This is a genomic window from Paracoccus everestensis, assembly GCF_021491915.1.
Lineage (GTDB): Bacteria > Pseudomonadota > Alphaproteobacteria > Rhodobacterales > Rhodobacteraceae > Paracoccus > Paracoccus everestensis.
The window spans coordinates 2704271-2814871 of sequence record NZ_CP090836.1; the positions used below are offsets into that span (position 1 = coordinate 2704271).

Genomic DNA, 110601 nt, shown 5'->3' on the forward strand with positions numbered 1-110601 from the left:
TTGACGCGCTCGGCTGTGGATTCGCCGATCAGCATATTCTGGTTGCGGCGAAGATAGTTGATGATCGCCTCGTCCATGCGATCCCCGCCGATGCGGACGGACCGGGCATAAACCACATCGCCCAGCGACAGGACCGCCACCTCGGTCGTGCCGCCGCCGATATCGACGACCATGGACCCAGTGGGTTCGGTGATAGGCATCCCCGCGCCAATGGCGGCGGCGATGGGTTCGGCAATCAATCCCGCGCGACGCGCGCCGGCCGACAGGACCGACTGGCGGATGGCGCGCTTTTCAACAGGGGTCGCGCCGTGGGGAACGCAGACGATGACCTTGGGCTTGGAAAAGGACGTGCGCTTGAACACCTTCTTGATGAAATGCTTGATCATCTGCTCGGCGCTGTCGAAGTCGGCGATGACGCCTTCGCGCATGGGCCGGATCGCCTCGATGGAACCCGGCGTGCGGCCCAGCATCAGTTTCGCATCCTCGCCCACCGCCAGGACCTGCCGCTTGCCGTCCTTGACGTGATAGGCCACGACCGAGGGCTCGTTCAGGATGATGCCTTTGCCCTTGACATAGATCAGCGTGTTCGCCGTCCCCAGGTCGATTGCGATGTCGGTCGAAAACAACCCGCCGAATGCCATGCCCGTATCCTTTCGCGCCGGTTTTTCCGGCCTTAGCCCGTTTCTGTCGCCCCATGAGCATCGCCGCCGGCCGGAATCGCCAGCCTGACTGCGATGCCTCGTATAAAAGGGTTGACCCCGCCACGAAAGCCCCGATCCTTTCACAACCGTCGGGGCAGCACATCCCGGCCGGCTCTGCCGGGACCAAGGATCAAGCCTTTGACGACAAGCCAGATTATGGGCATTTGCCGGTTCGCGTTCCTTGGCCGGGGGGATTGGGTGGGGATGCGCGGCCCCGATGCGCATGATCCAAGGTTGCTGGACGAACAGGCGGAATGGCTGTTCGGGTCCGATCGCATAGCGCGGCGGTTCCTGACGCTGGAACGGATTTGCCTGGCATCGATCGCGGCGCAGACCGACCGGGATTTCCGTTTCCTGGTGGTCACGTCGGCCCGGTTGCCGCCTTCCTGGCTGGACCGGCTGAGGGCGCTTTGCGCCAAGGTCCCCCAGGCGGAACTGGTCGTGACCCGGGAAACCGAACTGGGCGCCGTGCTGCGCCCGATCCTGATGCGGTCGGCTGCGGATACCGGCCGCCCGGCGCTGCAATTCCGGCTGGACGACGACGATGCGGTATCGCCCGGCTTTGTCGCCGCCCTGCGCCGGATCGAAGGCGGCGCAGGGGGCCTGCCCGCCTGCGCCGTCAGCTTTCCGCGCGGCATCAGCGCGATGTGCTATGCGGGTGCCCCGCCCAGCTTCTGGAAAACCTGGCGCCCTTTCACCGGCGCGGCCCTGGCGGTCCGGTTCGAGGATCCGGGCCAATCCATCTTTGCCCACAACCATTTCGACCTGCCCCGGCGGATGCTGTCGATCACCGATCCGGGGATCGCGGGCCATTTCGTCACCCGCTGGGACGATGCCGATTCCGCCCGGCGCGGATTCCCGGGCATCCCCTGGGGATACGAGCCGCTTCTGCCCGAGGAGTTCCGCGAGGCAGTGGAGACGGATTTTCCGTTCCTCACAGGGATCGAATGGGGGCAATTGGCCCGCACCATGGCCTGAGGCCAGCAACCCGACAGGACGGCCTCAAAGCACCTAGCAAGGTCGCCCCCTTCGGGAAAGGCAGACCTGCGCAAGGAGCGGGCTTCCTTGTCCCGCCCCCTCGCGATCAGTGCGAATACATGCTGATTTCCTTGCCGTCGCGCCCTGCCCGCGTGCGCCGCACGATCAGGTGGTTCAGCGCGCCGACATAGGCTTTCACCGATGCCAGGATCGTATCGGTGTCAGAGGCCTGGCCGTTCACGATGCGGCCCTCCTCCTCCATCCGCACGGATACGGTTGCCTGCGCGTCCGTTCCCTCGGTCACGGCATGGACCTGATACAGCTTCAGCGTAGCGCTGTGCGGAAAGATCTGCTTGACTGCGTTGAAGCAGGCATCGACCGGGCCGTCGCCGGTGGCGTGGACGGTCTGTTCCGTGCCATCCACGATCATCGTCAGGTCGGCGGACTGCCCGTCGCTGCCGCAGACAACACGCAGATGTTTCACTTGCAGGAAATCGTCGCCGGTATTGGCCGAGGCATCCTGGACCAGGGCCACGATATCCTCGTCGTAAACCTCTTTCTTGCGGTCGGCGAGCGCCTTGAACCGCACGAAGATGTCCTTCAACTGGTTGTCGCCAACATCGTATCCCAGGTCGGACAGCTTGGCGCGCAGGGCCGCGCGGCCGGAATGCTTGCCCATGGCGATGTTGGTTTCATTCAGGCCGATATCGGCCGGGCGCATGATCTCGAAGGTTTCGACATTCTTCAGCACGCCGTCCTGGTGGATGCCGGATTCGTGCAGGAACGCGTTCTTGCCGACAATGGCCTTGTTGAACTGGACCGGGAAACCGCTGACCTGGGCCACGCGGCGGGAAATGCCGATGATCTTCGTCGTGTCGATGCCTGTGGTAAAGGGCATGATGTCGTGGCGCACCTTCAGCGCCATCACGACCTCCTCCAGCGCGGTATTTCCCGCGCGTTCGCCAAGGCCGTTGATGGTGCATTCGATCTGGCGCGCACCCGCCTCGACCGCGGCCAGGCTGTTGGCGGTCGCCATGCCTAGGTCGTTGTGACAATGGGTGGCGAAGATCACGTCATCAGCGCCCGGCACGCGTTCCAGCAGCATTCGGATCAGGTCGGCCGATTCGCGGGGCGCAGTATAGCCCACCGTGTCGGGGATGTTGATCGTGGTGGCGCCCGCCTTGATGGCGATTTCCACCACGCGGCACAGGTAATCGTGTTCGGTGCGCGTGGCGTCCATGGGCGACCATTGCACGTTGTCGCACAGGTTGCGGGCGTGCGTCACGGTCTGCTCGATCCGTTCGGCCATCTGGTCCATGTCCAGGTTCGGAATGGCCCGGTGCAGGGGCGAGGTGCCGATGAAGGTGTGGATGCGCGGGCGGCGGGCGTGACGCACGGCCTCCCAGCAGCGGTCGATATCGGGCAGTTGCGCGCGGGCCAGGCCGCAGATGACGGCATTCCTGGACTGCTTCGCGATCTCGCTGACAGCGGCGAAATCGCCTTCCGAGGCGATGGGGAAGCCCGCCTCGATGATGTCCACGCCCATCTCGTCCAGCATCTGGGCGATTTCCAGCTTTTCCTCGTGGGACATGGTGGCGCCGGGCGACTGTTCGCCGTCGCGGAGCGTGGTGTCGAAGATGACGACGCGGTTCTTGTCGGTCATGGGTTCTGCTTTCTTGCGGGGTCTGTCACGGGATGACCGGGCACTTCCTGGCTGAGCGGCGGCCCGGAGACCCGCTCAGCGCAGCGTAAGAAGCAGCAGACCGCGGAGGTTCACGACCACGCGCGCGCCAAAGGGCGCGGTCGGGGCGGCGGGAATGTCCAGCATCCGGGTCATGGCGCGGACTATGCCGCGTGAGGGGGCAAATGAAAAGCGGAAATCATGCCGCGCCCTGGCCCATGTCCAGATCGTCGATCAGTCGCCGCAGCCGGTCCCGGTCCGGTGCGGGCAGGCACTCCATCCCGCGCGCGCAAGCGATGCGCCATTGCGCCGCGGCGGCCTGGCGCGCACCGTCGGGGCCGATGCGGGCCAGGGCGTCCAGGGCCTTGATGACGCGGGTCAGCACGTCGATCTGGCCCGCCGCGTCCCGTGCGATCAGGCGGAAGGCGTCGTCGTAAAGGTCATCATGGCGCAGCGGCGGGACGCGCAGGCGGGGATAGTCGGCCTTGTGCAGTTCCGCCTTGTGCCAGCCTTCGGACCACAGCGTCAGCAGGCGCACCTGCCGGCCGATTACGTCGATGGCGGTGCCGGGGTCGTTCACGGCCAGGGACAGGGCGCGCAGCGCGACCTCGGACAGGGTGATGATGCCAAAGCGCGGATCCTGGTCAAAGGATCGCGCCCTGGAAATCGTGAAGGCGCGGCGGATATCGGCGGCCAGATCCTCGGCAAGGGGCTGGCCTTGGATCACGGCCAGGGGGGTGCCATGGTAAAGGAAGGTGCCGGGCAGAACCCGGATGTCCAGCCGCAAATCGCGGTCGTCGCACAGCTTCGACAGGGCTGCGGTGTCGATGAATTCGACATAGCCCACCTTGTCCGACAGGATCGCGGGCGCAATCGGCGCGTCGTCGGGCAGCGGATGCCCACCCAGGAAAGGCAGGTCCAGCCGCGCCTGCATGGACTTGCGGGTCGCGTCCTCAAGCCGGTCGATGGTGTCGCCCACCCGGCCCAGCTTGGTCAACTGGTGGATCCAGCGCAGCAGCGCCAGCACGATCAGGATGATGACTAGAACCGTCACCACGAACAACAGCGCCCTGCCCTGCGGGCCATAGACGCTGACCCGCAGCGTCACCAGTCCCACGATGCTGAACAGGAACGACCCGATGAATGTCGCCAGCACCGACTGGATGAATTCGTCCTCGGTCAGCAGGCGCGTCGCGCGGGGGGTCGCGTTCGACGTGGCCGAGCCATAGGCCCCCGTCAACGCCATGACCGAGAAGGTCGTGACCGCCAGCATGGACGAGGCGATGACGTTCAGCAGGCTGTCGATGGCCTCGGCGCTGATGTCGATGGGCAGCGGCCAGGGCAAGAACGCCGCCAGCGTGGCGGCAATGGCGGCGAAAAAGCCCAGCACCGCATAGAGCGAGACGCGGATCCACAATGTCCGGCGCAGCCGCGACAGGATCCACCGCAGCCGCGACATGCTATGGGGTCCACCGCACCCGCGTCAGGTCGTTGGCCTGCGTGGGGGCGTTTTCCCACAGGCCCTGGATCCGGGCATCGGCCACGCCGGTCTTGGCAAGCTGGAACAGGAAGGCGTTGACGTAATCGCCCGCGATCATCTCCTGTGCCTGCTGGTACAGGTCGCTGCGCTGCTGGGGCGTGACTGCCGCTTGCAACTGGTCCATCAGCGCCACGAATTCGGGCTTGGCGTAATGGAAGTAGTAGTCGGGTCGGGCATAGATATCGATGTCCAGGGGTTCGGTATGGCTGATGACGGTCAGGTCGAAATCGCCGCCCTTGAAGACGGTTTCCAGCCACTGCGCCCATTCCATGTTGGTGATCTGGGTCTGGATGCCCACGGCAGCCAGTTGCGCCTGCACGATCTCTCCGCCGCGCCGGGCATAAGGGGTGGGCGGCAGGGCCAGGCGCAGGGTGATGGGACCGGCGGCAGCCTCGGCCAGCAGGGCCTTGGCCTTTTCGGGATCATGGGCAGACAGCCCGGTCAGATCGACGTAATCCGGGTGGTGCGGCGCGAAATGGCTGCCGATGGGGGTGCCGTAACCGAACATCGCCCCGTTGATGATGTCGGGGCGGTTGATTGCGCGGGCAATGGCCTGGCGCACCCGGATGTTGTCCAGGGGCGCGCGGGCGTTGTTCATGGCCAGGATCGTCTCGCCCTCGGTCGTGCCGACGATCACCTGGAACCGGGGGTCGGCCTGCAACTGCGGCAGCGTCTCGGGCGCGGGGAAGTTCGGAAAGGCATCCACATCGCCCGCCATCATCGCCGCGAAGGCGGCCGTGGGATCGGGGATGAAGCGGAAGGACGCGGTGCGCAGCGCGGGCTTGTCGCCCCAATAGCCGTCGAAGGCAGACAGCACGATCCGGTCGCCCTGCACCCATTGGTCAAGGCGGAACGGCCCGGTGCCTATGGGCGCTGTGGCAAGACCGGCGGCGCTGGCCGGATCCAGCATAACCGCATCGCCCCAGGCCATCTTGAAGGGGAAATTGCCGTCCGGCCCCGTCAGCGTGACGCGGACGGTCAGGGGGTCCACGGCCTCGACGGTTTCAATTCCCTCAAACAGCACCTTCTGGGCATTGGTCGAATCCGCCGCCCGCGCGCGGTCCAGCGTGAACACCACGTCGCTGGCGTCAAACGTTGCGCCGTCGTGAAAACTTACGCCGTCATGCAGGTGAAAGACATACACGCGGCCGTCTTCCTGAACATCCCAGCGTTCGGCCAAGGCAGGCTCAACGGTGCCGTTCGGTCCAAAGCGGGTCAGGCCCTCGAAGAGATTGGCATAGACCACCTCGTCCGTCGCCGCCGCCGCCCCGCCGGTCGGATCCAGGTTGGGGGGTTCCAGCACCATTCCCAGGGTGATCGCATCCTGCGCGGCGGCCGGCAGCGCCAGCGCGATCAGAGCGGCCAAGGATCTTGCGGCATGGATCACGGGCGTTCCCTTCAGGCACGTTTCGGCATCAGTTGCTGCGCGGGACCGGCCAGCAGCAGCCAAAGCGAGGTCACGACCAGCCCCCAGTTGGCCCAGCTGTCGGGGTGGAAATCGACCCATGCCGCGCGCGCGGCAAAGACGCACCACAGCACCGCCACGGGCAGGGAAATGGCCCGCCAGCGTTCGGTGCGGACCGGGTGGATGAACTTGATGGGCAGGAACATTCCCACTGTCAGCGCGACAACGATCAGCAGGATCACCGTCCAGTGCGGATCGGTCGCGAACAGGACCAGCACCACCATGTTCCAGCAGCCCGGAAAGCCGGAAAAGGAATTGTCCTTGGTCTTCATGCGGCTGTCGGCCCAATAGATCACGCTGCCATAGATGATGGCGATGATTGCGAACCAGCCGGTCCAGCCAGACAGCAGGCCTGACTTGAACAAAGCATAGGCCGGAATGAACGCATAGGTCAGATAGTCGATGATCAGATCCATCAAGACGCCGTCGTAATTGGGCGAATGGATCTTGACGTCGTATCGACGCGCCAGCGGACCATCGATGCCATCGACCACCAGGGCCACGACCAGCCACAGGAACATCAGGGACCATTTCCCCTCGACCGCGGCCAGCATGGCCAGCATCGACAGGACCGCGCCCGTGGCGGTCAGCAGGTGGACGGACAGGGCTTTGTGCTGCGACTTCATGACGGGGTTTTGGCAGCTTGGCGGCGATCACGCAACCGTGCTTGGACGATCAGCGCAGGATTGGCGGGCCTTTGGGACGCGGCGCAGGCTCGGGCTCCTCGGGCGGCGTCAGGTCAAAGCGCAGGATCCCTGCGGGCAGGGTGGCGTCGGTAAAGCTGACATCGACGCCCCCGGACTGGGGCGGCAGGAAGGCCAACGCCTCGGCCAGGGCCTTGGCGATGGCGGGCTGATGGGCGGGATCGGCGCCTGCGATCAGGACGACATGGCCGTCCCCCGCCCCGGCCAGGGCGGCGCCCGCGATCAGCCCGTGCATATCGGCCAGGCGTTCGGCCAGGGGCTGGGCCAGGGTTTCGACAACGGCGGGCGCGGGCGCGGTCAGGCGCAGCCGGGCGTCCGTTGGTTCGGGGGCGGCCGCAAGGGCACTGGTCAGCCAATCCAGCATCGCGGCGTCCAGCAGCATTTCCGACGGATGGCCCGGATTGACCAGCAGCCCCGCGCCTTCGGATTTCAGCAGCCCCGCCAGCACCCGCCCCGGCATCGCGGCATAAGCCACGGGGCCGCCCAGAAAACCGGCCAGCCGATCCTCGGCGTCGCAGGCAAGCGCCACGGGGCCGGCGTCCAGCGGGAAGATCCGCAGGTCCACCCGGTCGCCCGCAGGCTCGGTCACCAGGGCCACGGCCAGTTCGGTGTCGGCCAGCCGGGACAGCATCCGCGCACGCTGCGGTGCATCGGCGTCGTGAAAGGGAACCGGGGCAAGGTCGTCAAGCGCGGTCATGGCGGGCCTTCATGCTGCGTGAACGGGCGTGGCCCTGCCCTAATCGCGCGACGGCGCCCCGACAAGCCCAAGCTGACGCAAGCGTGATTCCGCATGGACGCGCAGCGCGCACATATACCCCTTATGAACCGACGCACCCTTTTGCTGACAGCCAGCCTGTCCCCGCTGCTTGCCGCGCCCGCCATGGCACGGACGGACCTTGCGCCGGTCCTGGAGGATGCCGCGCGGCTGGAAAACCTGCGCGCCGTCGCCATCTGGCGGGGCGGACAGGAAATCGCCGCCCGCGGCTATGGCGGCTTTACCCCGGACAGTCCCACGAACATCAAGTCCGCGTCAAAGTCGATCATCTCGGCCCTTGCGGGCATCGCCATCGACCGGGGCGATCTGGAAGGCCCCGGCCAGCCCATCGCGCCGATCCTGCAAGACCAGCTGCCCGACGATCCCGACCCCCGACTGGCCACGGTGACGCTGGGCAACCTGCTGTCGATGCAGGCGGGGCTGGAACGCCAGTCGGGCGCAAATTATGGCGCCTGGGTCAGCAGCCGCAACTGGGTGCGCGCCGCCTTGGCCGCGCCCTTTACCCAGGATCCGGGCGGACGGATGCAGTATTCGACGGCCTCCACGCATCTGGTGTCGGCGATCCTGACGCGGGTAACGGGCCGGTCCACGCTGGAGCTGGCGCGCGACTGGCTGGATGCAGTGCCGGGCTTTGCCATTACAGGATGGGAGCGCGACCCCCAGGGCATCTACCTGGGCGGCAACCAGATGGCGATGAGCACGCGGTCCCTGCTGGCCTTTGGCGCCCTGTATGCGGACGGGGGCCGCGCGGGCGGACAGCAGGTCGTGCCCCAGGCGTGGATCGAGCAAAGCTGGCAGACGCGCACCGCGTCCATCTTTACCGGCCAGGGCTACGGTTATGGCTGGTTCATCGGACAGGCCAGCGAGCGCCCGGTAAGATACGGCTGGGGCTATGGCGGGCAGATGATCTATGTCTTTCCGGCGACGGGTCGCCAGCCTGCGGTAGCCATCGCCATGACCTCGGACCCCGACCAGCCATCGGCGCGCACGGGATACCGCAACGACCTGCACATGCTGGCCGACCGGATCATCCAGTTGCTGTAGGGTGCGGGCTTGCACGCACCGTACCCACCGCCGTCAGTCGATGATATCGGCCGCCTGGAAATTGCCCAGGTTGCCCAGCAATTGCCCGATCAGCGAAATTTCGGTCACGCTGCCTTCGGTCACGCGGCGCGACAGGGTGACGACACGGCCGCGTTCCAGCCCGAAGCGTTCGACATTCGTGACGGTGCCGCCGGGCGCAAAGGACACGGCCACGACCTCCCGGCTGACCTCGCGCGGTTCCAGGGCACCGAAATGCCGCCAGCGGGATCCGACGTAATACCAGCCCGAACCGGTCAGCAACCCCTGGGCCGAGGGACGGCCGATCAGGCCCGCCAACTCGTCCACGGTGGTCTGGCCCACGACGACCTGGGACAGATCCTCGGGCGCGGGGATGAAGCCGTGGTTGCGATAAACCGGCGCGCAAGCCGAAAGGCCAAGAACGGCCAGGAAAGCCAGGATCACGATATTCCTGATGGCTGTCATTCCGTCTTTCCTTTGCAAGGGGCTGTTGACGCGGCCCGCCCGGCTTAGCAAACTCGGGCACCGCGCTCAAGAATGACAATCCTGTCGGGGATTTGCCGCCGGTTGCCGGTGCCGTTCCCCTGGACAACATGACACGAAGGCCCGCCATGACCACCCCCAATCCGCAGCCCGAACGCCTGCGCGTGGCGCATCTGAACGCGCGCGCGCCCACGCCCTTTTCGCTGACACCCGATGCGGACCGCTGCGCCGCCATCGCGGCCGAGCTTGGGATCAGCGGCCTGTCCAAGCTGACATTCGCCGGAGAGATTCGCGCCGAAGCGGGCGAGGCCTGGGCGCTGACGGGCCAGTTGCGCGCCCGCGTCACCCAGCCCTGCGTCGTCACCCTGAGGCCCGTGAAGACCGCCCTGGACGAGCCGGTCGAGCGGCATTATTCGCCCCATGTGACTGCCCCCGAGGGGGACGAGGTGGAAATGCCTGACGATACGCTGGAACCCCTGGGCCAGTTCATCGACCTCGCCGCCGTGATGATCGAGGAACTGGCTCTGGCCCTGCCCGAATACCCCCGCGCCGAGGGGGCGGAACTGGGCGCCGCGCCCCCGGACCCTGCCCCCGACACCCGCCGCCCCTTCGAAGGGTTGGACAAGTTGCTGCGCGGCCGGGACACGGATCAGGGATGATTCCCGGATGCAAAGCGTTGCGCGGGGGCCACATCGGACAAGGATTCCTGCGACAAGGCGTCCTTGACGCTGGCGGAAACCCGGCGCCCTGGTGCAATTAGCCCTGCCTGCCCCAATGCTAGGGGTTGCGGGCAGGTCCGTCATGGCGTATCTGCGCGGTTCATTTTCGAATTCAAATCCCCGGGGTGCGCAGGACGCCTGCGCGTCGCACCCCATACAAGCCCGAGGTTGTGACATGGCTGTCCCTCAGAATCGCGTTACCCGGTCCCGCCGGAACATGCGCCGCGCCCACGATGCCCTGGTCGCCGGCAACCCGAACGAATGTTCGAACTGCGGCGAGCTGAAGCGTCCGCACCACGTTTGCCCGTCCTGCGGCCATTATGCCGACCGCGAGGTCGTGGCCCAGGCGAACCCGACCGACCTGGACGACGACGCGGCCTGATCGGGCTTGGCATTCGCGCCAGATGACCGTTCGTGACGTGATCCCGCCTGCCACGCCCGCCCCCGGCCACGAGGGCAGCGTGGTGATTTCGGTCGATGCCATGGGCGGTGATCGCGGCCCGGCGGCGGTTGTCGCGGGAATGGCTGAAAGCGCGTCCAAGAACCCGGAAATCCGGTTCATCGTGCATGGCGATGAAGCAGAGCTTCGCCGCCTTGTCGGTCGCCGCAAGGATCTGGCGGGACGCTGCGATATCCGCCATGCCGGGGGGGTCGTCTCCATGGACGACAAGCCCAGCCAGATCGTGCGCAAGGGCGATGGTACATCCATGTGGTCGGCCATCGAATCGGTCAAGACGGGCGAAGCGGGCGCTGCCGTCAGTTGCGGCAATACCGGCGCGCTGATGGCCTTGTCGATGCTGCGCCTGCGCAAGCTGCCGGGCGTGAACCGCCCCGCCATCGCCTGCCTGTGGCCGTCGCTGAACCCCCAGGGCTTCAACATCATGCTGGATGTGGGCGCCGATATCCGCGCCGATGCCCATGATCTGCTGCAATATGCGCTGATGGGCGCGTCCTATGCGCGCAACGGCCTGGGCCTGACACGGCCCCGCGTCGGTCTGCTGAATGTCGGGACCGAGGAACACAAGGGCCGGGCGGAACTGAAGCAGGCCCAGGATATGCTGGCGTCTGCGGCCGATGCCGGCCAGTTCGAATACATGGGCTTCGTGGAAGGCGGCGACCTGCCATCGGCGCGCGTGGATGTGATCGTGACGGACGGCTTTACCGGCAACATCGCCTTGAAGACGGGAGAAGGCACGGCCAAGCTGGTCGGCACCCTTCTCAAGGACGCATTCGCGAATTCGATCATGTCCAAATTTGCCGCCGTGCTGGCGATGACATCCCTCAAGCGCCTGCAAAAGCGGATCGACCCGCGCCGCGTCAATGGCGGAATTTTCCTGGGCCTGAACGGCACGGTGATCAAGTCGCATGGATCCGCCGATGCCACCGGCGTTTCGGCAGCGATCAAGCTTGCCTTCCAACTGGCGAAATCCGGTTTCCAGGACCGGCTGGCCGCCCGCGTGGCCCAGGGCGCCGCCGCATCCGTGACAACCGGCCCCCAGAACGAGGCTGCATCGTGACCTTGCGATCCGTGATCCGGGGCACCGGCCATTACCTGCCTGACAACGTGGTCGAAAACAGCTGGTTCGAGGACAAGCTGGACACGACCGACGAATGGATCCGGTCGCGCACCGGGATCGAACGGCGCCATTTCGCAGCCGAGGGCCAGGCCACCAGCGACATGGGCCTGCGCGCGGCCCGCGCGGCGCTGGACAAGGCGGGATTGCGTCCCGACGACATCGACGGGATCGTGCTGGCGACCTCGACCCCTGATTATACCTTTCCGGCCTCCGCGACGATGATCCAGCACGGTCTGGGCATGACCCACGGCTTTGCCTATGACGTGCAGGCGGTTTGCGCGGGCTTTGTCTTCGCGCTCGCCAATGCCGACGCGATGATTCGCGGCGGCCTGGCCAAGCGCGTCCTGGTCATCGGGTCCGAGACCTTTTCCCGCATCATGGACTGGACCGACCGGGGCACCTGCGTGCTGTTTGGCGACGGCGCGGGCGCGGTCGTGCTGGAGGCGCAGGAAGGCGCCGGCACCAGCGACGACCGGGGCATCCTGTCCTGTGACCTGAACAGCGACGGCCAATATCGCGACCTTTTGTATGTCGATGGCGGCGTCGGGACCACCGGCACGGCGGGACAATTGCGGATGCAGGGCAACCTGGTGTTCCGCCATGCCGTCGAAAAGCTGGCCAAGACCGCGCATATCGCCTTGGACAAGGCCGGGCTGGCGCCTTCCGCCGTGGACTGGCTGGTGCCGCACCAGGCCAATGCGCGCATCATCACGGCCACCGCGCAAAAGATGGGCCTGCCGATGGACAAGGTGATCCTGACGGTCGCCGATCACGGCAATACCTCGGCCGCGTCCATTCCGCTGGCGCTGTCGGTGGCCGATGGTCAGGACCGCTTCGCCCCGGGCGATCTCATCGTGACCGAGGCGATCGGCGGCGGCCTCAGCTGGGGATCGGTCGTTCTTCGCTGGTAGGCGGCTATTTCAACTGCGAATCCTTGCTGGCCCGCCGGTTGATCCCGCCTGCGGGACGCCAGGCGCGGTCACGGTCGGCCTGGCATTCCACGCATAATTGCACCCCCGGCAGGGCCATGCGCCGCGCCTCGGGAATGGGTTCGTCGCAGTCGATGCAGACCAGGGCGCTGTCCCGGGCAGCCTTGACCTGTCCGGCACGCAGCCGGGCGCGGGCCACCGCCTCGGCCGTGCTGATCTCGATCTGGTCGTTCACCGCGTCGTCGCGCGCCCATCCACCGGCCATGTCCTGTCCTCCGTGATCCTGAAAAGATAGGATGCCGCAGCCAGGTTGCAACGCCGCCTGCCTTGCGGCCCCGGGGGATCGGAACGAAATCCTCCTGCTTCTCGTTGACAGGGGGCGTGAATCCAACCATCCTAGTGATATAAAAGGGGAAAACTCATGGGTGAGAAGACGCTGACTCGGATGGATCTTGCGGAAGCCGTTTTTCGGGATGTCGGCTTGTCGCGTCATGAATCCGCCCAGCTTGTCGAATCAGTCCTGGACCATATTTCCGACGCCCTTGTGAACGGCGAACAGGTGAAGATTTCGTCCTTCGGAACCTTCAGCCTGCGCGACAAGAACGAACGCATCGGCCGCAACCCCAAGACGGGCGAGGAGGTGCCGATCACCCCCCGCCGCGTCCTGTCCTTTCGTCCTTCGCACCTGATGAAGGATCGCGTGGCGGCGGGAAACAAGGGCTAGAGGCGTCCGGACTGAATGACAAAAGGCGCAGACGCATTCCGGTCGATCGGCGAAGTCGCAAACCTTCTGGGCGTGGCGCCTCATGTGCTGCGCTATTGGGAAACGCAGTTTCCGCTGCTCAAGCCGATGAAGCGTCCCGATGGGCGGCGCTATTACCGCCCCGATGACGTGCGGCTGGCGGCGGGCCTTTGCACGGTGCTGCGCGACGAAGGGCTGACCATCCGGGGCGCCAAGATGCTGCTGGCCCGCGACCGGGGCGCCAGCTTGCGCGAACGCGGGTCGCTGCGCCTGGCCGATTTGCCCGAACCGGATGGCGAACCCGATGAAACCGTTCAGGACAGGCCCCGGGACAACGACCCGATGTTCCATGGGGGGCCGAAATCGCGCCATCGCAGGCGCCGGATCAGCCCCGCCGGAATGCCGGCAGAGGATCGGGGTCCGCATGACTGGCTGGGCCGGCTGGTTGCCGTGAATGCCCGGCTGGGCGCGCTTCGGCCCGAAGATCCCGCAGCCCTGCGTGGACGGCAGGCCTTGTCGCACCTGCGCGACGGCCTGGGGCGGTTTTGCTGACAGATCCGGCATGTGGTTCGCAGATTTCCGCATTGCGGCCCTTGTGCAGCCGGGCCGGATCGCTTTATACGATGCGCGTCGGGCCGTGGCGCAGTCTGGTTAGCGCGTCCGTCTGGGGGGCGGAAGGCCGAGAGTTCGAATCTCTCCGGCCCGACCATTTCGAAAACGCCCATCCCTGTTCCGGGGTGGGCGTTTTCGCATCAAAGGTTTCGGCATGAACGGCGTTCTTCCCGACAGCGGCATCCGCACCCTGATCCAGTCCAACGCCATCACGGCCGATCCTGCGATCATCCCCGACCAGATCCAGCCTGCGTCGCTGGATTTGCGCCTGGGAACGGTCGCCTATCGCTTGCGCGCCAGCTTTCTGGCGGGGCGCGGACACAGGGTCATGGACCGGCTGGCCGATGTCCAGATGCACCAGATGGACCTGTCTGGCGGCGCGGTGCTTGAACGCGGCTGCGTGTACCTGATCCCGCTGATGGAACATATGTCGCTGCCTGAAGGGCTGACGGCTGTGGCCAATGCCAAGTCCTCGACCGGCAGGCTGGATCTTCTGACCCGGCTGGTGGCCGACGGGGGCACTGAATTCGACCGCCTGCCCGAAGGCTATGACGGCCCGATCTATGCGGAAGTCTGCCCGCGCAGCTTTTCGGTCCTGGTCCGCCCGGGAATGCGCCTGAACCAGTTGCGGCTGCGCCAAGGCCAGGCGGTGCTGTCAGACAGCGAATTGAGCGACCTGAACGCCCGCGAACCGCTGGTTGGCGGCCAGGCGTTGATCGACAATGGCCTGGGCTTTTCCGTCGATCTGAAGCCTGCCAGTGGCAATCTGGTCGGCTATCGCGCGCGCCCGCACAGCGGGGTGATCGACCTGGACCGGATCGGCGCCTATGAAGCCGCTGAATTCTGGGACGAACTGCGCACGACTCAAGGCCGCCTGATCCTGGATCCCGGCGCCTTCTATATCCTTGTCAGCCGTGAATCGGTGGCAATTCCCGCCGATTACGCGGCCGAGATGGCCCCCTATCTGGCCATGGTGGGCGAATTTCGCGTCCATTACGCGGGCTTTTTCGACCCCGGCTTCGGCATCGGCGACACCGGCACCGGCGCACGCGGCGTGCTGGAGGTCCGATGCCACGAAGCGCCCTTTGTGCTTGAACACGGCCAGGTCGTGGGCCGCCTTGTCTATGAGCGCATGGCCGCGCGCCCGGACCGGCTTTATGGGGCGGGCATCAAGTCGAACTATCAGGGACAGGGCCTGAAGCTTGCCAAGCAGTTCCGCTGAACGGCGGCTTTCTTGCCTTGGCTGAAATATCCTCTGGGGGTCCGGGGGGCGAAGCGCCCCCGGCCTTGGGGGGCTACAGCACCCCCGATTGCCACAGCTTCACCTTCAACCCGCCATGCGCCACGACCGGCCCCGATTCCAGCGGCAATCCGGTCGCCTTGGCCAAGGCCCCGTCGGTGGTCACGATCCCCACCCGCCAGCCTTTCAGGCGTTCCCGAAACACCTGCCCCATCGCCGCGTGCAGCCCGAACAGCGGCCCCTTGTTGCCGATGCGCGCGCCATAGGGCGGGTTCACGATGACGATGCCGGGCGCGCAGTCAGGACGCGTCAGATCGCCAATGGCCCGACAGTCAAAGCGGGTCAGGCCCTCTATCCCTGCCCGTCCCGCATTCTGGATGCTCATGCGGATGGCGCCAGCGTCGCGGTCGCTGCCAAGGAACTGCGCGGGCGCCGGGCGGGACACCACCGCGGCGCGCATTCCATCCCAGGCGGCAGGGTCAAAAGTCGCAAGCTGCTGAAATCCGAACGCGCGGCTGCGGCCCGGGGCCATGCCCGCCGCGATCTCGGCGGCCTCGATCACAAAGGTTCCCGACCCGCACATCGGATCCAGCACCGGCTGGCTGCCATCGAAGCCCATTTCCCGCAGAAACATCGCGGCCATGGTTTCCCGCATGGGCGCCTTGGCAACGGCTTCCTTGTGGCCGCGCTTGTGCAGGGATTCTCCGGTCGTATCCAAGCTGAGGGTGACAAGATCATCCTCGATCCGCGCCTTTACCACCACCGTGGCGTCAGCCGCGATCGGCGCGCCCAGTTCCTCGGCGATAGCGCGTTCGATGCGCTGCGTGGCCGCACCCGCGTGATAGATGCGGCTGGCCTTGCAGGTGGCTTCCACCCGGACGGGTGCATCGGGCCGCAAGACCGAACCCCAGGGGAACTTCCGCGCACGCTTGTCCAGTTGCGCCAGATGCATCGCGCGAAAGCTGCCCACCCGCGCCAGAACCCGCGTGGCCCCGCGCAGCCACAAGTTCGCGCGCCAGACATCCGGCCAGCCGCCGGTGATCGTCACGCCGCCCGGCTGCACGACCGGCTGCCAGCCCAAACCGGCAACCTCGGCCGCTAGTGGCGCTTCCAGGCCCGGCGTCGCCACCAGGAAAATCTCGAATCTGTCATCCATCGCGCAGCCCTAGCCCGGCTGCGCCGGAAAGGCGAGTGTCAGCGCCCGATGCGGCGGGTCAGCCGGGCGGCCTGACGGGCGCGCTTGACAGCCGTGCGCATATCCCGGGCCTGCTTGGCCGAAACCGGCGCGGGCTTGCCCCCGGACTTTGCAATCCGGTCGATGCCCTTGTTGATGCCCCAGTTCATGGCGCGGCGGCTGACCATGCGGGTCAGCATATGGATGATCCGGTTCAGGCCCATGCGGTCATTCGTCCTTGGAAACACAGTCTGCGGGTTGGGTTGCACCCATATCATCATCCCCATCCTGCGGCACAAGGGGCAAGACCAGCCCGTCAGCAGGAGGACGCGATTCCAGCAGCCCCGCCGCCCGCAATTCCGCAAGCCCCGGCAGGTCGCGTGCGGATTCCAGGCCGAAGTGGTCCAGGAATGTTTCCGTCACCACGAATGTCGCGGGCCGCCCGGGGGTCATGCGGCGGCGGCCGATGCGTACCCATTCCATCTCGATCAACTGGTCCAGGGTGCCGCGGGACACGGCCACGCCCCGGATTTCCTCGATCTCGGTGCGGGTGACGGGCTGGTGATAGGCGATGATGGCAAGCGTCTCGATGGCGGCGCGCGACAAGCGGCGCTGTTCGACGGTTTCCGTCTGCATCAGGAAGGACAGGTCGGGGGCGGTGCGAAACGCATATCCGTCGCCGATCCGTTCCAGCACCACGCCCCGCCCGGCATAGGTCCGTCCCAAGGCCGCAAGCGCCTGCACCGGATCACAGCCGGGGGGCAGGCGATCCGACAGGTCACGCAACGTCAGGGGCTTGCCGGATGCGAACAGGATGGCTTCCACCATGCGTTCCTGGTCCGCAAGGGACGGCGGGAACAGGTCAGGCTGGGGATCGGCAGGTTGGGTCACGGGGTCTCGGACGTGTCGGATTTGCGCCGAAAGCGGATCGGCGCGAAGGGATCGGACTGGCGTATCTCGATCCGGCCCTGCCGCGCAAGTTCCAGCGAAGCAGCAAAAGTCGCCGCCGTGGCCGACCGACGGCGCGTGCCTTGCGTCCCCCAGCCATCCGGCAGAAAGTCGGACAGATCGGTCCAGTCGCCCACATATCCGATCATCCCGCGCAGCCGGTCCAGGGCCTGTTCCATCGTGAACACGTCCCGGCGATCAAAGGCATAGGGGCGGAATTCGCTGCGCGTCTTCAACCGGGCATAGGCACGCATCAGGTCGATCAGCCCCGCCCGCCATTCGGTGCGCCGCGTCCTGGCCACGGTCTCCGGCGTGCCGCGCGGAAATCGGCTGATCCCCAGCCGGTCGCGGGCCATCAGTTGCGCCGCCGCCTGCCGCATCGCCCCCAGCCGTTCCAGTTGAAAGGCCAGATGCGCGGCCATGTCCTCGGCCGACGGTCCCTCGGCCTGGGGGTCGGGGGGCAGCAGCAGGCGCGATTTCAGAAAGGCCAGCCAGGCCGCCATGACCAGGTAATCGGCGGCAAGTTCGATCCGCAGCGTACGGGCCTGTTCGACAAATGCCAGGTATTGTTCCGCCAGATGCAGGACAGAGATCTTCATCAGGTCGACCTTCTGCACCCGGGCCAGGGTCAGCAGCAGATCCAGCGGGCCTTCATAACCGTCCAGGTCGACGATCAGCGTTTCATCCCCGCGCCGCTGCGCGACGTGGTCTGCCTCGGGGACAGGCCTCAGGTAGGGGACATCGCTGATGGTGCGGGCCACGGTGTGTCTTTCAGTCATGGGGCATCAAAGTCGGCGCTGCCCAGGCCGGAGTCAAGCGGGCAGCGTTGCGGGGGGCGTTCCGCCCCCGTCCCCTTCGGGGACTCCCCCCGAGGATATTTTCGTGAAGAAGAAGCGTCAGGCAGTGGCCCCTGCGAGGCTGTGCCATTCCGCCATCAACGCGCCGGGGTCGAGTTCCTGCGGCAGGCGGCGCTGCGCCAGGGCGGCATCGGCGCGGCGTTGGGCATCTGGCGACATGGCGCCTGCGGCTTCGACCACCGGTTCCATGTCCGCAACCGTGCCGTTGCAATGCAGCACCAGGTCGCAGCCAGCGGCAATGGAGGCCGTCGCCCGTTCGGCTTGTGTTCCCGACAGGGCGTTCATGGTGATGTCGTCGGTCATCAGCAGACCGTCAAAGCCGATCCGGTCGCGGATCAGGCCGATCATCCGGGGGGATGCCGTGGCCGGGGCGTCGTCCAGGGCCGTAAAGCGGATATGCGCGGTCATGCCCATCGGCAGGTCGCGCAAGGCATGAAAGGGAGCAAAGTCCAGGACTTCCAGGTCTTCCACCGCAGCCGCGACAATGGGCAGGTCGTGGTGGCTGTCGGCGATGGCGCGCCCATGGCCCGGCAGATGCTTCATCACCGGCAACACGCCTGCGGCCAGCATCCCGTCGGCGCCTGCGCGGCCAAGAACGGCAACCGTGGCAGGGTCCGTGCCGAGGCAACGGTTGCGCAGGAACGGATGGGTGTCGGCCTGCGCCACGTCCAGCGTGGGGGCGCAGTTGCTGTCGATCCCCACGGCCCGCAGTTCGCGTCCGATCAGGTGATAGCGCAGCCACATCGCGCGCGGCCCGGCAGCCGCCTGATCCAGAGGCGCGGGCCAGTCGGCCCAATGGGGCGCGCGCAAACGCTGCACCCGTCCGCCTTCCTGATCGACGGTGATCACCGCATCGCGGCCCACCGCGTCACGCAGATCACCCGTCAGGCGGCACAACTGATCGGGGCTTTCGACATTGCGCCCGAACAGGATAAAGCCCCAAGGGTCGGCCGCGCGGAAAAAAGCCCGCTCGGCCGCCGTCAGTCTGGTCCCGGCGATGCCGCCGAGGATCGTGGCGTTGGCAGCCATCAGTTCAAGGCAAGGCAGTCCGTGCCCGCCGATTTCAGCGCGGCGCAGAACTGGCGTGCCTCGCCCAGCGAATCGAAGCCCGAGACGCGCAGCCGCCAGAAGGTGCGTCCGTTCGACTGGTGCTGCTGGATCACCTGCTGCTTGCCGCCAAAGACGACGTGCTTGTTCATCAGGCGGTTCCATTCGCTGGCCGCGATGGAATCGCTGTCAAAGGCGCCCAACTGGACCTGCGGGCCGCTGGCCTGGGACACCGGCGCGGGCGCAGGTGCCGCCTCGGGCCGCGCCTCGGCGGCAACGGGACGCGCATCGGTCGCGGTTGTCCCGGCCGAGGCCACGCGGGTGCTGCGCGGGCGCGGCGTGGGCCGGGGGGATGCGGTCAGCACGCCGGGATTGGCTTGGGCCTGGGCCTGGACCAAGGCCTCGGTGATGGCGGCGGCCTGCGCGGGCGCGCCATTTTCGTCGGTCAGCGCCTCGTTCACCGGGCCTTCGCTGGCGGGGGCGTCGATGATCGTGGCGTCCTGCACGGCGCTGTCGGCCAAGGCCAGGCGCTGCGCCTCGGCCTGGGCTTCCGCCAAGGCGCGCGCTTCGCTATCGGACAAGGGCAGGACAGGTTCGCCGTCAAAGCTGAGCGGCGTTTCGGATACGACCGAAGGCTGGCGGGACGTGGCGCCAAGCTGGCCCATCGCCACGTCTTCGTCCGACAGACCGACCGGCGCGGGGGCAATGGCCACCTGCTGGGTCGGCTGGTGGTCGATCCCCTCGGCCACGGTATTGACCGCATAGCCGGTATAGTTCGTCAGCTCGCCGCCGGGATCGGACGGAGTGGTGCGCGCATCGCCCGTGATGGCGCGGATCACCGGCACGCCCGACACGTCGCGCGACACCAGTTGCCATCCCCAGACCATCAGCCCGACCATCAGCACAACCGAGGCGACCGCGCCCAGGTAATGCGTCAACCGCGCGAACCGGGCGGTCAGGCTGTCGTTGCCCTGAGGGTCCGACGCCGATCGCGCCCCGTCCCGGTGCGGCTGGTCGTCCCGGCCGCCCCCTTCATAGGAAAATTCGCGCTTCACCTTGTGCCGCGAGAAAACATAGCCGCCTTCGCGGAAATCCATCACTGCCATAGCCTGCCTGCCTGCCGGTTGATCCGACTTGAACTTGACTGCCCGTTCCGACCGGTGGGGGCGCTTTGTGAAGTCAGCGCATTTCCTTGACCGGCGTGACCCCAAGGATAGCGAGACCACATGAAATAACAACGCCAACTGCACGCACCAGCGCGATTTTTGCTTGCGACGTGTCCGGATTGCCATCTTGCACAAAGCGCAACGACGGATCGTCATTGCCGCGGTTCCAGAGCGAATGCAGGTCAGATGCGATGTCGTACAGGAAAAAGGCGATGCGATGCGGTTCATGCGCACGGGCCGCGTGTTCGACCAGGCGCGGCCATTCGGCGACTTTCCGCGCCAGATCCAGCTCGGCCGGATGGGAAAGCTGTGTCAAATCCGCCGATGCCAGGACCGAATCACCGACCTCGATCCCCGAATCAGTTGCCCGGCGCAGGACGGAATGAACCCGCGCGCTGGCGTATTGGACATACCAGACCGGGTTGTCCTTGGACTGTTCCAGAACCTTGGCAAAATCGAAATCCAGCGCCGCGTCGTTCTTGCGCGTCAGCATGATAAAGCGCGTCACGTCGGCGCCCGCCTCCTCGACCACGTCGCGCAGGGTGACGAATGTGCCCGCACGCTTGGACATCTTGAACGGCTCGCCGTTCTTGAACAGCTTGACCAGTTGGATCAGCTTGATGTCCAGCGGCACCCGGCCGTTCGACAAGGCCGCGACCGCCGCCTGCATCCGCTTGACATAGCCGCCGTGATCGGCGCCGAATACGTCGATCAGCTGGTCGAAGCCCCGGTCGATCTTGGACCAGTGATAGGCAATGTCGGGCGCGAAATAGGTCCAGGCCCCGTCCGACTTCTGGATGGGCCGGTCCACGTCGTCGCCATGGGCGGTGGACCGGAACAAAAGCTGCTCACGCTCCTCCCAATCCTCGTGCAGTTTTCCCTTGGGCGGCTCCAGCACGCCGCGATAGATCAGGTCCAGCGACCGCAACCGCTCGATCGCGGCCTCGATCTGGCCGGTGCCGTAAAGTGCCTTTTCGCTGGAATAAACATCCATGCGGACGCCCAGTGCCGCAAGATCGCCGCGGATCATCTCCATCATCGCCAGGATGGCGAAATCGCGCACCTCGTCCAGCCATTCGCCTTCGGGCCGATCCAGCAGACGGGTGCCGTACTTGTCCTTCAGCGCCTCGCCCACGGGGATCAGGTAATCGCCCGGATAAAGCCCTTCGCGGATTTCGGGTTCCAGGCCATTGGCCTCGCGGTAACGCTCGTATGCCGACCGGGCCAGCACGTCGACCTGTGCGCCGCCGTCGTTGATATAGTATTCGCGCGTCACCTCGTGGCCCGAAAACGCCAGCAGGTTCGCAAGCGCATCGCCAAAGACGGCGCCGCGCACATGGCCCACGTGCATCGGGCCGGTGGGATTGGCGCTGACGAATTCGACATTGACCTTTTGCCCCGCGCCGATATCCGAGCGTCCAAAGGCATCCCCTTCGCGAATGGCGGTGCCGACGACGCCCTGCCAGACGGCGGGGGACAGGCGCAGGTTCAGGAACCCCGGTCCCGCGACTTCGGCCGCGGCAATGCGCGGATCGGTCAGGCGGGCGGCCAGGCGCTCGGCAATGTCGCGAGGCTTCATCCCGGCGGGCTTTGCCAGCACCATCGCGGCATTGGTGGCCATGTCGCCATGGGCGGGATCGCGCGGCGGTTCGACCGCGACATTGCCAAAATCCAAACCCTCGGGCAATTCGCCCGCCTGCATCATCTGCTGCAACGCGGCCAGCACGACGCCGCGCAGATCGGTGAATAGGTTCATCATCGCTTTCCTGACTGTCCGGTGCCGGTTATCGCCTGGGGCGGGGTTTGGTCAACACAAAGCCCGAAAACCTGCATTTTTCGTAAGGTTTCCGGGGCGAAACATTGACGTGGCGGTCCACTTGGTCTAAGTCGCTGCATGGTTCGCATCCGGCGGGCCGACTGAAGGGGCGTGCGAGTCTGCGTCCCATTGCAGGCCGCAGCAGCCACCCGGGCGACGCGGCAATGGAACGCCACGCGCCGGCCTGCCGCCGCGCAAGCCTTGGAAAGCCCCCGAATGACGAAATTCTCCGATCTCAAGCTCGATCCCAACGTGATCAAGGCCATCGCCGAGGCCGGGTATGAAACGCCGACGCCTATCCAGGCCGGCGCCATCCCTCCGGCCCTGGAAGGCCGCGACGTTCTGGGGATCGCGCAGACCGGCACGGGCAAGACGGCAGGCTTCGTGCTGCCGATGATCACCCTTCTGGGGCGCGGACGCGCGCGTGCGCGGATGCCGCGCAGCCTGGTCCTGTGCCCGACCCGCGAACTGGCGGCCCAGGTGGCCGAGAACTTTGACACCTATGCGAAACATACCCGCCTGACCAAGGCGCTGCTGATCGGCGGCGTGTCCTTTGGCGAACAGGACAAGCTGATCGACCGGGGCGTGGACGTGCTGATCGCCACGCCGGGCCGGCTGCTGGACCATTTCGAACGCGGCAAGCTGTTGCTGACCGGCGTGCAGATCATGGTCGTGGACGAGGCCGACCGGATGCTGGACATGGGCTTCATCCCCGATATCGAACGCATCTTCCAACTGACGCCCTTTACCCGCCAGACGCTGTTCTTTTCGGCCACCATGGCGCCGGAAATCGAACGCATCACCAACACCTTCCTGCACGCCCCCGAACGGATCGAGGTCGCGCGCCAGGCCACCACAAGCGAAACGATCACCCAGAAGCTGGTCGAACTGACCCCCACCCGCCGCGACATGGCCGCCAAGCAGAAACGCGACCTGCTGCGCGCGCTGATCGACGCCGAAGGCCCGGAAACGGAAAGCGGCGGGCTGAAGAACGCCATCATCTTCTGCAACCGCAAGACCGACGTGGATATCCTGGCCAAGTCCCTGGCCAAGCACGGCTATGACGCGGCGCCGATCCATGGCGACCTGGACCAGAGCCACCGCACCCGCACCCTGGAAAGTTTCCGCGAAGGCAAGCTGAAATTCCTGATCGCCTCCGACGTGGCGGCGCGGGGCCTGGACATTCCGGCGGTCAGCCATGTGTTCAACTATGACCTGCCCTCCCATGCCGAGGATTACGTCCACCGCATCGGCCGCACGGGCCGGGCGGGCCGCCTGGGCAGCGCCTTCAGCATCGCCACCCCGTCGGACGAGAAATATCTGACCGCCATCGAAAACCTCGTGAAACAAGCCCTGCCCCGTGTTCCCTTGCCCGAAGGCTTCACCTTGTCCGACACAGACCGCAACGCGGGCCGCGATGACCGCCGCCCCGCCCGCGACAAGACCCGCGGTCGCGACAAGGCCCGTGGCCGCGACGAAATCCGCAGCCGCGACGACGAACGGCGCGAACCCCGCGAAGAGCGCGCCGCCGAGCCTGTCGCGCGCGAGGAAACCCGCCGCGAACCCGTCCGCGAGGAACGCAAGGAGGAACGGCGCGAGGATCGCGGTCACGAGCGCCGGGAAGAACGGCGCGACGACCGCCGCGATCAGGGCCCCGAACGCCGTGGACGGCGCGACAACAATCGCGGTCCTGCGGTGATGGGCATGGGCGATCATGTCCCGGAATTCATGCTGGTGGAACTGCGCCGCGCCCTGGCCTCGACCTCGCAGGACAGCGACGAACGTGCCCGGCCGGCGGAACCTGTCCAGCCGGTCGCGGCAGACAGCCAGGCCGACAAGCCGCGCCGTGGCCGCAACCGCCGCAAAAAGCCCGAGGCCCTGGCAGAAACTGCCGTCGTGGAAAGCCCGGTCGATACGGCCGCGCTCGAAGATGTGCAGGAAAGCCCGGCGCCTGAAACGCCGGCCAACGATCCTGTGGCGGAACAGGCCCCTGAGGCTTCGACGCCCGCTGCAGGTCCAGTGGCCGATCCCGCCACTGATCCCGTGGCGGAGGAAACGCCCAAGCCCAAGCGCACCCGCCGCAAGAAGGCCGAGGCAGACAGTCCGGCCGAGGCCAGCGAAACCCCGGCCGAGCCTGCGGAAAAGCCAAAACGGACCCGCCGCAAGAAAGCTGAAGCCCCCGCGGATGCCCCGCCGGCCGAAGCAGAAGCCGCGCCCAAGCACAAGCGCACGCGCCGCAAGAAAGCCGACCAGGCGGCCCCCGAAGCGCCCGCCGACAAGGCCGAGGCCGAGGCCTGAGCACAGCCGATGCGCGGCCGTCCGCCCCTGCGGCAGCTTTTGGCCCCGCTTGCGCTTGGCCTGATCGCGGCGCTTGGCCTGGCACCCTTTGACATCTGGATCGCCACGCCCTTGGCCTTGGCGGTCCTGATCCGGCACGTCGCGGGGTCGGGCGGGGTCTTCTGGCCCCTCTTGGCTGCGGGCTTTGGCTGGTTTGCCTTGTCGATGTCCTGGATCGTCGAGCCGTTCCTGGTCGAACCTGACATCTATGGCTGGATGGCCCCCTTTGCCCTGGTCATGATGGCCGGGGGCGGGGCGCTGTTCTGGGCAATCCCCGCCACCTTTGCCACGCGCCTGACCCCCCTCGGGCCGCGCCGGGCCATTGCGATTGCCGCATCCCTGGTGCTGTCCGACTGGCTTCGGGGCTGGATCTTTACCGGCCTGCCCTGGGCGCTGATCGGCCATGCCTGGATCGACACGCCGGTGGCGCAGGCTGCCGCCTGGACCGGCGCCATCGGGCTGAGCGCGATCACCTTGGGACTGGCGGTCCTTCCCTCGCTGATCCGCCCCTTGCCTGCCGCTGCGGTGGCCTTGACGCTGGCCGGCGGGCTGTGGGCGGCAGGGCAGGCGCGGCTGGCGCAACCGCTGCCTGCCGATACCCCCACGATCCTGCGCATCGTCCAGCCTAACGCCGAACAGCACCTGAAATGGGATCCCGAATGGGCCGCGATCTTTTTCCAGCGGTTGCTGGACCTGTCTGCGCAACCGGGACAGCGCGATCTGGTCATCTGGCCCGAAACAGCGGTGAACTTCCTGCTGGAGGACGCAGGCCCTGTCCTGCCCGCCATGGCCCAGGCCGCAGGCGCACCCCTGGTCATGGGCATCCAGCGTCGCGACGGCAGCCGGTTCTATAACAGCCTGGCCACGCTGAACCCCGATACGACTATCGGCGCGCTGTATGACAAGTTCCACCTTGTCCCTTTCGGCGAATACATGCCTTGGGGCGATGCCCTGTCACGGATCGGCATCACCGCCTTTGCAGCGCAACAGGGCAACGGCTACTCCTCCGGCTCCGGCCCATCGATCATGTCCGTGCCAGACCTGCCTTCCTTCCAGCCGCTGATCTGCTACGAAGCGATCTTTTCCCACCACCTCCGGGGCCTTGACGGCCGCCCGGCCTGGCTGCTGCAAGCCACCAACGACGCCTGGTTCGGCCAGTTCTCCGGTCCCTACCAGCACCTCACTCAGGCCCGGCTACGCACGATCGAATCCGGCCTGCCGCTGGTCCGCGCGGCCAATACCGGCATCAGCGCGGTCATCGACCCCCATGGCCAAGTCCGCCAATCGCTCGGCCTGGGGGTGGAGGGAAAAATCGACGCGGCCCTGCCTGCCGCACTGCAGGAAACCGCCTGGATGACATGGGGCAATGCGCCTGTCGTCCTGTTCGCCTTATTGGTCCTTCTTGCGGCGACGTTGCCCCGCAAGCGCCGTTGACCGCGTCTTCTTCACTCAAATATCCGCGGGGGAGGCCGCGCAGCGGACGGGGGCGGCAGCCCCCTGCCCGGCCTCAGTCCTTGAAGAACCGGCTGTCCTTGACCTGATCCCAGGCCCAGACCACCTCGGACAGGCGATCCTCGTCCGACCGGTCGCCGCCATTCATGTCGGGATGCAGGTCTTTCACCAACGACTTGTACTGCTTGCGGATCTCGGCCCGGGTCCAGTTGTCCTTGGCTTCCAGGATATCCAGGGCCTTGCGTTCAGTGGGCGGCAACTTGCGGCTGGCCTTGGCGCGGGCCTCGGGGGCAGTGCCATTGGCGCCCAGAATCTCCAGCGGGTCGCTGACGCCGTGGCGCGCCCACTTGTCCTCGGCCGCGGCGCGCCCAAAGGGCTTGGTGGGACGTTCCCAGACGGTGGCGTTGTCGATGAACTGCTGGAATTCTTCCTCGGACTGGCCCTGGAAGTAATTCCAGTTCGCATTGTATTCGCGGACATGGTCCTTGCAGAACCAGAAATAGTCGTCCAGATGCCGGGGGTTCTTGGGCGCGCGATATTGGCCGGGTTCGTCGCAGCCCTGCTTGTCGCAGATGCGGGTCGAGGTCTCGAAGGCGCCCGACATACCGCGACGGCCCTTGTTCTTGCGCTTCTTGTCCTTCGCGGCCGAAATGTCGAAGCCGAACGGGTCGTTACTGCTCATCCTGGGGCACCTTTGCGACTCGGAGGCGGCAGTTTAGGGTTTTTGACGCGACATGAAAGGTCTTGACGGATGATTGCAGATGAAATGCGCGAAAGGCTGGGCGCGCTGACCCCCACCCGGCTGGAGGTCATCGACGAAAGCGAAAGCCATCGGGGCCATGCCGGATACCGCGATGGCGGGCAGACTCACTTCCGCATCCGCATGGCCAGCCCCGCTTTCGCCGGCCTTGGGCGCGTGCAGCGCCACCGGCTGGTCCACCAGACCTTGGGCGACATCGTGCCGCGCATCCATGCCCTGGCGCTTGATCTGACGGATGCCTAGGCGTTAGCGCCGACAGGCTTGCCGCTGCAGCGGGTGGGGCGTAAGACCCGTCCAAGCTGTCGCAACGAGGGATGGACATGACCGCGCCCAAGGACTTCAACGACCGGATGCTTTCGCTGGGCCTGGCCCGCGTCAGCGAGGCTGCGGCCCATGCCTCGGCCCGGCTGATCGGGCGCGGCGACGAAAAGGCCGCCGACCAGGCCGCCGTCAACGCCATGCGCGACCAGTTGAACATGCTGGACATCAAGGGCGTCGTGGTCATCGGCGAGGGCGAGCGCGACGAGGCGCCGATGCTGTATATCGGCGAGGAAGTCGGCACCGGCGAAGGCCCCGAGGTGGACATCGCCCTTGATCCGCTGGAAGGCACCACCTTGACCGCCAAGGACATGCCGAACGCGCTGACCGTGATCGCAATGGCCCAGCGGGGCACCCTGCTGCACGCGCCGGACGTTTATATGGAAAAGCTGGCCATCGGGCCGGGATATCCGACCGATGTGGTCAGCCTGGAGATGACACCCTCGGAGCGTATCCGCGCCCTTGCCGACGCGCGCGGCGTCAAGGACAGCGACATCACCGTCTGTATCCTGGAACGTCCCCGGCACGAGGATCTGGTGGCCGAGGTCCGGTCCACCGGCGCGGCGATCCGGCTGATCACCGATGGCGACGTGGCCGGTGTGATCCATTGCGCCGAGGCCGAACTGACCGGCATCGACATGTATATGGGTTCCGGCGGCGCCCCCGAGGGCGTCCTGGCGGCATCCGCGCTGAAATGCATGGGCGGACAGATGTGGGGCAAGCTGCTGTTTCGCAACGACGACGAACGCGGCCGCGCGCGCAAGGCGGGCATCACCGATCTTGACCGAATCTATGGGCGCGACGAACTGGTGACGGGCGACGTGATCTTTGCCGCGACCGGGGTCACGAACGGGTCGATCGTGGCTGGCGTCAAGCGCGAGCCCGGCTATCTGACGACCGAGACGATCCTGATGCGGTCCAAGACCGGATCGGTCCGGCGGATGATCTATCGCAACCCGATCAAGTAAAAGGGGGCTTTGCCCCCGTCCCTGCGGGACTCCCCCAGGATATTTGGATGAAGAAGAAGGTGCTGCCGTGACGTTTCTGGGAATCGAGCAATCGCTGACAAATCGGCGGTGGGTCGGCCCGGACGGCACGGCGGACCGCCTGGCGGAAGGGCTGGCCCAACGCACCGGCCTGCCCTTGGCCGTCGCGCGCGTCCTGGCCGAACGAGGGGTCGAGGCGGATGGCGCCGAAGGCTTCCTGACGCCGCGCTTGCGCGAATTGCTGCCCGACCCGCTGTCCCTGCGCGACATGGGGATTGCGGCGGAACGGTTGGTGGCGGCGGCCGTCAATGGCGAACGCATTGCCGTCTTTGCCGATTACGACGTGGACGGCGGCGCCTCGGCCGCGCTACTGCTGGACTGGCTGCGCGGTCAGGGCCGGGATGCCACATTGTATATCCCCGACCGCATCGACGAAGGTTATGGCCCGAACGCCCCTGCCATGGCGGCCCTGGCCGAGAACCACGACCTGATCGTCTGCGTCGATTGCGGCACCCTGAGCCATGACGCCTTGGCGGCTGCGGCAGGCACCGACATCATCGTGCTGGACCACCACCTGGGCGGCGAGACGCTGCCCCCTGCCCTGGCCGTTGTGAACCCCAACCGCGCGGACGAGGATGGATCGCTGGGCCACCTCTGCGCCGCAGGCGTGGTGTTCCTGACGCTGGTGCAGGCGGGTCGCGTGCTGCGCGTCCTGGGACGGCCCGAGCCTGACCTGATGGCGATGCTGGATCTGGTGGCACTTGCGACCGTGGCCGATGTGGCCCCGCTGGTTGGCGTCAACCGCGCCTTTGTGCGGCAGGGCCTGGCCGTCATGGCCCGCAGGCAGCGCCCCGGCCTGGTGGCGCTGTCGGATGTAGCGCGCCTTGACGGCCCCCCGGGCGCCTTCCACCTGGGCTTCCTGCTGGGCCCGCGCATCAATGCGGGCGGCCGCGTGGGCCGGGCCGATCTGGGCGCGCTGTGCCTGTCCTGCCGCGACCCGAGAGAGGCCGGCCGGCTGGCGGCGGAACTGGATATGCTGAACCGCGACCGCCGCGCCATCGAGGCCGCCGTGCGTGACGAGGCCTTGGCCCAGGTCGAGGCGCGGTCCGATGCGCGGCTGTCCTGGGCCGCAGGACAAGGCTGGCATCCGGGCGTCGTCGGCATCGTGGCCGCGCGGGTGAAAGAGGCAAGCGACCTTCCCTCGGTCGTGATCGGGGTTGATGGCGGAATCGGCAAGGGCAGCGCCCGGTCGGTCCCCGGTGTTGACCTGGGGCGCGCGATCCACAGGCTTGCGGATGAAGGATTGCTGATCAAGGGGGGCGGGCACACCATGGCCGCAGGCCTGACGGTGGCCGAAGACCTGATTCCCGCCGCCATGGCGCGCTTGGCCGACCTGATCGCCCCCGATCTGGCCCAGCGGACGGGCGCGCGTGACCTGCGCATTTCGGGCCTGATGGAATGCGCAGGCGCCACGCCGCAAATCTATCGCCAGTTGGAGGATGCCGGACCTTATGGCCAGGCCGCCCCTGCGCCGCGCTTTGCCTTTGCAGACCAGTTGATCGACAGCGCCAGCACCATGGGCGACAACCACCTGCGCCTGTCCTTCCGCAGCGCCGGTGGCCCGGTCCTCGAGGCCGTGGCTTGGGGCGCGATGACCGGCCCGCTTGGTCCCGCGCTGCTGGTCGCACGCGGGCGGCGCTTTCATCTGGCGGGCAGGCTGGACCTGTCCACCTGGAACGGGCGCGAACGCCTGCGCCTGCGGCTGGAGGATGCGGCGCCGGTCTGAATATGCCCCCGTCTATCGCGTCTGGTCACGGCACGGCCCCGCCGCTAACTTGCCCCCGGCACTGTCAAGGGGAACGCGATGAAACTGACCTGGCTTGGACATTCGGGCTTTCGCCTGGAAATCGAGGATGCTGTAATCCTGATCGACCCTTGGATTTCCGGCAATCCGGTCTTTCCTGAAAACGCCCGGCCCGAGGCCATCAAGGGCGCGACCCATATCCTGCTGACCCATGGCCATGGCGATCATTCCGGCGACACGCTGGCCATCGCCAAGGAACTCAAGATCCCCGTCGCGGGCATCTATGACCTGATCGACAGCTGGTCCACCCATCACGACATAAACGGCATCGGCTTCAACAAGGGCGGCACGGTGGATCTTGGCGGGGCGTCGGTGACGATGGTGAACGCCAGCCACTCCAGTTCGCTGAACGGGGCGGACGGGCCGATCTATGCGGGCCATGAATCGGGCTACATGATCGCCGGGGACGGCCATGTGATCTATGTTTCGGGCGACACTGACATCATGGCCGACATGGCCTGGATGGGCGAATACCACCAACCCGATATCGGCATCCTGTGCGCGGGCGGGCATTTCACCATGGACATGAAGCGCGCGGCCTGGGCGGCCCGGAAATATTTCGACTTTAAGACCGTGGTTCCCTGCCATTACAAGACCTTCCCCCTGCTGGAACAATCGGCGCAGGCGCTGATCGACGGGCTGCCCGGCGTGCGGGTCATCGAACCGGAAATCATGAAAGCGATCACGCTGTGAGGTTTCAAAGCTTCGACGACCCCGCAGGCAGCGCCGATCACCCGGCGCGGCTGGCGCAATTGCGCGCGCGGCTTGCAGGGGACGGGCTGGACGGCTTCATTGTCCCGCGCGCGGATGTCCATCAGGGCGAATATGTGGCCGATGCCGATGCGCGGCTGGCCTGGCTGACGGGATTTACCGGCAGCGCGGGCTTTGCCATCGTCACAGCCGATCGGGCGGGCGTCTTCATCGACGGCCGTTATCGCGTGCAGGTCAAGGCGCAGGTGGACCTCGCCCACTTCACGCCCGTGCCCTGGCCTGAAACCCGGCCTTCGGATTGGCTGCGGGATGCCTTGCCGGCGGGCGGGCGGCTGGGCTTCGATCCCTGGCTGCACACCCGCCAGGAAATCGAGACGCTGGAAAAAGCCCTGGCCGACAGCGGCATCGGGTTGATCGCGGTGGGCCACAACCCCCTGGACGCGATCTGGACAGACCGCCCCGCCTTGCCGGTGGGCCGGGCACGAGTCCATGACGATGCGGTGGCGGGCGAAACATCCGCCGACAAGCGTGCCCGCCTGGCCGCCATGCTGCGCGACGAAGGACAGGCAGCGGCCCTGCTGACCCTGCCGGATTCGATCTCTTGGCTGCTCAACATCCGGGGCAGCGACGTTCCCAAGAACCCGATCGTGCAATCCTTCGCGGTGCTGTCCGACAATGGCCACCTGGCGCTGTTCGCGGATCCGGCCAAGTTCGACGATGCCTTGCGCGCCCATCTGGGCAACCAGGTCGCGATCCTGCACTCCGAAGGACTGGCCCCCGCGCTGCTGGATCTGGAAGGCCCGGTCCGCGTCGATCCCGCTTCTGCCCCCGAGGCTGCCTTCCGCCTGCTGGAAAGCGCCAACACCCAGATCGCCCGCGCCTCCGATCCCGCGATCCTGCCCAAGGCCCGCAAGAACGCCGCCGAACTGGACGGAATGCGCGCAGCCCACCGCCGCGACGGCGTGGCGATGGTGCGGCTTCTGGCCTGGCTGGATGCCCAGGATCCGGCGGCCCTGACCGAGATCGACGTGGTCGAGAAACTGGAATCCCTGCGCCGCGAGGCCGGGATCACCGACATCAGCTTCGATACCATCTGCGGGTCGGGTCCGAATGGCGCCATTGTCCATTACCGCGTCACCCGTTCCACCAACCGGCGCCTGGCGCGGGGCGATGTGCTGCTGATCGATTCCGGCGGGCAATATCCCGACGGGACAACCGACATCACCCGCACCGTGCCGCTGGGCGATCCCCTGCCCGAGGCCGTGGCCCCCTACACCGCGGTCCTGCGGGGGATGATCGCCATCAGCCGGGCGCGCTTTCCCAAGGGCGTCGCCGGGGGGCATCTGGATGCCCTTGCACGCCAGCATCTGTGGGCGCAGGGCCTGGATTACGACCACGGCACCGGTCATGGCGTGGGCGCGGCGCTGTGCGTCCACGAAGGCCCCGTGCGCATCAGCCGCGTCAGCACCCTGGCCCTGGAGGCCGGGATGATCCTGTCCAATGAACCCGGCTATTATCGCGAAGGCGCCTTTGGCATCCGCATCGAAAACCTGGTTGCGATAACCCAGGCCGAAGCCGAGCCGGGTCGCGCCATGCTGGGATTCGAGACGCTGACCCTCTGCCCCATCGACCGCCGCATGATCGACATCGCGGCCTTGCCGCGCGAAGAAATCCTGTGGCTGGACGCTTATCACGCGCAGGTGCAAAATTCGCTGTCCCCGCACCTGGACGAGGCGACACGGGCTTGGCTGGACCAGGCCACGCAGCCGCTTGGGTCTTCTTCATGAAAATATCCTCGGGGGTCCGGGGGGGCGAAGCGCCCCCGGCCACCGTGGGATACAAGCCTACAAGGCGTTCAATATCCGGGCCGCCTCGTCCTTGCAGGGCGTAAGGCTGGCGCGATCCTCGCCCGGAAAGAACCGCGCACGGACGGCGGTCGGCATCGGCGCAGGTGCGGCAATGACCACGCGGGGGCCCACGGTGGCGGCCTCGGCCTGCCAGCTGCGAACCAGGGCGATCTGCCCCGCCTTGGTGGCGCCATAGGCGCCAAAGAATTTCCGCCCCGCGCGCGCGTCGTCAAAAAACAGCGCCGTGCCGCCCCTTGCGCGTAGCAGCGGTTCCAGCAGCGCGATCAGCCCACGTGTCACGTCCATGTTGACCAGCACGGACTTGGCCCAGTCCTTGCCATCCACATGGGCCGCCGGCGCCAGGGGTGCGGCATGGATCGCGCAATGCGCCCACACGTCCAGCCCGCCCCAGCGGGACATCGCTGCCTGGGCCAGTTGCTGCATGGCAGGGGCCTCGGCCACGTCCATCGGCGCCAGGGTCGCGCTGCCGCCTGCGCGGCGGATGCGGTCGTCCAGTTCCTCTAATGCCCCGACCGTCCGGGCCACCGCCAGGACGTGATAGCCGCGCGCGGCCAGATCCTCGGCCAGGGCGGCGCCAAGGCCGCGCGATGCGCCGGTCACCAGCGCGATTTTGGGTGTCTCTGTCATGGCTTTGTCCCTTGCCACCAGCCCCGCGGCTTCGCAAGACCCGCCACGCAAAGAGGCCCCCGAAGGGGCCTCTGGAACCTGCGACCGATCAGCGCGCGGCGACGTCCAGATAGTCGCGCTTGTCCTCGCCCACATACAACTGGCGCGGACGGCCGATCTTGGCCTGCGGGTCGCCGATCATTTCCTTCCACTGCGCGATCCAGCCCACCGTGCGCGACAGCGCGAAGATCGGCGTGAACATCGAGGTGGGGAAGCCCATCGCTTCCAGGATGATGCCGGAATAGAAATCGACGTTGGGATAAAGCTTCTTCTCGATAAAGTACTCATCCTCAAGCGCGATCTTCTCCAGCTCCTTCGCGACCTGCAGCGTCGGATTGTCGTGGATGCCCAGCAGATCCAGAACCTCGTCCGCCGATTCCTTCATCACCTTGGCGCGGGGATCGAAGTTCTTGTAAACGCGGTGGCCGAAACCCATCAGCTTGAACGGGTCGGACTTGTCCTTGGCCCGCGCGATGAATTCGGGAATGCGGTCCACGGTCCCGATCTCTCGCAGCATCTCCAGGCAGGCCTGGTTCGCGCCGCCATGGGCCGGACCCCACAGGCAGGCGATGCCCGCCGCGATGCAGGCAAAGGGGTTGGCGCCCGACGATCCCGCCAGCCGCACGGTCGAGGTCGAGGCGTTCTGTTCGTGATCGGCGTGCAGCGTGAAGATGCGGTCCATGGCACGGGCCAGGGCCGGATCGACGTTGTATTTCTCGGCCGGGACGGAGAAGCACATATGCATGAAATTGCTGGCGTAATCCAGTTCGTTCTGCGGATAGACGAAAGGCTGGCCGATCGAATATTTGTAGGCCATCGCCGCGATCGTCGGCATCTTGGCGATCAGGCGGATCGCCGCAACCTCGCGCTGCCATGGGTCGTTGATGTCGGTCGAATCGTGATAAAAGGCGGACATCGCGCCGATCACGCCCACCATGGTCGCCATCGGGTGGGCGTCGCGGCGGAAGCCCCGGAAGAAGTTGTGCATCTGTTCATGCACCATTGTGTGGCGGGTCACGCGACGCTCGAAATCGTCCATCTGCTCGGCGGTGGGCAGGTTGCCATAGAGCAGCAGATAGCAGACTTCCAAGTAATGGGACTGGTCGGCAAGCTGCTCGATGGGATAGCCGCGATACCACAATTCGCCCTTGTCGCCGTCGATGAAGGTGATGGTCGAATCGCAGCTTGCGGTCGAGGTGAAGCCAGGGTCATAGGTGAACACGTCCGCCTGCCCGTAAAGCTTTCGGATATCCAGCACGTTCGGTCCCTGGGTGGGACGAAGGATCGGAAGCTCGTATTCGGAGTCGTTGATCTTGAGTGTGGCGGTTGTCGCGTCGGCCATCCAAGGCGTCCTTTCCGGCTGGGCCGGGCCGACCTTCGACTTCGCGGGGGACGACCCTGGCATGTAAGGGCAGGCCGTCAGCCTGCCAAATCCGTCTGGTCTTGCAACCGGGCCAGCGATTCCTCGCGGCCTAGCGCCGTCATCATGTCGAACACACTGGGGGTCGCGGTCCGTCCGGCCAGGGCGGCGCGCAACGGCGCCGCAAGTTTGCCCAAGCCCACGCCGTTTTCCTCGGCAACCTGCTTGGCCGCCTGCTCCAGCTCGTCTCGGGTCCAGCTAGCATGCTGCACTGCGGCAGTCAACGCGGACAGCATACCACGGGATACCGAATCAAGAGACTTTGACGCTTTTTCGTCCGGTTCCACCGGCCGCTCGATCAGCGCGAAGCGGGCCTGGTCCAGCAATTGCGGCAGGGTTCTGGCCTTTTCCTTCAGGGCTGGCAGTGCTGCCGTGATCCGGCCGCACTGTTGGCCGGTCAAGGGCGCGGCACCCGTGTCCGTCAGGAACTGGTCCAGCACCGCCATCAGATCGTCCTCCGGCATGGCGCCGATATGATGGCCGCTGACATGTTCCAGCTTCTTGAAATCCAGCCGGGCCGGCGCACGGTTGATCCCCGACAGGTCGAACCACTCCCGAGCCTGGGCGTCGTCGAACAGTTCGTCGTCGCCATGGCTCCAGCCCAGACGGGCGAGATAGTTGCGCATCGCCGCCGGGGGATAACCCAGTGCCGCGAATTCGTGCAGCCCCACCGCACCGTGACGCTTGGACAGCTTCTTGCCATCCTCGCCATGGATCAGGGGGATATGGGCAAAGACAGGGCGCGGCCAGCCCATCGCGTCGAAGATCTGCACCTGGCGGAAAGTGTTGGTCAGGTGGTCGTCGCCCCGGATCACATGGGTCACGGCCATGTCGCGATCATCCACCACCACCGCCAGCATATAGGTGGGCGTCCCGTCCGACCGCAGGATGATCATGTCGTCCAGCTGGTCGTTGGCCACGCGGACCGTGCCCTGCACGGCATCGTCGATCACCGTTTCCCCATCGCGCGGGGCGCGCAGGCGGATCGCATAGGGCGCATCAGGCAGATCGGTCGCGTCGCGCCAAGGGCTTTGGAACGGCTGGCGCGGATGGGCCTCGCGCCATTCCGCGATCTCCTCGGGGGTGGAAAAGCACTTGTAGGCGGTGCCGTTGGCCAGCATCTGCCGCGCCACCTCCGCATGGCGGTCGCGGCGTTCGAACTGGCTGATCGGCTCGCCATCCCAATCAAGGCCCAGCCAGGTCAGCCCCTTCAGGATCGCCTCGGTGGCCTCGGGCGTGGAGCGGGCGCGGTCGGTATCCTCGATCCGCAAAAGGAACTTGCCGCCCCGGCCGCGCGCATAAAGCCAGTTGAACAACGCCGTGCGTGCGCCGCCGATATGCAGGTATCCCGTTGGCGAAGGGGCAAAGCGGGTGACGATTGGCGTGTCGGACATGGCGGCTTCCTGGATCGGGGCGGGCATTAACGCTTTGGTAAGCTGTCCATGCCAGTGTTCGCGCCGAGAGATAGCCAAGCCAGGGCGAAAGGACAAGAATGGCCGCTTCGGGCGACATGGCGGCGCTGCCGGGGTTTTCCGGTGCGCGCGCGGCATCGCGGCACATGGATGTGCGGCCCGCCCGAATGGCGGCCACCGTCCGCACCGGGCTGTTCGCCTGGGTGCCGGTGTGCCTTGCCCTGGGGATCGCGCTCTGGTTCGCGCTTCCTGCCGCGCCTGGGCGCAGGATATGGGTCGGGCTTGGCCTGCTGTCAGCCTTGGCGCTTGCGGTATCGCGGCTGGCCCTGCCATGGGCCGAACGGGGGCGCATCGGCTGGACCTTGGCGGATGCCCTGCGGATCGGATCCACCGCGCTTTTGCTGGTCATCGCGGGCTTCGGCCTGATCGGGCTGCGGTCGGCCACTGTCGCAGCCCCGGTCATGGAATGGCGATATTATGGCCCCATCGAAGGGCGGCTGGTGGAAATCGACCGATCCGCCCGCGACCGGGTCCGGCTGACGCTGGACCGGGTGGTGCTGCGCGATACCGCGCCCGCACGCACGCCCGGCAAGGTCCGGCTGTCGCTGATGGAGCAGTCCGATCCGCTGCCGCCACTGGGCCAGCGGGTGATGCTGACAGGCCATCTTGGCCCGCCCCCAGCCCCGGCATCGCCGGGCAGCTTCGATTTCCGTTGGCTTGCCTGGTTCGAGGGGTTGGGTGCCGTCGGTTACACCCGCACGCCGATCATGACCGTCGAATCGGCCGAGGGCGGCATCTGGGCCATGCACCGCGCCCGGATGGCTGTCAGCCAGGCGATCCAGAAGGGCATCGGCGGACAGGAAGGCGCGGTGGCATCGGCCCTGATGACCGGCGACCGATCGGGGATCGCCGAGGCCACGAACGAGGTCATGCGGGCGTCGAGCCTGTATCACATCATCTCGATTTCCGGCCTGCATATGTCGATGCTGGCGGGCTTCGTTTATACCGCGCTGCGCATGGCCCTGGTGCTGGGACAAGGCCTTGGCGCGCCCCTGCCGCAAGCAGTCCACAAGATCGCGGCCCTTGGCGCGCTGCTGGCATCGGCTGCCTATCTGTGGCTTTCGGGCGGAGGCGTTGCGACCGAACGGGCCTTTGTCATGGTCGCGGTGATGCTGTTGGCGATCGTCGCCGACCGGCGCGCGATATCGCTGCGCACCATCGCCCTGGCGGCCACCATCATCCTGATCTATTCGCCCGAGGCCGTGACCCATCCCGGCTTCCAGATGAGCTTTGCGGCAACCGTGGCGCTGATCCTGACCGCCGGTCCCTGGTCGAAGATCTCTCCCCATATCCCCTTTTGGCTGCGGCCAGTGGCAATGCTGCTGGTCTCGTCGCTGGTGGCCTCGGTCGCGACCTCGCCCCTGGCGGCGGCGCATTTCAACCGGATGGCGCAGTATGGCCTGCTGGCGAACCTGCTGGTCGTGCCGGTCATGGGCGCCCTGGTGATGCCTGCGGGCGTGATCGGCGCCCTTCTGGCGCCCGTGGGCCTGGCGGGACCGGCGCTGTGGGTGATGGGGCTGGGGACCAGGTGGATGCTGTGGGTGGCGGAATATGTCGCAAGCTTAGGGGGAGCGGTGACAGCCCTGCCCCTGCCGCCCGCGCCGGTGATCCCGTTGATGTGCTTTGGCGCGACAATGGCGGTGTTGTGCTGGCGGGGCGGATCGGCCTTGCGACGGTTCAGCCTGACGGGCGGGGGTTTTTTGGCGGGGGTTGCGATGCTGGCCGCCGCCGGAGGGATTTGGCTGACCGCCAGCCGCCCGCTGTTGCTGATCGCCCCGGAAGGCGAGGCAGTGGGCCTGATGACCGCGCAGGGCCGGGCGGCGTCGAAACCGTCGGGCGGGGCCTTTATCGTCGATACCTGGCTGCAAGAGGATGGTGACATGGCCAGCCAGGAAGAATTGGCCGCCCGGCCTGCGTGGCAGGGCGACAAGCGCGACCGTATGGCCGCGCTGCCGGGGGGCTGGCAGATCTGGCACTTTACCGGAAAGGGCGCGGCCGACCGCGCGCCAGCCGCGTGTCAGCCGCGCAGGATTGTGGTTCTGTCGGAAAAGCTGCCAGCGCGCGCCGAGTGGCCCTGCGTGATGCTGGACCTGGGGCGCCTGCGGGCCACAGGCGCCGTGACGGTCGAGATGGACGAGGGCGGTCCCGTCCTGCGCGGCGTCAACGAGATGCTGCGCAGCCCGGGATGATGCCGGGGATCAGATCCCGGCGTCGATGATGGCGCGGGCCAGGACCGGCACGGTGTGCTGGTTCAGCCCGGCGATGTTCAGCCGCGAATCGCCCACCATATAGATCGCAGCCTCGGATTTCAGCTTGGCCACCTGTTCCGGCGTGGCGCCCAGCCGGGAAAACATCCCGCGATGCTGTTCGATGAAATCGAAGCGGCCGCTGCCCGACAGGTCACGCAGTTCCGATGCCAACTGCGACCGCAGGCCCAGCATGGTGCCCCGCACTTCCTCAAGCTCGGCGGCCCAGTCGGCGCGCAGGGCGTCGTCGGTCAGGATGGTGCTGACGATGCGGGCGCCGTGATCGGGCGGGAAGGAATAGTTCTGCCGGTTCAGGAAGGCCATCGACCCCTGGGCCAGATCGCGCGCAGCCGCATTGCCAGCCAAGGCGAACAGGATGCCGGTGCGTTCGCGATATATGCCGAAGTTCTTGGAACAGGACGCGGCGATCAGCACTTCGGGCAGGCGTGCCGCGATCATGCGGGTGGCGGCCGCGTCTTCCTCCAGCCCGTCGCCGAAACCCTGATAGGCCAGGTCGATCAGCGGGATCGCGCCAGATTGCTCCAGGATCGCCGCGACTTCGTTCCACTGGTCCATCGACAGGTTGGCGCCGGTCGGATTGTGGCAGCAGCCGTGCAGCAGCACGATGTCGCCCTTGCCAGCCTGGGCGATGTCGGCCTTTAGCCCGTCGAAATCGACGCCCCGACTTTCCGCATCGAAATACCGGTATTCAACAAAAGGCAGGCCCATGAACTTCATGATCGACAGGTGGTTGGGCCAGGTCGGGTTCGACACATAGACCGTCACCCCCGGATTGGCCAGGCGCGCCAGTTCCAGCGCCTGCCGGATCGCACCAGTGCCGCCGACCGTCGCCAAGGATGCCAGCCGGTCCCCCGGCACGTCCTTCAGCACCATCTGCGCCATGGCGTTGCGATAGTCAGCCTCGCCCGAAAGGCCGGTATAGGCCTTGGTCGTTTGGGTTTCCCAGATCCGCTGTTCCGCCGCCTTGACCGCCCGCATGACCGGCGTCACCCCCTGCGGATCCTTGTAAACGCCGACGCCCAGGTCGATTTTGCCCTGCCGGGTATCGGCCTTGAACTCCTCGATCAGCTTCAGGATCGAATCGGCGGCTTGGGGTTTCAGGTTCGACAGCATTCAGGCGTCTCCGGTTGCGATGGGCAGGTCGGGGAAGCTGCCCCATTCGGTCCAGCTTCCGTCGTAAAGCGAATGGTTGCGGTGCCCGATCCGTTCAAGCGCCAGCGACAGAACGGCGGCCGTGATGCCGCTGCCGCAACTGGTGATGACGGGCTTTTTCAGATCCACCCCGGCGGATTCGAATTCGGCGCGCAGGGCATCGGGCGATTTCATCGTGCCGTCCGCGTTCAGCAGCCGCCCAAAGGGGACGTTGCGCGCACCGGGGATGTGCCCAGACCGCAAGCCGGGGCGCGGTTCTGGTGCTTCGCCCCGGAAGCGTTCGGGGGCGCGGGCGTCGATGATGCCGTGATCGGCCAGCTTGCTGGCAGATGCCACCTGCGTCACGTCGCGCACCAATCCCGCCTGGCGCTGCACGGTGATGTGGCGGTCGCGCAGGATGGGGGGCATATCTTCGATCGGGCGGCCCTCGGCCTGCCACTTGGCGAAGCCGCCATCCAGCACGGCCACGTCGGTCTTGCCCATCAGGCGAAAGGTCCACCAGACCCGCGCGGCGCTGCGCACGTCGGAATTGTCATAGACCACGACCTGATGCCCGTCGCCCACGCCCATGGCGCGCATCCGGGAAATGAACATCTCGACCGGGGGGGCCATGTGCGGCAAGGCGCTGCGCTTGTCCGAAATCGCGTCGATGTCGAAGAACCGCGCGCCGGGGATATGGGCCGCGTCGTATTCGGCCCGCCCGTCGCGGCCCGTGGCCGGCATATGCCAGCTTGCATCCAGGATGCGCAGGTCGGGATCGTTCAGGTGGGCCGCCAGCCACTCGGTCGAAACCAGCGTTTTCGGATCGTCCTGCAAGGCCCCCTCCTGTTCATGGCGCGGGACCGATCTACAAGGGCGACCGGACTGGTGCAATGCTAACCCTGCTTCAGAAGCCGCTGCTTTTGCCGGTTCCAGTCGCGCTTGGCGTCCGTTTCACGCTTGTCGTGGTTCTTCTTGCCCTTGGCCACGCCGATCTTCAGCTTCACGATGCCGCGGTGGTTGAAATACATCACCAGCGGGATCAGGGTCATCCCCTCGCGTCCGATGGCCTGCCACAGCCGCGCCAGTTCCTTGCGCGACACCAGCAGCTTGCGGCGGCGGCGCTCCTCGTGGCCGAACACCCCCGCCTGCTTGTAGGCGGCGATATAGCCGTTGATCAGCCACAGCTCTCCTCCCTCGACCGAGGCATAGCTTTCGGCGATGTTCGACTGCCCGGTGCGCAGGGACTTCACCTCGGACCCGGTCAGCATGATGCCGACCTCGAGGTCGCTTTCGATGAAGTAATCGAACCGCGCCCGCCGGTTTTCGGCGATGATCTTGTAGTTCTTGTCGGGATCTGTGGCCATGACGGGGTTAGATAGGGGGCGGCAGGGGGCGTGTAAAGATGCGCATTGCGCCCTGGCACCGGCAGGGGATAGCCCCTGCACTATGCACGGGGGGCATCGCCATGCTGGGACAGATTGCGTTCGGATCGTGCCTGATGCTGGGCAGCATCGCCATTGCCGGTTTGTGGATCTGGCTGCTGGAGGGGGCCTTTGCCCGGTGGGAAGGGTAGCTTGTGCGCGCCCCGCACCGGCCCAAGCTGATCCTGATCGTGCTGGCTTCCAGCCTGGCGGTGCTGGCGATGGTCACGATGTCGGTCTGGCTGTGGGCCGTGACCTTTCACCTGCTGCGCATCTTCGCCAGTTTCGAGGAGGCAATGTATTTCACATTGGTGACGTTCACGACGCTGGGTTATGGCGATGTGCTGATGCCGCGGGACTGGCGCATCCTGGGTGGGCTGGCCGCCGCCAACGGGCTGCTGAGCTTTGGCCTGATGACCGCGCTGATGGTGGAATCGCTGCGTCATGTCCGCGTGCGCCAGATCGAGTTCACAAGGGAATAGCATGGAACCAGGACCGCTGAACCTGATCACGGACATCCCTGGCCTGCGGGTCGGCAATGCCGGCGATCCGCGCCTCAAGTCGGGCGTCACCGTTCTGACCGCCGATGCGCCCTTTGCGGCGGCCCTTCATGTCATGGGCGGGGCGCCGGGGACGCGGGAGACCGACTTGCTAGCCCCCGACAAGCTGGTGGGCGGGGTCGATGCGCTTGTGCTGTCCGGCGGTTCGGCCTTTGGGCTGGCGGCTTGCGACGGGGTGATGGCGGGGCTGCGCGCGGCGGGACGGGGCTTTGCGGTCGGCACGGCGCGGGTGCCGATCGTGCCGGGGGCGATCGTCTTCGACCTGCTGAACGGCGGGGCAAAGGATTGGGCCGACAATCCCTATCCTGCGCTTGGGCGGGCGGCTTACGATGCGGCGGGGGCGGATTTCGCCATCGGAACGGCTGGTGCTGGGACGGGGGCCACGACGGGGAACCTGAAGGGTGGGCTGGGTTCGGCCTCGGCCATCCTGGCGAACGGGCTGACCGTGGGTGCCCTGGTCGTGGTCAACGCGCTTGGACGGGCAACCGTTGGCGATACACGGCATTTCTGGGCGGCGCCCTGGGAACTGGACGGGGAACTGGGGGCGCTTGGCCTGCCTGATCGCTTTCCCGCTGCCGATGAACCCCGGCCCGCGAAACGCCTGGGCGAGGCCACGACCATCGCCATCGTCGCCACCGACGCGGTTCTGGACAAGGCCGCCCTGCAACGCCTTGCCATTGCCGCCCATGACGGCATGGCCCGCGCCCTGGTGCCCAGCCACACGCCCTTCGACGGCGACCTGGTCTTTGCGGTATCGTCTGGCACCAAGCCCCTGGCCGACCCGGCGGTCGATTTCTTCCTGCTGGGCCATGCCGCCGCATCCTGCCTGGCGCGGGCGATTGCACGGGGAATCCATGCCGCCAGCCAGGCACCGGGCGACCTGCAACCCGTCTGGCGCGACCTGCAGGCATGAAAAAGGGCGGTGCGCCACCGGCCCACCGCCCCGATCAGAGAGAGGGTCGCCAAGAGGGAAGGCTTGACGATGCCCTTTCAACGCATCCGGTCCCGGTCGGTTTCACGGCAAAGGCGATTTTTAGCGATTGCCACACGCGCCGCGTTGCGCCCCGGCTTTGACAACGTCCCGTCTGCGTGATGATCATGCCCCAACCGCCCAAAGGGAGCCACGCCATGACCAAGCATTCCACCGACCTCAAAACCCTGCTGCGCGACCCTTCGTTTCTGGAAACCCGCGCCTTTATAGCCGGCGAATGGGTGGACGCGCCGGACGGCGCGACGTTTGACGTGATCAACCCGGCACGCGGCGATGTCATTGCAAAGGTCGCCGACCTGTCCCGCAAGGACGCGGCCCGCGCCATCCAGGCCGCTGCCGAGGCGATGAAGGGCTGGGCCGCGCGCACTGCCAAGGACCGCGCGGGGGTCATGCGCAAGTGGTTCGACCTGATGATGCAGAACCAGGACGACCTGGCCCGCATTCTGACCGCCGAGATGGGCAAGCCCTTCCCCGAGGCCAAGGGAGAGATCGCCTATGGCGCCAGCTTCATCGAATGGTTCGGCGAGGAAGCTAAGCGCGTTTACGGCGAAACCATCCCCGGCCACCTGCCTGACAAGCGCCTGACCATGATCCGCCAGCCGATCGGCGTGGTGGGCAGCATCACGCCCTGGAATTTTCCCAATGCCATGATCGCCCGCAAGGCCGCCCCTGCCCTAGCCGTGGGCTGCGGCTTCGTTGCCCGTCCCGCCGCGGAAACCCCGCTGTCCGCCCTGGCCATGGCGGTTCTGGGCGAACGCGCGGGCCTGCCCAAGGGGATCCTGTCCGTCGTCACCTCGTCGCGATCCAGCGACATTGGCAAGGAGTTTTGTGAGAACCCTTTGGTTAGGAAGCTGACTTTCACCGGCTCGACCGAGGTGGGCCGCATCCTTTTGCGCCAGGCCGCCGACCAGGTGATGAAATGCTCGATGGAACTGGGCGGCAACGCGCCCTTTATCGTCTTCGACGACGCGGATCTGGACGCGGCGGTCGAGGGGGCGATGGCGTCCAAGTTCCGCAACAACGGCCAGACCTGCGTTTGCGCCAACCGCATCTATGTCCAGTCCGGTGTCTATGACACATTCGCGCAAAAGCTGGCAGCGGCGGTGGACAAGCTGCGCGTCGGCGACGGATTGGAGGACGGCGTGACCACCGGTCCGCTGATCAACCAGGACGCGGTGGAAAAGGTCGAGGAACATATCCGCGACGTGCTGGATGGTGGCGGACAGGTCGTCACGGGCGGCGAACGGATGGAAGGACTGTTCTTTCAGCCCACGGTCGTGACCGGCGTCACCGACCGCATGAAGGTCGCGACCGAGGAAACCTTTGGTCCCCTGGCCCCCCTGTTCCGCTTCGACACCGAGGAGGAGGTCATTCAAAAGGCCAATGACACGATCTTCGGCTTGGCGTCATATTTCTATGCCCGCGACATCGGCCGCATCACCCGCGTCCAGGAAGCCCTGGAATACGGCATTGTCGGCGTGAACACCGGCATCATCTCGACCGAGGTGGCGCCCTTTGGCGGCGTCAAGCAGTCGGGCCTGGGCCGGGAAGGCAGCCGCCACGGGATCGAGGATTACCTGGAGATGAAATATATCTGCCTGTCGATCTGACAGATCGCAACGATTTCCGGCGCTTGGGGGGAACGCAAGGCGGGCATAATGCATTGACACCCGAAGACCCCGCCATCCTGGCTTCAACGGGGTCGTTTGCAAAAAGGGGAAGTGCATGGAAGGTTTCGGCTGGATTCTGTCGATCATCCTGGGGGCCATCGCAGGCTGGATCGCGGAAAAGATCATGAAGACCAATACCGGGCTGCTGATGAACATCATCGTCGGCATCGTCGGCGCCCTGATCGGTAACTTCCTGTTCGATATGCTGATTGGCCGCAGCGGTGAAGGCAGCGTCATTGGCCAGCTTGTGGTCGCGGTGATCGGCGCCTGCATTCTGATCTGGATCGTTCGCATGGTGCGCGGTCGGGCCTGATCCCCGGTCTGCAAAGGAAAAGGCCGGTGCGGATGATCCCGCACCGGCCTTTTTTCATGGAAGTGGATCAGCGAGCCTGATCGTCGTCTTCATCCTCGTCATCGCCCCCATCGGGCAGGTTGAAGAAGCTTTCCGCGTCCAGTTCACGGTCAGGCGTCTTTCCCTCATCCCGCGTCAGCGTGAAATTCTCAAGCCCTGCCATCGACGACGGCAAGCGCGGCTCGTCGCTCATCGCCAGAGAGGTTTCGGTGCTGACCAGCTTGCGGCGTTCGTCATCGCTCATCACCTCGCCGGTGCCGCCTTTCTTGGCGGCCTTCTGCACCGCCGCGTCCAGTTCGGTCTGGCGGCACAGGCCCAGGGCCACCGGGTCGATGGGCTGCATGTTCTGGATGTTCCAATGCGTCCGTTCGCGGATCGAGGCAATGGTAGGCTTGGTGGTGCCAACCAGCTTGGCGATCTGCGCATCGACCAGTTCCGGGTGAAACTTGACCAGCCACAGGATCGCGTTCGGGCGGTCCTGGCGCTTGGACAGCGGCGTGTAACGCGGGCCGCGGCGCTTTTCCTCGCCTTCCGAGGCGGGATTGTGCTTCAGCTTCAACCGATAGGCCGGGCTGGCCTCGCCCTTCTTTATCTCATCGGCATCAAGCTGGTGCGAGGCGACCGGGTCATAGCCCTTGACCCCCGCCGCCACGTCGCCATCGGCGATGCCCTGCACCTCCAATTCGTGCAGACCGCAGAAATCGCCGATCTGCTTGAAGCTCAGCGTGGTATTGTCCACCAGCCAGACGGCAGTCGCCTTGGCCATCAGCGGCTTGCTCATGTCAATCTCCTTCGCGTGTCTGCCCCCGAACGATAGCAGGCTTGGGCCGGAAAAACGGCTTTGGCGGGTGCCATTCCTCGTTTTCGGGGGGAATTGACAGCCGATATAGCGATTCTCACGTCCGGGGAAAAGAGGATTCGCATCTGCCCGTGGACGTGCCTGCCCAGGCCGGGCATGGTGAGGCCATGAAACCTGCATTCCTGATCCCGCTTGCCCTGGCCCTGTGGCCCGGCGCCGCCCCTGCGGACGGCGTCGCCGGCGATTTCGATTACTATGTCCTGGCGCTCAGTTGGCAACCAAGCTGGTGCAGCAGCACCGGCGACGCGCGCAAAGCCGCAGAATGCGGCCCCGGCAGCAGCCGGGATTTCACCGTCCACGGGCTTTGGCCGCAGCATGAAAAAGGCTGGCCGGATCATTGCGACACCCCTGAACGCGACCCCTCGCGCCGAGAGGCGCAGGCCCTGGACGACCTCATGGACCCCGGTCTGGCCTTGTACCAGTGGCGAAAGCACGGCCGTTGTTCGGGCCTGTCGGCAAGGGATTACTATGCGACGATGCGCAAGGCGGTGGAGGGGATCGCGATCCCCGGCCCTTTCGACGATCTGCCCCGCGACATCACCCTGCCCCCGACCGTGGTCGAGGATGCCTTCCTCGAAGCCAATCCCGGCCTGACCGGCGATGCCGTCACCGTCACCTGCAAGGCCCAGGCCTTGGCCGAGGTCCGCATCTGCCTGACCCCCGACCTGCGCCTGCGCGATTGCGCGCCGGACGTGCGCCAGGATTGCCCCTTGCCACGGGTGCTGATGGAAAAAGTGCGGTGAAGCGGCTCTCCGAAGCCGGGGGCTTCACGCCCCCGGACCCCCGTGGGATATTTCCGTGAAGAAGACCATCGCCGAATTCTTCTTCACTTCAAATATCCCCGCCGGAGGCTCCTGACCGTGCCTCAGGCACTGTCGCCTCCCACTTTCAGGACGATCTTGCCAATATGCTGGCTGCTTTCCATCCGGCGATGCGCCTGGACCACGTCCGCCAGGTCGAATTCGCTGTCGATCCTGACCTTCACCGAACCTGCCGAGATCAGCGGCCACAGCCGCTTGCGCAACGCTTCGGCTATTTCGGCCTTGGCGGCATCCGATTGCGGGCGCAGGGTCGATCCGGTCACCGTCAGCCGTTTCGCCATGATCTGCGCGAAATTCAGTTCGACCTTTGGTCCCTCCAGGAAGGCGATCATCACCAGCCGCCCGTCCGGGGCCAGGGCCTTAATGTTCTTCGGGATATAACTGCCGCCCACCATGTCCAGGATCAGGTCGGCCCCATCCTCGGCGGCCATGATCTTGGTGAAATCCTCGGTCCGGTAGTTGATCGGCGTCGCGCCAAGCGCTGCGATGGCGGCGCATTTCTCGTCGCTGCCGGCGGTTGCGAAGACACGCGCGCCAAGGCTGCGGGCGATCTGGATCGCCATCATGCCGATGCCCGACGTGCCACCATGAACCAGGAAACGCTCGCCCCCGGTCAGGCCGCCACGCGTCACGACGTTCGACCAGACGGTAAAGGCCGTTTCCGGCAGGCAGGCACCCTCGCGCAGCGACAGGCCATAAGGAATGCGCAGCGCGTGATCGGCGTGGCAGGCGACATATTCGGCATAGCCCCCACCGGGCAGAAGCGCGCAGACCTGTTCGCCCTTGCGCCAGCGCGTCACGCCCGCGCCCATGCCGACGATCTCGCCCGATGCCTCCAGCCCCGGCAGGTCGGATGCGTCGGGCGGGGGCGCATAGCTGCCCATGCGCTGCAGCACGTCGGGGCGGTTGACCCCTGCATAGGCCACGCGGATCAGGATCTGGTCGTGGCGCGGTACGGGGACCGGGCGGCGGGTCAGGTGCAGCACGTCGGCATCACCGGGCGCGGTGATCTCGACCGCGTTCATGGCGTCGGGGAACATCGTTTCTCCTGCTTTCAGGGGCGGGTGCGGCCGGGAAGATCGCGCGACCGGGGCGCGCGGATCCAGCCAAAGGCAAGGTTCGCCATGGTTTCCGCCCCCGGCAGCTTGCGCAAGTTGGATTTCAGCGATTCAAACCGCATCACCCCGTCGATGCGGCGGTCGATGAAGGCGCGGGTCTCGGCATGGTCGGGCGAGGTGTCGCCCAGCCAGAACAGCACGCTGGCGCTGATCACGGCTGCCAGGGTGGCGCGCTTGGAATACCAGTTCACGTCCCGGGACGTATCGCCCAGGCCCGTCCAGATCACATCCGCCGTTTCCCAGACAAGGCGCGCGGCAAGGACGGCGTTCTGCGGCAAGGACAAGGTGGCGGCCCCCGCGCGCACCAGTTCGGCATCGACCAGCATCAGGCGGCGCCAGATCGCCTCGGCCACGCGGTCGCGGAAACGGCCGCCCGGCGGGATCTGGGCCAGGCTGTCGCGCAGCATGGCATCGGCGCGGCGATGATAGGCCGCGGCCAGCCCCGCGCCCCCTTGCGGAAAATGCACCCGCGCCAGGTCGGGCGAAAGGCCCAGGTCGCGCGCCCCTGCCATCAGGGCGCGATCGTTCATCCCTTCGAACGGGACATGGGTCAGGGCGGCGTCGAGAAGGGCGTCACGGTCGGTTCGGGTCATGGACAAGCCTCTGGCTGGACAAGGGCGCCCGGCTTTGATAGGGGGGCGCATCCTGCAATCTTGCAACTCTAACCTAGGAAGGTGGTGACAACCACATGCAGGTCAATGTTCGCGACAACAACGTCGAACAGGCGCTTCGTGCCCTGAAGAAAAAACTTCAGCGCGAGGGTGTGTTCCGCGAAATGAAGCTCAAGCAGCATTTCGAGAAACCGTCCGTCAAGAAGGCCCGTGAGCAGGCCGAGGCCGTGCGCCGCGCCCGCAAACTGGCTCGTAAAAAAGCACAGCGCGAAGGCGCACTGTAAGACGACGCGATCCGCGTTATCCGCAAACCCCCGCAGCGCGAGCCGCGGGGGTTTGCATTCCCAAGCCTGCCAAAAGGTTGTTGCTTGACACGTTGACCTGTGTGACGTTTCCATGAACGCCAGTTTGTGTGTACGGGTCACGAGTTCAAATGGCTTTGCAAACGTCGGCCGATCCTCAGGGCTCGGCTTTCATGAGCTTTAATATTCCAGTCATGCTGGCACTATTGCTAGCCGACTTTGTGCTGATCCTGGTTCACGCGCTCCTGGGCGCGTTATCCGTAACGGGAACAATCGCCGTCTTCCCTGACGCTTTGAGGATCGACCGCGACTGGGGCGTGGGCGAAGTCCTGAATTATGCGAAGTGGCTTGCCCTCGCCGGGATTTCGGCCATGCTCTTTCATCAGCAGAAAGCGATGATATTTCTGGCATTCGCTAACCTATGCGTAATCGCCCTTCTGGATGACAGCCTTCAGTTGCACGAACGGTACGGGATCATCCTGACTGACGCCTGGCTCCAAGGGCTGAAACTGCCGAACGGTTCAGGAGAGATAATCTTCCTGGCCCTCGAAGGGGCAATAGTTGCCGGACCCCTAGTATATGGCTGGATTGTAGCGCCCTCGCCGGTCCGGCGACAGATCATGTCCCTGTTCCCGCTGCTCGGGGGGGCGATATTCTGCGGCGTCGCTGTCGACTTCGTGCATGCCCAGGCCGCGGGCGGCTCGATAAAGGCCGGCATCCTCGGCATCATCGAGGATGGGGGCGAGATGATATTCCTGTCGCTGACAGTAAGCCATGCAGCCAGCCTGTTGATCCGGGCCAGACCTGCGACCGCCTGACATCCTATCGCCACAGATGCAGGTCCAACGCGTCTGCCGTGGATGGCACCATCAGCGAACCGTGGTCTTCCTGGGGATAAGGGCGGTACAGAACCTCCAACCCCCGGACCCCTGACAGGATCCGCACCAAGGCGGTGGGATCATGGGGGTGGTTCTGACGCGCCCGGCCCGCCTGGGCGATCATCACCTGTATCCCGGGGTCAATCACCCCGCCCGCCGCCAGGACGCCGCCCACAAAGGCCGCCGCCTCGCGCTGCGATTCGCCCGCGTTCCACCAGACGGAAGGATCGGCGGCGACATAGCGCGCAAACAGATGCGGGCGGGTGAACAGCGCGTGCAGCACGAACAGCCCGCCCAGAGAATGGCCATAAAGGGTCATCTGGCTGCGATCCAGGGGATGACGGCGGGCCAGTTCGGGCAGCAGTTCATCCCCGATCATCGCCAGGAAGTCCGCGCGCCCACCGGTCAGCCGGTCCGCAGGCGCCGCGCGATAGCCAAGGATCGGCGCGATCGGCTTCATGGACCGCGAGGTCAGGTCGCGCCAGCGCCGGTTGGCGCCTTCATAGCTGATCGCGACCAGGATCACCGGAGCCTGCGGTGCCCGCGCTTCGCGGTGCCGCCAGAACAGGGGAAAGGTCCGCTGCCCATCCAGCGACAGGATGACCGAATAGCCTTGGGGCGGCGACGGCGCATCGGGAAGGCCCACAAGGATGCGCCATTGATCGCCTGCGGGACCAAAGGCGAAATGGCTGGCACGGGGGTGGACAATGTCCTCGGGCAGGTCATGGCCGGGCTGCGCCAGGGCGGGCGCGGCGGCACTTGCCGCCAGCAGGGCCAGCAGGCTGCGGCGATCCATCGCTGTCAGACCGGAATCGCGGTGGTGCGGAACACCGTGCGCAGCGCGAAGGACGAATGCATCTGCGCCACGCCCGGCAGGCGGGCCAGGTGCTGGCGGTGGATGCGGGCGAAATCGTCGGTATCCTCGACCACGATCTTCAGCAGGTAATCGGCGGTCCCGGCCATCAGGTGACATTCCAGCACGTCGGGGATGGCGCGCACGCCTTTTTCGAACGCCTCCAGTACCTCGTCTGCCTGGCCAGAGAGGGTGATTTCCACGAAAACCGTGGTCTGGCGGCGCAGCTTGCGGGCATCCAGCAGCGCGACATAGCCGTGGATCACGCCCGCTTCCTCCAGCCGCTGGACGCGGCGGTGGCAGGCGGATGGCGACAGGTGGACGCGCAGCGCCAGGTCAGCATTGCTGATTCGCCCTTCCTTCTGAAGCAGGGCCAGGATGCGGCGGTCTATTGCATCAAGATCGGACATAACGGGATATTCTTCGACCAGCATTCCGGTTGCCAGTGTTTTTTGTCGCGCAGGGCCCCCATGGGACAACAGCTTCGCAGCACCTTGCGGGCGGCGGGTGACACAGTGGTGCGCAAGACAAGGGAGGATAAGTATGAAGATCGGTTGCCCGAAGGAAATCAAGCCGCAGGAATTCCGCGTGGGCATGACGCCCGCCGCCGTGACCGAGGCGGCCTTTCGCGGCCACGAGGTCGTCGTGGAAACCGGCGCGGGCCTTGGCGCGGGCTTCACGGATGACGATTACATCGCCGCCGGGGCCGGCATCGCGGCCGACGCCAAATCCGTTTTTGACACGGCGCAGATGATCGTGAAGGTCAAGGAACCCCAGGCCGCCGAACGGGCGATGCTGCGCGACGGGCAGGTTCTGTTCACCTATCTGCACCTGGCCCCCGACCCCGACCAGACCCGCGACCTGCTGGGATCGGGCGTCACCGCCATCGCCTATGAAACCGTGACCGACGCGCGGGGCGGGCTGCCCCTGCTTGCCCCCATGTCCGAGGTGGCAGGGCGCCTGGCCCCGCAGGTCGGTTCCTGGGCGCTGCAAAAGGCCAATGGCGGGCGCGGGGTGCTGATGGGCGGGGTGCCGGGGGTCCGGCCTGCCAACGTGGTCATCATCGGCGGCGGCGTGGTGGGCACGGCGGCGGCGCGGGTGGCCGTCGGCATGGGGGCCAATGTCACGGTCATGGATCGGTCGGTGGCGCGGCTGTCTTATCTGGACGACATCTTCATGGGGCGGCTGACGACGCAATATTCCAGCGCGGCAGCGACCGCCGACCTGATCCGCAGCGCGGACATGGTGATCGGCGCGGTGCTGATCCCCGGCGCGGCGGCACCCAAGCTGGTCACGCGCCAGCAGTTGTCCACCATGCAGCCCGGCGCGGTTCTGGTGGACGTGGCCATCGACCAGGGCGGCTGTTTCGAGACCTCGCGCCCGACCACCCACCAGGATCCGATCTATGAGGTGGACGGGATCGTGCATTACTGCGTGGCGAATATGCCGGGGGCGGTGGCGCGAACATCCACGCAGGCGCTTGGCAATGCCACGCTGCCCTTCCTGCTGGCGCTTGCAGACAAGGGCTGGCGCCAGGCGGTGCTGGAGGATCCGCATCTGCGGGCGGGCCTGTCCACCCATGGGGGCCGCTTGACCTCGCCCCCGGTGGGCGAGGCCTTGGGACTGGAGGCGATCACCCCCGATCAACTGCTGGCGGGCTGAATATCCGGCCCGGCGCGGATCATGGCCGTGCGGGGCCGCTGCCGCTATGGCCGGGGCAGCGGATAATCCGCCATCACGGACCGGTCGGCCAGCAGGTCGCGGATCTGGGCCAGCAATTCTTCCTGCGTGGGGGCCGCCACGACGACTTCCTCTTGCTTGCGGACCGCCATGCGTTGCAAGCGGTTGACGGCCTTGACCAGCAGGAACACCGCCCAGGCGATGATCAGGAAGTTCAGCACCGCCATCGCAAAGGATCCGTAGGCAAAGACGGCGGCGCCCGAATCGCGGGCCGCAGCCAGGCTTGCGCCTTCGGGGACGTTGCCGGACAGGACGAAATACTTGTTGGTGAAATCGACGCCGCCGGTCAGCAGGCCGAGGAGCGGGTTGATCAGGTCGGCGACCAGCGAGCTGACGATTGCCGTAAAGGCCGCGCCGATGATGATCCCGACCGCAAGGTCGATGACATTGCCGCGGGCAATGAATTCCCGGAATTCTCTGATCATGGACAAGCATCCCCTATGATAAGCGCCGTGCGGGCGCAGGCCAAGAATGCGGCCGGTCTTGCTGAAAAGCAATTCCCCGTGATACCGGAGGCCCGCCCGGCGCCGGACGGGCCGCGGTCGTTGCTTACTGGCTGCCCGCTTCGGCCAGCTTGGCGTCGATCACCTGCTTCATGTCGTCCCAGGGCTGGTTCATGACCTTTTCGCCATCGATGATGAAGGTCGGCGTGGCCTCGATCTCGTCGGCGGTGGCGTTCTTCTGGAAGGTCGCGATCAGTTGTTCGGCCTTGGCGGTATCTTCCCAGCAGGCATTCATCTGGTCTTCGGTCATGCCCGCCTTCAGGCCGATCTTGCGCAGGTTCGCGGCGATTTCCTCGCCCGTGCCGCCGGCCAACCATTTCTGCTGTTCCTCGAACAGCATCGAGGACACGGGATAGAACTTCTCATCCCCGCCGCAACGCGCCAGCACCCCTGCCCACAGGCCCGGCTGGTCGAAATAGACATCGCGCTGGATGAATTTCACCTTGCCGGTATCGACATACTCGGCCTTCAGCCTGGGCCAGCTTTCGGTGTGGAAATTCGCGCAATGCCCGCAGGTGAAGCTGGCATATTCGACAATGGTCAAGGGCGCGTCCTCGGCGCCCAGCGCGATGTCGGGCAGGGTTTCGGCTGCGGCGGCGGCGGGCGCATCCTGGGCCATCGCGGCGGGGGCGGCCAGGGCCAGGGCAAAGGCTGCGACGGCAGAGCGGATCAGCATGGAAAATCCTTTCAGTGGTTCCGGTGTCGTTTGGTTTCGATGTTCAGCGCCAGTTGGGCCATCGCCTGGGCCAGGATCGGATCCTGGAACTGGCGTGCGACCTGATCGGCCTTTTCGATGATCTGCGGGTCGGGGGGCGCCACCTTTGCTGCGGGCGCGGCAAAGACCGCCTGCCCTTCGGCAAATCCGCTGGCGGCCGTCTGGGTCAGCACGATCCGCTGCACCGCATTATAGCCATAACAGGCGTTCACCCGCTCTCGCAGTTGCGGCAGCTGCATTTCCACCAGCGGCGCGGCGGGCCCGGTGGTCAGCAGGGTCAGCGTCGCGCCGAACCCGCCGCGCGCATGGCTGATGCGGACAGGCCGCGTTACCCGGGCAAGCTGGGCACCGGCGATTTCGGGCCAATGGGTCAGCAGGCGGGCCATGGCAAAGCCACGCCCCTCGGCCGCCTTCTGCACCCGGTCGGCCAGCAGGATTGCCGCCTGCTGAAACCCGCGCCTGCGGCGGGTGGGCGGTTTGCGGGTGCGGTCGGGCGACTGTGCCATCATTGCCTGTCCTGATATCACGCCCATATCCTTACGCAGACGCGTGGCCGGATGAAAGCGCGGGATCGGAACAAGGGCCTGAATATTGCGTGACGCCAAGGTGATCGCCCCGCAACTGCTGGAATGGTACGACCGCCATGCGCGGGTTCTGCCCTGGCGCATCCCGCCGGGCGCAGGCCCCGCTGATCCATACCGCATCTGGCTGTCCGAGGTGATGCTCCAACAAACCACCGTTGCGGCGGTCAAGGCCTATTTCGAACGCTTCACGACCCTGTGGCCCACGGTGCAGGATCTGGCGGCAGCCCCCGATGCGCGGGTGATGGCCGAATGGGCGGGGCTTGGATACTATGCCCGCGCCCGCAACCTGCTGGCCTGCGCCCGGGCGGTGACAGCGGCAGGCGGGTTTCCGGTAACGCGAGGGGAACTGCAGGCGCTGCCGGGGATCGGGGCCTATACCTCGGCCGCGATCGCGGCGATCGCCCATGATGCGCCGGAAACCGTTGTGGACGGGAACGTCGAACGCGTGGTGGGGCGTCTGTTCGCGGTGGAAACGCCCTTGCCTGCCGCCAAGCCCGAACTGGTGGCCCTGGCGGAAACGCTGACGCCCGTCGCGCGCCCCGGCGATTATGCGCAGGCGATGATGGATCTGGGCGCGACGATCTGCACGCCCCGCAGTCCCGCCTGCGGCATCTGCCCGCTGATCTACGATTGCGACGCCCGTGCCCAGGGGATTGCCGCCAGCCTGCCGCGCAAGGCCCCCAAACCCGCCAAGCCCGACCGCACCGGCATCGCCTGGGTCGCCCGCCTCGGCGAGGCTGTGGTGTTCGAGGAACGCCCGGCCAAGGGGCTGCTTGGCGGCACGCTGGCCTTTCCCTCTGCCCATTGGGACGGGCGCGACCTGCCGCCGCCCGGGGTGGCCAAATGGCGCGATGTCGGCCGGGTCCGCCATGTCTTCACCCATTTCAACCTGTCCTTGCAAGTGATGGTGGGCGATCTGTCAGCCGCCCCCGATCGTGGCCATCTGGTCCCCCTGGCGCAGATCGACCGCGAGGCCTTGCCCGGCCTGATGCGCAAGGTCTGGGATATGGCGCAGGCCCAGATCGCCGCGTAAGGTCGCGCGCATGAGCGATTCAACCCCCGGCAGATTGCCCGCCGCAGCCCCCTTCTGGATGTCCCTGGTCATGCTGCCCTTGGTCGCGCTTGCCGCGGCCTGGGGCGGGTTGTGGTGGATGCTGCTGCCCGCCTATGCCTGGTATCTGACGACCGCGCTTGACGGCCTTCTGGGCGAAAGCAAGGCCAACCCCGATCCGCAAACCGAAACCCGCGCCCTGTTCTGGCACCGGGCCGTTACGATTGTCTGGTTCCCGCTGCAATGCGCCGCGATCTTCGGGACGATCTGGTATGCGGCCCAGGCGGGCCACCTGTCGGGCCTGGAAAAGCTGGGCCTGTTCTTCGGCGTGGGCGTGCTGTCGGGCACCATCGGCATGGTCTATGCCCATGAACTGCTGCACCAAAGGACGGCGGTGGAACGCTTGATGGGCGACCTGCTGCTGGCCTCGGCGCTGTATTCGCATTTCAGGACCGAGCATCTGCTGGTCCACCATGCCTGGGTTTCCACCCCCCGCGACGCGGTGTCGGCGCGTTACAATGAAGGGTTCTACCGCTTTTTCTGGCGCGTCCTGCACGAGGGTCCGGCCAGCGCTTGGCGGGCCGAGGCGCGCCTTCTTGCACGGGCCGGGCGCAGACCCTGGGACCGGCGCAACCCCTTCTGGCGATACGCCGCGCTGCAAGCGGCAATGCTGGGAATGGCGCTGATGCTGGGCGGCCTGCAAGGCCTGCTGCTGTTCGTCTTCCAGGCCCTTGTCGCGATCTGGCAGTTGGAGCTGACGAACTATGTCGAACATTACGGCCTGACGCGAAAGCATCTGGGCCAGGGGCGATACGAACATATCCTGCCGCGCCACAGCTGGAATGCCAGCCACAGGGCCTCGAACTGGCTGCTGATCAACCTGCAGCGCCATTCGGACCACCATTACAAGCCCGACCGCCGGTTCCCGCTGTTGCAGACCCATGGCGCGGACCAGGCGCCGCAACTGCCCCTGGGCTATCCGGCGATGACCTTTGTCGCCATGGTGCCGCCCTGGTGGCGCCGGCGCATGAACCCGCGCGTCCGCGCCTGGCGCAAGCAGTTCTATCCCGAGGTGACGGACTGGGGGCCCTATAACCGGGGCGAGTTGCCCATGCCGAGGAACGCTCTTTAGGCCACGATCACCCGCGTCCCCGGTCGCGCATGGCGCGCAATCCAGATCAGGTGCGCCCGGGCAAAGGCGATGCAGCCCTCGGTCCCATATCCCGGCCTGCGCCATTGATGCAGGAAGATCGCAGAACCCCGGCCCGGCACTGCATCCGGCCAGTTCCAGTCCGTGGTCAGGATCAGGTCATACAGCGGATCGGCCCGGCGCAGGTTTTCGTGGCTGGCCGCCAGAGGCGCGCGGGCATGGTGGTTATAGGCCGGATGATCGGGTGCATCGCACCACAGGTCGCCCGGCCCGATGGGCCGCGCCCAGGGGGCAGGCCGCGCCAGCCGGTCGGGCCGATACCAGAGGCCCGTTATCCGCATCACCCCTGCGGGCGTGGCCCCGTCGCCTTCGCGCTTGTCGCGCGTCACGCCGCGCTTGCCGATGCTGCACGGGAACAGGCGCCCGCGATACCGAACCCCTTGCGGCGTCAGGACCAGATCGTCGGGCCTCACAGCAGATGCCCCGACTTTTCGGCCTTGGTGTCCAGATAGCCTGCATTGAAAGGATTGCGGCCCACTGCCAGCGGCACCCGTTCGGTGACGGCGATGCCATGGCTTTCCATCATCGCCACCTTGCGCGGGTTGTTGGTCATCAGCCGGGCCTTCGAAAACCCCATCCGCCGCAGCAGGGCCGCGCCAATGCGGAAATCGCGCTCGTCATCCTCGAAGCCCAGGCGGTGGTTGGCCTGGACCGTGTCGAAGCCCTGGTTCTGCAGGGCATAGGCGCGCATCTTGTTGGCAAGCCCGATCCCGCGCCCTTCCTGGTTCAGATACAGCAGCACACCCTGCCCCGCCTGCCCCATGGCCGTCAGCGCGGCATGAAGCTGTGGGCCGCAATCGCATTTCAGGCTGCCCAGAACGTCGCCGGTGAAACAGGCCGAATGCAGCCGCGCCAAGACCGGCGCGTCGCGGGGCGGATCGCCGATCTCGATGGCGTAATGCTCGGCCCCGCCGTCGTCAGGGCGGAAGATATGCAGCCGCGACCGTTCCGCAGCCAACAGCGGCAGGTTCGCGGCGGCGACCGGGGCCAGGGCCGCCTCATGCGCAAGCTGGGCCAGCAGCGGGCCGGGCGCGATCTGCGTCAGGCCGGGCAGCGGCTCTACCGCCACCACCAGCACGGCGGGCAGAAGCTGCGCGGATTTGGCAAGCGCCAGCCCGGCCAGATGCGGCGTGGCGTCCCCTTCGCGTTCGGTGAACAGCGGTCCCTTCATCGGCGTCATCAGATCGCCCGCAGGATCGGCCATGGCCCGCAGCCAGGCGTGATCGGCATCCCCCGGCACGATCACCCGAGCCAGGCCGTCGTCATAGGCCCGCGCCTTCAGCGTCTCGGCCCGCCGTTCGGTCAGCGCCAGCACCGGACGCCCAAGCGCGCGGATGTCGGCCAGCCGCGCGGGCGCCAATGTCTCCACCGCCGCGACCAAATGACCGCCGATCATCACCGGCAGGCCCATGCGCAGATCGCTGCGCGCGCGCGACACGGTTTCAGCCAGGGTGGGGATCAGGCTCATGGATGGTCCCGAGAAATTGAAACATATTGAAACATAAGCGCCCTTGCCGACAACTCCATGTGAGATTTCCGACATGATGCTGGACGGGACCGCGCGCCGCGCCCACCTACTCGCGCAACAAGCGAAGGGAGGCAACATGCCCGGACTGAAAAAAATCCTGCTGGTCGATGACGAGGAAGACCTGCGCGAGGCCCTGGCCGAACAACTGACCGCCACAGAGGATTTCGACGTGACCGAGGCCGGCACCGGTGCCGCCGCCGTGGACGCCGCCAAGGGCGCGATCTTCGACCTGGTGATCCTGGACGTGGGCCTGCCCGATACCGACGGGCGCGAATTGTGCAAGAAGCTGCGCAAGCTGAACGTCAAATGCCCTGTCGTCATGCTGACCGGCCATGATACCGACGCCGACACCATCCTGGGCCTGGACGCGGGCGCCAACGACTATATTACCAAGCCCTTCAAGTTCCCGGTCCTGCTGGCCCGCCTGCGCGCGCAACTGCGCACGCATGAACAGTCCGAGGACGCGATCTTTCAATTGGGGCCGTACACCTTCAAGCCCGCGATGAAGATGCTGATCGACAGCAAGGACCGCAAGATCCGCCTGACCGAGAAGGAAACCAATATCCTGAAATTCCTGTATCGCGCTCAGGACGGGGTGGTCGCCCGCGACGTGCTGCTGCACGAGGTTTGGGGATACAACGCCGGCGTCACCACGCATACGCTGGAAACCCACATCTATCGCCTGCGCCAGAAGATCGAGCCGGATCCCAGCAATGCGCGCCTGCTGGTGACGGAATCAGGCGGTTATCGGCTGGTGGCGTGACCACATTCGACGCCCGTGAAAGGCCCGGCATCATGCCGGGCCTTTTTACGTTCCGCCTGGATACGTGCGGGCAATCGCCGTTTTGGAATTTCCACCTCATTGGTCGCCCTGCAACAGGGTCCAGACGATTAACCATCAAGCCAGAATGACAACCCTTTTCCCGCCGATCCTTTTATCATAATCGGGCAGGCAACTGATTTGAGGGTAGTTACCAGTGTATATTTTCAGTCACGGCCTTCGCAGTCATGCGGCCCGAAGGCGTCTTCAACAAGGATACGAACCGCTCACACGATCCTTGCTGGCGACAGGATTTTCAAGAAAGGCACGAACCCGGGTTTTGATCTTTCATCATCCCAACCGGATTTGCTGGGCCAGCATCTATCCTTATTTTCATCACGGCGCCGAACTGGCGGCGCGCTATGGCACCGACTTGCGCGCCCGACCGATCGCCGATCTGTTCGGCGACGAGGCTCCGCCTGCTGATATCGTGCTGGTCCAGCCTTGGTTTACAGAAGACATCGACCGATTGGCCCAAGCGATCGCCCGTTATCGTGCCCGCCACAGTTCAGCCCGTGTGATCTTTCTGGACAGCTTCGCCCATGTCGACCTGCGTTTCGGCCGCGCGCTTGAACCGCTGGTCGATCTTTATCTGCGCAAGGCCCTGTTCCGCGACCGCCGTGACTTCCTGACGCCGCGCCTGGGCGACACGAACCTGACCGAATACTACATGACCCTATATGGCATCCCGGGGAGGGTCGTGGACCGGCAGGTGCCTGTTGCCTTGCTGGACAAGCTGGGGCTGATACCGAACTTTCTGACCGCACCGCATCTGATGCCGCAATTCCTAGGGGAACTGCCGGACTTGAAGGGGCGCCCGATTGATCTTCATGCCCGCATCGCTACCCAGGGAACGCCTTGGTATCAGGCAATGCGAGAACACGCGGCCCGGGTCACCTGCGACTTGCCCGGTATCGTCACCACCCCGAAGGACCGCATCGGCCAGACGCGCTTTCTGGAGGAGATGCGTCAGTCCAAACTATGCTGGAGCCCATTCGGCTATGGAGAACTCTGCTGGCGCGACATCGAGGCCTATATGACCGGCGCGGTGCTGATCAAGCCCGATGTGTCCCATCTGGACAGCCTGCCCGACCTTTATCGCCCGCATGAAACCTATCTGCCGGTCCGATGGGATTTTTCCGACTTCGAGGATGTCGTGCGAAATGCGTTGGCCAATCCTGAAAACTTGCGCCGGATCGCCCTGACTGCATTCCAAGCCTGCCGCGATTATCTGAACAAAGGCAGGTTTGTCGATGATTGCGCGGCGCATCTGACAGTCGCGGACGCTTCTATCGTGACAGATGCTGCCTAGCCGCCGATGATTTTCCCTGACAAAGTGGCCCGGTTCTCGGGTGCCTGAATATCACGCCACGGGAACCTTTGTCCTGTTTCCGCGTTACAGCCTCGAAGCCCAGTGGCCGGCGGACGCGGCCACATTCTCTCCCTCCTTTCTCTGATGCCCCGGCGTTGTCCCGCGCCGGGGCTTCCTTTATCCCCTGTCATGCGGTGCGGACCAATCGGCGTCCGGTCCGATGGGGATGATCCGGTGCGGATTCACGGTGTCGTGGCTGAAATAGTAATGCCGCGTGAAATGGTCGGGCCGCACCGTTTCGGCCACGCCGGGCCGTTGATACAACTCGCGCGCCCAGGCCCACAGGTTCGGATAATCGACGATCCGGCGGCGGTTGCATTTGAAATGGGTGTGATAGACCGCGTCGAAACGGGCCACCGTCGTGAACAGGCGCCAGTCGGCCTCGGTCAGCCGGTCGCCTGACAGATAGCGGCTTTCGGCCAGGATCCCCTCGATCCAGTCCAGGCTGTCGAACAGCGGATGGATGGCCTTGTCATAGGCGTCCTGTGACGTGGCGAAGCCCGCCTTGTAGACGCCGTTGTTCACCGTGTCATAGATCCGGGTGTTCAGATCCTCGATCCGGTCGCGCAGATCCTGGGGCCAGTAATCGTCCGTGTTGCCGGTGATGCCGTCAAAGGCGGAATTGAACATACGGATGATGTCGCTGCTTTCATTGGACACGATCCGGTCGCCATCGCGGTCCCAAAGCACCGGCACCGTCACCCGGCCCGAGGCCTTGGGATCGGCGCGCAGATACAGCTTGTACAGATAAGGCTCTCCGAACAGCCGGTCGCCGGTGGCGCCGTCGAAATCGGTCCGAAATTCCCAGCCGTTCCACAGCATGTCGGGATGCACGGCCGAGATGTCGATGTGGTCCGCCAGCCCCTTCACCGCGCGGAAGATCAGCGCCCGATGCGCCCAGGGGCAGGCATAGGACACATACAGGTGATACCGCCCGCTTTCCGCCTTGAACCCGCTCTCGCCCGTCGGGCCGGGGCTGCCGTCGGCTGTCACCCAGTTGCGATGCTTGGCGCTGTCACGGACGAACTCGCCGCCGCTGGCCTCGGTATCGTACCATTCGTCCTTCCAGACGCCGTTGACCAACTGGCCCATTGCCCTATCCTCCGTGCTGGTTCACAGGGAAACGGGCCACAGGGGCCTGGGGTTTCAGGCGATGGCCTGATCGCGCGTTTCGGTTTTCACCAGCAGCAGCGCAAGCGCCCCCAGCAGCAGCAGCGCCGCGAAGACGCCGATGGCGAAACCAAAGCCCTTGGCAAAGACGAATGCCAGCAGGCTGGGCGCCAGGATCCCACCAAGCCGGGCCATGGCGCTGGCGGTGCCCATTCCGGTGCCGCGCAGGTGGGTGGGATAAAGTTCGGGGGTAAAGGCATAAAGCGCCCCCCAGGTGCCCAGCAGCGAAAAGCTCATCAGGATCAGCGCGCCCGCGACCATCGCGGTGCCGCTGGCCACGGCGAACAGCGCGCAACCGGCGGCGCTGAGCAGCAGAAAGCCCAGCAGCGTCGCACGGCGACCGACAGCCTCGACCCCCCAGGCGGCCAAGGCGTAGCCCGGCACCTGCGCGAGCGCCAATACCACCAGGAACTCATAGCCGCGCACAAAGCCGAAACCCTCGGTCGCCAGCTGCCCAGGCACCCAGACGAAAACGCCGTAATAGGACAGCGAGACCAGGAACCAGACCGCCAGCACGCCAATGGTCCGCGCCCGCAGCATATCCGAAAAGATCGAGGTTTCCGCCCCTGTCGGCACGGCCGCGGGGACCAGTTCCGCGTCGGCGGGCAGCGCCTGCATCCCGTTCGTGACCAAAACCCGGTCAATCACAGCCTTCGCCTCGGCCGCGCGTTCCTTGCGGACCAGATACATGGGGGATTCGGGCACCCAGAGGCGCAAGAAAATACCGACCAGCGCCGGAACGGCGGCCACGGCGAATATCCACCGCCAGGGTGCCACGGCCCCTTGGGACACGGCGATCCAGGCAGTCAGGGCCACGACAATGGTGCCCACGGCCCAGAACCCTTCCAGCCAGACCAGCCAGCGGCCCCGATTCCGGGGCGGCAGGAACTCGGCCATCATCGCATAGTCCACGGGCAAGGTGCCGCCCACAGCGACGCCAGTCAGAAAGCGCAGCACCAGCAGCAGCGTAAAGTCCTGCGCAAAGACCGCTGCCAGGCCAAAGATCGCGTCCATGCCGACTGTCAGAACCAGGATGTTGCGCCGCCCGATCCGGTCGGCGATCCGGCCAAAGGCAAAGGCGCCAAGGAACATGCCCGCAAAGAACACCGTGCCGATCTGGAACGCCGTCACGCGCTCGATCCCGAAGGTGGCGGCGACGGAAGGTGCCGCAAAGCCCACGGCGATCACCTGCATGGCATCCGCTGCCCAGACCAAGCCAAAGATTCCCAGAAGCCGCCACTGGAACCGCCCGGCCCCGCCGCGCGCCAAAGCCTCGTCCACCGTCAACTGCATCTCGTCCCCCTTTGCCGGATGGCATTGCTTAGCGGCAGTTTTCCCGATCACCAAGCCGTGACTGCGCATCTGCAGAAAAAACTTGCCCCTGCGTTAACTCGACAGCGTGGCGCGCCGCCATTAGGGTCCGCGCCGATCAAAGGAGCCTGCCCATGTTCACCATCGCCACCTGGAACATCAACTCGGTCCGCCTGCGCGAAGGGCTGGTCGCGCGGTTTCTGACCGAGGAAAGCCCCGACATCCTCTGCCTGCAGGAATGCAAGTCGCCGGTGGACAAGATTCCCTTGGATCAGTTCCGGGCGCTCGGCTACAGCCATGTCGTCGCACGCGGGCAAAAGGGCTATAACGGCGTGGCGATCCTGTCGCGCCTGCCGATCACCGATGCGGGCGACCGCGATTATGCGCGCCTGGGCCATGCCCGCCATGTCGCGGCCCGGCTGGAAAACGGCGTGACGATCCACAATATGTATGTTCCCGCGGGCGGCGACATTCCCGATCGCACGGTGAACGAGAAGTTCGGGCAAAAGCTGGATTTCGTGGCCGAGATGCGCGACGTGTTTCATGCCGACAACCCGCAGAAGTCGATCTTGGTCGGGGATCTCAACATCGCGCCGCGCGAAGACGACGTGTGGTCGCACAAGCAGATGCTCAAGATCATCAGCCACACTCCCATCGAGGTCGATCACCTTCTGTCGGCCCAGGATGCCGGCGGATGGGTGGACGTGACGCGCCAGGATATCCCAACGGGCCTGCTTTATTCCTGGTGGAGCTATCGGGCCAAGGACTGGCACACCGCCGACAAGGGTCGCCGCCTTGACCATATCTGGGCCAGTTCCGACATCGCCAACGCTGCCCATGCCAGCCGTATCCTGCGGCCCTGCCGGGCCTGGGACCAGCCCAGCGACCATGTGCCGGTGCTGGCATCCTTCGACCTTTGACGTCCTTTCATCCTGGCCTAAATATCCCACGGGGGTCCGGGGGTGTGAAACCCCCGGCTTCGCCACCGGAAACAACCCTTCCCCTTGGGCGTCCAAGCCCCCATATTGCCGCAAACCGTTCAGACCGGAACCACTTGGGATCCCACCGCCATGCTTTTCGACACCGCAGCCGACGCCCCCAAACCTGCCGACTTCATCATGGACGTGACCGAGGCGACCTTCATGGCCGAGGTCGTGCAGGCCTCCATGCAAGTGCCGGTCATCGTCGATTTCTGGGCGCCCTGGTGCGGCCCCTGCAAGACCCTCGGCCCGCAGCTCGAGGCCGAGGTGGCGCGCCACAAGGGCCGCGTCCGCATGGCCAAGGTCAATGTGGACGAAAACCAGATGATCGCCGCGCAACTGCGGGTGCAGTCGATCCCCACGGTCTATGCCTTCTTCCAGGGCCAGCCGGTCGATGCCTTCCAGGGCGCCGTCCCGCAAAGCCAGATCAAGCAGTTCGTGGACAAGCTGGCGGCGCTTGGGGGCGATGACGGCGGCTTGGCCGAGGCGCTCGCCGCCGCCGAACAGATGCTGGAGGAAGGCGCCTTTACCGACGCCGCCGAAACATTCGCCGCCATTGCAGAGGAAGACCCAACCAGCAATGACGCTTGGGCGGGCCTGGTCCGCGCCCATCTGGCCGCCGGTGATCCCGATGCCGCACAGGCCGCCTTGGATAAGATCCCCGCCCCTGCCGCCGCCAGCGCCCCGGTCGAGGCCGCGCGCGCCCAGTTGCACCTGGCCCGGCAGGCTGCAAAGGCCGGTCCCCTGGATGCCTTGCAGGCCCGCGTCGATACCGATCCCGCAGACCAGCAGGCGCGGCTGGAATACGCCCAGGCCCTGCACGCCGCCGGCCGGGTGGAAGATGCCATCGATGTCCTGCTGGACAGCTTCCGCCGCGACCGCGACTGGAACGAAGGGGCGGCCAAGGCGCAGTTGCTGACGATCTTCGACAGCCTCAAGCCCAACGATCCCCTGGCCCAGAAGGGACGCCGCCGCTTGTCGTCCCTGATCTTCGCCTGATCCCGGCCATGCGGTTCCGCTTCGATCTGCCCACGCGCCTTCCGCTGTTCCCCTTGTCCGGGGCGGTCCTGATGCCGCGCGCGCGGATCCCGCTGCATGTGTTCGAACCGCGATACCTGCAGATGCTGGACGATGCCCTGAAAACCGACCACCGCCTGATCGGCCTGATCCAGCCCGAGGGCGAGGGGCTGGCGGCCATCGGCTGCGCAGGCCGGGTGGTGGCATTTTCCGAAACCGATGACGGGCGGCAGATGATCTCGCTGCTGGCCGTCTCGCGCTTCCGCCTGACCGAGGTGCAGGAGGGCTTTACCCCTTACCTGATGGCCGAGGTGGACTGGTCGTCATTCACCCACGACCTGAAGGGGACCGAGGACGACCCCGGCCTGGATCGCGACACGCTGTTTCCCTTGTTGCGCCGCTACATGGATGCGCACGAGCTTTCCACCGATTGGGACGCCGCCTCCGAGGCCCAGGACGAGGCGCTGATCAATTCGCTGTCGATGGTCCTGCCCTTTTCGCCCGGCGACAGGCAGGCGCTGCTGGAAAGCCCGACCTTGTCGGACCGGCGCGAACTGTTGCAGGGCTTGATCGAATTCGCCCTGCATGGCGGCGACACCGAGGATCGTTTGCAATGACCCAGAACCCGCCCCCTTTCGACCGCCACATGATCGAGGCGCTTGTCTGCCCCGTCACCCACGCCACCCTGTCCTATGACGCGGCTCGCCAGGAACTGGTTTCGCGCGCGGCGGGGCTGGCATTCCCGATCCGCGCGGGCATTCCGATCATGCTGGTGGCCGAGGCGCGCCAGATCAAGGCGGATTGAATGGTGGCCCAGTCCGACCCCCTTGTCGCCGTCCGAAACGGGGTTCAGCCCCGGCTGCCCTTCTGGGTCAAGGCCGTGATCGGGCTGTGCTGCGCGATGCAGGTGGCGGTCATGGCCGGAGATCTGCTGGGCTATCCGATCTTGCGTCAGGCCTTGATGATCTTCGGGGGCTTCTGGTCGCCGGTGGTCTGGGCAGGCCACGGGATCTTTCCGGGCCATATCCTGTCTATCTTCGTGACCTATGGCTTCTTGCACGCGGGCCTGCTGCATCTGGGCATGAACATGCTGTCGCTGGTAGCCATCGCGCGGGAACTGAACCGCCTGATCGGGCCGGGGCGCATGGCCCTTGTCTATGCCGTGACCCAGGTCGCCGCCGCCCTGCTGTTCGCGGTGATGACCCCGGATGGCGGTCCGATGATCGGCGCATCGGGGGCGATTTTCGGGTTGGCCGGCGCGCTGATCGGATATGCCGCCGTCACCGGCTGGCGCCGCCGCCGTCCGCTGGGGCAATTGTGGCGGGGTGTCGGGCTGATGGTGGTGCTGAACGTCGCGCTGACCGTCCTGATGCCCTCCATCGCCTGGGAAGCGCATCTGGGCGGAGCCTTGGCCGGGCTGGCAATGGGCGCGGCCATGGCAATGCGCCACAACCCGCGCACCTCAACCTTCTGACGGCGCATCCGTCTGGTCTTGGGGCGGCGGTTCATCCGTCGCCTGCCCTTCGGCCGCCGCGATCCGGCGCAGGATCTGGCGGAACGGGTCGGCAGGCGCCATCGCCAGCGAGGCGGCCGAATCGCCGGGCCTCTCGGTCAGATGCTCGGCGATCAGCCGATGGCCCAGGCTGTTGCCCGTTCCCTTGCGCAAATCGCCCTTGCCGCCAAACCAGCGGCCCTGATCGTAATCCCGCCGCGCCCATTCGTTCATCGCTTGACGCATGGCCCCCTGCGCGGGCCTGACGGTATCAACGCCGTCCGCCTGCCCGCCCATGACCTGCACCACGAAATGCCCGGCAAGACCTTCGCTGACCAAAGCCTCGCCCAGAGACTTGCCATAGCCCGGCCCTGCCCAACGGACCAGATGCGCCATCTGCCGGACCAGGATACGGGTGAAGGGGGCCGGATCGAAGCGGTCGGGGGTCAGTGCAATCTCGATCACGCCGGGCGCAGGGGCGCTGCCCTGGACCGCACCATCAGCCGAGCGATCAGAATGCGCGCGGACGACCAGATCGAAATCCGGCAGATCGGCATGGCCCGAGGCCCGCGCCACCGCATCCCGGCTGGCCTGCCGGACCTCGGACAGGACAGGCGTCAGGGCATGGCGCGTGTTCAGAAGGTGAAGAGTCCAGAAGGTCATAAGGTGGATATAACGGCTTTGCAGGGCTGTTGCCAGCAAGCGGGTGCCCGATGGACTTCGAAAACCAAAGGCTGCCGCCAGGCATCAAACTCGCCAAAGGAAAGGACAGGACGCATAGTCAACCAAGAACAGGCGCGCCTGCTTGGCGAAGGGGTGGTGTCAGTCAACGCCGATCACGGTCGTCGCGGCGCTTTGTCTTTGCCTGAACCGCCCTCCTCACACCTCGGGCACCAGAACCTCTCGCTTGCCGACATGGTTCGCCGACGACACGACGCCCTGCTCCTCCATCTGCTCGACCAGCCGGGCCGCCTTGTTATAGCCGATGGCCAGTTTCCGCTGGATATAGCTGGTGGAGCACTTGCGGTCCTTGGCGACGATCATCACCGCCTGGTCGTACAGCGCAGCGTCGCTGCCGTCGCCGCCAAGGCCCAGAACGGTGTCGATGTCGTCGGCCTTGTCATCCTCGACTCCCTCGACAACGCCGGACTTATAGGACGGCGGACCAAAGGATTTCAGGTGCGTCACGACCTCCTCGACCTCCTCGTCGGACACGAAGGGGCCGTGGATGCGGGTGATGCGGGCGCCGTTGCCCATGTACAGCATATCGCCCTGGCCCAGCAGCTGCTCGGCGCCCTGTTCGCCCAGGATGGTGCGGCTGTCGATCTTGGATGTGACCTGGAAGCTGATCCGGGTCGGGAAGTTCGCCTTGATCGTGCCGGTGATCACATCGACGGACGGGCGCTGCGTGGCCATGATCAGGTGGATGCCGGATGCGCGGGCCATCTGGGCCAGACGCTGGATGCAGGCTTCGATCTCTTTGCCCGCGACCATCATCAGGTCGGCCATCTCGTCCACGATCACGACGATATAGGGGAAGGTCTCGGGCTTGAATTCCTCGGTCTCGAAGATCGGCTCTCCGGTGTCTTCGTCAAAGCCGGTCTGGACGGTGCGCTTGAACATCTCGTTCCTGGACAGTGCCTCGCGGACGCGGCCGTTATAGCCCTCGATGTTGCGCACGCCCATCTTGGACATACGGCGATACCGGTCCTCCATTTCGCCCACGACCCATTTCAGCGCGACGACGGCTTTTTTCGGATCGGTGACGACCGGGGACAGCAGATGCGGGATGCCGTCATAGACCGACAGTTCCAGCATCTTGGGGTCGATCATGATCAGCCTGCATTCGTCCGGCGTCAGTTTATACAGCAGCGACAGGATCATGGTGTTGATGGCGACGGACTTCCCCGACCCGGTGGTCCCCGCGATCAGCAGGTGGGGCATCTTGGCCAGGTTCGCCACGACCGGATCGCCGCCGATGTCCTTGCCAAGCGCCAGGGGAAGCGGCTGCGTGCCGTCGCCGAATGCGCGCGACGCCAGGATTTCGCGCAGCAGTACCTTTTCGCGCCGCGCATTGGGCAGTTCGATCCCGATCACGGTGCGGCCCGGCACGGTGCTGACCCGCGCCGACAGGGCCGACATGGACCGGGCGATATCGTCCGACAGCCCGATCACGCGGCTGGCCTTCAGCCCCGGCGCGGGTTCCAGTTCGTATAGCGTGACGACCGGGCCGGGCCGGACTTCGGTGATCTGGCCCTTGACGCCGTAATCGTCCAGCACCGCCTCCAGCATCCGGGCGTTTTCCATCAGCGTTTCTTCGGACACGGTCTGCTGGTCATTGGCCGAGGGTGCGGACAGCAGCGCCAGCGGCGGACGCTCATAGGCGTTCAGCACGTCTTCGAAATGCAATTCCGGCCCCGGTTCATCAGAAGGCCTCTGAACGGGGCCGGTTTTTTTCAGGGCAGGAACGGCCGTGCGCGGCGCCTCCTCCCCGGGGACATCGGGCATGGCTGCCTCGTCGCGCCCTTCCTTGCCGCCCTCGCGCGACAAGCGCGCGGCGACCACCGCCAGAACCGAGGGCTTGGCCGACCGGGTGCGGATCGCGTCGTTGATGCGGCCGCTGACCTCCTCGGCCGAGGGGGCGTCGCCGTCGTAATCGGAATCCCGCTCGATCAGCTCGGGTTCGGGCAGGTCTTCCTCCAGTTCCAGAAAGTCGGGCTGGGCAGGCTTGCGCCGGGCCACGGCCGGGGCGCGCAACGCGGGCATGTCGGATGCGGCCTTTGCCGCGCGCCGCGCCTGCAACCGTCGCCGGATCCCGGCGGATGCCGCCGCGCCCTGCCCCACCGCGCGCATGGCCAGGTCAAAGGCCGTCAGCAGCCCGGCCACGAACCGGCGCCACAGCCGCTGCAGTTCCGACCGTTCGAAGCCCAGGGAAAAGGCCGTGATCGCCAGCACGCCCACGGCCGTGACCAGCCCGGCCAGGCGGATGCCGATCTGCGCCTTGACCGGCAGCAGGTTCAGCATCGCGCCCATGATCATGTCGCCGAAATGCCCGCCCAGGCCATAGGTTTGCTCCCATCCCGCCACGGGCATCAGGGTGCTGCAATAGACCGAGGCAAGCGCCACCGCGATGGGCGTGAACAAGGCCCGCATGAAGCGGTCCTCGCCCCGGTGCAGCATGAAGCGCAGGCCCCAGACAAGCGCCGCAACGACCAGCATCCAGGATCCGTATCCCGCGATCATCATCAGGGGAGATGCGGCATAGGCGCCGAAACTGCCAAGGATGTTCTGCGCGGGTTCATCGGTGGCCGACAGGAAGCTGGGATCCTCGGGCGACCAACTGGACAGCATCAGCGCGACGATGATGCCGATAACGACCAGACCGGCGCCCAGCAGTTCCTTGCCGCGCCGTTCCAGGGCTGCCTGCGTGGATTGGTCGAACAGCGGATCGCGGTGTTTTGCCTGCCAGCTTGCCATCTTCCCTAGCCTTCCCCGTCCGTCGTTTCGTCATAAAGCACCGCGCGCAGCCGCATCAGCGCCGATTCGGTCTGCTCGGCATCCGCCACCAGGGCGACCCGGATGAAGCCGCGGCCGGGGTTGTGCCCGTCCACCTCGCGCGACAGATAAGCCCCCGGCAGCACCTGGACACCCGCCCTGGCCCACAAGATCTTGGCCGCCTCCTCGCCGTCCGGGACGGGCAGCCACAGGAAGAAGCCGCCCTGGACGGGGCGGTATCCCGGCACATTGCCCAGCACGCGGTCGGCAATCGCGTATTTTCTCTGATACAGCGCCCGGCTGGCCGCCACGTGCGATTCCTCGCGCCAGGCGGCCTCGCTGACGGCTTGGGCAGGCAGCGACAAGGGCGCCCCGGCATAGGCGCGAAGGCGGCGGATCTGGGCGATGTTCGCGGCACTGCCCGCGACGAAACCCGATCGCAGGCCCGCAAGGTTCGATCGCTTGGACAGCGAATTGAAGATCACCACCCGGTCCGCCAGTCCCATGCCGGCCGCCACCGCCAGGGCACCGGGCGGCGGGGCGTCGCGCCATATCTCGGAATAACATTCATCGGCAGAGATTAGAAAATCGTGGCGGTCCGCCAGCGCGATCAGGCGTTCCAGGTAATCACGGTCCGCAATCGCGCCTTGCGGGTTGGCGGGCGAACACAGATAGGCGATGGCCGTGCGGTCCAGGACGGCGGACGGCAGAGCGGCGTAATCGGGCAGGTTGCCGGTGTCGGGCGTGGCGGGGACAAAGACCGGCTGGGCCTGCACGGCGGCGGCGGCCACCGCGTAAACCTGGTAAAAGGGATTCGGAATCAGGATCGCAGGATGCTGGCCGTTCTTTTGTTCCGGGCACAAGGCTAGGGCCGCGTTGAACAGCCCTTCGCGCGTGCCGTTCAGCGCCATGATCCGGTCCGGGACGACATCCAGGCCGTAACGTCTGCCCAGCCAGCCCGAAATCGCGTCCAGCAACCCCGGCGTGCCTTCGTTCTGAGGATACTTGGCGAATCCCCCGATATTCGCGGCCATGACTTCTGCGACGAAATCCGGCATGGCATGGCGCGGCTCGCCGATGGTCAGGATCGCCGGGGCCTCGCCCTCGTGCAAGCCCGGCTGGATACCGGCCAGCAGCGTCCGCAGACGCGGGAACGCGTATTCCGGCAGGTTCGAAAACCGCTCGGGGATTGCCATCTCTGCCTCGCTTTCGGGATCTGCGGCCCCGTTTATCAAGGGATAACACTAGCCGGATCGCAGTCTTGCGTCCAGCGAAAGCCAGCCTGCGGCACGCGGCTTCTTCTTCATCCAAATATCCTCGGGGGTGAATTGGCCGCAGGCCAAGAGGGGGCGGAAGCCCCCTGCCCCGTCCCATCACCTCACGGACAATGCCGCCTCGACCCCGGCGGCCAGATGCAGCAGATGCCCGTCCCGCCCGGAATGGCCCATGACCGAGATCCCGCAGGCCCGGTGGCCAGTGGGCAGCGTGCAAGCCGGCAGGCCCAGCAGGTTGCCGATCCGGGTATTGCGCAGGGTCAGCAGGTTCGCGCGCACGAATTCCTCCTCGTCCGCCATCAGCCGGGCGGCATTCGGCGGCAGGATTGGCACCGTAGGCAGCAGGATCGCATCAAAGCCCGAGGCGATCTCCTTGATCCATTTGCGCCGGATCCGCACAAGGCTTTCCCAGGCGGCGATGTAATCGGGGGCGCTGACGCCCGCGCCGCTGCGGAACCGGTCCAGGATCGGCCCCCACATCAGTTCGGGCGCATCCTCGATCTGGGCGCGCCAGATGCCATAGGCCTCGGGTGCGAACAGGGCGGCCGACAGCAGCATGGCCTTGGCAACCCAGTCGGGCGACTGCCGCTCGATCCGCGCCCCTACTCGGGCCAGCCGGTCCACGGCATCCTCGAAGGCGGCAACCGGGCCTTCCTCGGCACCCTCGAATGGCACGCCGTCCAGCACCAAAAAGCGGCGGTTCGCAACATCGGCACCCCGAAGATCGGCGGTCTTGCGGCCCCCCATCAGGGCGAACAACTCGGCGCAATCCTCGACCGTGCGGGCGATGGGACCGGTCACGTCGAACCGGCGGCACAAGGGCACGACGCCCTTTTCGGGCAGCGAATCGGGCGTAGGGGCAAAGCCCACAAGATCGTTCCAGGCTGCAGGCACCCGGATCGACCCGCCCGTATCCGTCCCGATGGCCGCCGCCGCCAGCCCCAGGGCCACCGACACCGCCGCCCCCGATGACGACCCGCCCGGTGCCAGGTCCGGGTCCAGGGCATTGGGCGGCGTTGCCGTGCGGGGATTCAGTCCCAGGCCGGAAAAAGCCAGTTCCGTCATGTGGGTCTTGCCCAGGCAGATCGTGCCCTGCCGCGCGGCGCGGGCCAGCACGATGGCATCCTTGCGCGGGACGCGACCCTCCAGCAGCCTGGATCCGGCTTCGGTCACGGTGCCGCCGCTGTCGATATTGTCCTTCCAGCTGATCGCCACGCCGTCCAGCAATCCGCGCCTTTGTTCCAGCTTGGCACGGTCATGGGCGGCCACGGCCTCGGACCGGGCGCGCACGTCGGTCACCCGGGCATAGATGCGCCGGGCATCGGGATGGGCCTTGATCGCGGCCAGATAGGCCTCGGACTGGTCCAGCGGATCCAGCAGCCCCGCCATGATCGCACGGCCCTGCTGGGCGGCGGGCGCGCGCAGCCAATCCATTCAGAAATCCACCGCGAGGCCGTTCTTTTCGTAATCGCCATACCGGACGGGCTCCGGCCCGTCGCGGCCGCCGTATTCCTTGGGCAGGGGTTGCGACGCGGCCTTGCGGCGTTCTTCGGCCTCGGCCAAGGCACGGCGGGCTGCGGGGGGCAGGTCGGCCTGGTCTGGTTGTGGGTGTTCGCTCATGGAAAGATCTCCCATCTGGGCGTAAGGGGTCGGGATCAGTCTTCCAACAAGACTTAGGTGAAGGAAAGCGATTTGGCAAAGCGGGGCATGGATATGGCACGGGGGGGCGCATTGCGCCTGCTATCGGGGGTGCGGGACGGATTGTCGCTGTCCGATCAGGCAGGCGCGCTGAAGGCGCTGCCGCCAGCGGACCAGGCCCGCGCCGGGCGTCTGGCAGGAGCCGTGCTGCGCCACCAGTCGCGCGCCGACGCGGTGATCGCAGGTCATGTCAGCCGCAAGCCCAGCCCGCAGGTGGCCGACATCCTGCGCCTGGCCGTGGTCGAGATGCTGGATCTGGGCGGCGCCGCGCATGGCGTGGTCGATGCGGCCGTGACCCTGACGCGCGGGCTGGGCCAAAAGGGCCAGGCCGCGTCGGGCATGGTGAACGCGGTGCTGCGCAAGGTGGCGGGCTATCAAGGCTGGTCCGACCTGCCGCCGCAGCCGATGCCCGACTGGCTGCGCGAGCCGGTTGCACTGGCTTGGGGCGAGGGCGTGGCCCAAGCCATCGAGGCCGCGCATCAGGCAGGCGCGCCGCTGGACCTGACCCCCAAGCCCGGCGCTTCGGTCGAAGGATCCGAGGTGCTGCCGACCGGCTCCCTGCGCCTTCATGGTCCGGCGCAGGTATCCGCCCTGCCCGGTTATGCGCAAGGGGATTGGTGGGTGCAGGATGCCGCCGCCGCCCTGCCCGTGCGCCTGCTGGATCCGAAGCCGGGGGAACGAATCGCTGACCTGTGCGCCGCGCCCGGCGGCAAGACCTTGCAACTGGCCGCTGCGGGCGCACAGGTCGCGGCGGTGGACATCAGCCCCGCCCGGCTTCGGCGCGTGGCCGAGAACCTGCGCCGCTGCGACCTGGATGCTGATCTGGTCGCAGCCGACGCTCTGGAATGGCGCCCCGATGCGCCCCTGGACGCGGTCCTGCTGGACGCGCCCTGTTCGGCCACCGGCACGATCCGGCGCCATCCCGACCTGCCATTCCTTCGTGAAGGGGCGGGCATCCCGCCGCTGATCGACCTGCAGGCGCGGCTGATCGACCATGCCCTGTCCCTGATCCCGCCGGGCGGGCGGATGGTTTACGCCGTCTGTTCGCTGCTGCCGGACGAAGGCGAGGCGCAGGTGGCAGCCGCGCTGGCCCGCCATCCCGGGCTAATGGTGGAAACCCCCGATCTTCCGGGCATCGACCCCGCGTGGATCACACCCGAAGGCGGCTTGCGCACCCGGCCCGATTGCTGGGCGGATCGCGGCGGCATGGACGGCTTCTTCATGATCCGGCTGCGCAAGCCGGTTTAGAACGGGGGCGCTGCCCCTCTTGGCCTGCGGCCAATTCACCCCGGGATATTGAGGTGAAGAAGAAATTGCCGCGCTTCTTCTTCACCGAAATATCCCGCGGGGGTCCGGGGGCGCGAAGCCCCCGGTGGCGCCACTGGACCTTTGGCCTGCTTGGCGCTAAGCCACCGCCGAACCAGATGCGAGGCCCCCATGTCCCGTCCCGTGCCGATCAGACGCGCCCTGATTTCCGTTTCAGACAAGACCGGGCTGATCGACTTTGCCCGCAAGCTGGACGCCCGGGGGATCGAGATCCTGTCCACCGGCGGCAGCGCGAAATCGCTGCGCGAGGCGGGGCTGACGGTGGTGGACGTGGCCGATGTGACGGGCTTTCCCGAAATGATGGACGGTCGGGTCAAGACGCTGCACCCGGCGGTCCACGGCGGGCTGCTGGCCCTGCGCGACAATGCCGAACACTTGGCCGCGATGGAGGCGCATGGCATCGGTCCCATCGACCTGCTGGTCGTGAACCTTTATCCCTTCGAGGAAACGGCAGCGAAAGGTGCAGGCTATGACGACTGCATCGAGAATATCGACATCGGCGGCCCGGCGATGATCCGGGCTGCGGCCAAGAACCATGGCTTTGTCACCGTGATCGTGGATGTGCAGGATTACGACGCGCTGCTGGCGGAACTGGACGCCAACGATGATCGCACCACCCTGGCCTTTCGCCAGCGCCAGGCCCAGATCGCCTATGCCCGCACCGCCGCCTATGACGCTGCCGTCAGCACCTGGCTGGCGGGCGCCATCGGCGACGAAACGCCGCGCCGCCGCGCCTTTGCGGGCACCTTGTCCCAACCCCTGCGCTACGGCGAGAATCCGCATCAGGGGGCGGCCTTCTATGTCACCGGCGAGAACCGCCCGGGCGTTGCCACGGCGCGTCAGTGGCAGGGCAAGGAACTGTCCTACAACAACATCAACGACACCGACGCGGCATTCGAGTTGGTGGCGGAATTCGACCCGGCGGAAGGCCCTGCCTGCGCGATCATCAAGCACGCCAATCCCTGCGGCGTCGCGCGGGGCGACAGCGCGCTCGATGCCTATAAGCGGGCCTTCGATTGCGACCGGACCTCGGCCTTTGGCGGCATCATCGCGCTGAACGGGACGCTGGACGGCGCCACTGCCGAGGAGATCGCGAAGATCTTCACCGAGGTCGTGATCGCCCCCGACGCTGACGAGGATGCGAAGCGCATCTTTGCCGCCAAGAAGAACCTGCGCCTGCTGACCACCGGCGGGCTGCCCGATCCGCAAGCGCCGGGGCTGGCCTTCCGCCAGGTCGCGGGCGGGTTCCTGGTCCAGGGCCGCGATAACGGCCATGTGGGGCTGCCCGACCTCAAGGTCGTCAGCGACCGTCAGCCGGATGACAGGGAACTGGCCGATATGCTGTTCGCCTGGACCGTCGCCAAGCACGTCAAGTCGAACGCCATCGTTTATGCAAAGGATCGCGCGACCGTGGGCATCGGCGCGGGCCAGATGAGCCGCGTGGACAGCACCCGCATCGGCCGTCGCAAGTCCGAGGACATGGCCGAGGCGCTTGGCCTGGCCCAGCCCCTCACGGTCGGCGCGGTTGTCGCCTCCGACGCCTTCTTCCCCTTTGCCGACGGCATTGAGGCCCTGGCCCAGGCTGGCGCCCGCGCCGTGATCCAGCCCGGCGGGTCCATGCGCGACGACGAGGTGATCGCGGCGGCGAACCGCCTGGGCCTGGCGATGGTGTTCACCGGCCAGCGGCATTTCCGGCACTGATGCAACAGGAACTGCCCCTGGACCCGCCGGCACCGGCTGCCGTCCAACCGGCTGCAAAGGCCCGGCGCCCCCGCGCACCGAAAAAACCGCAGCCTCCGGCCCGCACCGACATGAGGCTGGTGATCTGGGTCGCGGCGACGATCTTCGTGGTCGACCAGGTGCTGAAATACTGGGTCGTCCATGTGCTGCAACTGGACCGCATCCGAGCGATCGACGTTCTGCCCCCCTGGCTGAACCTGCGCATGGCCTGGAACCAGGGTGTCAATTTCGGGCTGATGGCATCCGACACCGGCGTGACGAAATGGATCCTGGTCGCGGTCGCGCTTGCCATCGTCGCCTGGGTCTGGATCTGGATCTGGCGCAGCGATGCCGGGGCGCTTGCACGCATTGCGGCGGGGATGCTGATCGGCGGCGCGCTTGGCAATGTCATCGACCGGTTGCTGTATGGCGCGGTCGCGGATTTCCTGAATATGTCCCTGCCCGGCTGGCAGAACCCCTACAGCTTCAACGTGGCCGACATCGCCATCTTTGCGGGCGCCATTGGCCTGGTGCTGGTGCCGCAGAAGAAGCAGCCAGAAAAGCCGGTCCGAAAGCCTCGTGACAAGACCCGTGACGGCACCGGCAAATCCGGCTAGAACGGGCGCAAGGAATAAAGGGGCAGGTTCATGCAGGCTTTCGTCAAGGGCATCGCCGTCGCGGGCGTCATGGGGCTGGGCGCCTGCGGCAGCAACCAGTTGATGAATATCGAAACCGGCCAGAACAGCCCGGACGAATTCGCCATCCTGCCGACCCGCGCCTTGTCCATGCCGCCCAACCTGGCGCTGCTGCCCGCCCCCACGCCGGGCGGGGCCAACATCACCGACCCGAACCCCAATGCCGACGCGGTGGCTGCGCTTGGCGGCAATCCCGCGCGGCTGGCGAACCAAGGCGTCGCCGCAGCGGACGGGGCACTGATCGCCCATGCCACACGGCGCGGCACCGACCCCGCGATCCGCGAACGCCTGGCCGAATCTGACGCCGAATGGCGGTCGCGCAACAAGCGCCGCCCGCTTGAGGCGCTGTTCGGCACCACCGTCTATCAGCGGGCCTATCGTCCCCTGGCGCTTGATTCGCAGACCGAACAGCAACGCTGGCAGCGTGCGGGCGCGATCACCCAGACCTCGCCCGCCCCGCCCGAGGAATGACGGCGGATTTCGATCCGGCGCATCCCGATTTCGGCGAAAATCCCTGGCCTGCCTATGCCCGGCTGCGGGCGGCACCCGGCCTGCCGCTGTGGAACGGGTTTCACCTGGCCACGCGGTTCGCGGATGTGCAGGCCATCGCCTTCGACCGACGGATGGTGCGGGGCACGGGCTTCATGGACCCCGGTGCCAGGCGGCAGGTGCAGGTGACCGGGAATTTCCACGATATGCCGTTTCACGAACGCTTCGTGCAGACATCAATGCTGGAATTGGACGGGCCGGACCATGACCGGCTGCGGCGCGCGGTGTTTCCATTCTTTACCAAGACCCGGCTGGAAAGCCTGCGGCCCTTTGTCACGCATTGGGTCGATGCCGCGCTTGACCGCCTGCTCCCGCAGGGCGGCTTTGATTTCGTCGCCGATCTGGCGGCCCATCTGCCGGGACAGGTGATCGGCCACCTGATCGGCACCGACCCCGCGCTTGCCCCGCAGATGACGCGGTGGTCGGACGACACCGTCAGCTATTTCGATGTCAGCCGCCGCACCCCAGACCGCAAGAAGCGGGCCGAGACGGCGGCGCGGCTGTTCCATGACGCGCTGCAAGACCTTTATGCCGCCCGCAAGGCCCGGCCCCGCGACGACCTGATAAGCGCGATGACCAGGGTCAAGGGCGCGGGCCTGCTGTCCCATGACGAACTGATCGCCACGGTGATGCAGATCCTGCACGCAGGCCACGGATCGACCATCGACGTGATGGGCAGCGGGCTGCACGCGCTGATGTCCCACCCGGACCAGTTGGCCCGGCTGCGGGCGGACCCCGGCCTGATGCCGACGGCGGTTCAGGAAGTGTTCCGCTTTGCGCCGCCGCTGATCTTCTTTCACCGCCACGCATCCGAGGATCTGGCGATCTGCGGGCAGGATTGGCCAAAGGGAACGACCTTTGGCCTTCTTTATGCCAGTGCCAACCGCGATCCCGCCGCCTTTGCGGATCCCGACCGTTTCGACGTGGGCCGCAAGCCGAACCTGCATCTGGCCTTTGGGGCCGGTCCCCATGTCTGCCTGGGCAACAACCTTGCGCGGTTGAACATGGAGATCCTGTTCACCGCCCTGCTGGCCCGGACCCGCGGCATCTTCCCTGCCGGTTTGGCGACCTGGAAGACCGGGCTGCAATCCCATGGTCCGGCCAGCCAGCCCGTTCATGTGACGACACATTAGCGTGTGACAGGTTGCGCAAGCGGCCCTCATTGGTCAGATTTTGCCCTGACCAAGGAGGTTCCGCCCCCATGCTTCGACCGACCCTGCCCACCTTGCTGGCCCTGGCTGTCAGCACCCTGCCCGCGCTTGCCGAAACGCCGTCCCCCGAAAACAACGGCGTCACCCATTTCACCCTGCCCAACGGCCTTGAAACCGTCGTGATCGAGGATCACCGCGCCCCTGTGGTGGTGCAGATGGTTTGGTACCGGATCGGATCGGCGGACGAGCCGCCCGGCAAGTCGGGGATCGCGCATTACCTGGAACACCTGATGTTCAAGGGCACCGAAAAACTGGAGCCGGGCGAGTTGTCCAAGACCGTGACTGCCAATGGCGGCATGGACAACGCCTTCACCAGTTACGACTATACCGCCTATTTCCAGCGCATCGCCTCGGACCGCCTGCCGCTGGTGATGGAGATGGAGGCCGACCGGATGGCCAACCTGCGCATCGGCGAGGATGACTGGCAGGCCGAACGGCAAGTGGTTCTGGAGGAACGGGCGCAGCGCGTGGACAGCGATCCCGGATCCCTGTTCGCCGAGGAACGCAACGCCACGCTGTTCTATAACCACCCTTACGGCCGCCCGGTGATCGGCTGGCGTGCCGAGATGGAGGGGCTGACGCGCGACGATGCCTTGGCCTGGTATGACAACCATTATTCCCCGAACGAGGCGATCCTGATCCTGGCGGGCGACGTGACGCCCGAAAAGGCCCGCGAACTGGCCGAGAAATACTATGGCCCGATCCCGGCCAAGGGAGAGGCCGAGCCGCGCATCCGCCCGCAGGAACCCGATCAGCGGTCGCCGCGCCGGATGGAGATGACCGATCCCCGCGTGCCGCAACCGGTGATGACGCGCAGCTATCTGGCCCCCGAACGCAATCCCGGCGACCAGGCGGATGCCGCCGCCCTGACCGTGCTGGCGGAACTGCTGGGCGGTTCCATGCAGACATCCGTCCTGGGGCAGGAACTGGCCATGAAGGGCAAGGCGCTGTGGGTGAACGCGGGCTATGACGGGTTTTCCGTCGATCCGACCAACTTCGGCATCTCTCTGGTCCCTGCCGACGGCATGGCGCCGGACAAGGCCGAGGCCGAACTGGACCGCGTGCTGGCGCAATTCCTGGAAACCGGTCCGGACCAGGCTGACCTGGACCGGGTCAAGACCCAGATCGAGGCCGCGCGGGTCTATACGCTCGATTCGGCCCATGGGCGTGCCTATGATTATGGCCAGGGGCTGGCCACCGGGCTGACGGTCCAGGACGTGAACGACTGGCCCGATATCCTGGCCGCAGTCACGGCCGATGACGTGATGCAGATGGCCCGTCAGGTGCTGGGCAGCGAGGCCACCGTGACCGGCTGGCTTCTGCCCCCTCCGGCGGATGCGGTCCCAACGCCGGCAGCCAATACCCCCACCGACACCCCCAGCCCCGAGGTGCAAGGATGATCCGCGCCGCCATTGCCCTGTTCCTTGCCGTTCTGGCCGTCCCGGCCCATGCCATCGACATCCAGGCCGTTACATCCCCCGGCGGCATCAAGGCCTGGCTGGTCCAGGACGACACGATCCCCTTTGTTGCCGTGGAATTTGCCTTCAAGGGCGGCGCCAGCCTGGACCAGCCCGGCAAGCGCGGCGCCATCAACCTAATGGCCGCCACGCTGGAGGAAGGCGCAGGCAGCCGCGATTCCGTGGCATTCGCCCAGGCGGTCGAGGATCTGGGCGCCCGGTTTTCCTTCGACGCGGGCGACGATTCGCTGTCCGTCGGGATGCGCGCGCTGTCCGAAAACCGCGACGAGGCCGCAGCCCTGTTGGCCGAGGCGCTGACCCAGCCCCGCTTCGACGACGCGGCGATTGAACGCGTCCGCGCGCAGGTGCAATCGATCATCCGGTCCGAGGCGACGGATCCGCAATCCATCGCCGCCAAGGAAATGTCGCGGCAGGCCTGGGGCGACCATCCCTATGCGACCTCCCTCAACGGGACGGAGGATTCCGTGGCGGCCCTGACGCGGCAGGATCTGGTGGCCGCCAAGAATCGCGTGCTGGCCCGCGACCGCGTGGTGGTGGGGGCCGCAGGCGACATATCGCCCGAGGAACTGGGCCTTTTGCTGGACAAGGTGCTGGGCGGCCTGCCCGAACAGGGGACTGCGCCCTTGCCGGAACCTGCCCGACTGCAACTGACCGGCGGGGTCACGGTGATCGACTGGGACAGTCCGCAGACCGTTGTCAGCTTTGCGGGGCCGGGTCTGCCCATCGACGATCCCGACTACTTCGCGGCCTTTGTCGCCAACCATATCCTGGGCGGCGGCGGCTTCAGCTCCCGCCTAATGGAGGAGATCCGCGAAAAGCGCGGGCTGACCTATGGCGTGGGCACGACGCTGGCCACCGGGGTTTACGGCCAGACCTGGCGAGGCGGCATGGCCGGGTCGAACGCGACCACCGGCGAGGCGGTCGATCTGATCAAGGCTGAATGGGACCGCATGGCGCAGGGCGTGACCGACCGGGAACTGACCGACGCCAAGACCTATCTGACCGGCGAATATCCCCTGCGCTTTGACGGCAACGGCAGCATCGCGGGGATTCTGGCCGGGATGCAGTTGATCGGCTTTCCCATTGACTATGTGAACACCCGAAACGCCAAGGTCGAGGCCGTCACGGCAGAGGACGTAAAGCGTGTCGCGGAAGAATTGCTGGCTGCGGACAAGCTGCGCTTTGTGCTGGTGGGCCGGCCCGGGGGGATCGAGGCCACGGACAGGACCGATGCGGCCAAGGTCGTGAACTGACCACCCGCCGGGGGACTTCACGTCCCCCGGACCCCCTGTGGGATATTTGGACCAAGGCAAGGACCGGCAGGGCAAGGGACACGGGAATCGCTGGCTCCACCGCCCTGCCCCTGCTAGATTTGGGTGCATGAACACCCATGACCCCCATATCCGGCCAGTCATTCGGCAACTGGACGAAGCGGTCGCCAACCGTATCGCGGCGGGCGAGGTGGTGGAACGGCCCGCCTCGGCGGTCAAGGAACTGGTGGAAAACGCCCTTGATGCCGGAGCCTCACGCATCGACATCGCCATCGAGGACGGCGGCAAGCGGCTGATCCGGGTTTGCGACGATGGCTGCGGCATGGCGCCTGGCGACCTGCCCTTGGCCTTGTCGCGCCACGCCACCAGCAAGATCGACGGATCGGACCTGCTTGCGATCCGCAGTTTCGGCTTTCGGGGCGAGGCGCTGCCGTCCCTGGGCGCGGTGGGCCGGTTGACCATCACGTCGCGGACGCGGGGCGGGGATGGCGCGGTGATCGCGGTGGCGGGGGGCAAGGTCGCGCCAGTGCGTCCGGCGGCGGCCAATCCTGGCACGGTCGTGGAACTGCGCGATCTGTTCTTTGCGACGCCCGCCCGTCTGAAATTCCTGCGCGGCGACCGGGCCGAGACGATGGCCGTGGCCGATTGCATCCGCCGCCTGGCCATGGCCGAGCCTTTCGTGGGCTTCACGCTGACGGCGGACGGCAAGGAAATCTTTCGCGCCGATGCCGAAGGGGGCGAATTGTTCGGCGCCTTGCAGACCCGGCTGTCGCGCGTGATGGGCAGGGACTTCATCGACAATGCCCTTGCCATCGACGCCCAACGCGACGGGCTGGTCCTGACGGGCTTTGCCGCCCTGCCCACCTGGTCACGCGGCGCGGCAGTGGCGCAGCATCTGTATGTGAACGGCAGGCCTGTGCGAGACAAGCTGCTGACGGGCGCCTTGCGGGCGGGATACATGGATGTGCTGGCATCGGGGCGCCATCCGGCGGCGGTGCTGTATCTGGCCTGCGACCCGCAGCTTGTCGATGTGAACGTCCATCCCGCCAAGGCCGAGGTCCGTTTCCGTGATCCCCAGGCCGCGCGGGGCCTGGTGGTCAGCGCCTTGCGCCACGGGCTGGCCGGTGCGGGGCATCGCGCCTCGTCAACGGTGGGGGACGCAACGCTGGCGGCCTTCAGCGCCGAACCCCGCGCTTATCGGGCGGACTATCGGCCCTCGGCCACGGCGATCCGGGCCAGCCTTGATTTGCAGGCACCGGTTCCGGGCTTTGCCGAGGCACCCTCGGCCCGGACCGAGGAACCCGCTGCGCCAACGGACGCCCCCCTGGGCGCCGCACGGGCGCAGATCCATGAGAACTATATCATCGCCCAGACCGGGGACGGTGTGGTGATCGTCGATGGGCACGCGGCCCATGAGCGGCTGGTTTACGAACGGCTGAAGGCGCAGGCGGCGGCCACCGGCATTGCCCGCCAGGCCCTGCTCATCCCCGAGATCGTGGATCTGTCCGACGCCGATGCGGCGCGGATCCTGTCAGTCGCGGGCGATCTGGCGGATCTGGGCCTAGTGATCGAACCCTTTGGCGGGGGCGCCGTCGCGGTGCGCGAAACCCCGGCAATGCTGGCAAGACTGGACGTAGCCGCGCTGATCCGCGACATCTTGGACGATCTGGCGGACCAGGGCGCATCGGACCGGCTGCAGGGGCGCCTGGATGCGGTTCTGTCGTCGATGGCCTGCCATGGATCGGTCCGGTCCGGGCGCCGCATGACCGCCGATGAGATGAACGCGCTGTTGCGCGACATGGAACGCACGCCCCGTTCCGGCCAGTGCAACCATGGCCGCCCGACCTGGGTCAAGCTGCGCCTGTCCGATATCGAGCGGCTGTTCGGCCGCAAGGATTGACCGCCGCCCCGGACGGCGCGACAGTCGGCGCAATCAACGGAGCATCGCCATGCTGCATATCAGTCCCGACAAGATCGCCCATATCATCATCCGCGCCCGCCAATACGACAGCGGCGTCAACCCCTGGGCACATTCAGGCAGCAGGGCGCAGCACGGGGTGCAATCCGAACTGCGCGATTTCATCGCCAACCTGAACGAGGACGAACAGGCCAGCCTTGTCGCGGTGATGTGGATCGGCCGCGAAAGCTTCGAACCCGAGGAACTGGAGGAAGCCATCCAGACCGCCCGTGTCGAACGCACCACCCCGACCGAGGATTACCTGATGGGCGAACCCCGGCTGGCCGATCTGCTGGAATCCGGTCTGGAAGCCCTCGGCATCTCGCCCGAGGATGCCGAGGACGACCTGAACCGTCCGGTTTGATCAGCGCGCGGGCGTGACGCGGATCAGCCGGCCATTGTCCTCGTCCGTCAGCAGCATCAGGGCGCCGTCGCGGGCAACCTCGACCTCGCGCACGCGGCCGATGCCTTGCAGGTGGCGCGCCTCGCCGGTCACGCGGTCGGCCTCCATTTCCAGGCGCACCAGATCGTTGGACTTCAGCCCGCCGATCAGCAGGTCGCCCTGCCAGTCGGGGAACATCTCGCCGTCATAGAAGGTCATCTGGCCCGGCGCGATCACGGGATCCCAGTAGTAGACGGGCAGTTCAGTGCCTTCCAGCTGGGTGATCCCTTCGCCAATGGGACGGCCGCTGTATTCCACGCCATAGGTCACGCGCGGCCAGCCATAGTTGCGGCCCGCCTGGGGCAGGTTCAATTCGTCCCCGCCCTTGGGGCCATGCTCGATGGTCCACAGCCTGCCCTGATCGTCAAGCGCCGCGCCCTGGAGGTTGCGGTGCCCCCAGGACCAGATTTCGGGCAATGCCTCGGCCACGCCGGGATCGCCCATCGGCGCGCCCGTCTCGGGGTTGATGCGGATGACCTTGCCCAGGGTCGTGGTGACGTTCTGGGAATAGACGCGCGAGTCAGGGTTCGAGCGTTCGCCAGTGGTCACGAACAGCCCGCCCTGCCCGTCATGGACCAGGACAGAGCCGTAATGCTTGGTCGAATCCCAGGCGGGCTGCTGTTGCCAGATCACCTGCGTGCCGTCCAGCGTGCTGCCATCGGCAGACAGGGTGCCGGTGCCAACCGCGGTGGCGGTCTTGCCGTCCTCGCGCGGCTGGGCGAAGCTGATCCAGACGCGGCGCGTATCGGCGAAGTCTTCGGCCACGGTCACGTCCAGCAGCCCGCCCTGGTCGCGGGTGTCGATGTCCGGCAGCCCGCCGATCGGATCGGACAGCGCGCCGTCCGCGCCCACCATGCGCAGGTTGCCCGCGCGTTCCGTCACCAGCCAGGCGCCGTCCGGCAATTCGGCAAGGCCCCAGGGATGGTCCAGCCCGTCGGCGATCACCGTCTGGTCCAGGGCGATGTCATCGGCCAGCACCGGCGCGCGGGTCTGGTTTTCAAAGGCGGGCTGTTGGTCGGGCGCGTTCGGCGGCGCCGCGTTGAAATCCTGGGCGGTTGCGGTTCCGGCCAGCAGGGCCGCTGCGGTCAGGGTCAGGTGACGGGTCATGGACATAGGGCGCGCGCCTTTTTCCGTATGGGAGTGGATTGGGGGTCAAACCCCCTTGCGGAAACGACGTTCCGCCCCTGCCTTCACGTCTGTGTCAGGCGATCCCGATTGTCCCGGAACAGCGCCCCGGCCCGGCCCCACGGCCCCTCGTCGATCCGATCGAGCTGCGCCAGCACAGGCAACAACTGCCCCGCGTAATCCTCCGAGCTTTCGCGCGGCAGAAGCGATGGCAGGTTGTCGATGGCCATCACGTCCAGCGGCGGATTGTCGGCCACCCGCAGCACCGGCTGGTCCCAAGTGGTCGTGCGGTCATAGACCTTGATGGGGGAAAAATCGCTGGCGGGATCGCAGGCCACATCGCCGATGACCGTCAGCCGCCGTCCGGGGGCCACCGCGCTTTCGGGCACGAAGACCGGTGCGCCCGGCTGGGCCAGGATCGCATTGATGAACAGTTCATGCGCCAGAACCTGTGGGAAAGGGCCCCCATGCGCGGTTTCCGCCATGTCCCAGCGGGTGACGGGCACGCCCAAGGCGACCAGCAGGTCGGCCGCACCAGTGCCCACCCGGCCCTTGGCGCCGATCACAAGGGCGTGCGGGCGCGGACGTGCGGTGGCGTCCAGTTGCGCACGCAATTCGTCCAGCCAAAGCTCCTTGTCGGCATAGGCATGGACCGGCCCGCAAAGACCGCCCCCCTGTTGCGCGACCCATGCCTTCAGCGACACGGCCGCCCCCGCATAGCCCGCCCAGTACCCAAAGGCCGCAAGACGGCGTCCGGTATCGTCCGTCAGGTATTCAAGGTCATACAGGTACCCGCCCCCGGCCTGGAACCGGCGCAGCAGAACCTGGCCCGCGGGCTGGCCCTTGAAGGCATGGCCGAACATGACATGGCGGTGGCGCAGGGGAAGGCCGTCGTCGGGCAGTTCCTTCAGGCCGAAGACGATCGCGTCGTCGGGCGCGGTGGGCCAGCTGCCTGGCGGCGCGATCACGGCCCCGGCGCGGGCATAATCCTCGGTCGGCAGGACGCGGTGGGGGCTGTCCTCGACCGTGACGCTGAAGCCTTGCGCGACCAGGCTTGCCACGCCCTCGGGGGTGATGCCTGCCCGTTCCTCGTTCGCGCGGCTTTCGGCCCGCACCCACAGATGTGTCATCGTCGCCTCGATCCTTGGTGGCCCCGTCATCTAGCGCGGGGGCGCCGGGGGCGGCAAGGGAACCCCCATGGCCCGGATGGTGTTCCACCCTGTTCCCATTCCTGTTGCTTGGAGAGTCCGATGATCCTCAGCCGACGCGCCAGCCTGATGCTGGGCCTGGCCGCCAGTGCCGCCACCCTGATGCCGCGCCTTGCCATGGCCCAGACAGCGACGCCGACCTCGTTTTCCTTCCCGGTCGAAGGGGGGCAGGTCGTCTTCCACCCGGTCGATCATGCATCCATGGTGGTCGAGACGCCGGGCGGGGTGATCTATGTCGATCCGGTCGGCGGCGCGGATCTGTATGCCGGGATGCCGCAACCCTCGCTGATCCTGATCACGCATGAGCATGGCGATCACTTCGACCTGCCGACCCTGCAAGCCCTTCCCGCCGTGGCGATCATCGCCAACCCGGCGGTCCACGGGATGCTGCCCGCCGAGATGCAGTCCCGCGCCACCGCCATGGCCAACGGCGATCAGGCCCAGGCCATCGGGATGGGGATCGAGGCCGTGCCCGCCTATAACACCAGCGCCGACAAGCAGCAGTATCACCCCCAGGGGCGCGACAACGGCTATGTCCTGACCATCGGCGGCAAGCGGTTCTATATCGCAGGCGATACCGAGGACACGCCCGAGATGCGCGCCCTGGACAACATCGAGGTCGCTTTCCTGCCCATGAACTTGCCCTATACGATGACCGTCCAGCAGGCAGCGGACGCGGTGGGGGACTTCCGGCCGGTTTCGGTATTCCCCTATCACCACGGGGGCAGCGACGTGCAGGAATTCGCCCGCCTGGTCGAGGGGACGGGCGCAGGCAGCCTGGTCGTTCTTGCCAACTGGTACCCGCGCGGCGAGGCTGGCTGACGGCCCTTCTTTACCGGCGCGGCGCGGCAGGATAGCTAGGCGGCCATGTTGCGATACCTTCTGCGCCGGCTGATCGTGATGGGGCTGAGCCTGCTGGCGGCCTCGGCCCTGATCTTTTCGATCATGGGCCTTGTGCCGGGCGATCCGGCCAGCTTCATGCTGGGGACGGGCGCACAGCCTGAAACGGTGGCCGCATTGCGCCAGCAGTTGGGATTGGACCAGCCCTTCGCCCTGCGATACGCGGCCTGGCTGGGGGCGATCCTGCACGGGGATTTCGGGACCAGCTTCACCTACAAGACGCCGGTTGGCGGGATGATCCTGGACCGGCTGCAGGTCTCGCTGCCCTTGGCGGTATCGGCGTTGATGCTGGCGGTGGCCATGGCCCTGCCGGTCGGGCTTCATGCAGCGGGCCGCCGTGGCAGGCTGGGCGACGGGCTGGCGATGGGCGCGGCACATCTGGGCGTGGCGCTGCCCAACTTCTGGCTGGCGATGCTTCTGGTGCTTGTCTTTGCGGTCAACCTGCAATGGCTTCCCGCCGGGAGCTTTCCCGGCTGGACCGACCCTTTTGCGGCGCTGCGGTCGCTGATCCTGCCCGCCGTGGCCCTTGCCCTGCCGCAGGCCGCGATCCTGGCCCGCGTGCTGCGGTTCGCCTTGGTCGAGACGATGGGCCAGGACTATATCCGCACCGCCCGCGCCAAGGGGCTTACGACAAGCCAGGCCCTGCGGCGCCACGCCTTGCGCAATGCGCTGATCCCGGTGCTGACGATTCTGGGGATGCAGTTCAGCTTCCTGCTGGCGGGCGCGATCATCATCGAGAATGTCTTCTACCTGCCCGGCCTGGGGCGGATGATCTTTCAGGCGATCACCCAGCGCGACCTGATCGTAGTGCAGTCGGCGGTGCTTGTGCTGGTCGGCGCGGTCATCGCCGTGACCTTCGTGGTCGATCTGGCTTATGCCGCCGTGGACCCCCGGCTGCGCCGCGCATGAGGATCGGCCTGATCCTGGGCGCCGTCCTGGCGGGGCTGGCGCTGACGGCGGCTGTCCTGTCGGCCCTGTGGACGCCTTACGACATCACCCGGCTGGCGATCGCGCAAAAGCTGCTGCCGCCTTCCCCGGCGCATTGGCTGGGCACCGATCACCTGGGCCGCGACATCCTGTCAATGGCGATGCTGGGGGCGCAGACCTCGCTGGCGGTGGCGCTTGCGGCGGTCGTGATCGGCATGGGCCTGGGGGTGCCGCTGGGCCTGCTGGCGGCGGCATGGCGCGGGCACTGGCTGGACGACCTGGTGATGCGCGGCAACGACCTGATCTTCGCCTTTCCATCCCTGGTGATCGCCATCCTGATCACAGCGGTCTGGGGACCGTCGGCCACAAACGCCATCATCGCCATCGGCATCTTCAACATCCCTGTCTTTGCCCGCGTCACGCGTGGGGCGGCGCTGCCGATCTGGGTGCTGGACTACATCCGCGCGGCCCGGGTTGCGGGCAAGGGGGCGGCCCTGATCAGCCTGCACCACGTCCTGCCCAACATCGCCAGCCTGCTGATCGTGCAGGCCACGATCCAGTTCAGCCTGGGGATCCTGGCCGAGGCAGGCTTGTCCTATGTGGGCCTTGGCGCGCAGCCCCCTGTCCCAAGCTGGGGCAGGATGCTGGCCGAGGCGCAGACCATGGTGACGCTGGCCCCCCATGTGGCGATCATCCCGGGCCTTTGTATCGTGCTGACCGTGCTGGGGCTGAACCTTCTGGGCGACGGGCTGCGCGATGCCCTGGACCCGCGCCTGCGGGTGATGCGGTGATCCGGCTGGACGACCTGTCCGTCGCCATCGACGGACAGCCGATCCTGGACCGTGTGTCGATGGATCTGGCGCCCCGCACCATCACCGGCCTTGTGGGCGAATCCGGCAGCGGCAAGTCCATGACCGCGCTTGCGATCATGGGTTTGCTGCCGAACCGGGCACGGGCATCGGGCCAGGCGGTGCTGGACGCAGGCAACCTGTTGACACTGCCCGAAGCCAGGATGTGCCGCATCCGGGGCGCGCGGATCGGCATGATCTTCCAGGAACCGATGACGGCTCTCAATCCGCTGATGACCATCGGCGATCAGGTGGCCGAGGTGCTGCGCATCCACCAGGGACTTGACCGCCCCGCAGCCCTGGCCCGCGCACGCGAACGGCTGGACCGCGTGGACCTGCCCAGCCGCCGATTTCCGCTGACGCTTTATCCCCATGAACTGTCCGGCGGACAGCGCCAGCGGGTCGCCATCGCCATGGCCATCGCCCTGCGTCCCGGCCTGCTGATCGCCGACGAACCCACGACGGCCCTGGACGTGACCACGCAGGCGCGAATCCTGGATCTGCTGAAGGGCCTGGTCCGGGACGAAGGCATGGCGCTGCTGCTGATCACGCATGACCTGGCGGTGGTGGCGGGCATGGCCGACCGGGTGGCGGTGATGCAGGGGGGCCGGATCGTCGAAAGCGGCCCGACCGCCGACGTGTTCCGACGCCGCAGCCATCCCCATACCCGGCAGTTGTTCGCGGCGTCGCGTCATGTTCCCGCGCGCGCCCCCCGGCCCCTGGCGGAACCGCTGGTTCAGGTAACGGATGGCGTGCGCGAATACCGCCTGGCCGATGGCGGGTTGCGCGCGCTGAACGGGGTCAGCCTGACCATCGGGCGTGGGGAAAGCGTCGGGCTGGTGGGCGAATCCGGTTGCGGGAAATCGACGCTGGCCCGCGCGATCCTGGGGCTGGATCCCTTGCAGGCTGGGCATATCCGGCTGGATGGGCAGGATGTGACGGCCGGCCGCCGGATGCCGGCCCGGTTGCGCGCGCGGATGCAGGCGGTGTTCCAGGATCCCTTTGGCAGCTTCAACCCCCGCTGGCAGGTGGACCGCCTGCTGGCCGAACCCTTTCACCTGACCGGTCGCCCGCCCGACTGGCGCGACCGCGTGGCCGCCGCGCTGTCCGAGGTGGGCTTGCAGCCCGACGACGCGCGCAAGTTCATCCATGAATTCTCGGGCGGGCAGCGTCAGCGCCTGGCCATCGCCCGCGCCCTGATCATCCGCCCCGCCTTGATCATCCTGGACGAGGCCGTCAGCGCCCTGGATGTCCGCGTCCGCGCGCAGGTTCTGGACCTGCTGGCGCGGCTGCAGGCCGATCACGGATTGTCCTATCTGTTCATCAGCCACGACCTGTCGGTGGTGCGCGGCATGACGGACCGTATCCTGGTCATGCAGGCAGGCCAGATCATCGAGGAAGGTCCACCGGACCAGATCATCGACGCCCCCCGGCACGATCATACGCGCGCCCTGGTGGCAGCGATCCCGCGAATCCCCCCGGACTGGGCCTAGCTCAGGTAACCGCCATCCGCGTCATCGCCCGATTCCTCGACCAGGCGGCCATAATCGGGCAGGATGATGGCACGCTTGCCCGCCAGTTCGATCACGCCGTCGCGTTTCAGCGCGCTGACCTGGCGGCTGACGGTTTCCAGCGTCAAGCCCAGGTAATCGGCCATTGCCTCGCGCGTCAGGGGCAGTTCGATGCGCATCCGCCCGCCCGGATTGCGCTTCAGCAGCGCGGCTTCGCGCCGGGCGATGATGGCGATAAAGGACGCGATCTTTTCCCGCGCGGTCTTGCGGCCCAGCAGCAGCATCCATTCGCGCGCCGCGTCCAGTTCGTCCAGCGTCATTTCCAGCAGCCGGTGCGCGACATGGGGCGTGGTGCGCATCATGTCCTCGAACGGCTTGCGGCGGAAACAGCACAAGACGACCTTGGTGGCGGCCACGGCATTATAGGCGGCGATTTCCCGTTTCGGGCGGCCCAGGAAATCGCTGGGCAGCAGCAGGCCCACCATCTGCGTGCGCCCGTCCTCCAGCGTCTGCGTCAGCGCCGCCACCCCGGTCACGACCGAACCCACGAATTCCATCCGCTCGCCTTCCCAGACGATCGGCTGGCCTGGTTCGAAGGAACGATAGAACTTCATCCCTTCCAGCAGCGAAAGCTCGTCCGTTTCGCACTGCGCGCAGACGGCGCGATAGCGGATGGGACAGTCGCCGCAGCGTTCACCGCCGTCCTGACGGACGGATTTCTGATTGATCTGGGTCAAGGCAATCTCGCGCGTTTCCATCTAATCCTAACCGCATGAGCAATGTTTCGCAACTAAAGCGGTTGGGCCTGTTCGATTCGCGCGTTCCGCGCTACACGAGCTATCCCCCCGCGACACAATTCAAAACCGGCGTGAACGCCAATATGGTCACGGGCTGGCTTGATTCCATCCCCGAGGGCGCGGCGATCTCGCTGTATCTGCACGTGCCGTTCTGCCGCAGGCTGTGCTGGTTCTGCGCCTGCCGGACGCAGGGCACCCAGACGCTGGACCCGGTCATTGCCTATGTGGACACGGTCCTGGCGGAACTGGCGCTGCTACGCCGGCACCTGCCGCGCGGGGTGCGGCTGTCGCGGCTGCACTGGGGCGGGGGCACGCCCACGCTGCTGCCGCCCGACCAGATGCGTCGCGTGGCGGATGCGATCTTCGACGTGGTGCCGATGGCCGAGGGGGGCGAGTTTTCGGTCGAGATCGACCCGTCGGAAATCGACGCGCCGCGCATGGCCGCGCTTGCGGCATCGGGGATGAACCGCGCGTCCATCGGGGTGCAGGACTTCGATCCGAAGATCCAAGAAGCCATCGGGCGGATGCAGTCCTTCGAGCTGACCGGCCAGGCGGTCGATCTGATCCGCAGCCACGATATCGCCAGCCTGAATGCCGACATCCTTTATGGCCTGCCCCATCAGGACCGGAACCGAATTTCGGAAACCGTGCAAAAGCTGCTGGCCCTGTCGCCCGACCGGGTGGCGCTTTACGGCTATGCCCATGTGCCGTGGATGTCCAAGCGCCAGGTGATGATCCCCGAGGATGCCCTGCCCGGCAACGAGGACCGGCTGACCCTGTTCAACACCGCCCGCGACCTGTTCGTGGCCGATGGCTATGCCGAGATCGGGATCGACCACTTCGCCCGTCCCGGCGACGGGCTGGCCCTGGCGCAAAGGGCGGGCCAGTTGCGGCGCAATTTCCAGGGCTATACCGACGACCGGGCCGAGGTGCTGCTGGGGATGGGGGCGTCGTCGATTTCCCGCTTCCCGCAGGGCTATGCGCAGAACGCCCCCGCGACCGGCGCCTATACCGGCCATGTGCGCGAAGGGCGCCTGCCCTATACCAAGGGTCATGCCTTCACCCCCGAGGATCACTGGCGCGGCCGGATGATCGAGCAGTTGATGTGCGATTTCCGCGTCGATGCCGAGGAAATGGTGCGCGATTACGGCCTGACGCCCGCCCGCCTGCAACAGGTCTTCGACCCCGTGATCGCCCAGTTCGGCAACATGGTCGAGGTCGGTCCCTGGGGCCTGCGGATCACGCCGGAAGGCCGTCCGCTGGCGCGCATGGTGGCCAACATGATGGACAGCTATATGGCCGCGCCGACCAGCCATTCGTCCGCCGTGTGAATCCCGCGCGGTGCGTGCAAGCACGCACCCTACGAGTGATCGTGCGCCTTGTGATCCGCGCAACCTTCGGGCGGCTCGATCTCGATGGTGGCATGGGCTATGCCGTGTTCATGGGCCATCAATTCCTTGGCCGCGCGGGTGATCGCGAAATGATCGCCTTGGCCCACCACCAGGTGGACCGATGCCGCCGCGCGTGTCTCGTCAATCTGCCACAGGTGCAGGTGATGGGCATCGCTGACGCCCGGCAGCGCGCGCAGGGCTGACAGGACGGCGCCCGGATCGCTGCCGGGCGGCGCGGCCAGCATCAGGGTGCGGAAGACCGGGCCGATCTCGATCCCGATATGCCACAGGATCACGATGGAAATCACCAAGGTCAGGATCGGGTCCGCCAGATTCCAGCCAAAGGCCCAGATCAGCGCCCCGCCCAGGATCACCGCGACCGACACGCCCGCATCGGCCAGGTTGTGCAGGAAGGCCGCGCGGATATTGGCGCTGTCCTTGGCCGCCCGCCAGACAAACGCGGCGGTGGCCAGATCGACGACCACGGCAAAGGCGGCAAGCCCCATGACCAGACCGCCCGCGACCTGAGGGGGGTCGGACAAGCGGCCAAGCGCCTCGACCGCCAGCCAGACGGATATGGCGATCAGCGCCAGGTAATTGACGAAGGCCGCGACGATTTCCGCCCGGCCCCAGCCAAAGGACCAGTCGGGCGTGGCCGCCCTGCGCGACAGGCGGCGCGCGCCGAAGGCCAGCACAAGCGCCAGGGCGTCGGACAGGTTGTGGATTCCGTCCGCGATCAGCGCGGTGGAATCCGCCGCATAGCCGCCCGCGATCTGCGCCGCCGTCAGCGCCAGGTTGACGATGACCGCCCAGCCGATCGCCGCGTCGCCGTGGTGGCCATGACCGTGCGAATGGCTGTGGCCGTGGCCCATCAATGGGCCTCGGCCCAGTTCGCGCCCTGGCCCGCATCGACGACCAGCGGCACGGACAGCTTCACGGCGGGATCGGCGGCGCCCTCCATCACCGCGCGCGCAGCGACGATCAGGTCGTCAACGGCGTCATCGCGCACTTCGAAGACCAGTTCGTCATGGACCTGCAGCAGCATCCGCGCGGGCAGATGCGCAATGGCCGCGGGCATTCGGATCATCGCGCGGCGGATGATGTCGGCGGCAGCACCCTGGATCGGCGCATTGATCGCCGCGCGCCGTGCGCCGCCGGCGGCGGGGCCGGACTGGTTGATGCCGGGCGTGTTGATGCGCCGGCCGAACAGGGTGCGGACCGATCCATCGGATTTCGCATCGGCCAGCGTGCGGTCCATATAGGCGCGGATTTCCGGGAAACGCTGGAAATAGGTGTCGATGAACTCCTGCGCCTCGGCCCGGGGGATGCGCAGGTTGCGCGACAGGCCGAATGAGGAAATCCCATAGATCACGCCAAAGTTGATCGCCTTGGCGCGGCGGCGGATCATCGGGTCCATGCCTTCCACCGGCACGCCGAACATCTGGCTGGCGGTCATGGCATGGATGTCGATGCCGTCGCGGAAGGCCTGCTTCAGCGCGGGGATGTCGGCCACATGGGCCAGGATCCTCAGTTCGATCTGGCTGTAGTCGAGGCTGACGAGCCGGTGCCCCTCGGCTGCGATGAAGGCTTCGCGGATGCGGCGGCCTTCCTCGGTCCGCACGGGGATGTTCTGCAGGTTCGGGTCGGTGGATGCCAGCCGCCCGGTCTGCGCCCCGGCGATGGAATAGCTGGTGTGGACGCGCCCCGTGTCGGGGTTCACGAAGGTCGGCAGCGCGTCGGTATAGGTCGATTTCAGCTTGGAAATCTGGCGCCAGTCAAGGATGCGCGACGGCAGGTCGTGGCCCTCGGCGGCCAGATCCTCCAGCACGTCGGCGCTTGTGGAAAAGGCGCCGGTCTTGCCGGTCTTGCCGCCGGTCATGCCCATCTTGTCGAACAGGATCTCGCCCAGTTGCTTGGGACTGCCGATGGTGAATTTCTGGCCCGCGAGGGCGTAGATCTCGTCCTCCAATGCCGCCATCTTCTGCGCGAAGGCGCCGGACATGCGGCGCAGCACCTCGGCGTCGATGCGGATGCCGGCCATCTCCATCTCGGCCAGGACGGGGATGATCGGGCGTTCGGTCAGTTCATAGGTGGTCGTCACCCGTTCGACGGGCAGCAGGGGCGCGAAATGCTGATACAGGCGCAAGGTGACATCGGCGTCTTCCGCCGCATAGGGGGCGGCCTTGTCGATGGGCACCTGGGCGAAATTGATCTGCGACTTGCCGGTGCCGATCAACTCCTTGATCGGGACGCACTTGTGGCCCAGGTAACGCTCGGCCAACTCGTCCATGCCGTGATTGTGGGTGCCCGCGTTCAGGGCGTATGACATCAGCATCGTATCGGCCAGCGGCGCCATGCGGATGCCATGGCGGGCCAGCATCTTCCAGTCGTATTTCAGGTTCTGGCCAATCTTCAGGATCGCCGGATCCTCCAGCAGCGGCTTCAGCGCGGCCAGCACGTCGGCCATCGGCAACTGGCCCGCCACGGGGGCGGACTGGCCGAACAGGTCGTCGCCGCCCGCGACATGGCCCACGGGGATATAGCAGGCCTTGCCGGGCGCCACAGCCAGGCAGATGCCCGCCAGATCGGCCTGCATCTCGTCAAGGCCGGTGGTTTCGGTGTCGATCGACACATAACCGGTTTCCCGGATCGCCTGGACCCAAAGGTCAAGGGCAGCACGGTCGGTCACGGTTTCATAGGCCGCGCGGTCGATGGGCGGCAGGTCGGGAACGGCGGGCGCGTCGCGCAAGGGGGCGGACACGACCGCCGGCGCCTCGGTCCCCAGCTTTTCGGCCACGCGGACGGTCAGGGTCCGAAACTCCATTTCCGACAGGAAGGTCAGCAGTTGGGCCGAATCCGGGGCGCGCACTTCCAGGCTTTCCAGCGTGAAATCCAGGGGCGTATTGCAGTCCAGCTCCACCAGCCGTTTCGAGATGCGGATCTGTTCGGCGTGGTCGATCAGGGTCTGGCGGCGCTTGGGCTGCTTGATCTCATCAGCCCGCGCCAGCAGGGTTTCCAGATCGCCGAATTCGGTGATCAACTGGGCGGCGGTCTTGATGCCGATGCCTGGGGCGCCCGGCACGTTGTCGGTCGGATCCCCGGCCAATGCCTGCACGTCCACCACCCGGTCGGGCCAGACGCCGAATTTCTCGAACACCTCGTCTCGGTCGATGGGCTTGTTCTTGATCGGATCCAGCATCTGCACGCCGTCGCCCACAAGCTGCATCAGATCCTTGTCGCTGCTGATGATGGTGACCGCGCCGCCCGCGTCGCGCGCCTTGCAGGACAGGGCCGCGATGATGTCGTCGGCCTCGTACCCCTGGGTTTCGATGCAGGCGATGTTGAAGGCGCGGGTGGCATCGCGGGTCAGGGGGAACTGGGGCCGCAGATCCTCGGGCGGCTCGGGACGATTGGCCTTGTAGGCGTTGTAGATGTCATTGCGGAAGGTCTTGGACGAATGGTCGAAGATCACCGCCGCATGGGTGGGCGCATCGCTGCCCCGTTCGTCGGTGACGTATTTCCACAGCATGTTGCAAAAACCCGCGACCGCGCCCACCGGCAGCCCGTCGGACTTGCGCGTCAGCGGCGGCAGGGCGTGATAGGCCCGGAAGATGAAGGCCGATCCGTCGATCAGGTGCAGGTGGCAACCCTTGCCGAAGCCTTCGACCATGTGCATGTTCCTTTTGTTCCAGGGTCCGGTTCTGGCACGATCGCGCGCCTGTTTCCAGACGCGCCCCAGCCCGGCAGAATGCAGAAGGTGGCAATGCCCAGGATGGTCCGCAAGGGCGACTTGCCCAGCAAGATCTGCGCCTGCTGCGGGCGCCCCTTTGCCTGGCGCAAGAAATGGGCGCTTGACTGGGACCAGGTCCGGTATTGTTCGGACCGCTGCCGGGGGACAAAGGCCCCCCGCCCCGCCAAGCCCTAGTGGTCGTCGTGCGCGTGGTCCCGGTCGATCACGAAACGCTTGTCGCAATAGCCGCAATCGACAAAGCCCGTTTCAGGCGAAATCGCCAGCCAGACACGCGGATGCCCCATGCCCCCGGCATCGTCCCCGTCGCAGGCGACCTTCCAGGTGGTGACGGTCTGGGTCGCGGGCGGGGGCAGCCTCAGTTCGGACAAATCCGTCTGTTCGGTGGACAACGAGTTTTCCGGGGGAATGTATTGCGTCATGGCTGGCCTTCTTGTGGCGGCGGGCGGCATCTGGTCTTATCCCCTGATACCGCAGCGCCGCCTGCCTTCGCAAGCTGTCCGGGGGACAAGACCCATGCCAAACGCCATCGAGATCACCGGCCTGCGCAAGACCTATGCCGCGCAAGGATCGGCCCCCGCCAAGGAGGCGTTGAAGGGGATCGACCTGACCATCCCGGCGGGCAGCATCTTCGGGCTGCTGGGACCGAACGGGGCGGGCAAATCGACGATGATCAATATCCTGGCCGGGCTGGTGAACAAGACGGCGGGCCGCGTCACGATCTGGGGCTTTGACCAGGACGTGAACCCGCGCCAGTCGCGCGCGGCCATCGGGGTGATGCCGCAGGAACTGAACATGGATCCGTTCTTTACCCCTCGCGCCAGCCTGGAAGTGCAGGCGGGCCTTTACGGCGTCCCGAAACGCGAACGCTGGACGGATGAACTGCTGGAACTCGTGGGGCTGGTGGACCAGGCCAATGCCTATGCCCGAAACCTGTCGGGCGGGATGCGGCGGCGCCTGCTGCTGGCCAAGGCCCTGGTGCATCGCCCGCAGATCCTGGTCCTGGACGAACCGACGGCCGGCGTGGACATCACCCTGCGCGAAATGCTGTGGCAGAACGTGCGGGCGCTGAACCGGCAGGGCATGACCATCATCCTGACCACCCATTACCTGGAGGAAGCCGAACAGATGTGCGACGAGATCGCCATCATCAACCACGGCGAACTGGTGGTGCGGCAGGACACGCGCAGCCTGCTGTCGCGCGCCGACGGCAAGACGCTGGTGCTGGACACGGGCGGGCGGATCGCCCTGCCCCCATTGCCGGATGGCGCGCATCCGGAATGGCGCGCCGACGGGCGGCTTGCGATCAGCTATCCCCCGTCGCGGGTGCGCGCCGACCAGCTTCTGGACGCGCTGCGCGGCGCGGGCATCCCGATCCTGGATGTCGCGACCGAGCAGCCCGATCTGGAGGATGTGTTCGTGGAAATGACGCGGGCCTAGCCCTGGCGCGACAGCATCGGTCCCATCACCCGCCCGCCCATGATGTGCAGGTGGTAATGCGGAACCTCTTGCACGCCATGGGGGCCGGTATTGGCAATGGCCCGGAAACCCCCGTTCCCTTGTGCAAGATCCACCCCCTCGGACGCGCAGACCCGGGCGCAAAGGCGCGTGAAGTCCACGATTTCCGCGTCCGAGGCATTGGCCGCGAAATCGTCGAAGCTGACATAGCTGCCCTTGGGGATCACCAGCACATGAACGGGGGCCTGGGGCCGGATGTCGCGGAATGCCAGGGCATGATCGGTTTCGGCCACCTTGTCGCAGGGGATTTCCCCGCGCAAGATTCGGGCAAAGATATTGGTGTCGTCGTAAGCAATGGCCATGGGTGTTCCTGTGGTCAGTCGGTGAACAGATGCGGCGTCTGCGCCAGATCATGCGCGAGGTTTGGCGGAACATCCAGAAACTGCGCGATGGCATGGGCATTGGCGTCCATCGTCGCCGAGGGGGAAAGGATGGCCAGGCGCGAAACCGCCATGTCGCGCAAACGCTCGGCCTCGTGGGCAAGATCGCTGGCCACGACGGGCAGCAGCTCGCGGATCAACGGGTCGGGCGTCGCGGGTCCCGCAAGGCCCGTGCGGCGCATATGGCCGCGCAGATATTCCTCGTCGAAATCGCTGTCGATGAACAGGATCCGCGTTTCCGCCTTGTCGCCCGCGAAATCGGCGATCAGGGTCAGGGCCGAGGGATCCAGGCACAACACCAGCCGGTTCGATGCAAAATCATCCAGCAGCAGCCGGACCAGAGCGCGGCGATGACGCTCGCGCTTGGCCACGGTGGATGCGATGCCGCCCAGATCCGGCAGGCCAGCCTCGCGTTCGTTGAAGATGTAATCAACCGCCGGAATGTCGGTCAGCGCCCGGATCGCCGTTGTCAGCCGCTTGGCGCTGTGCCATTTCTTGGCGACGATCAGGCAGATCGTCTGGTTGCGCCCCGCGCCCTGATCTTCCCAGAACCTCGGGGCGAAACGGCGCCCCACCCGGCCCCGCCCGGTCAGGAACCGGAACAACCGCGGCGCCTCGTTCGAGATGGCGAAGCCCACGCCCTGGGCCTGCCACAGCACCCCCAGCCGGGCGCGCAGGTCCAGCGCATCGGCGCTGATTTTGCGGGCAAACAGGTAATCCTGCCGGATCAGCAGGTCGTAGTGGTCGTTGTAGAAGGTCACCGGCATCCCATAGTCGGTGAACATCAGGCAGGTGGGCGAACGGCGGCGGATTTCGCCCTTGGGCACCAGATGGGCGACCAGGGTCTGGAAGAACGTCTCGTCCGGGATCCAGGTGGTGCGGAAGAAACGCAGAAGCTCGGGCCGTTCCGCGACCAGGCCCAGCACCGCTTCCACCGTCTGCCTGCGCAGGCACCACCATTGCGACCCGATCATGACCTGGATGCCGCGAGGCAGCGGGCGGTCCAGCCGCAACGCTTTCTGCACCGCCATGCTGGCATAGAACAGCCGCTTGCTGCGGCGTTCGTTGAACCAGTGGCGATAGATCAGCCGTTCCGCCTTGATCCCGGTCTTGATCCAGTCGCTGTCGAAGAAATCGAAGGATTCGATATAGTCGCAATCGTCGCGATCCAGGAAGTCGCGCGCATATTCCGCCGATTTAATGGGCATGCAGTCGCCCGACAGCATATAGAAATGCGTGGCCTCGGGGAAGGCGCGCTCGGCCTGTTGCAGGGCGGCAAGGGTGGCGGCCACCAGCGACCATTCGCCCCAGCCGCAACGGATGCGGACCGGCGCAAAGGTCACGCCCGGATGGTCCGACAGTTCCTGGCGGATAAGACGATACCCGTCGGCAGGCGCCCCCCGGTCGTAATGGATCGCCACATAATCGCCCGCGGCCGTCAAGCGGCGCGCCTGATCAACCACGCCTTGCGGATCCTTGTGGGTCAGCAGAATGAAGGCGATACGGGCCATCGGGCGCAGGCTTTCACGTCGGTTCGCAATTCCATTGAAGGCGTTGAATCTTTCGCCCGGGTTTGGTTTCTGTGTCTAGCCGCGTTTGACGCCCCTGAGCAAGCCGGGCACCCCAATAAGGAGAATGGCAATGGGCTTTCCCGGAGTCTGGATGACCGAAAGCGAAAGCATGATCTATCGCGTGGTGCCGAAATGCGCCTGCTCGACCATCGGGCAGATCATGTTCTATTCCGATCACAGCCGGTTTTTCGACGGCGACATCCATGATTCCACCGAAGGCTTGCACAAATGGTCCCAGGACCACAGCAAGCCCTTGATCGAAAGCGCGGTCGCGCGCCATGACGCCATGACCTTCACCTGCGTGCGCAACCCTTATGCGCGGATCCTGTCGTCGTTCTTCGACAAGATCGCGGGCATCCAGCGCAACGGCAAACGCTATCGCGGCAATCTGGTGCCGCAACTGGCGCAGCAATACGGCATCGACGTGGGCAGCCCGGAAAACGATTTCGATTTCGACCAGATCGCCAGCTTTCGCCGGTTCCTGTTGTTCGCGCGCGACACCATCCGTTGGCGCCGCCCGATGGAGCCGGACATCCACTGGTCGGCCATGTCGGGCCATGTCGGCACGTTCATCGCCAATGGCGGCCGCTATGACCGGATTTTCTTTACCGAAACCTTCAACACCGGCATGGTGCAGGTGCTGGATGCGGCCCCTACCCCCGTGGCGGTCGATCTGGCGGCCGTGCCTCGGTTCAATGAATCCGAGGGGCACGGGCCGAAACGCGCCCACAAGGTCAGCGATTATTTCGACGACCTGTCGCGCCACCTGATCTGGGAAATCTACAAGGACGATTTCCAATTTTTCCGGTATGACTTCGACAACCCCGACAACAAGATGCCGGGGGGCGAGATCGATCTGGACGAGGTGCACGCAAAACTGGGCCGCTGAAGGGGGCAGCCTGGCCGGTCATCCTTCCAGATGGCTTTCCATGAACCACAGATCCTTGTCCACGCCGCGCGAGGCTGCGGTGAAGATGTCGGCGGTATTCGCATCGCCCGCCTCGTCCGTCGCATCGATGGCGGCGCGCAGCCGTTCGCCATGGTCGCGGAAGCGGTCGGACAGGGCGCGGATGTGATCTTCGGCCCGTGTCAGGTCTGTCGGATATTCTGCCAGCGTGGTCGAACCCGCCACCCGTTCGGCGGTGCCCACGGCCACGCCGTCCAGTTGCTGTACGCGTTCGGCCATGATGTCGATCTGGTCGCGCAGGTTGGTATGGACGGCATCGAACAGTTCGTGAATGGCGATGAAGTTGCGGCCCTTCACGTTCCAATGCGCCTGCTTGACCGCAAGCGCCAGGGCAACGGAATCGGCCAGCCGCCCGTTCAGTTCGGAAATCGAGGTCTTGCGGGCGTTGTCGGACAGCCCCTTCAATGCAACGGCCATGATCGGCTCCTTGTCTGGTTTGCCCAGTCAACGGCCGTCTGCCATACACGGTTCCGGTTGCATGGCTGCCATGAAAAACGGCGTCCCTTCTCAGGGACGCCGCTTCGGAATGCCGTTCGTGGCGAGGATGCGGATCAGACCGCGCCCTTGATGAAGGTCACCGCGTCGCCAACGGTCTGGATGGTTTCGGCGGCGTCGTCCGGGATCTCGATCCCGAATTCTTCCTCGAACGCCATTACCAGCTCGACAGTGTCGAGGCTGTCGGCCCCCAGGTCGTCGATGAACGAGGCGGATTCGACCACCTTGTCTTCCTCGACGCCCAGATGCTCGACCACGATCTTCTTCACGCGATCAGCGATATCGCTCATGTCACATCCTCATTCTCGCGGGCATCCGCCCAGTTTTGCACGGGCACATACGGCCCGGTTCTGCCCAGGGCGGTTTCCCCTGCTGCTAAAGGCGGGGATATAGCACCCGTGAACCCTCTTGCAACCGCTTTCGCTTGAAAGGGTTGCGTCAGACCATCGCCATGCCGCCGTTCACATGAAGCGTGGCGCCGGTGACATATGCCGCCTCGGGACTGGCCAGATACAGCACCGCCGCCGCGATCTCCTCGGGGGCGCCCATGCGGCCCGCCGGGATCTGGGACAGGATCTTGCCCTTCTGGTCGTCGGTCAGGCTGTCGGTCATGGGCGTGACGATGAAACCGGGCGCCACGCAGTTCACCGTGATGCCCCGGCTTGCGACCTCATAGGCCAGGGACTTCGACATCCCCACCAGGCCAGCCTTGGCGGCGGCATAGTTGCCCTGCCCCGGATTGCCCGTGGACCCCACGACCGAGGTGATGGTGACGATCCGCCCCCAGCGGGCCTTCATCATCCCCCGCAGGGCCGCGCGCGACAGGCGAAAGACGCTTGTCAGGTTCACGTCCATGACCTGGCTCCACTCGTCGTCCGACATGCGCATGAACAGGTTGTCGCGCGTAATGCCCGCGTTGTTGACCAGGATATCCATGGAACCCATGGCAGCCGCGGCATCCTTGACCAGCGCCGCTGCGGCCTCGGGCTTAGACAGGTCCCCAGGCACGACATGGGCGCGATCGCCCAGGGAGGCTGCCAGTTCCTGCAACGGCCCCTCGCGCGTGCCGGAAAGGGCCACGGTCGCGCCCGCCCCATGCAGTGCGCGCGCGATGGCACCGCCGATGCCGCCCGATGCGCCCGTCACCAGGGCGGTCCTGCCTGTCAGATCGAACATGGCTGATCCTTCTTCTTTATCCAAATATCCAAAGCCGGCCTCAGCCCTTCAACGCCGCGATATCCGCAGGCACGCCTATGTTGCGCACGGTTGCATCCTTGGCGATGCGCTTGATCATCCCCGACAGCGCCTTGCCCGCGCCGATTTCCCAGAATTCGGTCACGCCGGCCTCGGCCATGTTGGCGATGGATTCGCGCCAGCGAACGGTGCCCGTGACCTGTTCCACCAGCAATCGCCGGATCGCGCCGGGTTCCGTCACGGCCTCGGCGCGGACATTGGCGACCAGGGGAACTGCGGGGGGATGGATGTCAACGCCCGCCAGCGCATTGGCCATCACCGCCGCGGCAGGCTGCATCAGCACCGAATGAAACGGCGCCGAGACAGGCAGCATCAGCGCCCGCTTGGCGCCCGCCAGCTTCATCGCCGCCGCCGCGCGTTCCACCGCGTCCTTGTGGCCGGATATCACGACCTGCCCCGGATCGTTGTCATTGGCGGCCTGCACGACGCCCTCGCCCCCGATATCCCTGACGATATGATCCACCGTCGCGAAATCGAGACCCAGGATCGCCGCCATCGCCCCCTGGCCCACTGGCACGGCCTCTTGCATGGCTTGGCCGCGCAGGCGCAGCAGCCGCGCCGTATCCTCCAGCGTCAGCGCCCCTGCGGCGCACAAGGCCGAGTATTCGCCCAGCGAATGCCCCGCCACGAAATTCGCGTCCTGGATGGTCAGGCCCTCGGACTCCATCGCCCGGAACGCCGCCATCGATGCCGCCATCAGCGCCGGCTGCGCGTTCTGCGTCAGCGTGAGGGTTTCAATGTCGCCGTTCCAGATCAGGTCCGACAGCTTTTCCCCAAGCGCCTCGTCCACCTGCTCAAACACCTCGCGCGCGGCGGGATAGACCTCGGCCAGTTCGCGCCCCATGCCGATAGCCTGCGCCCCCTGGCCTGGAAAGACGAATGCGCGCATGGGGGCCTCCTGCTTGATATGGGTTCAGGAGGGATAGCGCGGATGGGGATGAGGTGAAAGGGGGGCCGAGAAGTGCGATCTTCTGTGCCAATTGCATCTCAGTGCGATTCAAATCCTTCGCAATCCCAGGCACGCGACGTGCAGGCAGCTTGTCTTTTTGGACAGGGCCATCAGAGTCGTGTTCCAGGACACAAAAGTTTTTTATAGCCCTAATAATATGTTGATATAGATCACTGATCTGCAGGGCGGATATTCCTTGGCCGTTTCTGTTCTCAGATGTGAAATCTTCGACTTATCTATCTAAGGTTGCATTGATTGTTCTGGGAAAACACATCAACGAAGATATAGTGCAACATCACCACGGAGTACTCGTCTCCGTTGGTTGCAATTAGCCGGGTTGGCTGGACTTATTTGGTAAAAGGTAAAAACGAATGCAAAAGGTGAAGTATGCTATTGCCGTTGCGGCATTTTCGCTTGCCGTCCCCGGCAATCGGACAGGCGGCGACGGTGTCCTACACAAACTCGGATCCGACGCCGCAGGTGCAATTGACCGTTGACGACGCTGCTTCGCCCGGAAAATTCCGCTTCAGCCTTTCCACTTTGCTGGGTACGGCTGATTTCCTGGGTCTGGGCTTCAATTTCGCAGGTTCGATGCTTTCGAATGGCGACCTGACCCTCGTCAGCGCAACAGGGTCAGACGACGAGTCCATCAAGCCGGTCTTGAAGTTGTTCGGGGACAATACCGCAAGCCAATCGACATGTGGCAATGGCTGCAACTTCAATGGCTCGGGAAGCGCATCCGACTTTGACTATATCATCCGCATCGGTGGAAATGGCGGGGGTAAGAACAACTATGTCAAAACGGTTGTGTTTGACGTGGCGTTCGCAGGCGACCTGAGCAGCAATCCGTTTTCGCAATTTGCGTTCCGTGCTCAGTCGACAAGCAATCCTGAGGGCAGCATCAAAGCCGACCTCAACCCTGAACCGCAACCCGCGCCCGTTCCGCTTCCTGCCGGCCTGCCCCTTCTGGGTTCCGGGCTTCTGGCAATTGGCGCCCTGCGCCGCCGCAAGCGCGCCGCCTGATCGGGCAGACTCGCACAACAAGGAAAGCGCCTTCGGGCGCTTTTTTTAACTTTTGGCAATATGCAGCACATCAGCAAAAAGCTGGCCACGTGGACCACCAGCTCTTGCACCGAACGGATCAACGAAAAAGGGGCCACTGGCCCCTTTTCCCTTTCCATCTTGGCCGTTCAGCCAATCACCCGACCAGTTCAAGCCCCGAGAAGAAGAACGCGATCTCCTCCTTGGCCGTTTCGGGCGCGTCAGAGCCGTGGACCGAGTTCTCGCCCACGGAGAGGGCGAACTCCTTGCGGATGGTGCCTGCGTCGGCCTGGGCGGGGTTGGTCGCGCCCATCACTTCGCGGTTCTTGGCAATGGCGCCCTCGCCCTCCAGCACCTGCACGACAACCGGCTCGGAGGCCATGAACTCGACCAGCTCGCCATAGAAGGGGCGGTCCTTGTGGACTTCGTAGAACTTGCCCGCCTGTTCCGGCGACAGCTTGATGCGCTTTTGCGCGACGATGCGCAGGCCCGCATCCTCGAACTTGGCGTTGATCTTGCCGGTCAGGTTGCGGCGGGTGGCGTCGGGCTTGATGATGGAAAGCGTGCGTTCGATGGCCATGGGGCGTCCCTTGTGATGTGACAGGCGGGGCATTCCCGCCCGGTTATTCGATCCGCGCCCGGTTATCAGGGATGGCATCTGCGGGCAAGCCAAGGGCATGATGGGCGCAAGATCCCGGCAAAAGGCCTTGTTTGCATGACCAACCGTCCCCTCTTGTCCGACCCCCGGCCCCGGCTGCGCCCCGGTCCCATCGCCATGGTCATGGCTTTGGTCCTGCTGCTGGCGGCGATGTGGCAATGGTCGAATGTCCTGCTGATGGGATTCGGGGCGATCCTGATCGCCATTGCGTTGCGAGCGGGGGCGGCGGTCCTGCACCGTCGCGCGGGGATCGGCCTCAAGCCGGGCGTGCTGCTGTGCGCCCTTGCGGCGACGCTGGTGATCGCGGGGATCGTGGCGGGGGCGGGGCCGTCAATTTCGGACCAGTTCGGCCAGTTGATCGGCAGCCTGCCCGCTGCGTTGGACCAGGTGAACGCCTGGCTTTCCGACAGTTCCCTGGGCCAATTCCTGGAACGGCGGTTGGAGAGCGCCGAGGCGGCGGGCGAGACGACGCCGGGGGGCAGCCTGCCCTCGCTCTTCGGCTATGTCACGGGAACGCTGACCACGGTCCTTGGCGGGGTGGCGAACCTGGTCCTGCTGGTGACGGTTGCGATCTTCCTGGCGCTGGATGCGCCCATGTATCGCGGCGGCGCCCTGCGGCTGGTGCCCCCCTCCTATCGCGCGCGGGCGGGGCAGATCGCGGACGAACTGGCCCGGTCGCTTGGCCGCTGGATGGGCGGGCAGGCGCTTGACATGGTGCTGGTGGCTCTGGTCACGGGGCTGGGCCTGTGGCTGCTGGGGGTGCCGCTGGCCCTGGTGCTGGGGCTGATCGCGGGGCTGACCAACATCATCCCGGTCGTAGGCCCGTTCCTGTCGGGGATCCCGGCGGTGCTGTTCGCGCTGACCCAGGGGTTCGACCTAGCGGTCTATGTGGCGCTGCTGTTCGTCGTCGTCCAGCAGGTCGAGGGGAACCTTTTGATGCCGCTGATCCAGCGTTATGCCGCCGACCTGCCGCCCGCGCTGACGGTCCTGGCGATCCTGGCCTTTGGCGGGCTGTTCGGTTTCGCGGGCATCGTTCTGGCGACGCCCTTGCTGTTGGTCACGATCATCCTGGTCAAGCGCATCTATGTCGAGGACGTGCTGGGCGACCGGCAGGGCGACTGATGCCGTCGCAATCCGGTCACGGCACGGTGTCATAACAAGGCACCGCAGCTTGGGGGGAAGCCGCATGGAACCACTTCGCAAGGGCCGCTATCTGGCACGGCTCGCCGCCTCGGCCGAGGATCTGCGCGCCGCGCAACGGTTGCGCTGGCTGTGCTTCGTGGCGCGGGACGGCCTTGCCGGTGATGCCGCGCCCCTGGACGCGGACCCCCTGGACGCCGATTGCCGCCATGTGCTGATCACCGATGCGGCGGGCCGGCTTGTCTGCTGCTTTCGCTTTCTGATGCTGCCGGGCGGGCGGGATATCGAGCGCAGCTATTCCGCGCAATTCTATGACCTGGCGGCGCTTGAATCCTTTGATGCCCCGATGGTCGAGGTGGGGCGGTTCTGCGTCCACCCTTCGGCGGGCGATCCTGACATCATCCGCCTGGCCTGGGCGGCGCTGACGCGCATCGTGGACGATGGGGGCATGCAGATGCTGTTCGGATGTTCCAGCTTTGGCGGGATCGAGCCTGCGGTCCATGCGGACGCCTTTGCCATGCTTCAGCAACGCCATCTTGCGCCGCGCCGCTGGTGGCCGCGCATCAAGGCGCCCCATGTCTTTCGCCTGGCCCGCGCCCTGCGTCCCGGCCCCCTTGATGCGAAACGCGCCCTGGCCGCAATGCCGCCCCTGCTGCGCAGCTATCTGGCGATGGGCGGCTGGGTCAGCGACCATGCGGTCGTCGATCCCGTGCTGCGGACCATGCACGTCTTCACCGGGATCGAGATCGGAACGATACCGCCCGCGCGGCAAAGACTGCTGCGTGCGACGGCAGGCTGATCCCAGAGTTGCCTTTTCCGTGGGCGACAAGCCCGCGCCTTGGGCAGATCGCCCCTTGATGCGTGCCTGACGGGCATTTGCCGCATGGGCCGCGATTGACCTTTCCGGCGGTGGGCCACCCCTTCGGTTCATGTTCGACGCAACCGATCCCATGCCCGTTCTTCAGCGCAGCCGTGGCGCAGCCCATGTTGTTCTGGGGCCGCGCGGGCTGGCCGATCTGGCGCAAGGGGGATCGGCCAAGGCGATGCTGCCCCGCATCACGGCGGGCCTGCCGCAGATCGTGTTCCTGAACACATCGGGCGGTCTGGCCTCGGGGGACCGGCTGTCATTCGCGGTAACGCTTCGGCCTGCCACCCGCGCCCTGGCAACCACCCAGACCGCCGAACGCGCCTATCGCGCCACAGGCCCCGCAGCGCGGGCCGAGGTCCGGCTGACCGTGGGGGACAACGGCTGGCTCGACTGGCTGCCGCAGGAAACGATCCTGTTCGACGAGGCCCGGCTGGAGCGTGACACGACGGTCGATCTGGCCCCCGGCGCAGGCTGCCTGCTGCTGGAGATGATCGTGCTGGGGCGCCTTGCCATGGGCGAATGTCCCCGCCGCCTGCATCTGCGCGACCGCCGCGTGGTGCGCCGGGCAGGACGGATCGTCCATCACGACGCGATGGCCCTGGATGACGCGGCGCTGCCCCGGCTGGGGGGTCCGGCCCTGCTGGACGACGCCCGCGCGGTGGCGACCCTGACGATGATCGCGCCCCATGCGCCCGACCTGCTGGCACCCGCCCGCGCCGGTCTTGACGAACCGGGCGTCACGGGCGCCGCCAGCGCCCCGCCGGGCCGGCTGGTGATCCGCCTGCTGGCGCGGGACGACTGGCCCCTGCGGCGGCAGGTCAACCGGTTGCTGACCACGCTTCGCCCCGATCCCCTTCCCCGCATCTGGCAGGTTTGACGATGAACCTTTCCCCCCGCGAACGAGAAAAACTGCTGGTGTCCGTCGCCGCGATGGTGGCGCGTGGCCGGTTGGCGCGCGGCGTCAAGCTGAACCACCCCGAGGCGATCGCCCTGATCACCGATTTCGTGGTCGAGGGCGCGCGCGACGGCCGAACGGTGGCCGACCTGATGGCGGCGGGTGCTCATGTGATCACAGCCGACCAGTGCATGACCGGCGTCCCCGCCATGATCGACTCCGTGCAGGTCGAGGCCACCTTTCCCGACGGCACCAAGCTTGTCACCGTCCATCACCCGATCCGCCAAGAGGCCTGAATGAAAAAGCCCATCCTTGCCGCCGCCCTGCTGCTGCCCCAGGCCGCCCTGGCCCATCCCGGTCACCATGACGCGGGCCAGTTCGCCAGCGGCCTGACCCATCCCGTTGGCGGGCCCGATCATCTGCTGGCGATGCTGGCGCTTGGCCTGCTGGCAGCCCAGGTCGGCGGTCGCGCGCTGTGGGCGCTGCCCTTGGCCTTCGTGGGCAGCATGATCGCGGGCGGTCTGGCGGGTTTCGATGGCCTGCCCTTTCCGGGGGTCGAGCCGATGATCCTTGCCTCGGTCGCCGTCCTGGGGGCTTTGGTGGCAATGGCCGTGCGCCTGCCGCTGGCGGTGCTGCTGCCGGGGGTGGCGTTGTTCGGCCTTGCCCATGGCTGGGCGCATGGCGCCGAAGGGCCTGCGGCGGGGCTGGCCGCATATGCCATGGGCTTTGCCATCGCGACCATGGCGCTGCATCTGGCGGGCATCGGCCTGGGCAAGCTGCTGGGCCGCAGCGTCCTGCTGCGCGGGCTTGGCGGCGGCACGGCTGTGGCGGGCCTGGCGCTTGCGATGGTGGGCTGAGTGACCCCCGGCGAAATCCTGACCGCCCCGGGCGAGATCATCCTGAACAAGGGCCGCGATTCCGTCACGGTGATGGTGGCAAACACCGGCGACCGCCCGATCCAGGTGGGCAGCCATTATCATTTCGCGGAAACCAACCCGGCGCTGCATTTCGACCGGGCCGCAGCGCGGGGAATGCGCCTGTCCATTCCCGCAGGCACCGCAGTCCGCTTCGAACCCGGCCAGTCGCGCGAGGTCCGCCTGATCCCCTATGCGGGCGACCGCATGGTCCAGGGTTTCCGCAAAGACATCATGGGGGCGCTATGACCCGCCTGTCGCGCGCCGATTATGCGGCCCTTTACGGCCCTACCACCGGCGACCGCATCCGCCTGGCCGACACCGACCTGCTGATCGAGGTCGAGCGCGACCTGACCACCCCCGGCGAGGAGGTTAAGTTCGGCGGCGGCAAGGTCGTCCGCGACGGCATGGGCCAATCCCAGGTCACGCGCCAAGGCGGGGCGATGGACACGATCATCACCGGCGTCGTGGTCTTCGATCATCAAGGCATCACCAAGGCCGACGTGGGCCTGCGCGACGGCCGTATCGCGGGCATCGGCAAGGCGGGCAACCCCGACACGCAGCCCGGTGTCACCCTCATCATCGGTCCCGGCACCGAAATCATCGCGGGCGAGGGGCGGATACTGACGCCCGGCGGCTTTGACTGCCACATCCACTACATCTGCCCGCAGCAGGTGGACCATGCGCTGCATTCCGGCGTCACCACCCTGCTGGGCGGCGGCACCGGGCCCGCACATGGGACGCTGGCCACAACCTGCACGCCCGGCCCCTGGCACATCGCCCGGATGATGGAGGCCTGCGCCGACCTGCCCGTCAACATCGGCATCGCCGGCAAGGGCAATGCCAGCCTTCCCGCGGCCCTTGAGGAACAGGTCCGCGCCGGGGCCTGCGCGCTGAAGCTGCACGAGGACTGGGGCACCACCCCTGCCGCCATCGATTGCTGCCTAAGGGTGGCGGATGCCATGGACGTGCAGGTGATGATCCACACCGACACGCTGAACGAATCCGGCTTTGTCGAGGATACCATGGCGGCCATCGCGGGCCGCACGATCCACGCCTATCACACCGAGGGCGCAGGCGGCGGCCACGCCCCCGACATTATCCGCATGGTGGGCATGGGCAATGTCCTGCCCTCGTCCACCAACCCGACGCGCCCCTATACCGCCAACACGGTCGAGGAGCATCTGGACATGCTGATGGTCTGCCATCACCTGGACCGCCGCATCCCCGAGGACGTGGCCTTCGCCGAATCCCGCATCCGGCGCGAAACCATCGCGGCCGAGGACATCCTGCACGACCTGGGCGCGTTCAGCGTCATTTCGTCCGACAGCCAGGCCATGGGCCGGATCGGAGAGGTGATCATCCGCACCTGGCAGACCGCCGACAAGATGCGCCGCCAGCGGGGCCGGCTGCCCGGCGAACAGGGCGACAACGACAACCTGCGCGCCCGGCGGTACATCGCGAAATACACGATCAACCCGGCCATCGCGCACGGCGTTTCCGCCCATATCGGCAGCGTCACCCCCGGCAAGCGCGCCGACCTGGTGCTGTGGTCGCCCGCCTTCTTCGGGGTCAAGCCGGAAATGGTCCTGGTCGGCGGGCAGATCAGCGTGGCGCAGATGGGCGACCCCAACGGCTCCATCCCCGTGCAGCCTGTGTTCAGCCGCCCGATGTGGGGGCATACGGGCCGCGCCTCGGCGCTGTTCGTCAGCAAGGCGGGATTGGAAGACGGCGCAGGAGAAGGCCTGCACAAGACCCTGATCGCGGTCGAAAACACCCGCGACATCGGCAAGGCCGACATGGCCTTGAACAGCGCCATGCCGGTGATCGAGGTCGATCCCGAAACCTACGAAGTGCGCGCCGATGGAGAATTGTTAACTTGCGAGCCTGCGACGGAACTGCCGATGGCCCAACGCTATTTTCTCTTTTGAGGGAGGACACCGACATGATCACCGCCACAAGCATTATCCGCAACGCACCCGCACCGTTCGATGGCGAGGTTTCGCTGGATTACGAAGGCCGCCTGTTGCGGCGCAAGAAGCTGACCTGCGCGGCGGGCGATTTCCTGGTGGACCTGCCCGAAGTGACCAGCCTGGAGGACGGCGACGCCTTTGAACTGTCCGATGGGCGCCAGATCGTGGTGCGCGCGAAACCCGAACCCGTGATGGTGATCCGCGGCCATCTGGCGCGCCTTTCCTGGCATATCGGCAACCGCCACACCCCTTGCCGGATCGAGGCCGATCGCCTGATCATCCGCCAGGACCATGTGCTGGAGGCGATGCTGCGCAAGCTGGGGGCCGAGATTTGCCACAAGGAACTGCCCTTCCGCCCGGAAGGGGGCGCTTATGGCCATGGCCGGACCTTCGGCCACGACCACGGGCACAATCCCTCGGGCCTCCCGTCCCATGCACATGACCACGATCCAGCCAAGGGGCACAGCCATTCGAACGGGCACAGCCATTCCAACGGCCATATCCACCACCACGCCTGAGGCCGCGCGGCTGCTTCTGGCCCAGATCCTGTCGCCCGCCTTTCCCGTGGGCGGCTTTGCCTGGTCGCAGGGTCTGGAATGGGCGATGGATCAAGGGGCCGTCTCCCGTGCGACCCTTTCGCAATGGCTGGCGGACTGGATGGATCATGGTGCAGGCTGGACGGATGCCGTTCTTGCCGCGCTGTCGCTGCGCGCCACGGATCACGCGTCCCTGGACGATCTGGCCCGCGCCGCCTGCCTGACCGCGCAACGCCTGGCCGAGACGGTCGAACAGGGCACCGCCTTCGCCGCCAATATCACGGCCCTGACCGGCCAGCCGCAGCCCCCAGCCGCGCTTCCCGTGGCCTTTGGCCGCACCTGCGCCGCGATGCCCCTGCCGCACCCGGAAATCATCGCGGCCTTTCTGCAAGCCCAAGCCGCAGCGCTGATCAGCACCGCCGTCCGCTTCATGCCCCTCGGCCCGGTCGAGGGACAGCGGATGCTGACGGCG

At 66.2% G+C, this 110601-nt stretch carries 113 protein-coding genes, 1 tRNA gene and 1 pseudogene (2 of these 115 only partly in view); 63 read left to right on the forward strand and 52 right to left on the reverse strand.

The window, feature by feature from the left end:
* Positions 1–641, reverse strand: partial view of a rod shape-determining protein gene (locus tag LZ585_RS13500; protein ID WP_234854048.1) — the 5' portion only. Its footprint begins 394 nt before the window's first position; only the first 641 of its 1035 coding nucleotides appear in the window; the start codon lies at positions 639–641; its stop codon lies beyond the left edge, outside the window.
* Between the two features lie 216 nt (positions 642–857).
* Between LZ585_RS13500 and LZ585_RS13505 the strand changes: the two genes are divergently transcribed.
* The gene (locus LZ585_RS13505; protein WP_234854049.1) at positions 858–1679 is read left to right on the forward strand and encodes a glycosyltransferase; all 822 of its coding nucleotides are present in this window, start codon (positions 858–860) and stop codon (positions 1677–1679) included.
* Positions 1680–1785: 106 nt separating this feature from the next.
* On the opposite strand, the gene LZ585_RS13510 is transcribed toward LZ585_RS13505, so the two are convergent.
* The 5 genes from LZ585_RS13510 to LZ585_RS13530 form a co-directional block, all read right to left on the reverse strand.
* Positions 1786–3342: a 2-isopropylmalate synthase gene (locus LZ585_RS13510; RefSeq protein ID WP_234854050.1), complete on the reverse strand. Its 1557-nt coding sequence runs from the start codon at positions 3340–3342 to the stop codon at positions 1786–1788.
* Positions 3343–3559: 217 nt separating this feature from the next.
* Complete coding sequence (locus LZ585_RS13515) at positions 3560–4819, reverse strand: DUF2254 domain-containing protein (protein WP_234854051.1); 1260 nt, start codon at positions 4817–4819, stop codon at positions 3560–3562.
* A gap of 1 nt (position 4820) precedes the next feature.
* Complete coding sequence (locus LZ585_RS13520; protein WP_234854052.1) at positions 4821–6287, reverse strand: ABC transporter substrate-binding protein; 1467 nt, start codon at positions 6285–6287, stop codon at positions 4821–4823.
* A gap of 11 nt (positions 6288–6298) precedes the next feature.
* A complete protein-coding gene (locus LZ585_RS13525) occupies positions 6299–6991 on the reverse strand; it encodes a CDP-alcohol phosphatidyltransferase family protein (RefSeq protein WP_234854053.1) in 693 nt (230 codons plus the stop codon).
* 49 nt (positions 6992–7040) lie between these two features.
* Entirely contained in the window at positions 7041–7766 is a 726-nt protein-coding gene (locus LZ585_RS13530; RefSeq protein ID WP_234854054.1) for an SseB family protein, read from the reverse strand.
* A gap of 123 nt (positions 7767–7889) precedes the next feature.
* On the opposite strand from LZ585_RS13530, the gene LZ585_RS13535 reads away from it, so the two are divergent.
* Positions 7890–8888: a serine hydrolase domain-containing protein gene (locus LZ585_RS13535; RefSeq protein WP_234854055.1), complete on the forward strand. Its 999-nt coding sequence runs from the start codon at positions 7890–7892 to the stop codon at positions 8886–8888.
* A gap of 33 nt (positions 8889–8921) precedes the next feature.
* On the opposite strand, the gene LZ585_RS13540 is transcribed toward LZ585_RS13535, so the two are convergent.
* Positions 8922–9371 (reverse strand): outer membrane protein assembly factor BamE, encoded by a 450-nt coding sequence (locus tag LZ585_RS13540; protein WP_234854056.1) that lies wholly within the window; start codon positions 9369–9371, stop codon positions 8922–8924.
* Between the two features lie 146 nt (positions 9372–9517).
* Between LZ585_RS13540 and LZ585_RS13545 the strand changes: the two genes are divergently transcribed.
* The 4 genes from LZ585_RS13545 (at position 9518) to LZ585_RS13560 (ending at position 12596) form a co-directional block, all read left to right on the forward strand.
* Entirely contained in the window at positions 9518–10048 is a 531-nt protein-coding gene (locus LZ585_RS13545; protein ID WP_234854057.1) for a YceD family protein, read from the forward strand.
* A gap of 235 nt (positions 10049–10283) precedes the next feature.
* Positions 10284–10490 carry a 50S ribosomal protein L32 gene (rpmF, locus tag LZ585_RS13550; RefSeq protein ID WP_234854058.1) on the forward strand — a complete coding sequence of 69 codons (207 nt, stop codon included), beginning with the start codon at positions 10284–10286 and terminating at the stop codon, positions 10488–10490.
* 22 nt (positions 10491–10512) lie between these two features.
* Positions 10513–11625 (forward strand): phosphate acyltransferase PlsX, encoded by a 1113-nt coding sequence (gene plsX, locus LZ585_RS13555; RefSeq protein ID WP_234854059.1) that lies wholly within the window; start codon positions 10513–10515, stop codon positions 11623–11625.
* The gene (locus tag LZ585_RS13560) at positions 11622–12596 is read left to right on the forward strand and encodes a beta-ketoacyl-ACP synthase III (RefSeq protein WP_234854060.1); all 975 of its coding nucleotides are present in this window, start codon (positions 11622–11624) and stop codon (positions 12594–12596) included. Before plsX ends, LZ585_RS13560 begins: the two co-directional genes overlap by 4 nt.
* A gap of 4 nt (positions 12597–12600) precedes the next feature.
* Here LZ585_RS13560 and LZ585_RS13565 read toward each other — a convergent pair whose 3' ends face one another.
* Positions 12601–12879, reverse strand: coding sequence for a DksA/TraR family C4-type zinc finger protein (locus LZ585_RS13565; protein WP_234854061.1), 279 nt, complete (start codon positions 12877–12879; stop codon positions 12601–12603).
* A gap of 156 nt (positions 12880–13035) precedes the next feature.
* Between LZ585_RS13565 and ihfA the strand changes: the two genes are divergently transcribed.
* The 4 genes from ihfA (at position 13036) to LZ585_RS13585 (ending at position 15190) form a co-directional block, all read left to right on the forward strand.
* Positions 13036–13338 carry an integration host factor subunit alpha gene (gene ihfA / locus LZ585_RS13570; RefSeq protein WP_234854062.1) on the forward strand — a complete coding sequence of 101 codons (303 nt, stop codon included), beginning with the start codon at positions 13036–13038 and terminating at the stop codon, positions 13336–13338.
* Positions 13339–13353: 15 nt separating this feature from the next.
* On the forward strand, positions 13354–13908 hold the full coding sequence (locus tag LZ585_RS13575; RefSeq protein WP_234854063.1) for a MerR family transcriptional regulator: 555 nt from the start codon (positions 13354–13356) through the stop codon (positions 13906–13908).
* A gap of 79 nt (positions 13909–13987) precedes the next feature.
* Positions 13988–14065: transfer RNA gene (locus LZ585_RS13580), tRNA-Pro, on the forward strand.
* A 57-nt stretch (positions 14066–14122) separates the two neighbouring features.
* Positions 14123–15190, forward strand: a complete 1068-nt coding sequence (locus tag LZ585_RS13585; protein ID WP_234854064.1) for a 2'-deoxycytidine 5'-triphosphate deaminase — start codon at positions 14123–14125, stop codon at positions 15188–15190.
* Between the two features lie 73 nt (positions 15191–15263).
* On the opposite strand, the gene LZ585_RS13590 is transcribed toward LZ585_RS13585, so the two are convergent.
* The 7 genes from LZ585_RS13590 to argS all read right to left on the reverse strand — a co-directional run bounded on the left by LZ585_RS13590 (position 15264) and on the right by argS (position 22156).
* Entirely contained in the window at positions 15264–16364 is a 1101-nt protein-coding gene (locus tag LZ585_RS13590; protein WP_234854065.1) for a THUMP domain-containing class I SAM-dependent RNA methyltransferase, read from the reverse strand.
* Between the two features lie 38 nt (positions 16365–16402).
* Positions 16403–16606 (reverse strand): hypothetical protein, encoded by a 204-nt coding sequence (locus LZ585_RS13595; RefSeq protein WP_234854066.1) that lies wholly within the window; start codon positions 16604–16606, stop codon positions 16403–16405.
* A 4-nt stretch (positions 16607–16610) separates the two neighbouring features.
* On the reverse strand, positions 16611–17210 hold the full coding sequence (gene scpB, locus LZ585_RS13600; protein ID WP_234855843.1) for an SMC-Scp complex subunit ScpB: 600 nt from the start codon (positions 17208–17210) through the stop codon (positions 16611–16613).
* 59 nt (positions 17211–17269) lie between these two features.
* Positions 17270–18109, reverse strand: a complete 840-nt coding sequence (locus LZ585_RS13605) for a segregation and condensation protein A (RefSeq protein WP_234854067.1) — start codon at positions 18107–18109, stop codon at positions 17270–17272.
* Positions 18110–18226: 117 nt separating this feature from the next.
* Positions 18227–19216 (reverse strand): glycoside hydrolase family 3 N-terminal domain-containing protein, encoded by a 990-nt coding sequence (locus LZ585_RS13610; RefSeq protein ID WP_234854068.1) that lies wholly within the window; start codon positions 19214–19216, stop codon positions 18227–18229.
* Positions 19216–20331, reverse strand: coding sequence for an SPOR domain-containing protein (locus LZ585_RS13615; protein WP_234854069.1), 1116 nt, complete (start codon positions 20329–20331; stop codon positions 19216–19218). The genes LZ585_RS13610 and LZ585_RS13615 overlap by 1 nt, the downstream gene beginning before the upstream one ends.
* An 82-nt stretch (positions 20332–20413) precedes the next feature.
* Positions 20414–22156: an arginine--tRNA ligase gene (gene argS, locus LZ585_RS13620; RefSeq protein ID WP_234855844.1), complete on the reverse strand. Its 1743-nt coding sequence runs from the start codon at positions 22154–22156 to the stop codon at positions 20414–20416.
* A 276-nt stretch (positions 22157–22432) separates the two neighbouring features.
* Between argS and LZ585_RS13625 the strand changes: the two are divergent.
* A pseudogene (locus tag LZ585_RS13625) lies at positions 22433–24049 on the forward strand (DEAD/DEAH box helicase); the annotation flags it as partial.
* Positions 24050–24523: 474 nt separating this feature from the next.
* Positions 24524–25987, forward strand: coding sequence for an apolipoprotein N-acyltransferase (gene lnt, locus LZ585_RS13630; RefSeq protein ID WP_234854070.1), 1464 nt, complete (start codon positions 24524–24526; stop codon positions 25985–25987).
* Positions 25988–26060: 73 nt separating this feature from the next.
* Here lnt and LZ585_RS13635 read toward each other — a convergent pair whose 3' ends face one another.
* Entirely contained in the window at positions 26061–26687 is a 627-nt protein-coding gene (locus LZ585_RS13635) for a J domain-containing protein (RefSeq protein WP_234854071.1), read from the reverse strand.
* A 69-nt stretch (positions 26688–26756) separates the two neighbouring features.
* Here LZ585_RS13635 and LZ585_RS13640 point away from each other — a divergent pair, with 69 nt between their 5' ends.
* The 5 genes from LZ585_RS13640 (at position 26757) to LZ585_RS13660 (ending at position 32431) form a co-directional block, all read left to right on the forward strand.
* Positions 26757–27008, forward strand: a complete 252-nt coding sequence (locus tag LZ585_RS13640; RefSeq protein ID WP_234854072.1) for a BolA family protein — start codon at positions 26757–26759, stop codon at positions 27006–27008.
* A 77-nt stretch (positions 27009–27085) separates the two neighbouring features.
* Positions 27086–28051, forward strand: a complete 966-nt coding sequence (gene glpX / locus LZ585_RS13645) for a class II fructose-bisphosphatase (protein WP_234854073.1) — start codon at positions 27086–27088, stop codon at positions 28049–28051.
* Positions 28052–28118: 67 nt separating this feature from the next.
* Entirely contained in the window at positions 28119–29855 is a 1737-nt protein-coding gene (gene recJ, locus LZ585_RS13650) for a single-stranded-DNA-specific exonuclease RecJ (RefSeq protein ID WP_234854074.1), read from the forward strand.
* 78 nt (positions 29856–29933) lie between these two features.
* A complete protein-coding gene (locus LZ585_RS13655) occupies positions 29934–30626 on the forward strand; it encodes a metal-dependent hydrolase (RefSeq protein ID WP_234854075.1) in 693 nt (230 codons plus the stop codon).
* Positions 30623–32431: an aminopeptidase P family protein gene (locus tag LZ585_RS13660; protein WP_234854076.1), complete on the forward strand. Its 1809-nt coding sequence runs from the start codon at positions 30623–30625 to the stop codon at positions 32429–32431. The genes LZ585_RS13655 and LZ585_RS13660 overlap by 4 nt, the downstream gene beginning before the upstream one ends.
* Positions 32432–32488: 57 nt before the next feature.
* Here LZ585_RS13660 and LZ585_RS13665 read toward each other — a convergent pair whose 3' ends face one another.
* The 3 genes from LZ585_RS13665 to gltX form a co-directional block, all read right to left on the reverse strand.
* The gene (locus LZ585_RS13665; protein ID WP_234854077.1) at positions 32489–33139 is read right to left on the reverse strand and encodes an SDR family NAD(P)-dependent oxidoreductase; all 651 of its coding nucleotides are present in this window, start codon (positions 33137–33139) and stop codon (positions 32489–32491) included.
* Positions 33140–33227: 88 nt separating this feature from the next.
* Complete coding sequence (gltA, locus tag LZ585_RS13670) at positions 33228–34520, reverse strand: citrate synthase (RefSeq protein WP_234854078.1); 1293 nt, start codon at positions 34518–34520, stop codon at positions 33228–33230.
* 77 nt (positions 34521–34597) lie between these two features.
* A complete protein-coding gene (gene gltX, locus LZ585_RS13675) occupies positions 34598–35992 on the reverse strand; it encodes a glutamate--tRNA ligase (RefSeq protein ID WP_234854079.1) in 1395 nt (464 codons plus the stop codon).
* A 98-nt stretch (positions 35993–36090) separates the two neighbouring features.
* Here gltX and LZ585_RS13680 point away from each other — a divergent pair, with 98 nt between their 5' ends.
* The gene (locus LZ585_RS13680) at positions 36091–38259 is read left to right on the forward strand and encodes a ComEC/Rec2 family competence protein (RefSeq protein WP_234854080.1); all 2169 of its coding nucleotides are present in this window, start codon (positions 36091–36093) and stop codon (positions 38257–38259) included.
* 9 nt (positions 38260–38268) lie between these two features.
* On the opposite strand, the gene LZ585_RS13685 is transcribed toward LZ585_RS13680, so the two are convergent.
* From LZ585_RS13685 to smpB, 3 genes are read right to left on the reverse strand one after another with little or no spacing between them, the layout of a single operon-like run.
* Positions 38269–39450: an amino acid aminotransferase gene (locus LZ585_RS13685; protein WP_234854081.1), complete on the reverse strand. Its 1182-nt coding sequence runs from the start codon at positions 39448–39450 to the stop codon at positions 38269–38271.
* Positions 39451–40305 carry a 3-mercaptopyruvate sulfurtransferase gene (gene sseA, locus LZ585_RS13690; protein WP_234854082.1) on the reverse strand — a complete coding sequence of 285 codons (855 nt, stop codon included), beginning with the start codon at positions 40303–40305 and terminating at the stop codon, positions 39451–39453. It lies immediately after the preceding gene.
* Between the two features lie 59 nt (positions 40306–40364).
* Positions 40365–40835: an SsrA-binding protein SmpB gene (gene smpB / locus LZ585_RS13695; protein ID WP_234854083.1), complete on the reverse strand. Its 471-nt coding sequence runs from the start codon at positions 40833–40835 to the stop codon at positions 40365–40367.
* A gap of 38 nt (positions 40836–40873) precedes the next feature.
* Here smpB and LZ585_RS13700 point away from each other — a divergent pair, with 38 nt between their 5' ends.
* From LZ585_RS13700 to LZ585_RS13720, 5 genes are all read left to right on the forward strand, one after another.
* Positions 40874–41044 (forward strand): hypothetical protein, encoded by a 171-nt coding sequence (locus LZ585_RS13700; RefSeq protein ID WP_234854084.1) that lies wholly within the window; start codon positions 40874–40876, stop codon positions 41042–41044.
* Positions 41045–41047: 3 nt separating this feature from the next.
* A complete protein-coding gene (locus LZ585_RS13705) occupies positions 41048–41374 on the forward strand; it encodes an ion channel (RefSeq protein ID WP_234854085.1) in 327 nt (108 codons plus the stop codon).
* A 1-nt stretch (position 41375) separates the two neighbouring features.
* Positions 41376–42365: a P1 family peptidase gene (locus tag LZ585_RS13710; protein ID WP_234854086.1), complete on the forward strand. Its 990-nt coding sequence runs from the start codon at positions 41376–41378 to the stop codon at positions 42363–42365.
* Between the two features lie 215 nt (positions 42366–42580).
* Positions 42581–44053 (forward strand): NAD-dependent succinate-semialdehyde dehydrogenase, encoded by a 1473-nt coding sequence (locus LZ585_RS13715; protein ID WP_234854087.1) that lies wholly within the window; start codon positions 42581–42583, stop codon positions 44051–44053.
* Positions 44054–44168: 115 nt separating this feature from the next.
* Positions 44169–44426, forward strand: a complete 258-nt coding sequence (locus tag LZ585_RS13720; RefSeq protein ID WP_234854088.1) for a GlsB/YeaQ/YmgE family stress response membrane protein — start codon at positions 44169–44171, stop codon at positions 44424–44426.
* A gap of 67 nt (positions 44427–44493) precedes the next feature.
* Here LZ585_RS13720 and LZ585_RS13725 read toward each other — a convergent pair whose 3' ends face one another.
* Positions 44494–45246: a DUF1013 domain-containing protein gene (locus LZ585_RS13725; protein ID WP_234854089.1), complete on the reverse strand. Its 753-nt coding sequence runs from the start codon at positions 45244–45246 to the stop codon at positions 44494–44496.
* 185 nt (positions 45247–45431) lie between these two features.
* Between LZ585_RS13725 and LZ585_RS13730 the strand changes: the two genes are divergently transcribed.
* Positions 45432–46067 carry a ribonuclease T2 gene (locus LZ585_RS13730; protein ID WP_234854090.1) on the forward strand — a complete coding sequence of 212 codons (636 nt, stop codon included), beginning with the start codon at positions 45432–45434 and terminating at the stop codon, positions 46065–46067.
* Positions 46068–46189: 122 nt separating this feature from the next.
* Here LZ585_RS13730 and LZ585_RS13735 read toward each other — a convergent pair whose 3' ends face one another.
* Complete coding sequence (locus LZ585_RS13735) at positions 46190–47185, reverse strand: NAD(P)H-quinone oxidoreductase (protein ID WP_234854091.1); 996 nt, start codon at positions 47183–47185, stop codon at positions 46190–46192.
* A gap of 14 nt (positions 47186–47199) precedes the next feature.
* Positions 47200–47856: a COQ9 family protein gene (locus LZ585_RS13740; RefSeq protein ID WP_234854092.1), complete on the reverse strand. Its 657-nt coding sequence runs from the start codon at positions 47854–47856 to the stop codon at positions 47200–47202.
* Positions 47857–47951: 95 nt separating this feature from the next.
* Between LZ585_RS13740 and rpsU the strand changes: the two genes are divergently transcribed.
* The gene (gene rpsU / locus LZ585_RS13745) at positions 47952–48158 is read left to right on the forward strand and encodes a 30S ribosomal protein S21 (RefSeq protein WP_126153662.1); all 207 of its coding nucleotides are present in this window, start codon (positions 47952–47954) and stop codon (positions 48156–48158) included.
* A gap of 191 nt (positions 48159–48349) precedes the next feature.
* On the forward strand, positions 48350–48994 hold the full coding sequence (locus LZ585_RS13750; RefSeq protein WP_234854093.1) for a hypothetical protein: 645 nt from the start codon (positions 48350–48352) through the stop codon (positions 48992–48994).
* A gap of 4 nt (positions 48995–48998) precedes the next feature.
* Here the strand turns inward: LZ585_RS13750 and LZ585_RS13755 are convergent, their stop codons facing one another.
* Both LZ585_RS13755 and LZ585_RS13760 read right to left on the reverse strand, forming a co-directional pair.
* On the reverse strand, positions 48999–49850 hold the full coding sequence (locus LZ585_RS13755; RefSeq protein WP_234854094.1) for an alpha/beta hydrolase: 852 nt from the start codon (positions 49848–49850) through the stop codon (positions 48999–49001).
* A 5-nt stretch (positions 49851–49855) separates the two neighbouring features.
* The gene (locus LZ585_RS13760) at positions 49856–50317 is read right to left on the reverse strand and encodes an Lrp/AsnC family transcriptional regulator (RefSeq protein WP_234854095.1); all 462 of its coding nucleotides are present in this window, start codon (positions 50315–50317) and stop codon (positions 49856–49858) included.
* 133 nt (positions 50318–50450) lie between these two features.
* Between LZ585_RS13760 and ald the strand changes: the two genes are divergently transcribed.
* On the forward strand, positions 50451–51569 hold the full coding sequence (gene ald, locus LZ585_RS13765) for an alanine dehydrogenase (protein WP_234854096.1): 1119 nt from the start codon (positions 50451–50453) through the stop codon (positions 51567–51569).
* 44 nt (positions 51570–51613) lie between these two features.
* Here the strand turns inward: ald and mscL are convergent, their stop codons facing one another.
* From mscL to LZ585_RS13780, 3 genes are all read right to left on the reverse strand, one after another.
* On the reverse strand, positions 51614–52072 hold the full coding sequence (gene mscL, locus LZ585_RS13770; RefSeq protein WP_234854097.1) for a large conductance mechanosensitive channel protein MscL: 459 nt from the start codon (positions 52070–52072) through the stop codon (positions 51614–51616).
* 124 nt (positions 52073–52196) lie between these two features.
* Complete coding sequence (locus LZ585_RS13775) at positions 52197–52826, reverse strand: DsbA family protein (RefSeq protein ID WP_234854098.1); 630 nt, start codon at positions 52824–52826, stop codon at positions 52197–52199.
* Between the two features lie 11 nt (positions 52827–52837).
* A complete protein-coding gene (locus tag LZ585_RS13780; RefSeq protein ID WP_234855845.1) occupies positions 52838–53371 on the reverse strand; it encodes a DUF721 domain-containing protein in 534 nt (177 codons plus the stop codon).
* Positions 53372–53456: 85 nt separating this feature from the next.
* On the opposite strand from LZ585_RS13780, the gene LZ585_RS13785 reads away from it, so the two are divergent.
* Both LZ585_RS13785 and LZ585_RS13790 read left to right on the forward strand, forming a co-directional pair.
* Positions 53457–54482, forward strand: coding sequence for an A/G-specific adenine glycosylase (locus LZ585_RS13785; protein WP_234854099.1), 1026 nt, complete (start codon positions 53457–53459; stop codon positions 54480–54482).
* A gap of 10 nt (positions 54483–54492) precedes the next feature.
* Positions 54493–55632 carry an alkane 1-monooxygenase gene (locus LZ585_RS13790; protein WP_234854100.1) on the forward strand — a complete coding sequence of 380 codons (1140 nt, stop codon included), beginning with the start codon at positions 54493–54495 and terminating at the stop codon, positions 55630–55632.
* Here the strand turns inward: LZ585_RS13790 and LZ585_RS13795 are convergent.
* Together LZ585_RS13795 and ribA are read right to left on the reverse strand one after the other, a co-directional pair.
* Positions 55629–56123 (reverse strand): L,D-transpeptidase family protein, encoded by a 495-nt coding sequence (locus LZ585_RS13795; protein WP_234854101.1) that lies wholly within the window; start codon positions 56121–56123, stop codon positions 55629–55631. The genes LZ585_RS13790 and LZ585_RS13795 overlap by 4 nt on opposite strands.
* Positions 56120–57178, reverse strand: a complete 1059-nt coding sequence (gene ribA, locus LZ585_RS13800; protein WP_234854102.1) for a GTP cyclohydrolase II — start codon at positions 57176–57178, stop codon at positions 56120–56122. Before ribA ends, LZ585_RS13795 begins: the two co-directional genes overlap by 4 nt.
* A 136-nt stretch (positions 57179–57314) precedes the next feature.
* Between ribA and LZ585_RS13805 the strand changes: the two genes are divergently transcribed.
* Both LZ585_RS13805 and LZ585_RS13810 read left to right on the forward strand, forming a co-directional pair.
* Entirely contained in the window at positions 57315–58001 is a 687-nt protein-coding gene (locus LZ585_RS13805) for a response regulator transcription factor (RefSeq protein ID WP_234854103.1), read from the forward strand.
* A 337-nt stretch (positions 58002–58338) separates the two neighbouring features.
* The gene (locus LZ585_RS13810; RefSeq protein WP_234854104.1) at positions 58339–59370 is read left to right on the forward strand and encodes a glycosyltransferase family 1 protein; all 1032 of its coding nucleotides are present in this window, start codon (positions 58339–58341) and stop codon (positions 59368–59370) included.
* A 177-nt stretch (positions 59371–59547) separates the two neighbouring features.
* On the opposite strand, the gene LZ585_RS13815 is transcribed toward LZ585_RS13810, so the two are convergent.
* Together LZ585_RS13815 and LZ585_RS13820 are read right to left on the reverse strand one after the other, a co-directional pair.
* On the reverse strand, positions 59548–60522 hold the full coding sequence (locus LZ585_RS13815; protein ID WP_234854105.1) for a glutathione S-transferase family protein: 975 nt from the start codon (positions 60520–60522) through the stop codon (positions 59548–59550).
* A 54-nt stretch (positions 60523–60576) separates the two neighbouring features.
* A complete protein-coding gene (locus LZ585_RS13820; protein ID WP_234854106.1) occupies positions 60577–61893 on the reverse strand; it encodes an MFS transporter in 1317 nt (438 codons plus the stop codon).
* A gap of 152 nt (positions 61894–62045) precedes the next feature.
* Here LZ585_RS13820 and LZ585_RS13825 point away from each other — a divergent pair, with 152 nt between their 5' ends.
* The 5 genes from LZ585_RS13825 (at position 62046) to LZ585_RS13845 (ending at position 65382) form a co-directional block, all read left to right on the forward strand.
* Positions 62046–62831 (forward strand): exodeoxyribonuclease III, encoded by a 786-nt coding sequence (locus LZ585_RS13825; protein WP_234854107.1) that lies wholly within the window; start codon positions 62046–62048, stop codon positions 62829–62831.
* 150 nt (positions 62832–62981) lie between these two features.
* Complete coding sequence (gene trxA, locus LZ585_RS13830; protein ID WP_234854108.1) at positions 62982–63890, forward strand: thioredoxin; 909 nt, start codon at positions 62982–62984, stop codon at positions 63888–63890.
* An 8-nt stretch (positions 63891–63898) separates the two neighbouring features.
* Positions 63899–64525 (forward strand): LON peptidase substrate-binding domain-containing protein, encoded by a 627-nt coding sequence (locus LZ585_RS13835; RefSeq protein WP_234854109.1) that lies wholly within the window; start codon positions 63899–63901, stop codon positions 64523–64525.
* Positions 64522–64713: a Trm112 family protein gene (locus LZ585_RS13840; protein WP_234854110.1), complete on the forward strand. Its 192-nt coding sequence runs from the start codon at positions 64522–64524 to the stop codon at positions 64711–64713. Before LZ585_RS13835 ends, LZ585_RS13840 begins: the two co-directional genes overlap by 4 nt.
* The gene (locus LZ585_RS13845) at positions 64714–65382 is read left to right on the forward strand and encodes a rhomboid family intramembrane serine protease (protein WP_234854111.1); all 669 of its coding nucleotides are present in this window, start codon (positions 64714–64716) and stop codon (positions 65380–65382) included.
* Here the strand turns inward: LZ585_RS13845 and LZ585_RS13850 are convergent.
* The 5 genes from LZ585_RS13850 to LZ585_RS13870 all read right to left on the reverse strand — a co-directional run bounded on the left by LZ585_RS13850 (position 65371) and on the right by LZ585_RS13870 (position 71789).
* Positions 65371–66063 (reverse strand): DUF2268 domain-containing putative Zn-dependent protease, encoded by a 693-nt coding sequence (locus LZ585_RS13850; RefSeq protein WP_234854112.1) that lies wholly within the window; start codon positions 66061–66063, stop codon positions 65371–65373. The genes LZ585_RS13845 and LZ585_RS13850 overlap by 12 nt on opposite strands.
* A 216-nt stretch (positions 66064–66279) precedes the next feature.
* Complete coding sequence (locus LZ585_RS13855; RefSeq protein WP_234854113.1) at positions 66280–68877, reverse strand: DNA translocase FtsK; 2598 nt, start codon at positions 68875–68877, stop codon at positions 66280–66282.
* A gap of 5 nt (positions 68878–68882) precedes the next feature.
* On the reverse strand, positions 68883–70091 hold the full coding sequence (locus LZ585_RS13860) for an aminotransferase class I/II-fold pyridoxal phosphate-dependent enzyme (protein WP_234854114.1): 1209 nt from the start codon (positions 70089–70091) through the stop codon (positions 68883–68885).
* A gap of 177 nt (positions 70092–70268) precedes the next feature.
* Positions 70269–71603, reverse strand: a complete 1335-nt coding sequence (locus LZ585_RS13865; protein WP_234854115.1) for an amidase — start codon at positions 71601–71603, stop codon at positions 70269–70271.
* Positions 71604–71789 carry a DUF1674 domain-containing protein gene (locus LZ585_RS13870; RefSeq protein WP_234854116.1) on the reverse strand — a complete coding sequence of 62 codons (186 nt, stop codon included), beginning with the start codon at positions 71787–71789 and terminating at the stop codon, positions 71604–71606.
* Between the two features lie 87 nt (positions 71790–71876).
* Here LZ585_RS13870 and LZ585_RS13875 point away from each other — a divergent pair, with 87 nt between their 5' ends.
* The 9 genes from LZ585_RS13875 (at position 71877) to LZ585_RS13915 (ending at position 82437) form a co-directional block, all read left to right on the forward strand.
* A complete protein-coding gene (locus LZ585_RS13875) occupies positions 71877–73115 on the forward strand; it encodes an RsmB/NOP family class I SAM-dependent RNA methyltransferase (RefSeq protein ID WP_234854117.1) in 1239 nt (412 codons plus the stop codon).
* A 189-nt stretch (positions 73116–73304) separates the two neighbouring features.
* Positions 73305–74894 carry a bifunctional phosphoribosylaminoimidazolecarboxamide formyltransferase/IMP cyclohydrolase gene (gene purH / locus LZ585_RS13880; protein WP_234854118.1) on the forward strand — a complete coding sequence of 530 codons (1590 nt, stop codon included), beginning with the start codon at positions 73305–73307 and terminating at the stop codon, positions 74892–74894.
* A gap of 110 nt (positions 74895–75004) precedes the next feature.
* A complete protein-coding gene (gene lspA, locus LZ585_RS13885; protein WP_234854119.1) occupies positions 75005–75529 on the forward strand; it encodes a signal peptidase II in 525 nt (174 codons plus the stop codon).
* Between the two features lie 30 nt (positions 75530–75559).
* Entirely contained in the window at positions 75560–76078 is a 519-nt protein-coding gene (locus LZ585_RS13890; RefSeq protein WP_234854120.1) for a DUF3035 domain-containing protein, read from the forward strand.
* Positions 76075–77289, forward strand: coding sequence for a cytochrome P450 (locus LZ585_RS13895; protein WP_234854121.1), 1215 nt, complete (start codon positions 76075–76077; stop codon positions 77287–77289). Before LZ585_RS13890 ends, LZ585_RS13895 begins: the two co-directional genes overlap by 4 nt.
* A gap of 68 nt (positions 77290–77357) precedes the next feature.
* Complete coding sequence (locus LZ585_RS13900) at positions 77358–78767, forward strand: M16 family metallopeptidase (RefSeq protein ID WP_234854122.1); 1410 nt, start codon at positions 77358–77360, stop codon at positions 78765–78767.
* Positions 78764–80098, forward strand: a complete 1335-nt coding sequence (locus tag LZ585_RS13905) for a M16 family metallopeptidase (RefSeq protein WP_234854123.1) — start codon at positions 78764–78766, stop codon at positions 80096–80098. The genes LZ585_RS13900 and LZ585_RS13905 overlap by 4 nt, the downstream gene beginning before the upstream one ends.
* Before the next feature lie 127 nt (positions 80099–80225).
* Positions 80226–82016, forward strand: a complete 1791-nt coding sequence (mutL, locus tag LZ585_RS13910; RefSeq protein WP_234854124.1) for a DNA mismatch repair endonuclease MutL — start codon at positions 80226–80228, stop codon at positions 82014–82016.
* 49 nt (positions 82017–82065) lie between these two features.
* The gene (locus LZ585_RS13915; RefSeq protein WP_234854125.1) at positions 82066–82437 is read left to right on the forward strand and encodes a DUF3775 domain-containing protein; all 372 of its coding nucleotides are present in this window, start codon (positions 82066–82068) and stop codon (positions 82435–82437) included.
* On the opposite strand, the gene LZ585_RS13920 is transcribed toward LZ585_RS13915, so the two are convergent.
* Both LZ585_RS13920 and LZ585_RS13925 read right to left on the reverse strand, forming a co-directional pair.
* Complete coding sequence (locus tag LZ585_RS13920; RefSeq protein ID WP_390625121.1) at positions 82438–83622, reverse strand: PQQ-dependent sugar dehydrogenase; 1185 nt, start codon at positions 83620–83622, stop codon at positions 82438–82440.
* An 83-nt stretch (positions 83623–83705) separates the two neighbouring features.
* Positions 83706–84770 (reverse strand): saccharopine dehydrogenase, encoded by a 1065-nt coding sequence (locus LZ585_RS13925; RefSeq protein WP_234854127.1) that lies wholly within the window; start codon positions 84768–84770, stop codon positions 83706–83708.
* Between the two features lie 120 nt (positions 84771–84890).
* Between LZ585_RS13925 and LZ585_RS13930 the strand changes: the two genes are divergently transcribed.
* The 4 genes from LZ585_RS13930 to LZ585_RS13945 are packed head-to-tail and all read left to right on the forward strand — an operon-like array spanning position 84891 to position 89016.
* Positions 84891–85670 carry an MBL fold metallo-hydrolase gene (locus LZ585_RS13930; protein ID WP_234854128.1) on the forward strand — a complete coding sequence of 260 codons (780 nt, stop codon included), beginning with the start codon at positions 84891–84893 and terminating at the stop codon, positions 85668–85670.
* A gap of 45 nt (positions 85671–85715) precedes the next feature.
* A complete protein-coding gene (locus LZ585_RS13935; protein WP_234854129.1) occupies positions 85716–86657 on the forward strand; it encodes an ABC transporter permease in 942 nt (313 codons plus the stop codon).
* On the forward strand, positions 86654–87466 hold the full coding sequence (locus tag LZ585_RS13940; protein WP_234854130.1) for an ABC transporter permease: 813 nt from the start codon (positions 86654–86656) through the stop codon (positions 87464–87466). The genes LZ585_RS13935 and LZ585_RS13940 overlap by 4 nt, the downstream gene beginning before the upstream one ends.
* On the forward strand, positions 87463–89016 hold the full coding sequence (locus LZ585_RS13945) for an ABC transporter ATP-binding protein (protein WP_234854131.1): 1554 nt from the start codon (positions 87463–87465) through the stop codon (positions 89014–89016). The genes LZ585_RS13940 and LZ585_RS13945 overlap by 4 nt, the downstream gene beginning before the upstream one ends.
* Here LZ585_RS13945 and fnrL read toward each other — a convergent pair.
* Positions 89013–89771, reverse strand: a complete 759-nt coding sequence (fnrL, locus tag LZ585_RS13950; protein WP_315857614.1) for a transcriptional regulator FnrL — start codon at positions 89769–89771, stop codon at positions 89013–89015. The genes LZ585_RS13945 and fnrL overlap by 4 nt on opposite strands.
* A gap of 35 nt (positions 89772–89806) precedes the next feature.
* On the opposite strand from fnrL, the gene hemN reads away from it, so the two are divergent.
* A complete protein-coding gene (hemN, locus tag LZ585_RS13955) occupies positions 89807–91162 on the forward strand; it encodes an oxygen-independent coproporphyrinogen III oxidase (protein WP_234854132.1) in 1356 nt (451 codons plus the stop codon).
* A 29-nt stretch (positions 91163–91191) separates the two neighbouring features.
* Here the strand turns inward: hemN and LZ585_RS13960 are convergent, their stop codons facing one another.
* Positions 91192–92094, reverse strand: coding sequence for a cation diffusion facilitator family transporter (locus LZ585_RS13960; protein ID WP_234854133.1), 903 nt, complete (start codon positions 92092–92094; stop codon positions 91192–91194).
* Complete coding sequence (polA, locus tag LZ585_RS13965) at positions 92094–94892, reverse strand: DNA polymerase I (RefSeq protein ID WP_234854134.1); 2799 nt, start codon at positions 94890–94892, stop codon at positions 92094–92096. The genes LZ585_RS13960 and polA overlap by 1 nt, the downstream gene beginning before the upstream one ends.
* A gap of 93 nt (positions 94893–94985) precedes the next feature.
* Here polA and LZ585_RS13970 point away from each other — a divergent pair, with 93 nt between their 5' ends.
* The gene (locus tag LZ585_RS13970) at positions 94986–95147 is read left to right on the forward strand and encodes a DUF2256 domain-containing protein (protein WP_234854135.1); all 162 of its coding nucleotides are present in this window, start codon (positions 94986–94988) and stop codon (positions 95145–95147) included.
* On the opposite strand, the gene LZ585_RS13975 is transcribed toward LZ585_RS13970, so the two are convergent.
* Positions 95144–95332, reverse strand: coding sequence for a zinc-finger domain-containing protein (locus LZ585_RS13975; protein ID WP_234855847.1), 189 nt, complete (start codon positions 95330–95332; stop codon positions 95144–95146). The two genes, LZ585_RS13970 and LZ585_RS13975, sit on opposite strands and share 4 nt — an antisense overlap.
* Before the next feature lie 154 nt (positions 95333–95486).
* Here LZ585_RS13975 and LZ585_RS13980 point away from each other — a divergent pair, with 154 nt between their 5' ends.
* Positions 95487–96410: an ABC transporter ATP-binding protein gene (locus tag LZ585_RS13980; protein ID WP_234854136.1), complete on the forward strand. Its 924-nt coding sequence runs from the start codon at positions 95487–95489 to the stop codon at positions 96408–96410.
* Here LZ585_RS13980 and LZ585_RS13985 read toward each other — a convergent pair.
* Both LZ585_RS13985 and LZ585_RS13990 read right to left on the reverse strand, forming a co-directional pair.
* Positions 96407–96790 (reverse strand): histidine triad nucleotide-binding protein, encoded by a 384-nt coding sequence (locus LZ585_RS13985; RefSeq protein ID WP_234854137.1) that lies wholly within the window; start codon positions 96788–96790, stop codon positions 96407–96409. The two genes, LZ585_RS13980 and LZ585_RS13985, sit on opposite strands and share 4 nt — an antisense overlap.
* 14 nt (positions 96791–96804) lie before the next feature.
* Positions 96805–98379 carry a DUF5928 domain-containing protein gene (locus LZ585_RS13990; protein WP_234854138.1) on the reverse strand — a complete coding sequence of 525 codons (1575 nt, stop codon included), beginning with the start codon at positions 98377–98379 and terminating at the stop codon, positions 96805–96807.
* A 130-nt stretch (positions 98380–98509) separates the two neighbouring features.
* Here LZ585_RS13990 and LZ585_RS13995 point away from each other — a divergent pair, with 130 nt between their 5' ends.
* Positions 98510–99328 (forward strand): sulfotransferase family protein, encoded by an 819-nt coding sequence (locus tag LZ585_RS13995; RefSeq protein ID WP_234854139.1) that lies wholly within the window; start codon positions 98510–98512, stop codon positions 99326–99328.
* Between the two features lie 18 nt (positions 99329–99346).
* Here the strand turns inward: LZ585_RS13995 and dps are convergent, their stop codons facing one another.
* The 4 genes from dps to fabD form a co-directional block, all read right to left on the reverse strand.
* Positions 99347–99823 carry a DNA starvation/stationary phase protection protein Dps gene (gene dps, locus LZ585_RS14000; RefSeq protein ID WP_234854140.1) on the reverse strand — a complete coding sequence of 159 codons (477 nt, stop codon included), beginning with the start codon at positions 99821–99823 and terminating at the stop codon, positions 99347–99349.
* A 134-nt stretch (positions 99824–99957) separates the two neighbouring features.
* A complete protein-coding gene (locus LZ585_RS14005; protein WP_089387089.1) occupies positions 99958–100191 on the reverse strand; it encodes an acyl carrier protein in 234 nt (77 codons plus the stop codon).
* Positions 100192–100339: 148 nt separating this feature from the next.
* Positions 100340–101077, reverse strand: a complete 738-nt coding sequence (gene fabG / locus LZ585_RS14010) for a 3-oxoacyl-ACP reductase FabG (RefSeq protein ID WP_234854141.1) — start codon at positions 101075–101077, stop codon at positions 100340–100342.
* Positions 101078–101117: 40 nt separating this feature from the next.
* Positions 101118–102044: an ACP S-malonyltransferase gene (fabD, locus tag LZ585_RS14015; RefSeq protein ID WP_234854142.1), complete on the reverse strand. Its 927-nt coding sequence runs from the start codon at positions 102042–102044 to the stop codon at positions 101118–101120.
* A 447-nt stretch (positions 102045–102491) separates the two neighbouring features.
* Here fabD and LZ585_RS14020 point away from each other — a divergent pair, with 447 nt between their 5' ends.
* Positions 102492–103127, forward strand: a complete 636-nt coding sequence (locus LZ585_RS14020) for a VPLPA-CTERM sorting domain-containing protein (RefSeq protein WP_234854143.1) — start codon at positions 102492–102494, stop codon at positions 103125–103127.
* 175 nt (positions 103128–103302) lie between these two features.
* Here the strand turns inward: LZ585_RS14020 and ndk are convergent, their stop codons facing one another.
* Positions 103303–103725 (reverse strand): nucleoside-diphosphate kinase, encoded by a 423-nt coding sequence (ndk, locus tag LZ585_RS14025; RefSeq protein ID WP_234854144.1) that lies wholly within the window; start codon positions 103723–103725, stop codon positions 103303–103305.
* A 135-nt stretch (positions 103726–103860) separates the two neighbouring features.
* Between ndk and LZ585_RS14030 the strand changes: the two genes are divergently transcribed.
* The 9 genes from LZ585_RS14030 to LZ585_RS14070 form a co-directional block, all read left to right on the forward strand.
* Complete coding sequence (locus LZ585_RS14030) at positions 103861–104925, forward strand: AI-2E family transporter (protein WP_234854145.1); 1065 nt, start codon at positions 103861–103863, stop codon at positions 104923–104925.
* A gap of 64 nt (positions 104926–104989) precedes the next feature.
* Positions 104990–105742: a GNAT family N-acetyltransferase gene (locus LZ585_RS14035; protein WP_234854146.1), complete on the forward strand. Its 753-nt coding sequence runs from the start codon at positions 104990–104992 to the stop codon at positions 105740–105742.
* A gap of 130 nt (positions 105743–105872) precedes the next feature.
* On the forward strand, positions 105873–106688 hold the full coding sequence (locus LZ585_RS14040) for an urease accessory protein UreD (RefSeq protein WP_390625075.1): 816 nt from the start codon (positions 105873–105875) through the stop codon (positions 106686–106688).
* A gap of 2 nt (positions 106689–106690) precedes the next feature.
* A complete protein-coding gene (locus LZ585_RS14045; protein WP_234854147.1) occupies positions 106691–107002 on the forward strand; it encodes an urease subunit gamma in 312 nt (103 codons plus the stop codon).
* Complete coding sequence (locus LZ585_RS14050; RefSeq protein WP_234854148.1) at positions 107003–107563, forward strand: HupE/UreJ family protein; 561 nt, start codon at positions 107003–107005, stop codon at positions 107561–107563.
* Positions 107564–107869: an urease subunit beta gene (locus LZ585_RS14055; protein ID WP_234854149.1), complete on the forward strand. Its 306-nt coding sequence runs from the start codon at positions 107564–107566 to the stop codon at positions 107867–107869.
* A complete protein-coding gene (gene ureC / locus LZ585_RS14060) occupies positions 107866–109551 on the forward strand; it encodes an urease subunit alpha (protein ID WP_234854150.1) in 1686 nt (561 codons plus the stop codon). The genes LZ585_RS14055 and ureC overlap by 4 nt, the downstream gene beginning before the upstream one ends.
* A 14-nt stretch (positions 109552–109565) precedes the next feature.
* Positions 109566–110111, forward strand: a complete 546-nt coding sequence (locus tag LZ585_RS14065) for an urease accessory protein UreE (RefSeq protein WP_234854151.1) — start codon at positions 109566–109568, stop codon at positions 110109–110111.
* Positions 110032–110601: the 5' portion of an urease accessory protein UreF gene (locus LZ585_RS14070; protein ID WP_234854152.1), read on the forward strand. 135 nt of this gene lie beyond the right edge of the window; 570 of the gene's 705 nt are visible here — the first part of the coding sequence; it begins with the start codon at positions 110032–110034; the stop codon falls past the right edge of the window. The genes LZ585_RS14065 and LZ585_RS14070 overlap by 80 nt, the downstream gene beginning before the upstream one ends.

What these genes read in the sequence shown, in the direction of transcription:
- LZ585_RS13875 (WP_234854117.1), top strand. Translation starts at nt 71,877, where the DNA reads ATGGATATGGCACGGGGGGGCGCATTGCGCCTGCTATCGGGGGTGCGG.
- LZ585_RS13780 (WP_234855845.1), bottom strand. Translation starts at nt 53,371, where the DNA reads ATGGCACAGTCGCCCGACCGCACCCGCAAACCGCCCACCCGCCGCAGG.
- LZ585_RS14035 (WP_234854146.1), top strand. Translation starts at nt 104,990, where the DNA reads ATGGAACCACTTCGCAAGGGCCGCTATCTGGCACGGCTCGCCGCCTCG.
- LZ585_RS13530 (WP_234854054.1), bottom strand. Translation starts at nt 7,766, where the DNA reads ATGACCGCGCTTGACGACCTTGCCCCGGTTCCCTTTCACGACGCCGAT.
- LZ585_RS13850 (WP_234854112.1), bottom strand. Translation starts at nt 66,063, where the DNA reads ATGACCTTCTGGACTCTTCACCTTCTGAACACGCGCCATGCCCTGACG.
- ndk (WP_234854144.1), bottom strand. Translation starts at nt 103,725, where the DNA reads ATGGCCATCGAACGCACGCTTTCCATCATCAAGCCCGACGCCACCCGC.
- LZ585_RS13990 (WP_234854138.1), bottom strand. Translation starts at nt 98,379, where the DNA reads ATGGCCCGTATCGCCTTCATTCTGCTGACCCACAAGGATCCGCAAGGC.
- LZ585_RS13760 (WP_234854095.1), bottom strand. Translation starts at nt 50,317, where the DNA reads ATGTCCGATCTTGATGCAATAGACCGCCGCATCCTGGCCCTGCTTCAG.
- LZ585_RS13895 (WP_234854121.1), top strand. Translation starts at nt 76,075, where the DNA reads ATGACGGCGGATTTCGATCCGGCGCATCCCGATTTCGGCGAAAATCCC.
- LZ585_RS14020 (WP_234854143.1), top strand. Translation starts at nt 102,492, where the DNA reads ATGCTATTGCCGTTGCGGCATTTTCGCTTGCCGTCCCCGGCAATCGGA.
- LZ585_RS13540 (WP_234854056.1), bottom strand. Translation starts at nt 9,371, where the DNA reads ATGACAGCCATCAGGAATATCGTGATCCTGGCTTTCCTGGCCGTTCTT.
- LZ585_RS14040 (WP_390625075.1), top strand. Translation starts at nt 105,873, where the DNA reads ATGTTCGACGCAACCGATCCCATGCCCGTTCTTCAGCGCAGCCGTGGC.
- LZ585_RS13710 (WP_234854086.1), top strand. Translation starts at nt 41,376, where the DNA reads ATGGAACCAGGACCGCTGAACCTGATCACGGACATCCCTGGCCTGCGG.
- LZ585_RS13505 (WP_234854049.1), top strand. Translation starts at nt 858, where the DNA reads ATGGGCATTTGCCGGTTCGCGTTCCTTGGCCGGGGGGATTGGGTGGGG.
- gltX (WP_234854079.1), bottom strand. Translation starts at nt 35,992, where the DNA reads ATGTCCGACACGCCAATCGTCACCCGCTTTGCCCCTTCGCCAACGGGA.
- LZ585_RS13840 (WP_234854110.1), top strand. Translation starts at nt 64,522, where the DNA reads ATGACCCAGAACCCGCCCCCTTTCGACCGCCACATGATCGAGGCGCTT.
- LZ585_RS13940 (WP_234854130.1), top strand. Translation starts at nt 86,654, where the DNA reads ATGAGGATCGGCCTGATCCTGGGCGCCGTCCTGGCGGGGCTGGCGCTG.
- smpB (WP_234854083.1), bottom strand. Translation starts at nt 40,835, where the DNA reads ATGGCCACAGATCCCGACAAGAACTACAAGATCATCGCCGAAAACCGG.
- LZ585_RS13775 (WP_234854098.1), bottom strand. Translation starts at nt 52,826, where the DNA reads ATGCTGATCCGCTCTGCCGTCGCAGCCTTTGCCCTGGCCCTGGCCGCC.
- LZ585_RS13605 (WP_234854067.1), bottom strand. Translation starts at nt 18,109, where the DNA reads ATGACTGAAAGACACACCGTGGCCCGCACCATCAGCGATGTCCCCTAC.
- LZ585_RS13755 (WP_234854094.1), bottom strand. Translation starts at nt 49,850, where the DNA reads ATGGATCGCCGCAGCCTGCTGGCCCTGCTGGCGGCAAGTGCCGCCGCG.
- lnt (WP_234854070.1), top strand. Translation starts at nt 24,524, where the DNA reads ATGCGCGGCCGTCCGCCCCTGCGGCAGCTTTTGGCCCCGCTTGCGCTT.
- LZ585_RS13615 (WP_234854069.1), bottom strand. Translation starts at nt 20,331, where the DNA reads ATGGATTTCCGCGAAGGCGGCTATGTTTTCTCGCGGCACAAGGTGAAG.
- LZ585_RS13640 (WP_234854072.1), top strand. Translation starts at nt 26,757, where the DNA reads ATGATTGCAGATGAAATGCGCGAAAGGCTGGGCGCGCTGACCCCCACC.
- LZ585_RS13915 (WP_234854125.1), top strand. Translation starts at nt 82,066, where the DNA reads ATGCTGCATATCAGTCCCGACAAGATCGCCCATATCATCATCCGCGCC.
- LZ585_RS13700 (WP_234854084.1), top strand. Translation starts at nt 40,874, where the DNA reads ATGCGCATTGCGCCCTGGCACCGGCAGGGGATAGCCCCTGCACTATGC.
- trxA (WP_234854108.1), top strand. Translation starts at nt 62,982, where the DNA reads ATGCTTTTCGACACCGCAGCCGACGCCCCCAAACCTGCCGACTTCATC.
- LZ585_RS13750 (WP_234854093.1), top strand. Translation starts at nt 48,350, where the DNA reads ATGAGCTTTAATATTCCAGTCATGCTGGCACTATTGCTAGCCGACTTT.
- LZ585_RS13595 (WP_234854066.1), bottom strand. Translation starts at nt 16,606, where the DNA reads ATGGGCCTGAACCGGATCATCCATATGCTGACCCGCATGGTCAGCCGC.
- plsX (WP_234854059.1), top strand. Translation starts at nt 10,513, where the DNA reads ATGACCGTTCGTGACGTGATCCCGCCTGCCACGCCCGCCCCCGGCCAC.
- LZ585_RS13575 (WP_234854063.1), top strand. Translation starts at nt 13,354, where the DNA reads ATGACAAAAGGCGCAGACGCATTCCGGTCGATCGGCGAAGTCGCAAAC.
- LZ585_RS13855 (WP_234854113.1), bottom strand. Translation starts at nt 68,877, where the DNA reads ATGGCAAGCTGGCAGGCAAAACACCGCGATCCGCTGTTCGACCAATCC.
- polA (WP_234854134.1), bottom strand. Translation starts at nt 94,892, where the DNA reads ATGGTCGAAGGCTTCGGCAAGGGTTGCCACCTGCACCTGATCGACGGA.
- LZ585_RS14050 (WP_234854148.1), top strand. Translation starts at nt 107,003, where the DNA reads ATGAAAAAGCCCATCCTTGCCGCCGCCCTGCTGCTGCCCCAGGCCGCC.
- LZ585_RS13835 (WP_234854109.1), top strand. Translation starts at nt 63,899, where the DNA reads ATGCGGTTCCGCTTCGATCTGCCCACGCGCCTTCCGCTGTTCCCCTTG.
- LZ585_RS13960 (WP_234854133.1), bottom strand. Translation starts at nt 92,094, where the DNA reads ATGGGCCACGGCCACAGCCATTCGCACGGTCATGGCCACCACGGCGAC.
- rpsU (WP_126153662.1), top strand. Translation starts at nt 47,952, where the DNA reads ATGCAGGTCAATGTTCGCGACAACAACGTCGAACAGGCGCTTCGTGCC.
- LZ585_RS14045 (WP_234854147.1), top strand. Translation starts at nt 106,691, where the DNA reads ATGAACCTTTCCCCCCGCGAACGAGAAAAACTGCTGGTGTCCGTCGCC.
- LZ585_RS13725 (WP_234854089.1), bottom strand. Translation starts at nt 45,246, where the DNA reads ATGAGCAAGCCGCTGATGGCCAAGGCGACTGCCGTCTGGCTGGTGGAC.
- LZ585_RS13515 (WP_234854051.1), bottom strand. Translation starts at nt 4,819, where the DNA reads ATGTCGCGGCTGCGGTGGATCCTGTCGCGGCTGCGCCGGACATTGTGG.
- mscL (WP_234854097.1), bottom strand. Translation starts at nt 52,072, where the DNA reads ATGATCAGAGAATTCCGGGAATTCATTGCCCGCGGCAATGTCATCGAC.
- fabG (WP_234854141.1), bottom strand. Translation starts at nt 101,077, where the DNA reads ATGTTCGATCTGACAGGCAGGACCGCCCTGGTGACGGGCGCATCGGGC.
- LZ585_RS13730 (WP_234854090.1), top strand. Translation starts at nt 45,432, where the DNA reads ATGAAACCTGCATTCCTGATCCCGCTTGCCCTGGCCCTGTGGCCCGGC.
- LZ585_RS13865 (WP_234854115.1), bottom strand. Translation starts at nt 71,603, where the DNA reads ATGGATTGGCTGCGCGCGCCCGCCGCCCAGCAGGGCCGTGCGATCATG.
- ald (WP_234854096.1), top strand. Translation starts at nt 50,451, where the DNA reads ATGAAGATCGGTTGCCCGAAGGAAATCAAGCCGCAGGAATTCCGCGTG.
- LZ585_RS13815 (WP_234854105.1), bottom strand. Translation starts at nt 60,522, where the DNA reads ATGGGCCAGTTGGTCAACGGCGTCTGGAAGGACGAATGGTACGATACC.
- LZ585_RS13715 (WP_234854087.1), top strand. Translation starts at nt 42,581, where the DNA reads ATGACCAAGCATTCCACCGACCTCAAAACCCTGCTGCGCGACCCTTCG.
- ribA (WP_234854102.1), bottom strand. Translation starts at nt 57,178, where the DNA reads ATGAGCCTGATCCCCACCCTGGCTGAAACCGTGTCGCGCGCGCGCAGC.
- LZ585_RS13545 (WP_234854057.1), top strand. Translation starts at nt 9,518, where the DNA reads ATGACCACCCCCAATCCGCAGCCCGAACGCCTGCGCGTGGCGCATCTG.
- LZ585_RS14030 (WP_234854145.1), top strand. Translation starts at nt 103,861, where the DNA reads ATGACCAACCGTCCCCTCTTGTCCGACCCCCGGCCCCGGCTGCGCCCC.
- lspA (WP_234854119.1), top strand. Translation starts at nt 75,005, where the DNA reads ATGAGGCTGGTGATCTGGGTCGCGGCGACGATCTTCGTGGTCGACCAG.
- LZ585_RS13985 (WP_234854137.1), bottom strand. Translation starts at nt 96,790, where the DNA reads ATGGCCATTGCTTACGACGACACCAATATCTTTGCCCGAATCTTGCGC.
- fabD (WP_234854142.1), bottom strand. Translation starts at nt 102,044, where the DNA reads ATGCGCGCATTCGTCTTTCCAGGCCAGGGGGCGCAGGCTATCGGCATG.
- LZ585_RS13980 (WP_234854136.1), top strand. Translation starts at nt 95,487, where the DNA reads ATGCCAAACGCCATCGAGATCACCGGCCTGCGCAAGACCTATGCCGCG.
- LZ585_RS13860 (WP_234854114.1), bottom strand. Translation starts at nt 70,091, where the DNA reads ATGGCAATCCCCGAGCGGTTTTCGAACCTGCCGGAATACGCGTTCCCG.
- LZ585_RS13685 (WP_234854081.1), bottom strand. Translation starts at nt 39,450, where the DNA reads ATGCTGTCGAACCTGAAACCCCAAGCCGCCGATTCGATCCTGAAGCTG.
- LZ585_RS13935 (WP_234854129.1), top strand. Translation starts at nt 85,716, where the DNA reads ATGTTGCGATACCTTCTGCGCCGGCTGATCGTGATGGGGCTGAGCCTG.
- LZ585_RS13920 (WP_390625121.1), bottom strand. Translation starts at nt 83,622, where the DNA reads ATGACCCGTCACCTGACCCTGACCGCAGCGGCCCTGCTGGCCGGAACC.
- LZ585_RS13825 (WP_234854107.1), top strand. Translation starts at nt 62,046, where the DNA reads ATGTTCACCATCGCCACCTGGAACATCAACTCGGTCCGCCTGCGCGAA.
- LZ585_RS13870 (WP_234854116.1), bottom strand. Translation starts at nt 71,789, where the DNA reads ATGAGCGAACACCCACAACCAGACCAGGCCGACCTGCCCCCCGCAGCC.
- LZ585_RS13510 (WP_234854050.1), bottom strand. Translation starts at nt 3,342, where the DNA reads ATGACCGACAAGAACCGCGTCGTCATCTTCGACACCACGCTCCGCGAC.
- rpmF (WP_234854058.1), top strand. Translation starts at nt 10,284, where the DNA reads ATGGCTGTCCCTCAGAATCGCGTTACCCGGTCCCGCCGGAACATGCGC.
- LZ585_RS13905 (WP_234854123.1), top strand. Translation starts at nt 78,764, where the DNA reads ATGATCCGCGCCGCCATTGCCCTGTTCCTTGCCGTTCTGGCCGTCCCG.
- LZ585_RS13535 (WP_234854055.1), top strand. Translation starts at nt 7,890, where the DNA reads ATGAACCGACGCACCCTTTTGCTGACAGCCAGCCTGTCCCCGCTGCTT.
- LZ585_RS13635 (WP_234854071.1), bottom strand. Translation starts at nt 26,687, where the DNA reads ATGAGCAGTAACGACCCGTTCGGCTTCGACATTTCGGCCGCGAAGGAC.
- LZ585_RS13995 (WP_234854139.1), top strand. Translation starts at nt 98,510, where the DNA reads ATGGGCTTTCCCGGAGTCTGGATGACCGAAAGCGAAAGCATGATCTAT.
- LZ585_RS14005 (WP_089387089.1), bottom strand. Translation starts at nt 100,191, where the DNA reads ATGAGCGATATCGCTGATCGCGTGAAGAAGATCGTGGTCGAGCATCTG.
- LZ585_RS13590 (WP_234854065.1), bottom strand. Translation starts at nt 16,364, where the DNA reads ATGGATGACAGATTCGAGATTTTCCTGGTGGCGACGCCGGGCCTGGAA.
- LZ585_RS13790 (WP_234854100.1), top strand. Translation starts at nt 54,493, where the DNA reads ATGAGCGATTCAACCCCCGGCAGATTGCCCGCCGCAGCCCCCTTCTGG.
- scpB (WP_234855843.1), bottom strand. Translation starts at nt 17,210, where the DNA reads ATGGTGGAAGCCATCCTGTTCGCATCCGGCAAGCCCCTGACGTTGCGT.
- glpX (WP_234854073.1), top strand. Translation starts at nt 27,086, where the DNA reads ATGACCGCGCCCAAGGACTTCAACGACCGGATGCTTTCGCTGGGCCTG.
- LZ585_RS13720 (WP_234854088.1), top strand. Translation starts at nt 44,169, where the DNA reads ATGGAAGGTTTCGGCTGGATTCTGTCGATCATCCTGGGGGCCATCGCA.
- hemN (WP_234854132.1), top strand. Translation starts at nt 89,807, where the DNA reads ATGAGCAATGTTTCGCAACTAAAGCGGTTGGGCCTGTTCGATTCGCGC.
- LZ585_RS13525 (WP_234854053.1), bottom strand. Translation starts at nt 6,991, where the DNA reads ATGAAGTCGCAGCACAAAGCCCTGTCCGTCCACCTGCTGACCGCCACG.
- LZ585_RS13735 (WP_234854091.1), bottom strand. Translation starts at nt 47,185, where the DNA reads ATGTTCCCCGACGCCATGAACGCGGTCGAGATCACCGCGCCCGGTGAT.
- LZ585_RS13900 (WP_234854122.1), top strand. Translation starts at nt 77,358, where the DNA reads ATGCTTCGACCGACCCTGCCCACCTTGCTGGCCCTGGCTGTCAGCACC.
- LZ585_RS13970 (WP_234854135.1), top strand. Translation starts at nt 94,986, where the DNA reads ATGCCCAGGATGGTCCGCAAGGGCGACTTGCCCAGCAAGATCTGCGCC.
- LZ585_RS13845 (WP_234854111.1), top strand. Translation starts at nt 64,714, where the DNA reads ATGGTGGCCCAGTCCGACCCCCTTGTCGCCGTCCGAAACGGGGTTCAG.
- LZ585_RS13665 (WP_234854077.1), bottom strand. Translation starts at nt 33,139, where the DNA reads ATGACAGAGACACCCAAAATCGCGCTGGTGACCGGCGCATCGCGCGGC.
- gltA (WP_234854078.1), bottom strand. Translation starts at nt 34,520, where the DNA reads ATGGCCGACGCGACAACCGCCACACTCAAGATCAACGACTCCGAATAC.
- LZ585_RS13565 (WP_234854061.1), bottom strand. Translation starts at nt 12,879, where the DNA reads ATGGCCGGTGGATGGGCGCGCGACGACGCGGTGAACGACCAGATCGAG.
- mutL (WP_234854124.1), top strand. Translation starts at nt 80,226, where the DNA reads ATGAACACCCATGACCCCCATATCCGGCCAGTCATTCGGCAACTGGAC.
- argS (WP_234855844.1), bottom strand. Translation starts at nt 22,156, where the DNA reads ATGAACCTATTCACCGATCTGCGCGGCGTCGTGCTGGCCGCGTTGCAG.
- LZ585_RS13585 (WP_234854064.1), top strand. Translation starts at nt 14,123, where the DNA reads ATGAACGGCGTTCTTCCCGACAGCGGCATCCGCACCCTGATCCAGTCC.
- ihfA (WP_234854062.1), top strand. Translation starts at nt 13,036, where the DNA reads ATGGGTGAGAAGACGCTGACTCGGATGGATCTTGCGGAAGCCGTTTTT.
- LZ585_RS13930 (WP_234854128.1), top strand. Translation starts at nt 84,891, where the DNA reads ATGATCCTCAGCCGACGCGCCAGCCTGATGCTGGGCCTGGCCGCCAGT.
- LZ585_RS13820 (WP_234854106.1), bottom strand. Translation starts at nt 61,893, where the DNA reads ATGCAGTTGACGGTGGACGAGGCTTTGGCGCGCGGCGGGGCCGGGCGG.
- LZ585_RS13680 (WP_234854080.1), top strand. Translation starts at nt 36,091, where the DNA reads ATGGCCGCTTCGGGCGACATGGCGGCGCTGCCGGGGTTTTCCGGTGCG.
- LZ585_RS13655 (WP_234854075.1), top strand. Translation starts at nt 29,934, where the DNA reads ATGAAACTGACCTGGCTTGGACATTCGGGCTTTCGCCTGGAAATCGAG.
- LZ585_RS13610 (WP_234854068.1), bottom strand. Translation starts at nt 19,216, where the DNA reads ATGGCTGCCAACGCCACGATCCTCGGCGGCATCGCCGGGACCAGACTG.
- LZ585_RS14065 (WP_234854151.1), top strand. Translation starts at nt 109,566, where the DNA reads ATGATCACCGCCACAAGCATTATCCGCAACGCACCCGCACCGTTCGAT.
- dps (WP_234854140.1), bottom strand. Translation starts at nt 99,823, where the DNA reads ATGGCCGTTGCATTGAAGGGGCTGTCCGACAACGCCCGCAAGACCTCG.
- purH (WP_234854118.1), top strand. Translation starts at nt 73,305, where the DNA reads ATGTCCCGTCCCGTGCCGATCAGACGCGCCCTGATTTCCGTTTCAGAC.
- LZ585_RS13805 (WP_234854103.1), top strand. Translation starts at nt 57,315, where the DNA reads ATGCCCGGACTGAAAAAAATCCTGCTGGTCGATGACGAGGAAGACCTG.
- ureC (WP_234854150.1), top strand. Translation starts at nt 107,866, where the DNA reads ATGACCCGCCTGTCGCGCGCCGATTATGCGGCCCTTTACGGCCCTACC.
- LZ585_RS13925 (WP_234854127.1), bottom strand. Translation starts at nt 84,770, where the DNA reads ATGACACATCTGTGGGTGCGGGCCGAAAGCCGCGCGAACGAGGAACGG.
- LZ585_RS13890 (WP_234854120.1), top strand. Translation starts at nt 75,560, where the DNA reads ATGCAGGCTTTCGTCAAGGGCATCGCCGTCGCGGGCGTCATGGGGCTG.
- LZ585_RS13740 (WP_234854092.1), bottom strand. Translation starts at nt 47,856, where the DNA reads ATGACCCGAACCGACCGTGACGCCCTTCTCGACGCCGCCCTGACCCAT.